The following is a 115,343-nucleotide window of genomic DNA, read 5'->3' as shown; positions in this document are numbered from 1 at the left end:
TCTTGAATCCAAAAGTCGGCATAAGTGACATAGCGGTCGAAAATGTTTTGTCCATATTCTGAGTAAGACTCTAGGTAGGCGGTTTGTATTTCTTTACCGATAAATTCCACATATTTAGGGACTAAATAGCCTTTGAGAAACTCTAAATATTTGTCTGCTATTTCTTGTGGGAATTGCTCACGCTCGACTTGTTTTTCAATGACATAGAAAAGGTGAACAGGGTTGGCTGCAACCTCACTTTGATCAAAGTTGAAGACGCGAGATAGGATCTTAAACGCGAAACGAGTTGAAAGCCCTGACATACCTTCATCTACGCCAGCATAATCTCGATATTCTTGATAGCTTTTGGCTTTAGGATCAGTATCTTTTAATGTTTCTCCATCATAAACGCGCATTTTTGAATATAGTGATGAATTTTCTGACTCTTTTAAGCGCGATAGAATCGTGAACTGAGCGAGTAACTCTAATGTGTTTGGTGAGCAAGGCGCTTTATTTAATTCACTATGAGTAAGTAGTTTTTGGTAAATCTTGATTTCTTCAGATGACCGTAAACAGTAAGGCACTTTAACAATATAAACCCGATCTAAAAAAGCCTCGTTGTTTTTATTATTACGGAATGTTTGCCACTCTGATTCATTCGAGTGCGCTAAGATCATGCCATCAAACGGTAAGGCGGAAAGCCCTTCAGTACCGTTATAGTTACCTTCTTGAGTGGCGGTCAGTAGTGGGTGTAATACCTTAATCGGCGCTTTAAACATTTCAACAAATTCCATAACTCCTTGGTTTGCTTTACACAAGGCGCCGGAATAACTGTAGGCATCGGGATCATCTTGTGAGAAGTGCTCAAGTTGGCGAATGTCGACTTTACCTACTAATGATGAAATATCTTGGTTGTTTTCATCTCCTGGTTCTGTTTTGGCAATGGCTATTTGGTTAATAATAGAAGGGCGAACTTTAACAACTTTGAATTTGGTTATATCACCACCAAAGTCATGTAAACGCTTTGCGGCCCAAGGGGACATGATGGAATGTAAATAGCGTTTCTCAATCCCATAATCACTTTTTAATACTTCACCATCTTCTTCAACATCGAATAAACAGAAAGGATGATCATTAACGGGGCTACGAACGCCATCAGCCGTTAGTACATAGATCGGAACTAGTTGCATCAGACTTTTTAGTTTTTCAGCTAATGAAGATTTACCACCACCAACGGGACCAAGTAAATACAGTATTTGTTTGCGTTCTTCTAAGCCTTGCGCTGCATGTTTTAAGTAGGATACGATTTGTTCAATCGCTTCTTCCATTCCATAAAAATGTTCAAAGGTTTTATATCGCGCAATGACTCGATTTGAGAAAATACGGCTGAGTCTTGGTTCTTTAGCGGTATCGATGATTTCAGGTTGACCAATCGCAAGTAATAGCCGTTCAGCCGCATTCGCATAAGCACTTTTATCTTGCTGACATAGTGCTAAGAAGTCTTGTAAAGACATTTCCTCGTCTTTGGCTGCTTCGTAGCGTGATTGGTAATGATCAAAAATACTCATAGTGAATCCCCCTTGAATATAACCCGATCTGACCTGATTGCTTTATCTCTTCAGGTATGCCGACTGAAATTTCAATTCATCCCTATAAATAAGCCTAGACTCGTTTTTGCATTCTGCTTAATTATTATGATCTTATTTCTTTCTTATTTACTAATCATTACAGATTTGTAGTTATAGATTGGCGGTTGAAAAGCGGGTCGGGTAAACGGGAAATAAAAAATGGCCTGTTAGTGGATAACAGGCCATGTATGATTTTAGTGAACCTATGCTATGCCTAGATGGTTAGCATAAGAGTTAAGCTATCGCTTAGGCATTAAAACTTATTATGCACTAAAAATTTGGGTAAGCTCTGTCGCTGATAAGTGGTATTGACGAGGACAGTTATGCCATGTGATCAGCATACGTTTATATTTTTCAAGCATTGGCATTTGGGCATTGAAGTAATGGTCTGCTTTAGAAAATTGAGGATATAAACCTTCTGAATCGACGAGGAAGCGAACGTAATTAACTGCTTGATGTTCAGTTGCAATATCAAAGCCTAAAAACTGTAAGCGGCGTTGATCAACATGAGATTTTTCTGCATCGGTAAGCATGTTATTGGATTCTTGCAATGCGTGGTACATCTCCATGATGTCGATAATTACACGGCATTCGTTTTCTTCTATACGACCGTAATGCTTGATCTGTTCACGCATTTGAAGCTCATAACCACGCTCAACAATCGTTTGTAGGCGTTTATATTTTAGGGCGTTCTCTGGTTCTAATTTTTCCATAATACTATATTGATTCGAAAGAATTAGACGCTGTGCATTTGTCATTTCCATTGAGGACCTCGATATAAATTAAAAATTCTTTTATACAGAATACCGGTATGGCGGAATACCGATTTCAGCGATGATCTATGACGTATAATTAGTAAGAAACGTTATCGTTATATTTGCTTAGAATCGCGACAACATTATCCATCATCTCTTTTGATGGAGGATTAACGCCTTCAAGTGGATAATCAAAACCTAACGCTTCCCATTTATGAGCGCCAAGTTTGTGATAGGGAAGCAGTTCCACTTTTTCAATATTGTCCATGTCTTTGATGAATTCACCGAGCATTTCAGCCGATTCAGAATCATCGGTATAGCCGGGAACAATCACGTAACGCAGCCATGTTTTTTGACCAATTTTATGTAAGTAGTTAGCAAAATCTAATGTTCGGTGGTTGGAAACGCCTACCAGATTTTTATGCACCTCATCTTTCATTTGCTTAATATCGAGCATAACGAGATCCGATACGGCTAAGACTTCATCGATGACATCAGTATGTTTACGAATATAACCATTGGTATCAAGGCAAGTGTGAATACCTTCAGCATGAGCGGCTCGGAAGAGGTCTCGGACAAATTCAGGTTGTAGCATTGCCTCGCCACCAGAACAGGTAATACCACCGCCAGAGGCGTTCATGAAATGACGATAAGATTTCGCTTCGGTGATGATTTCTTCTACGGTTACTTCTTTGCCACCATGCGTATCCCATGTGTCTCTATTATGGCAATACATACAACGCATTAAGCAGCCTTGAGTAAAGACAATGAAGCGGATCCCTGGGCCATCGACGGTACCACAAGATTCATAAGAGTGAATTCGACCAGTTGCTGACATTGGATTAATCCTTTGTAATTTTATGTGTTTATTTTATTACAAATGTTAGTTCTAAAACAGAGGGCGCGGGAGGATAAAAGGAGTTTCTTTGATCTAAAAGGCTATTTATTTGGGGTGAATGAATACAGTTAAGAGGGCTGAAATATTAGGATGTAAAAGAGATAAAATTACCCTACTCAGAAGAGCAGGGCTTTATTATTTTATCAATACTTCGTCTCTATTTTTAGACTATAGAGATTCTGTGAAAGTACGTGCGATAACGTCTTGTTGTTGCTCTGTTGTTAGAGAGTTGAATCGTACAGCGTATCCAGAAACACGGATAGTTAGCTGAGGATATTTCTCTGGGTGCTTAACGGCGTCTTGTAGTGTTTCACGGTTAAGAACGTTTACGTTAAGGTGTTGACCACCTTCAACAGAGGCTTCATGGTGGAAGTAACCATCCATTAGACCAGCAAGGTTCGCTTTCTTCGCTTCGTCAGTTTTACCTAGTGCGTTAGGGACGATAGAGAAGGTGTAAGAAATACCATCTTGTGCATCAGCAAACGGCAGTTTTGCAACTGAAGTAAGAGAAGCTACAGCACCTTTCTCATCGCGACCGTGCATCGGGTTAGCACCTGGAGCGAATGGAGTACCAGCGCGACGACCATCTGGTGTGTTCCCAGTTTTCTTACCGTATACCACGTTAGATGTGATAGTTAGGATAGATTGCGTTGGGATTGCATCGCGGTATGTTTTAAGTTTACGGATTTTGCCCATAAATACAGATACAAGTTCACAAGCAATGTCATCTACGCGTGAGTCGTTGTTACCAAATTTAGGGTAGTCGCCTTCGATTTCGAAATCTAGCGCTAGGCCATTTTCGTCACGAATTGGTTTAACTTTTGCGTATTTGATTGCCGATAGTGAGTCAGCTGCAACTGAAAGACCAGCAATACCACAAGCCATTGTACGACGAACATCACGGTCATGAAGTGCCATTAGAGACGCTTCGTAGCTGTATTTGTCGTGCATGTAGTGAATTGAGTTTAGCGCAGTCACATATTGTGTTGCTAACCAATCCATGAAGTGGTCCATCTTGCCCCAAAGCTCATCGTAATCAAGAATCTCAGAAGTGATCTTGTCCATTTTAGGACCCACTTGAATTTTAAGTTTCTCATCTACACCACCGTTGATAGTGTAAAGCATGGTTTTCGCAAGGTTTGCACGAGCACCGAAGAATTGCATTTGTTTACCAACAATCATTGGTGATACACAACAAGCGATTGCATAATCATCAGATGCTAGGTCAGGGCGCATTAGGTCATCATTTTCATACTGGATAGAAGAAGTATCTATTGATACTTTTGCACAGAAGTGCTTAAAGCCAGTAGGAAGTTGCTCAGACCAAAGAACCGTAATGTTTGGCTCTGGGCTTGGACCCATTGTGTATAGGCTATTTAGGAAACGGAAGTTACTACGAGTCACTAATGTACGACCGTCAAGACCCATACCACCCATTGATTCTGTCGCCCAGATTGGGTCACCAGAGAACAATTCATCGTATTCAGGTGTACGTAAGAAACGAACCATACGTAGTTTCATAACGAAGTGGTCAATCATTTCTTGCGCTTGTGCTTCAGTAATTTTACCTGCCGCAATATCACGTTCGATAAAGATATCGAGGAATGTAGAAGTACGACCAAGAGACATTGCCGCGCCATTTTGAGATTTAACCGCCGCTAAGTAGCCGAAGTAAGTCCACTGAATCGCTTCTTGAGCAGTTTGTGCAGGCTCAGAGATATCACAACCGTATGTAGCTGCCATTTCTTTAATTTGGCCTAGTGCACGATGTTGCTCTGCAATCTCTTCACGAAGTTGCATCGTCGCCGTTAGATCTTCGCCTTTTTCAAAACGCTCTTGTAGAGATGTAAATTGAGCGAATTTATCTTTCATTAGCATGTCGATACCGTAAAGCGCGATACGGCGGTAATCACCAATGATACGACCACGGCCGTAAGCATCAGGAAGGCCAGTTAATACGCCAGATTTACGACATTTCATGATATCTGGGGTGTAGATATCAAAAACACCTTGGTTGTGTGTCTTACGGTACTCAGAATAAATTTTAGAGATTTGAGGGTCTAAAGTACGACCGTATGCTTTACAAGAACCTTCAACCATACGCACACCACCATTTGGAATGATGGCGCGTTTTAGTGGTGCTTCTGTTTGAAGACCAACGATAGTCTCAAGGCTTTTGTTAATGTATCCAGCATCATGCGAAGTGATAGTAGAAATAACAGAGGTATCAAAATCAAGAGGAGCAAGAGTCTTGTTCTCGATTTTAATGCCTTCCATTACTTGAGCCCAAAGCGCGTCAGTGGCTTCAGTACCCTCAGAAACTAGGAAAGATTCATCACCTTCATAAGGTGTATAGTTCTTTTGAATGAAATCACGAACGTTTACTTCATTTTGCCAATCACCTTGTGCAAAACCTTCCCAAGCTTTAGCAAATTGCTCTGCCATGACATACCTACCTTTTTAGTAGAAAAAATACGTACTGTAATAGGACACTAAAATAAAGTGAGTCTATCGCCTTTAGGCACCAGTACACTCTGATTAATAATAATACGAATAGATTGAGTTGAGCTTCTATTCGTATTGTTACTATTACGTGAACATCCTTGCTCAAAGAACGAGAAACATGTGGTAATTTAGTTATAACTCCACTTTAAAAATCAAAAATAACATACGGTTAGCTAGAGTATGTAGCCTTGCGAATATAACATGGCTAGATAGTATTTAACGTTTAACTACAATCCAAATAAGCGTAGCGGTTATTGTTTGAATCGTAAACCAGTCCACAGGGATCTATAAGTGAAATACAACTCTCAGTAATAGATAACGTATTTTTTTCGTTTAACTATTTTAGATAAAATTACCAATAATGAGGTATGTCAGTGTTGATCTGGATCACTTTTTTCTAAAAAATCCCATTAATAATAAAATATTTTTGTAAAAGTTATAGGTTTTTTTGATGCGGAGGGAGAGTGGTAACCCGAGGGGATTGTTCTACTCCGTGAAGAGCAGAACAATATAAAGTGACCGATTATTCTTTGTCAGTTTGTTCAGATAGAGATTGCTTGATACTAGCTTTACTAGATCTCACCATGTGAACATGTAAATCACGTTGTGGGAATGGAATGATGATACCTTCTTTATCAAAGCGTATTTTCACCGCGCGTGTCACTTCGCGTTTTACATCAATTAAGTCATCGGTTTTCACCCAAGGCCGAACCACAAAATTAACAGCGTGATCACTTAATGAATCGACTTGGATAATTGGTTCTGGTGTTTTCAATACACGTTCGTCAGCATCTAGTATTTCTTTAAATATAGCTTCTGCTTGTGGAATAGAGTCGCCATGACCAATGCCAAACACCATATCGACTCGGCGTACTTTCTCAAATGTCCGATTAATAATGACATCGCCCCATATTTTTGAATTAGGAATAAGTAGGACTTCATTATCGAAGGTTCGAATGGTCGTGTTCACTAAGCTTACTTTACTGACTTTTCCTTCTACACCAGCGGCGCTAACCCAATCTCCAACATCAAATGGTCGGTAAATGAGGACCATGATCCCAGATGCAAAATTAGATAGTGTATCTTGTAGGGCAAAACCAATGATGATACCGGCCACACCAAAGCCTGCCAATATTGGCGTTAAATCTAACCCAACTTGCGCCAAAGCGATTAAAAAGGCGATGGAATAAATTAACTTGGCGGTTATTGACACTAAAAATTGTTGTATCAAATAGCTGAGTTTTAAATGGGTTGTTTTAACCATGCTGCTCACCAATCGGTTTGTACCTTTAGCGAGGATATGAGCAATAGCTAAAATCAAAATGAACATGAAAATATTGAATAAAAGGTTTGGACTATTAATAACAAGCCACTTGCTTACCTTTGTACAGATGGTGGATAGAGTCGAGGTGACCATGCCCCAGCTGAGGAAATCATGGGTAATTGCGCCTGTGGCGGTAAACAGCTGCTGTTTAAAGTCAACGGTATTGAGGCCAAGTGGTTCGGCAATCTCAATGTAGCTATCAAGCATCTTGCTATAAGTATCAATATTACGTTGGAGATAATTCAGTTCTAGATCAAATTGACCTTTTTGATCGGCCGGGACTTTATCCAGTTGTTTATTTAAGGCTAATTGACGGTTTAATGAGTAATGCAGCGAGGCAGATGTGAACTTAGCTACATTATTGACTTGGTGGCGAAATAACGACATCACCAACGTATTATCTTCGCCCAGCTTACCTAGCCATAAGTAGTTTTGATATTGAAAACCATGCACTTTTGCAAGCGCTTGGCGGTGTTCATTTAATGGTATTTGCAGTAATAATCGATCTTCTTTACTCGCGTCATGGACACCTTTTTGTAAGTTGATGATCGTGCGGTCTAAATACGCTAAATACTTACTGTCATAGTTTATCTGCTTATGCATTTGTTCAATTAAAAACGGGACATTGCGATCTTTTTTGTCCATCGCATCCGATAGGCTACTGCGTAACTTGTTATAGTTCTCGAAGAGTTCTAGTTGAAGTATAGAGAGTTGTTCGCCACTGGCATTTTTTGCTTGTTTGGCTAATTCCTCTATATTTTTATTCTGCTCAATGATTTTTTGTTGATAGCTAGGCGCATTGACGACAGGATCAGCCCAAGAGAACGTACTCAAGCAAGATAAAAAAGTTAAGAGGATAATGGAGAAATAGCGCATAGGTTGTAAAAGCCAATCAATAAAGAACAATAGTCGCTATTATTGCTAAGTTTATAAGAAACGCAACCAAGAGGCGGTGAGTTTACAGTTAAAAGAACCAAGCAATTAATTGAATGGAGTCGGTGTGATGAAATAAAACGCCATTCGTTATTTTCTTGTTACGACCTTGTCATGAAGTATGAGTTTGTGTTATTGAGTACTCTAACAATTGATTAACGTATGATAGTAATCAAAATATTTAACACTAAAAGACCAATTAAGCTGACGTGCAGCCCGAATTATATTCCGATTTTGGTTTCTCAGCTAAACTGCATATATACTAACAGTCTTATCCCATTGACGGATGGTGGGGAAAATACAAGGAGTTGTAGCGGATGACAGTTGTACCCGCGTTGGATATAAAAAATCTTCATAAAACCTTTGGTCAAAATGAAGTACTCAAAGGAATATCTTTATCTGCCAATCAAGGTGATGTCATTTCTATTATTGGCTCTTCCGGTTCAGGTAAGAGTACATTTCTGCGTTGCATTAATTTGCTTGAAACACCGACTTCTGGCGAGGTTTGGGTAAAGGGCGAATTAATTAAAATGAAAACAAACCGACAAGGTGAATCTTTACCTGTTGATGAAAAACAAGTTCAACGTATTCGTTCTCGCCTTGCAATGGTGTTTCAAGGTTTCAATTTGTGGTCACATTTAACCGTTCTTGAAAATGTCATTGAAGCCCCTATTCATGTATTAGGTATTCCAAAAGCAGAAGCAATTGAACATGCAGAGCTACTTTTAAAGAAAGTCGGCCTGTATGACCGTAAAAATTATTATCCAGGTCATTTGTCTGGAGGGCAGCAACAACGTGCGGCGATTGCTCGTGCTTTGGCAGTTGATCCCGAAGTGATGTTATTTGATGAACCAACCTCTGCTTTGGATCCTGAGCTCGTAGGCGAAGTGCTAGGTGTAATGCGTGATTTGGCCGAAGAAGGTCGAACTATGCTGGTGGTTACGCATGAAATGGCATTTGCACGAGATGTATCAAGTCATGTTATGTTTCTTCATCAAGGGATTGTGGAAGAAGAAGGGCATCCTGAACAATTATTTAACCACCCTGAATCAGATCGCTTTAAGCAATTTATATCATCGGTTTATTGATGACATTGCCTTAATTATTTTTAAGGTGATCAATAATTCAACGTGATGCTTATATTTCTAAATTATTTTGAGTGTATAGCGTTACGTTAAATAACAGGTCGAAGACCTAACAACAATATAATAAAAATACATGATGTGCTCAAATATGAAGAGCATAAGTAATAATCACAGGAGTATGGATATGAAAAAGTGGTTTTTAGTCGCAGCCATAGCAGCAACTGCTGTATCAGGACTTGCACAAGCCAAGGATTGGAAATCAGTGCGTTTTGCGACAGAGGGAGCTTATCCTCCGTTTAATTACACAAATTCTGATGGCACATTAGGCGGTTTTGATGTCGATTTAGCTAATGCTATTTGTAAAGAAATGCAGGCGAAATGTCAGGTTGTCCCGCAAGATTGGGATGGCATCATTCCTGCTTTATTAGCTCGTAAATATGATGCGATTATTGCAGGTATGTCGATAACAGAAGAGCGCAAAAAGAAAGTCGCGTTTACTCATAAATATGCATTAATACCAAATAAGTTTATTGCTAAAAAAGGTGCTGATATTAAATTCACCAAAGAAGGCTTAAAAGGTGTGAAAATTGGTGTCCAGCGTTCAACTACTCATGACCAATATATTGAAGACAACTATAAAGACATTGTTGATGTAGTTCGTTACGGTACTTTTGATGAAGCCTATCTGGATCTTGAAAGTGGACGAATCGATGCCGTATTTGGTGATGCTTCTGCACTTCAAAGTGGTATGTTAGATAAAGTTGAAGGTTATGAGTTTACTGGTCCATCTTTGACTGATGAAAAATGGTTTGGTGATGGTTTTGGTATAGCGGTTCGTAAACAAGATCAAGATCTTGCTGACCAAATTGATAAAGCTATTGATGCATTACGTGCAAAAGGCGTTTATCAACAAATCGCGGCTAAATATTTTAGCTACGACGTTTACGGTAAATAATAGACGTTCTTTCATTTAAAAGCCGCAATACCTAACCTTCAAAGGGTATTGCGGCTTTTCAGAAATTAGATACTTATGATATTCGATTTTTTACAAGGCTATGAAGATACAATTTTAAAGGGAGCACTGGTAACGATTGAAGTTGCAGTGTTGTCTTTATTGGTTGCTGTGGTATTAGGCATGTTGGGTGCGCTCGCAAAATTATCGCCTTATCGTTGTGCGAGAATGGTCGCGACCGCCTATACAACCATCATCAGAGGGATCCCAGATCTTGTGTTGATGATGTTGATTTTCTTTGGAGGCCAGATCCTGCTTAACAATTCGTTGTATGCATTAAATGAGCACATTAATTCTTGGATGACGAGTTATAACCCCGCTCATGAATGGACGGGATATTTACCTGATTATATCGATGTTAGTCCTTTTGCTGCGGGTATATTAACGATTGGGTTTATTTTTGGTGCTTATATGGCTGAAACATTTCGTGGTGCCATCATGGCGGTCGATAAAGGTGAACTGGAAGCAGCAAAAGCATACGGCATGAATGGCAGCTTAGCATTTAGACGTATTTTATTACCGCAAATGGTTCGTCATGCTATTCCAGGTTTTGGCAATAACTGGTTAGTACTACTGAAAACGACGGCTCTCGTCTCAATTATTGGTTTAGAAGATATGGTCCGAGTTGGGGCGTTAGCCGCGGGTTCGACCAAAATGCCGTTTACTTTTTATATGACAGTGGCGGTTATTTTCTTATTTTTTACCAGCATTTCAATTGCGCTACTTAGGCTCTTGGAACGCAAATATACGTTACATACGAGGTAGGCATGGATTTTTCAGTTATTGTTGATAGCTTGCCTTTATATGTTGGTGGCTTGTGGACTACATTTTGGTTAGTAGGTTTATCGTTAATTATTGGTTTATGCCTTGCCATTCCTGCCGCGCTTGCAAGAACCAGCTCTAATGCCTTTATTAATTTTCCAGTGTGGTGTTACAGCTATTTTTTCCGTGGAACTCCTCTTTTAGTGCAGTTATACCTTATTTACTATGGTATGAATCAATTTATGCATGTTAAGGATACGCTTTGGGAACACGCTTGGTTTTGCGCCTTAGTGGCATTTGTGCTTAATACTGGAGCTTATACGGCGGAGATCGTTGCTGGTGCTATCCGTGGATTAGATAAAGGCGAGATTGAAGCGGCGAAAGCGTATGGAATGTCCAATATTAAAATGTATCGCCGTATTATTTTACCGAGTGCATTGAGAAGGGCTCTTCCTGCTTATAGTAACGAAGTGATTTTTATGCTGCATGGCTCTGCGATTGCAGGGATCGTGACAATCATGGATATCACGGGTGTGGCTCGCTTAGTGAATTCAAGAACCTATGCCCCGTTTGAAGCTTTTTTTACGGCAGGGATCTTCTATATGATTTTAAGTATGTCGATTATTTATCTATTCAAATTGACAGAAAAAAGATTACTAGCTTACACCAGACCATTGAGTTGAAATCTTTTTTTGAACATAAAAACGCCGGCTTAAATGTTGTATTTAGCCGGCGTTTTTTTAGGTATTTATCTTCGGCTTATTTAAACTCAGACCAAATTGGTGCGTGATCGGATGGTTTTTCAATGCCGCGCAACTCATAGTCAATGCCCGCATCAATACATTTTGCGGCAAGACTTGGCGTGGCTAAAATTACATCAATGCGTAGACCTCGATTATCATCAAAACCACGTGAACGATAGTCAAACCATGAGAATTGGTCATCAACTTGTGGATGAAGGTTGCGGAAGGTATCTTCAAATCCCCAGTCTAACAGCGTTTTCAGCCATTCTCTTTCTTCAGGCTGGAATGAGCATTTTCCCGTTTTTAGCCAGCGTTTTGCGTTAGGTTCACCAATGCCAATATCTAAATCAATTGGGCTAATGTTGATGTCGCCCATCACGATCACTTGTTCATCATTGGTGTGAGTAATATTTAGATGGGTCATTAAATCTTTATAAAACTGACGTTTATAAGGATATTTAACCTCATGATGAATACTATCACCTTGAGGAAAGTAGCCATTCATAACAGTGGTTTTTTGTCCTGACTCATCTTCTAATGTCACCATGATCATGCGGCGTTGATGCTCATCTGTATCAGTTGCAAACCCACGTTGTACAGAAATAGGTTTTTGCTTACATAACATAGCCACGCCGTAATGTGCTTTTTGGCCATGGAAATAAACGTGATAACCCATTGCTTCAACGGCTTCTAAAGGGAAGGCTTCATCATGCACTTTGATTTCTTGCAGGCCAATCACGTCTGGTTGATGCTTATCAATAATAGCTTGTAATTGGTGAAGGCGGGCACGCAGGCCATTTATATTAAATGAGATTGCTTTCATTGGGATTCTACTTTCCTTTTAAAGTTTGGAACATCTTAAAGCTAAGAGGGGAAAAGTAAAAGTGGGCAAACCGATATTGTCCGGTTTGCCCACTTAATTGAATGGTTAATCAGCAGAAATTGGCTTATTCAGTAAACCAATAACCAAGATTAAGTAACTTGACCAGTAGTTGTATTGCTTCTGGAAAAGAGGTGATCTGATTAAGAATATCTGCGTTTATTTCGTCTTGTTCTGTTAAACAAGGAACAAAACTGAGCAAGCTTTCATCTAAAGTGAATACCTCACCATTGATAAATAGAGTCAGTGGTAGGTTTTCATGATAAAGCACTCGTAGACCTTGAACTTTAAATAAGCTATCACCTGATTCAATGTGGAGCATTAAATCATCCGCCGTCCAGTATTCTTCTGGTTGAAGCATATTTAATTGATGGCGAGATTGGCTTAGCATACAACCTAAAAAGGACTCTAATAACTCCGGTTGCTGCGTTGCTTTTTGTAGCATGTCTACCATGATTGCAGCATCTTTCGTTTGGATCATACCGTGGCGTTCTTGTGCTTTTTGATCGGGATTATGTAAATGTGTATCACCAATATCACAGGCTAAAACGTAATCAGCGAAGTTGCTGAGTAGTTCTTGTTCCTTTGGTGAGCGATAACCGACCGAGTAGCTCATTGAGGCTTCTAAAGCATATCCATCATGGGGAAAGCCCGGTGGAATATATAAGACATCACCGGGTTCCAGCACATCATCAATAATGGCATCAAAAGAATCTATCTGGCGCAGCGCTGAATTACGACAAACCTCTTCATATTGACCTTCATCTTTTGCACCTACACGCCAATGACGCTTACCTAAACCTTGGCAGATAAAGACATCGTATTGATCGATATGAGGACCAACGCCGCCATTGGGCATAGCAAAGCTCACCATTAAATCATCAAATAACCAGCCGGGCATGGTTTTGAAAGGGGCAAGCATATCATTTACTTGTGGATGCCAATGGTTTGCTGCTTGTACTATCAAGGACCAATTACTTTCGCCCAGTTCAGCAAATTTATCTTCAGAAAATGGGCCATGTTCCGCTTGCCAATCATTATTTAAATTAGAGATAAAGCGTGAGTCAATTTCTTCTTCCATTGTAAGACCGGCTAATTCATCTGGGCTGATTGGGTCAACAAACCCTTCTTCTTGAGTGTTAAAGAAGAGAGCTCCTTTAATGATAGTCGGTTTTTTCTGCCAATATTCAGCTAGAAATTCAGAGAAAGAAAATGATAATTGATACATGATTAGCCTTAGAAGGAGCAAACAGGGGCGCGATTGTATCAGAAAAATAATAAAAAAGGAGGGTGCTTATGGATAGCCGAGGTGAACAATAAAAAGCAAAAAGGGCTAGCCGAAGCTAACCCTTGAGGCGTCATCCTGAATCATGATGAAGGAGTATCGTTCAGGATCTCCTAAAGCTATCGACTTCACAGCTTAACGTAGGAGATTCCAAACAGTTCGTTCCTCACTTTTGGAATGACGAATGTTATTTGTTCGAGTAACGAATTTCGTCTATTTCAACAAATCCGTCAATTTAACCGCATCACCAATGTAGTTAGCAGGTGTCATCTGTTTAAGACGCTCTTTTTCATCTGCTGGGATTTCTAGTCCATCAATAAATACACGCATGCCTTCGCCATCAACACGTTTACCGCGAGTCAGTTCTTTTAACTTCTCGTAAGGTTTTTCAATGCCGTAACGACGCATAACGGTTTGTACTGGTTCTGCTAATACTTCCCAGTTTTTGTCTAACTCAGCTTCAAGTGCTGCGCGGTTGACTTCGAGTTTGCTAATGCCACGCATAACAGAAGAATAAGCGATTAATGCATAGCCACAACCGACACCTAAGTTACGAAGAACTGTTGAGTCAGTAAGGTCGCGCTGCCAGCGAGAAATCGGCAGTTTTTGTGCTAAATGACCAAAGATAGCATTGGCTAAACCAAGATTACCTTCTGAATTTTCAAAGTCGATTGGGTTCACTTTATGTGGCATGGTTGAAGAACCAATTTCACCGGCAATCGTTCTTTGTTTAAAGTGACCCAATGCAATGTAGCCCCAAATATCACGATCAAAATCGATTAAGATGGTATTAAAGCGTGCAATGGCATCAAACAACTCAGCAATATAATCATGCGGTTCGATTTGAGTCGTGTACGGGTTCCAGTCAACACCGAGAGATTTAGTAATAAACTCTTCGCTAAATGCATGCCAATCGAGTTCAGGATAAGCTGAGATGTGAGCATTGTAGTTACCAACCGCGCCATTGATTTTGGCTAGGATTTCAACATTAGCGATTTGCTTGAATTGACGTTCCATGCGGTATGCCACGTTCGCCATTTCTTTACCCATAGTAGAAGGTGAAGCAGGCTGACCGTGTGTACGAGACAATAAAGGAATATCACGATATTCGATTGCAAGGCCTTTTATCGCATCAATGATGGTACGAATTTGTGGCAAAATCACTTCATCACGTGCTTCTTTTAGCATTAAAGCGTGTGAAGTGTTATTGATATCTTCAGAAGTACAGGCGAAGTGAATGAATTCACTCACTGCGTGTAATTCTGGCATTGCTTCAACTTTTTCTTTCAGGAAATATTCAACCGCTTTGACATCGTGGTTGGTTGTCGATTCAATGGTTTTGATACGGTTAGCATCTTCTTCAGAGAAAGTGGCCGCTAAGTTATCAAGAAATTGAGTTGCTTCAGTACTAAAAGCAGGGACTTCTGAAATTTCAGTGGTCGCTGCAAGCTTCTGTAACCAACGGATTTCAACAATAGTACGATACTTAAGTAAACCGTACTCACTGAAGATTTCGCGTAACGCAATCGTTTTACTTCCGTAACGGCCGTCTACCGGTGAAACAGCAGTCAATGCTGACAGTTCCATGTGGATCTCCTGAATTAAATTGAGTGTGTTTGAATGTGAAATAAATGAGGTATTTTTATCATCATATTTTGTCTAAGCATCTAAGCTCTTGCTAATAAAATTTTAGCTTGCTCGACCATTTTCTTTCGACCTAACAATAAATGACGACGTTTACCGCCAACCTGACGCCATAACACGGCGCAGCGCATGCCAGCTAATAAAAGGGCTCGAACTTTATGTTGATTGGTGGTTTGTTGTAATATGGCTGGCGTTCCTGCTATTTGAATTCTAGGTCCAACAGGGCTGATGACATCTAAATAGACACTTGCAAGATTGCTGATCATTTGATGATCGAATAAATCATAATGTTCAGTTTGACGAGAAACCGTTTCTAAACGATCGCCAAGTTGTGCCATAGCATCCGAGCGGGCATTCAGTTTACGTTCAAGCGACATTATACTGATAATGTAACGGGTCGCTTCTGTACCACTTGGGCTATTATCGATACCTTTAATTAAAGTCTCTAATCCAAGTTTTAAATTGGACTCCTCGCCGAACACATCTAAAGTGCTGCTTGGATTCATATTGATAATCGTTTTTAGAGTGGCTTCAAATGCGTCGTTATCACAATGTCCGTTTTTAGCTACCTGTTGAACAAGCGCAACGGCTTGGCAGATCCCAGCGAAAGCGATGGTACGGTCATAAAGGGTTTGAGCCACGGTTGATCTCCAAAACGATAAATAACAAATTAAATGTGATGATATAAATAGGGCCTCCATAATGGAAGCCCAATAAATGACTTAAATTCGAGCCTCGATGATACCACCACCAAGGCACACTTCGCCAGAGTAGAACACAGCCGATTGACCGGGTGTTACGGCAACTTGTGGTTCATCAAAGATGACACGGATATTGGTGTCATTAATAGGTTCAATAGTACAAGCAATATCTTGCTGGCGATAACGCGTTTTTACTGTGCAACGTAATGGATCAGTGATTACTTTACGATCGACCCAATCTAGTTGAGAGGCAAGTAACCCGGTTGATTTTAATAATGGATGCTCGCCACCTTGAACTGCAATTAATACATTACGTTGCAAATCTTTTTCAGCAACATACCAAGGATCTTCGTTACCACCGCCGCCTTTTTGACCGCCAATGTGTAAGCCTTTACGTTGGCCAAGCGTGTGATACATCAAACCTTGATGCTCACCAATAACTAAACCTTCTGGCGTTTCAATTTTACCCGGTTGGGCTGGTAAGTAACGGGATAAGAATTCAGTGAATTTACGCTCGCCAATAAAACAAATACCTGTGGAATCTTTTTTCTTGGCCGTGATCAGGTCTTGTTCTTCAGCAATGCGGCGTACTTCTGGTTTCTCTAGCTCACCAACAGGAAACAAACTGCGTGCAACTTGTTCATGGCTGAGTGTATATAAGAAATAACTTTGATCTTTATTACTATCTATACCGCGTAGCATTTTAGGCTTGATACCTGCCGCTTGTTCTTCTGCAGTTGGAAAAGTGCGACGAACGTAATGACCCATAGCAATAAAGTCAGCTTCAAGGACTTCATCAGCAAACTCTAAGAAGGCTTTAAATTTGATTTCTTTATTGCACAGAATGTCTGGGTTTGGGGTGCGTCCAGCTTTATATTCGGCTAAGAAGTATTCGAACACGTTGTCCCAATATTCAGCAGCGAAATTAATGGTATGCAAATGGATACCGAGTTTGTCACACACAGCCTGTGCATCGGCAAGATCTTCTGCTGCAGTACAATATTCTTCGTTATCATCTTCTTCCCAGTTTTTCATGAAAAGGCCTTCAACTTGGTAGCCTTGCTGCTGAAGAAGATAAGCTGAAACGGAGGAATCTACACCGCCGGACATTCCGACAATGACTTTCTTTTGGCTGTTATCTGACATCTATGAATACCACTTAATTTAACTGGGCGAGATTCTAGCAGAAACTCATCTGTGGTTACACCTTTCTTGCTAGTGATAAAACGTGATATTTACCAGGCTGTAAATCGCCTAAATCCCATTCCCCAATCGAACACCGAATCAGTCTAAGTGTCGGAAAACCTATGTTGGCCGTCATGCGGCGAACTTGACGGTTTCTTCCTTCGATAATCGTAATACAGAGCCACGTTGTTGGAATAGCGGCGCGAAAACGAACGGGTGGGTTTCTTTCTTCAATATCTGGTTTTGATATTAATTCAACTTTGGCAGGTAAGGTCATTCCATCTTTGAGTTCAACGCCTTGACGAAGTTTATCTAGATCTAATTCACTTGGTACACCTTCAACTTGCACCCAATAGGTCTTAGGGGATTTAGATTGTGGTTGCGTGATCTTGGCTTGTAATACGCCATCATTGGTCAGCACCATTAAACCTTCACTATCGCGATCTAATCTACCAGCAGCGTAAACTTCCTTTATATCAATAAAATCAGCTAATGTTTTACGTCCGTTACCATCCGTAAATTGGCTTAGTGTGTCATACGGTTTGTTAAATAACAGCACAATGCGTTCTGATTTTGAGATTTTTTTTGGTTTTATTTCTTGATGTTTGTAGCTTAGATTTTTATTTATAGAACCCTTTTTAAACTTAGATTGTGTTTTAAACGAACTTGAGGTTTTTGATTTGTTTGATGTTCGAGAAAGGGCTGTCATGTTAAGTACCTTGCAAAAATGTAAACAAACTGGGTGAGTAAGTTTTAAAAATCTCAGATTTGATCTAGTATGGAGCGCACTGAAAATGAAGATTGTACAGATAATAGATGCAGAAACGAATTTTGTTTAATTTAATATGTTCTATTATCGGTAAAAACCGGGGGGAGGGGTAAACCCATCTCTTCTACAGTCACGCAGCCAACTCCCAACATTTCGGCTGTTCGAACTCTATAGGGAAATTCAATGTCTACAACTAATACTAATCAAAAGCAGCCTACTATTATTTATACCATTACGGATGAAGCCCCAGCTTTGGCGACACATTCATTATTGCCAATTATCCGAGCTTTTACTGCTTCTTCAAATATCGCTATTGATACCCGCGACATTTCATTAGCTGGTCGAATCATCGCAAATTTTCCTGAATATTTAACTGAAGAACAACGTATTGGTGATGCACTAACTGAGTTAGGCGAATTAGCTAATACACCAGAAGCTAATATTATTAAATTGCCAAATATTTCAGCTTCTATTCCGCAATTGCGTGCAGCAATTAAAGAGTTACAAGCGAAAGGTTATGCGCTTCCAAATTATCCTGATGAACCAAAAACAGATGAAGAACGTTTAATTCAAGACACTTATGGAAAGATTAAAGGCAGCGCAGTAAATCCAGTATTGCGTGAAGGTAACTCTGATCGTCGAGCGCCACTTTCTGTTAAAAATTACGCTAAGAAAAACCCACATTCTATGGGGGGTTGGGATAAAAACTCAACTTCTCATGTAGCAAGTATGGGAAACAATGATTTTTATGGTAGCGAAAAATCAACCACAATTGTTGGAGCAACTTCTGTACGTATTGAACATGTGGATGCAGCAGGAAGTATTGAAGTACTGAAATCTGAATTTGCTTTAAAAGATAAAGAAATTATTGATGCTGCTGTGTTAAATAAATCAGCGCTGGTTGAGTTTTTTGAGAAAGAAATTACGGCTGCAAAAGAGCAGGGAATTTTGCTTTCATTGCATCTAAAAGCCACCATGATGAAAGTATCGGATCCTGTTATTTTTGGCCATGCTGTAAAGGTATATTATAAAGATGTTTTTGCTAAATACGGCAGCTTGTTTGAAGAGTTAGGCGTTGATGTAAATAATGGTCTTGGTGATGTTTATAGCAAAATAGAATCATTGCCAGCGGACCAAAAACAAGAAATTGAGCAAGCGATTCAAGCGGTGTATGCAACTCGCCCAGCGTTAGCGATGGTTGATTCAGACCGCGGTATCACGAACCTGCATGTTCCAAGTGATGTGATTGTAGATGCATCAATGCCAGCAATGCTTCGTTCATCTGGTAAAATGTGGAACAACGATGGCCAATTGCAAGACACTAAAGCGATGATCCCAGACCGTTCATATGCAGGTGTTTATCAATCCGTTATTGATTTCTGTAAGTTACATGGCGCATTTGATCCAACGACAATGGGAAGTGTACCCAACGTTGGTTTAATGGCTCAAAAAGCAGAAGAGTACGGTTCACATGATAAAACGTTCGTGGCGAAAAAAGCCGGTGTTGTTCGTGTTATTGATGCAAACAATAAAGTCTTACTTGAGCAAGATGTTCAAGAAGGTGATATTTTCCGTATGTGCCAAGTTAAAGATGCTCCAATTTTAGATTGGGTAAAACTTGCTGTAACACGTGCTAAAGCAACTGGCGTTCCTGCGGTGTTCTGGCTAGATGAAAACCGTGCGCATGATGCAGAACTTATCAAAAAAGTGAATGCCTATTTACCAACATTTGATATCAATGGTCTTGAGATTAAGATCCTTGATCCAGTAGCCGCGACTAATTACTCACTTGAGAGAATTAAAGAAGGGTTAGATACCATATCGGTTACTGGTAACGTATTGCGTGATTACTTAACCGATTTATTCCCAATTCTGGAACTTGGTACATCAGCGAAAATGCTATCAATTGTACCGCTTATGAATGGTGGTGGCTTATTTGAAACAGGTGCTGGTGGTTCTGCGCCTAAACACGTTCAACAAGTTGAAAAAGAGAACCACCTACGCTGGGATTCATTAGGTGAATTTTTAGCTTTAGCAGCGTCTTTAGAGCATTTAAGTACGGTAACGGGTAACACTAAAGCAAAAGTTTTAGCTGATGCTCTGGATAAAGCAACGGGACAGTTCCTTGATGAGAACAAATCACCTTCACGTAAAGTCGGTGAGCTTGATAACCGTGGTAGTCACTTTTACCTAGCGTCTTTCTGGGCGAAAGCATTATCTGAACAATCAGTAGATGCTGAATTAGCAAAAGAGTTCTCTTCGATTGCAGCTGAGCTTGCACAAAAAGAATCGACTATTGTTGCTGAATTGAACGGTGCTCAAGGGGCTCCTGGTGATTTGGGTGGCTATTATTTTGTTGATGATGCGAAAGTATCTGGACTGATGAGAGCAAGTGAAACCTTAAATAGCATTATTGATAATATTTAATAGAATCAACTAATATTGATCAAATATACAAGCGGCTTATAATGAGCCGCTTTTTTTATGATTTTAAATATGTTACTAAGTGTTATCTGTTCACGTCTTTATCAATTGATTTATTATGTCTCAACCTTTGTATCTAGATTTTGACTCTCCTATCTATATTAATCATATTCAAAATACAGCGTGCTATACCTCTATTTTAGTTGCTGAGTTGGCGAAAAGCGTTCCGTCTATTACTGACGAATTTCAGCAGGCCGTCATACTTGGTGCGAAGTGGCATGATATAGGTAAGAAATTTATTCCTAAATCGATATTGTCTAGTCCTAATAAATTGAATAGGCATCAATTTCTTCTGATGAAAAAACATCCGGAGCTTGGATTGACTTATTTCAATCAGGTACCGCATGAATGCGACGATAAAACTGCCGAGATAGTTCGCGATATTATTTTATACCATCATGAAAAATATGATGGTAGCGGTTATCCTTTAGGATTATCAGAGAATGATATTCCTCTCGCTGCTAGAATTGTCACTATTGCCGATGTGTTTGAAGCATTGACAACGAGTAATAGAACTTACAGAGAGGCTAATAGCTTTGATAACGTAAAGCAGCATATTATTGATGAGCGAGGTAAGTCGTTTGATCCTACGATTGTTGATGCCTTTTTAAACTCGGCAGCACAATGGCAACAACAATTGAAAGACTTTAGTTAAATAATAAAAAAGCGACTCAAATGTCGCTCTTAATGGTGATCAATCTTGTATAGGATGTTTAAAAGTTATTTACTTTGATCATCGACAGGCATAACTAAGCTTGCATGAGAGCCTTTAGGTCCTTTTTCAACTTCGTAGGATACTTGTTGTCCTGCTTTTAATGTACGGTATCCATCCATCTTAATTGTTGAATAGTGGGCAAAGATATCCCTTCTTCGCCTTCCGGGCAGATAAATCCAAATCCCTTGGCATTGTTAAACCATTTAACTGTTCCTGTAGCCATGCTGTACGTCCCTCATGCTTGTTACGATGACAACGGTTAATTTTTTAACCCCTCAGAACACAATTTAGCCAATCACAAGCAACAGTCAATAGTTTTGAGTGATAATTGCCCTGACAATAACAAAATACGAGATATATATTTAACTTTTCATTAACTATTGAGCTTGTGGTTATAATCAAAACGTATAGATAGAATGAATGCTTAGGTGTTTTTTTGAGCGAAATGACAGCAATGTTTTGTGAATAGCAATCTTTTATTTGCAGGGATACAATTGGTGCATTAGTCTCTAAATTAGAAGACGATTTGATTAGCTTATGATGAAACCATTATGGGTAAGATGTCGAAGTGGTAAATAAAGTAGAATTTTATAATGAGTAATAAATATCAATGGTCTTCACCAGATTTTGACCTTCTGGAAATTGAAAAAACGAAGGTAAAACCACCGGCGATGTATCACGTAATTCTGAATAACGATGATTATACTCCGATGGATTTTGTGATTGAAATTTTGAATCGATTTTTCTCCATGGATTTGGAGAGTGCGACACAAGTGATGTTGAAAGTACATTTTGATGGTAAGGCAATTTGTGGCACTTTTACTGCTGAGGTTGCAGAAACAAAAGTTATGCAAGTTTCTATGCATGCTAGACAAAATGAACATCCTTTGTTGTGTACTATGGAACAGGTGTAAACAACCTGGCTAAGACTTGACTTGATAGATCCTATATAGAGTCTAAATAAAGTAAGTTGTTCTTTGGGGAGGTAGCTATGCTAAATAAAGAATTAGAAACAAGCTTGAACACTGCATTTGTAAGAGCAAGACAAAAGCGCCATGAGTTTATGACGGTGGAACATCTTCTACTGGCTTTACTCGATAACCCATCAGCCAATGAAGCTTTATCTGCATGCCAAGCCGATATTGAAATATTACGCCAAGAACTTGATGTTTTTATCGATCAAACTACACCTTTAATTATTGAAGCTGATGAAGAGCGTGAAACTCAGCCAACACTCAGTTTTCAACGCGTGTTGCAACGAGCCGTTTTCCATGTTCAATCATCTGGTCGTAGTGAAGTGGCAGGAGCCAATGTCCTAGTTGCTATTTTTAGTGAACAAGAATCGCATGCGGCTTATTTACTGAAAAAAAATGATATTAGTCGCTTAGATATTGTTAATTTTATTTCTCACGGAATAAGAAAAGTTGATGATGATGTGAGTTCAAATTCGAGCGGTGCTTTTAATGAAGAGCAAGCACCAGAGAGCAATTCGGATGAACGCCTTGATAATTTTGCAACTAACTTAAATGAAATTGCGAAAAAAGGTCAAATAGATCCTCTTATTGGCCGTGATTCAGAACTTGAAAGAACAATTCAAGTTTTGTGTCGTCGTCGCAAAAATAATCCATTGCTTGTTGGTGAGGCTGGAGTCGGTAAAACGGCAATTGCTGAAGGGCTAGCTTGGCGGATAGTTGAAGGCCAAGTGCCTGACATTATTAAAGACAGCGTTATTTATTCATTAGATATAGGCTCATTACTTGCTGGCACGAAATATCGTGGTGATTTTGAAAAGCGGTTTAAGACCATTTTAAAGCAGCTGGAAAAAGAAAAAGATACCATTTTATTTATTGATGAAATTCATACCATTATAGGGGCTGGTGCCGCATCTGGTGGGCAGGTTGATGCTGCTAACCTAATTAAACCATTATTGAGTAATGGTAAATTACGTTGTATCGGCTCAACTACATACCAAGAGTTTAATTCGATTTTTGAAAAAGAAAGGGCGCTTGCTCGTCGCTTCCAAAAGATCGATATATTGGAGCCTTCAATTGACGATACGACTAAAATTCTTATTGGTCTAAAGTCTAAATATGAAGAGCACCATGAAGTTCGTTTTACGAATAAAGCTTTGCGTGCAGCAGTTGAGCTTTCGGCTAAATATATAAATGAGCGTCATTTACCAGATAAAGCTATCGATGTGATGGATGAAGCAGGGGCTCGCTGTCGTTTAGCTCCTGCCAATAAGCGTAAAAAAACAGTGAACGTTGCAGATATTGAATCCATTGTTGCCAAAATGGCTCGGATACCGGAAAAGTCAGTATCTTCTTCAGATAAAGAAGTGCTATCAAAACTTGACCAACGGTTGAAAATGCTAGTGTTCGGACAAGATCCGGCTATTGATGTTCTATGTGAAGCGATCAAACTTACTCGAGCAGGGTTAGGGCATGAGCATAAGCCTGTCGGTTCATTCTTATTTGCAGGCCCTACAGGGGTGGGTAAAACGGAAGTAACAGTGCAGTTGTCTAAATTGATGGGTGTAGAGCTGTTACGTTTTGATATGTCTGAGTATGGTGAGCGTCATTCAGTTAGCCGTTTAATTGGTGCTCCTCCTGGTTATGTTGGTTATGATCAAGGTGGCTTATTAACGGATGCGGTGATTAAACACCCTCATTCAGTTGTATTACTTGATGAGATAGAAAAAGCTCATGGTGATATTTTCAATCTATTATTGCAGGTAATGGATAATGGTACTCTGACAGACAATAATGGCCGTAAAGCCGATTTCCGTAATGTTATATTAGTGATGACAACTAATGCTGGGGTGAAGGAAACAGAGCGTCAATCAATCGGTTTGATTCAACAAGATAATAGCCATGATGCGATGTCTGAGATTAAGAAAATATTTACGCCTGAATTTAGAAACCGCCTAGATAATATTATTTGGTTCAACAGTTTGAGCGAAGATATGATTCATCAAGTGGTGGATAAGTTTATTGTTGAACTACAGGCACAATTGGATGTGCGTGGTGTTTCAATGGAGGTGTCTGAAGCGGCTCGCCATTGGTTAGCTCATTTGGGGTACGATAAGAATATGGGTGCGCGCCCAATGGGACGTGTTATTCAAGATAAACTTAAAAAGCCACTTGCCAATGAGTTACTATTTGGTTCATTAGTTGATGGCGGAACAGTCAAAATTGGCTTGAAAGCGGGTGAGCTTGAGTTTATCTATTCAAATCAAGAAGAAGCTGTACACGGATAGTCAAGTTGGTCGTTATATTACGCGTAGCTTGAATTAAGGTTCAAGTTACGTTAAAAATCTGAGTATAGAAAATAGATATAAAAAACCGAAGCATATAGCTTCGGTTTTTTTATTAATTCAATCTGGTAACACATTAAGCTATCAAATTGTCATTGTAATAATGATTAACGAGCACGGAAGACGATACGACCTTTAGAGAGATCATAAGGCGTCATCTCTACAGTCACTTTGTCACCCGTAAGAATACGAATATAGTTTTTACGCATTTTACCCGAAATATGAGCCGTTACTACATGGCCATTTTCTAATTCAACACGGAACATGGTGTTTGGTAATGTATCAAGGACAGTGCCTTGCAGTTCAATTACGTCTTCTTTTGCCATTTAATCCTCTTACCGAAACTTGGCTTATTTTTAACTGCGAGAAATGCAGTTTAAATAGGGGGAATTACACTCAAGCACATTCAAAATAGAGCCTGAGATCAAAGTTGTTGCGTATTCTACCCTTGCCAACGTTGATTTACTAGCTTTTGATGGTGGTGAAAACGAACTTTGTAATTCATCGCTGGGCAATCATCTACTTGATAGCCTAAATAGAGCCATTGCTTTTGTTGTTTTTTACATTGTTCTATTTGCAATAAAATACATAGTGTCCCTAGCGATAGCGGGTGATCGGGCTGGAAAAATGTATAAAAGGCACTAAGACTATCTGAAAGAGTATCAGTTATTGCTACGGCAATTAATTTATCTTCCTGATAGACATGTAGAAATTGTATATCCATCCAGCTAGCGCGGGCGAACTGGTCAAAGGTATCTTTATTAGCAGGAAACATGCTGCCAGTACTATGTCGTTGATTAATATATTGCTCGTATAAATTAAACCAAAGTGGATCTAATTCAGTTTGAAAAGACCAACGTAATCCTGTTGATTTGTTCATGAGACGTTTTTGGCTTTTCGATAAACGAATGTCATTTACGGTGAGTCGTATTGACTGGCAAGCATTACATTCATCACAATGGGGTTTGTAAATCATATTCCCACTACGGCGAAATCCATTGGATAGAAACATCTCATAATGTTCAGGTGTGTGACAATCCTCATCCAGTACTACAGCAATTCGTTCTTGTTGGTCGGGTAAATAACTGCATGCATGGTTTTCTGTTAAGCCAATTCTGATTTTAGTGGTTGTCATAATGGTAGATAGCTTATTTATTTAAAGTGATAGTACACGGAGCAAATGCACCGCTTTTTATTGATTTAAACTTTAAGTGATCTAGCTGCTTAATGAATAAATTACGAGGGACAATTTTCACACCTAAGCTTAATAAATGTTCGTTTTCAAGTTGACAGTCAATAAGCTCTCCTTTTATAGAGTGAAAATATTCACATAAGTGCCAGAAGGCAATTTTAGATGCGTTCGATTCTAAAGAGAACATTGACTCCCCACAAAAAACACGGCCAATAGTTAATCCATATAAACCACCTACCAATTCAGAATCACGCCATACCTCGATAGAGTGGCAGTGTCCTAAGTCAGCTAAATTTTTATAAGCTTGTTTCATCTCTGATGTGATCCATGTTTCATCGGAAGAGCGAGTAGATGAGCATAATTCAATGATTTCTTTAGTGACGCTATTTAATGTCACTTTATAACCTGATTTTTTAAAGAATTTTTTTAAACTTTTAGATGGAGTAAATTCAGATGGTTTTAGTATTGCTCGGTGTGAAGGGCTCCACCATAAAATAGGATCCTCTTGAGAGAACCAAGGAAATATACCATGTTGATAAGCATTTAAGATCCGTTCTGGCGATAAGTCACCACCAAAGGCGAGTAATCCATCAGGATCATTTAAAGCTGTATCAACCGCTGGAAATGGGGTGATTGAACTTTCAATGTAAGGTAAATGGATGGTCATATTGTAAACTTTGGCTGGGGCATAAGTTGAAGATATTACAGCTATTAACATGAGAAAAATACACTTATACCGACAGGCTCTAGCCTTGAATGAATTTTTTAGTTAATCTGCCATTAATTTTGTATTTGTAAGGACGTTGTTACGCATGGAAACACTAACACTAAAGCCGATTAATAAAATATCAGGGGAAGTTAATTTACCCGGTTCAAAAAGCGTTTCAAATCGCGCTTTATTACTAGCGGCGCTTTCAAATGGTAAAACGCGCCTTACTAATTTACTCGACAGTGATGATATTCGCCATATGTTGAATGCTTTGTCATTGCTAGGTGTTCAGTATGAATTGTCTAAAAATAATACCGTCTGTGATATAGAAGGCTTAGGTGGTGCATTTATTTCCACAGAGCCACTCGAATTATTTTTAGGTAATGCTGGTACCGCAATGCGCCCATTGGCTGCAGCTTTATGTTTAGGTCAAGGTGAGTTTATTTTAACGGGCGAACCAAGAATGAAAGAACGCCCGATTGGTCACTTAGTCGATGCACTGAGAACCGCAGGCGCTGATATTCAATACCTCGAAGATGAAAATTATCCACCGTTAAAAATTACCGCAACAGGTTTAAAAGCAGGAACTGTTCGTATTGATGGTTCCATTTCAAGTCAATTCTTGACAGCATTTTTAATGTCAGCGCCACTTGCTGATGGTGAGATCCAAATTGAAATTGAAGGTGAGTTGGTTTCTAAACCTTATATCGATATTACGTTGGATATTATGGCGAAATTTGGTGTTCATGTTGAAAATAACAATTATCAAACGTTTGTGATCCCTGCAAATCAAGCTTACCAATCCCCGGGTGAATTCTTAGTGGAAGGTGATGCATCATCAGCATCGTATTTCCTTGCAGCAGCGGCGATTAAAGGCGGAGAAATTAAAGTTACCGGTATTGGCAAAAATAGTATTCAAGGTGATATCCAATTTGCTAACGCGCTTGAGCAGATGGGCGCAGAGGTAGAATGGGGCGACGATTATGTTTTATGCCGCCGTAAAGAGCTTAATGCTATTGATATGGACTTTAATCATATCCCAGACGCGGCTATGACCATTGCAACAACCGCATTATTTGCAAAAGGTACGACGGCTATTCGTAACGTTTATAATTGGCGAGTAAAAGAAACTGACCGATTGGCTGCGATGGCGACAGAATTACGTAAAGTAGGGGCTGAAGTTGAAGAAGGGCATGATTATATTATTATCACTCCACCTCAGGAACTTATCCATGCTTCAATTGATACTTATGATGACCATCGTATGGCAATGTGCTTTTCGTTAATTGCGTTGAGTGATACAGCAGTGACGATCAATGACCCTAAATGTACATCGAAAACATTTCCGACTTATTTTCAAAAATTTAACGAATTAAGCCTGCGTTAATGAAGGATTGCTGAACTTAGAGAGTCGTTAAATGTGAAGAGCTTTTTAGCAGAGGCTCTTTACTTTAGTTACAGTCTAATTAAATATGAAGTCTGTCTGATTTTTCGTTATAATTTGCATCTTATTAAGTTCATATATTTTTATTTTCCTATTACCCCGGAGATTTTTATGTTGTCTCAACATCCGGTTATTACTGTTGATGGTCCTAGCGGTGCAGGTAAAGGCACACTGTGCATGTTGCTTGCGAATAAACTCAATTTTCATCTTTTAGATTCAGGTGCTCTTTATCGAGTGCTGGCCCTCGCAGCCATCCACCATGGTGTTGATACGGAATCAGAAGATGCGCTAGTCCCTATAGCAACACACCTTGACGTACAATTTATTGCTGAAGGTGACTTAGTGAGAGTTGTTTTGGAAGGGGAGGATGTTTCAAAAGAGCTTCGTAAAGAAGAAACTGGAAATGCCGCATCCAAAATTGCACCTTTACCTCGAGTGAGAGAAGCACTATTACGTCGCCAGCGTTCTTTTAATGTAAAACCTGGCTTAGTTGCTGATGGTCGCGATATGGGAACCGTTGTTTTTCCTCAAGCAGAAGCTAAAATTTTCCTTGATGCGAGTGCTGAAGAAAGGGCCCAGAGACGCCTTAACCAGTTGCAACTTAAAGGGTTAAGTGGTAACTTTGACCAACTTTTGTGCGACATTCAAGAGCGTGATGACCGAGACCGCAATCGAGTGGTAGCGCCTTTACGTCCTGCGGATGACGCATTAGTGATTGATTCTACCTCACTTTCTATTGAACAAGTGGTAGAACAAGCGCTAAAATTTATAGAATCTAAACTCATTAAGTAGCTTTTAGCATAGAGTGGTTTTTATTTGAGTATTATCTCAATAGATACTGCTTTTAGTTAAATACTTGATGACAAGGACTGTCGGTCGCAAGGATGATGACTGGCTAATTTATCAACCCCATGCGGTAGGATACCCATGGACGTTTAATTAAATGAAGATCATATTATAATGACTGAATCTTTTGCTCAACTCTTTGAAGAGTCGCTAAACGAACTAGAATTCCGCCCAGGTACTATTGTAAAAGGTACTGTTGTTGCTATCGAGAACGGTTTTGTTCTTGTTGACGCAGGCCTTAAATCTGAATCTGCTATTCCAGCTGAACAATTCAAGAGCGCTACTGGCGAACTTGAAGTAGTAGTTGGTGATGAAGTAGATGTAGCACTTGATGCGGTTGAAGATGGCTTCGGTGAAACTCAACTTTCTCGTGAGAAAGCTAAGCGTCACGAAGCGTGGATCGTTCTTGAGAAAGCTTGTGAAGATGCTGAAACTGTTGTTGGTATCATCAATGGTAAAGTTAAAGGCGGTTTCACTGTTGAATTAAACGGTATCCGTGCTTTCCTTCCTGGTTCTCTAGTAGATGTTCGCCCAATTCGCGATACAACTCACTTAGAAAACAAAGAGCTAGAGTTCAAAGTAATCAAGCTTGATCAGAAACGTAACAACGTTGTTGTTTCTCGTCGTGCTGTTATCGAATCTGAAAACAGTGTTGAGCGTGACGAACTTCTTGAAACTCTACAAGAAGGTACTGAAGTTAAAGGTATCGTTAAGAACCTTACTGACTACGGTGCATTCGTTGATCTTGGCGGTGTAGACGGTCTACTTCACATCACAGATATGGCTTGGAAGCGTGTTAAGCACCCATCTGAAATCGTAAATGTAGGTGATGAGATCCTAGTTAAAGTTCTTAAGTTTGACCGTGAGCGCACTCGTGTTTCTCTAGGTCTTAAGCAACTTGGCGAAGATCCATGGGTAGCAATTTCTAAGCGTTACCCAGAAGGTCACAAACTGACTGGCCGTATCACTAACCTAACTGATTACGGTTGCTTCGTAGAAATCGAAGAAGGCGTTGAAGGTCTAGTACACGTTTCAGAAATGGATTGGACTAACAAAAACATTCACCCATCTAAAGTGGTTAATGTTGGCGACGAAGTTGAAGTTATGGTTCTTGAGATTGACGAAGAACGTCGTCGTATCTCTCTAGGCTTGAAACAATGTAAAGCTAACCCTTGGCAGACTTTTGCTGAAGCGCAAGCTAAAGGCGACAAAGTAACTGGTAAGATTAAGTCTATCACTGACTTTGGTATCTTCATCGGTCTTGACGGTGGTATCGATGGTCTAGTTCACCTATCTGACATTTCTTGGAATGCTCAAGGTGAAGAAGCTGTTCGTGACTACAAAAAAGGTGATGAAATTTCTGCAGTAGTTCTAGCAGTAGATGCTGATCGTGAGCGTATTTCTCTTGGCGTTAAGCAAATGGAAAACGACCCGTTCAATGCATATGTTGCAGATACTAAGAAAGGTACTCTTGTAAACGGTACTGTGACTGCAGTTGACGCAAAAGGTGCTACAATTGAACTAATTGAAGGTGTTGAAGGTTACATTCGTGCTTCTGAAGCAGCACGTGATCGTATCGAAGATGCATCTCTAGTGTTCAGTGTTGGTGATAGTGTTGAAGCGAAATTTACTGGTGTAGACCGTAAAAACCGCGTAATCAACCTATCTATCAAAGCGAAAGATGAAGCTGAAGAGCAAGAAGCAATGGCGACTGTAAACAAGGTTGATGAATCTTCGTTTGGTAACGCTATGGCTGACGCATTCAAGGCTGCTAAAGGCGAGTAATACTGCCTATAGAAGGGAGCCATTACGGCTCCCTTTTTTTGATAAAGTTAGAGTAGAATGAGGGAATCACCTATGACTAAGTCTGAATTAATTGAAAGGCTCTGTGCCGAGCAGACACACCTATCATCTAAAGAAATTGAAGATGCTGTAAAGGATATCCTTGAGCAGATGGCTAATAAATTAGAAGATGGTGATCGTATTGAAATCCGTGGTTTCGGAAGTTTTTCTCTACATTATCGAGAACCACGCGTAGGACGTAATCCTAAATCGGGCGAAAAAGTTGAACTAGAAGGCAAATGCGTTCCTCACTTTAAGCCTGGTAAAGAATTACGCGAGCGTGTAAACAGCAGTATTTAAGATTTTGAATAAGATTATTAAAGCGGCATACCAGTTTGGTTGCCGCTTTTTTGTTATTATTTACTCAACTTAAAACGAATAACATGACCAAAGTTAACCTTTCCAATAATATTTACGTGTTTCAAACGATTGGGAATGGAGTGTGGTTCCAATTTGCTGCATAATTACACCTATTGTCTGGATTTCTATGGGTTATGATTATGAAAGTGATAAAAATAATAATAGTGATTGCCTTGTTTCTCATTGCCCTAGCTCTAGGAGCTCAAAATCAAGAAATGGTAACATTTAACTATTTAATTGCTCAAAATCAATTACATCTATCGACATTACTTGGTGGCGTTTTTATTATTGCTTTTGGTCTTTCATGGTTAATTTTTGGTAGTTTGTATTTAAAGTCAAAGCTAACAATAGCTCGCTTAAGAAAACAATTAGCGAAAAGCCAAAAAACAATCACCACGTCCTCATCTATACCCGATATTAAAGGTTAGGTTTATTCGTTAATGCTAGAGCTACTTTTTCTATTATTACCCATTGCAGCTGCTTATGGCTGGTATATGGGGAATCGTAGTGCTCGACATGATAAGCAAGAACACTCTCATCAGATCTCTCGACAATACGTCAAAGGTCTTAACTTGCTGTTGTCTGAGCAATCAGATAAAGCGGTCGATCAGTTTATTGAATTACTTCAAATTGATGATGAAACAATTGATACCCATCTAGCGTTAGGGAATCTTTTTCGTCGTCGCGGAGAGGTTGATCGTGCTATTCGTATCCATGAGAACTTGATTTCTCGTGAAGGGCTGACTGTTGATCAAAAAAATCTTGCTCTACAACAATTAGCCAAAGATTATATGGTTTCAGGTTTTTTTGATCGAGCTGAAAAAATCTTCGAACAATTGGTCGAAGAGCCAGAGCACAAAGAACAAGCCTTACAACAACTTGTCACAATTTATCAACAAACTCGCGAATGGAATAAAGCCATTAAATATGGTGATGCATTAGTCGCGATGGGCAAGAAAAGAGTTCGCCAAGATTTAGCACATTTTTGGTGTGAGCTGGCGATGCATGAAATCAGTTTAACCAATACCTCAAAAGCCATTCTATATTTTAAACGAGCGTTGACAGAAGATCCCAAGTGCGTACGAGCAAATATTGCGTTAGGTAATCTTTACCTTGAAGTCGAAAATTATAATCAAACGATAAAATGTTTAGAGAAAGTTCTCGAACAAGATATCGATTTTACATCTGAAGTCTTGCCGACATTGTCGGATTGCTATTATCAACTTGATAATGAAGCCGGTATGTTGGAATTTCTTCGTAAATCGATAGAGAAAAAAGCAGGAGTATCTTCTGAGTTAATGCTTGCTCAAATGGTAGCAAAGCATGATGGAATAGGATCAGCACAGACTTTACTCACTAAACAATTAATCAAAAACCCAACCATGAAAGGCTTTTACCGCTTGATTGATTATCATATTGCGGAAGCCGAAGAAGGGCGAGCAAAAGATAGCTTAACCACGTTACAAGAAATGGTTGGGGTGCAAATGAAAGCAAAACCTCATTATCAATGTCGAAAATGTGGTTTTGCAACCCATGCTTTATATTGGCAGTGTCCTTCCTGTAAAGGCTGGGGCCTAATCAAACCAATTAGAGGTTTAGATGGTGAATAAGCTGAGCCTAGTTAGCTTTGTAAATGAAGATTAAACAGTGAAATAGTTGGCTGTTAATGGATTGATTTTCTTTTAGCGGCCAATTCTTTATCTATTATATGACGAGTAATGTAGGAGTTAAAATGTTAGACCCTAAAGTAATTGTAGCCCTAGACTATGAGAACCAAGTTGATGCCTTGGGCTTTGTCGATAATATTGATCCTGCGAGTTGTCGCTTGAAAGTAGGCAAAGAAATGTTCACTTTATTTGGCCCAGATTTTGTGCGTGCTTTGCATCAACGTGGCTTCTCTGTTTTTCTTGATTTAAAATTTCATGACATTCCTAATACTTGTTCAAAGGCTGTTAGAGCAGCAGCAGAATTAGGGGTATGGATGACAAACGTGCATGCTAGCGGTGGTGAACGTATGATGGCTGCTTCTCGTGAGATTTTAGAACCTTACGGCAAAGACCGCCCATTACTAATTGCAGTGACTGTACTGACAAGTATGGAACAAAACGATCTTGCTGGTATTGGATTGGATGTTAATCCTCAAAATCAAGTAAAGCGCTTAGCAAGATTAACTCAAAATAGTGGTTTAGATGGTGTTGTCTGTTCAGCTCAAGAATCGCAGGTATTGAAACAAGATTTAGGTAAGGAGTTTAAGCTTATCACTCCTGGCATTCGCCCAGCAGGAAGTGAAGCAGGGGATCAACGCCGGATTATGACACCTTATGATGCATTGCAAGCTGGTTCAGATTACTTGGTTATTGGTCGCCCAATTACACAATCGTTGAATCCAAATCAAGTGCTGATTGATATTAACGCCACGCTCAATTAATTCTATTATCTTCCTTTTTTATTTCTCGGTGGTAGGCATTATGGCTTCACACCGAGATTAATTGTACTCATTATTACAAGTCGTTATTCCTTTCAACCGGAATGTCACTCAGATATTCAACAAATTCGACCTCAAACCCTGCAGGATCGATGAAGTATACATTGCGACGAAATGGATTTTCAGCTCCTGGTTTTGCAATCATGTAACCTGCACTTTCTAAACGTTGTATTGTGGCCGTAAGATCAGTCATTACATATGCAAAATGCGCTAAACCTGTTTGATGACCACTTAAATCTCGATTTTCCCCCACACCATTATCACTGAGCGCGATATAATAATAGTCGTCACCAAAATGAAGCCAATGCCTTGGTTTTCCATTCCATTCGGCATCACCTTCACTACGGATCTTCCAATGTGGGAAGGCTGCTTGATAAAAATCCAGCATTGCGGGGACGTTGTTTACAACTAAATTGATATGCTCTAAATACATGATTTGTTCTTCCGTGTTAGTAAATATTGGGGCAAGCATAAATCCTCAAGTTAGCTTGAGGTAAAGGAATTATTTGCAAACATTTTGACGAAGTCGAATTGAGTTTAGGTGTGGTATACTTTGGGTTCAAATTTAAGAGGAAAACCATGAGCCAGAACGTTCTTTTTCACAAAGCTTATTCACATCCAACCAGTATAGAATGGGTGGTATTTGTGCATGGGGCGGGTGGGAGTTCATCAATATGGTTTAAACAACTTAAAGCTTATCGTGAGCATTTTAATGTTCTTTTAATTGATTTACGTGGTCATGGCCGCTCCAATAAATTGATTAAAGATATTATTTCTAAAAACTATTCTTTTAAAGATGTGACCTTGGATGTAATCCAAGTTCTAGATCATATGCAGATTAAATCTGCACATTTTGTCGCAATGTCTTTGGGAACTATTATTGTTCGTAATTTGGCGGAATTAGAGCCAGAGCGAGTTAACAGTATGGTTCTTGGAGGAGCAATAACCCGTCTTGATACCCGCTCTCAAGTGTTAGTCAAGCTTGGTGATGCTTGTAAACATTTTTTGCCCTACATGTGGTTATATCGTTTATTCGCTTATATTGTGATGCCCCAATCGAATCAAAAAGAATCTCGCCACTTATTTATTAATGAAGCTAAAAAATTGTGCCAAAAAGAGTTCAAACGTTGGTTTAAACTTTCTGCAGATGTAAATCCCATGATGCGTTACTTTCGAGAACGCGAACTGTCGATACCAACATTATATTTAATGGGGGAGATGGACTACATGTTTATCCACCCGGTTAAAGATATGGTAAATAAGCATAAATTAAGTTGGCTACATGAAATTCCAAATTGTGGTCATGTATGCAATATAGAAAAACCGCAAGAGTTCAATTTACATTCTATTGCTTTCATTAAAAAATATAGCCACCTTAACGTTTAATTATGGCTTTTCAATGTGTTAAATCCTGACCAAATCCGATTCGCTGTAGTGATAAAGCATAAAGTCGCAAATATCAGAGCATAAATGACAAAATGCTGTGGCCATAGACAGCAGATGATAAATAGAGCGATAGTTTCGGTGCCTTCCGTTATTCCTGCAATGTAATACAGCGATTTATTTTGATACGTCGGGTTTTCTATTCCTAATTTTGCCGCGACAGAAGCAAAAGCCAAAAAACTACTCCCGGTCCCTACAAACGACACAATAAGTAATGCACCTGCAATCGCATTTTGATCTGGGTTTGCAAGGATGAAGCCAAAAGGGACTAAAGCGTAAAAAAGGAAATCGAAGCTTATATCTAAAAAGCCACCAGCCTCAGTGATCTTGCTTTGTCTTGCAATCGCACCATCAAGACCATCACATATGCGATTGATAATAATAAAAACAAGCGAAAGAGTGTAATGTTCAAACCATAATGCTGGCACAGCTAATAGACCAATCATAAAGCCTATAATTGTTATTTGGTTAGCCGTAATTTTACATTGAATAAGCAGGTTAGCAGCTATCTCTAAAGGCTTTTTAATGTATGGAGTGATATGTTTATCAAGCATGATCAGGATCCTTTGAAAGCTGCGTCCAATCAATAATTGAGTTAGATGATGGTGCATCTGAAGGATCGTGAGTCACCATAAGGGTTGGGATTTGGGATTTTGTCAGCTGCTCAAATACCCAGTGGCGAAAGCTGGCACGCGATTGTGCATCTAACTGATTAAAAGGTTCATCTAGTAAGGCTGCTTTGGGTCTGGCTTGTAGCATACGCAGTAAACTGACCCGAGCTCGTTGACCACCTGATATTTGTTGGGGCATTGAATTGGCAAGTTGATCCAATTTAACTTCTTTCAAGCAAGATAAGGCCGTTTGTTTGCGATGTGCTTTTTTGACCGAATCTGGAAGCGCAATGGCAATGTTTTCCCAGATATTGAGATGAGGGAAAAGCATATCATTTTGAAATAATAACCCAACTTGCCTTTGGTGTGCGGGCAGTGAGGATATGTTTTTTCCGTCAAGAATGAATTGCCCTTGGCAGTTAAAATCAGATGTTAAGTGTCCCGCAATGGCATTTAGTAGTGTCGATTTCCCACAGCCACTTGGCCCCATAATGCTGATTATTTCTCCGGCTGGAATAGTTAAATTTAAATTTTGGCATAAGTCCATGCCGTCTTTACTTTGGATTGATATCCTATCTAACAATAAACTCATTTCGAACACCCTTTGGCTAAACGTTCTTGTGATTTTAATAAACCGGAAGAAGATACGGTGAAATTTCGATAGTAGCTACGCCATTTATTAGCCGAAAATGCTAAAGCAAAAAACAAGAATGGTAATATGGCCTGCCATAAAGCGTATAGCGCCATGATCCGACGATCATGTCCACTCGATAGGGTGACGGCTTCTGTCGTGAGTGTCGAAATACGCCCAGCTCCTAGCATTTGGGTTGGTAAATATTGAGCCAAGCTAACGCTAATCCCCACCGCCCACGCAAAAATAATGGCATTAAATAAAATGGGCATTTTCACTTTAAACCAAGTTTTTATAGGTGACAGACCTAAACTGTACGCGGTTTGTGTGAGTTTCGTTGAGAAGCTTTTCCAAGGCCCATCTAATGTCATATAAATATATGGAAAGGCAAAGAAGCAATGTGCCCAGAGAACCCAAAAATAATAAGGTGAATGATCAAGCCACAATGTCACTATTTGTATCCCAAAAAGTAAAGACAGTTGTGGGACTAACATTGGTAAGGCAATAATATACATGGGTAGAGAAAAACGATATTTGTGACGATATTCATGAGCAATAATGGCTAAGACCAATGCACAGAAGCTACTGATTAACGCAATATAAATACTGCTTAGTAAGGTTTGCTGTATATAAGGCCATTCACTGACCCAAAAGCGTAAACTCCAGCTTGAAGGCCAGAAATCAGGAAACGACCAACGTTGAGCAAAAGTCCAAATAAGCAATACTGGAATCGTGGTGAGACTTATAATTCCAATAATAGGAAATAATAGTTTAGCTAAAGGTGGGTGAGGCATTTTAGACAAATATGAGGATGTAGTTGAGGCTTTATTATTGCGACCTTTAATAAGCCAATTTCGTTGGTAACTTAAAAAATACCTTTCTAGTATCCATAATAATGCAATTAGCAGGCTGCATAGGATAAAGAGCACAAATGCACCAGCTGCTGCTCGAGGGAGTAAATTGAGATCGGGTTGATTAAACCATTGCCAAACCAATACTGCAAAAGTCGGTGGGTTGGTCGGGCCTATAATCCAACTAACATCGACGACAGATGCAGAGTAGGCTACCACGGCAAATAATGGAAAGCGTATATGTTTCCACCATTGAGGAAAAATAAAACGCCGCCATGCTTGAGCTGTTGAGTACTGCAAGCTATGTGCAATATGCAATGTTTGCTGGATATTAAGATTATTGAGAATTGGAATACTCATCAGTAATAGAAATGGCGTTTCTTTAATTGCAAGTGCAAGGGATAAACCAAGTGCATATTGATCGGGTACTGCGATCCAATAAAGATGGTATTGCTCAGGAATAATGGTACCAATGAGTCTTGCTAGCCAGCCTGTATTCGAAAATAAAAATAAAAAACCGATGGCAAAGGCGACATGAGGTAAAGCTAATAATGGTGCGAGTAATTTTTCTATCCGCTTCCAAGTTTTTGTTGCCCAATAAGTTTGCAATATACTAAAGCAAATTATTAAAGCCAGTAAGGTACTCAATAGGGCGCTAAATAATGACAAAGTTAATGATTGCCATACTCCTGGCCAGTTAAAAACCTGAAGAAAAGCATTGTTATTAAAACTATGGAGGTTTAATACTGGAATGTAGTTGAAAGCAGGCAACAGCATACCAAGTATGCCTGGTAATAGTGGGAATATGGCAATGAGTAAAACCAATAAATAACCAATTCTCAGCATGTTGTACTTACGCCTAAATTTTTCAGGGTAGCCAATCTAACTATTGACCATATCGATCTAACCAAGCCTTCTCTAGGGCGCTTTGCCAGCTAGGGTGAGGCTCATCGACTGATGGATATAATTGAGTTTTAGCTGCATTCCCTATAAGTTTTTGCGGTAAGAGTATAGATGGGTCTCCCCATGTATTGGGATTACCTTTATGAGATTGAGCCTCAGGACTGAGTAAAAAATTAATGACGACTAAAGCACCTTCTTTGTGGGAGGCATTCCAAGGTATTGCTAAGAAATGAATATTAGATAAAGCACCGGATTTCCATGCGTAGCTAGTGGTTGTTTTAGCTAATTTCCCTGATGCTTGAGCTGAGAAGACTTCATTTGGATTAAAAGTTATAGCGATATCGATTTGTCTATCATCTAGCATTTGAATAAGCTCGGGCTGGCTAAGAGGGAATTGTTTTCCTTGTTTCCACGCAACTTTGTGGAGTTGATCTAAATAGGCCCAAAGTGGTGCGGTTACAGCATCAAAATCAGCGTCATTAACGGGTTTGGTTAAGGCTTCTTTATCCTCTGTTAGTTCTAGAAGTATAGCTTTTAAAAAACTCGTACCATGAAATTGAGGGGGCTTGGGATACGTAATCTTACCTGGATGAGCTTGAGCATAAGCTAATAAAGCTTTCGCAGAGGTCGGTGGATTAGCGAGTGTTTTCTTGTCATAAATGAAGACTAATTGGCCGATCCCCCATGGTGCTTCTAAGCCAATAGTTGGCTCTGAAAAATCATTTTCGACGGGTAGATTTTTGTTTACAAACTTCCAGCTAGGTAAATCATGAACAAAGGGGCCAAATAGCAATTGGTTTTGCTTCATTGATTTGAAGTTTTCTCCATTTATCCAAACCATATCAACACTGCCAGATTGATTTTTATCAGCCGATTTTTCAGCAATTAATCGCGCAGTGGTTTCAGCAATATCGGTGACTTTTACATGATGAAGGTTTACGTTGTATTTTTGTTTTACTTGGTCACTTACCCAGCGCAAATAGTCATTAATTTCTTGACTGCCGCCCCAAGCATTAAAGTAAACATCTTGCCCTTTGGCTTTTTGCGTTATCGTTTTCCAATTTGATACATCGCTAGAGTGTGCCATTAACGATAATGCTGAGGAGAAAGCCAATAAGCATCCAAGTAAGAAGTGTTTCATAATCATCCTTGTATAATTTGAGGGGTATATGCAAGAGACCTTTAAAGAGTAGAAAAACATTCAACGTTTGTTATAAAGATTTAGATCTATATAGATAAAAAACCAGCGCATGCGCTGGTTAAAAAAGAATAGACTCTTAGTTGAGTTTTTTCACTGTTGATCGTTCTACTAACTCTGGAAACATTTCAAAAACTTGCTTGGCATGTTCTTTATCTTTGATGCGCTCAAGTAATATTTCTACTGCAGTTTTACCTACACGACGCTTAGGTTGGTGAATGGTTGTCAGTGGTGGAGAGAAGTAGGCAGATAAATCAATATTGTCGTAACCAATAATTGAAATGTCTTCAGGTATTTTAATCCCCTTTTCTTGTAAACGACTCATTAGACCTAGTGCCATAATGTCATTGAAACAAAAAACAGCGCTGGGTTTTTTTTCCATTGCTAAAATTTTATCTGCTGCGATCACAGCAGTATCACACTCAAAGTTTCCTTCAAGTAACCAATCCTCAGGCAGTGTCAAACCGGCTTCTGCTAGTGCACGTTTGCAACCAGCAATACGCTCTTTACAAGCCATTTTTTCAAAGTGTCCACTAAGGCAGGCAATATCGGTATGACCATTATTAATTAAATAGCGAGTGGCTAGGTAACCGCCTTCTTCTGAATTATCGATAATTTTATCAGCTTTTGATGTTTCAGGGCCCCAGTCCATAACCACTTTCGGAATGTCGGGGTGTCCATCTAGCATGATACGAAGTTCGTCATCTAAATCCGAACACATGACCAGTAACCCATCGACGCGCTTACCTGCGAGCATGCGAATATAATCACGTTGCTTTTCAACTAAACCGCCAGTGTTACATAAAATTAGAGTGTAGCCTTGGCGATAACAATAGCTTTCCACACCCTCAACAACTTCGGCAAAAAATGGATTGGTGGATTGAGTCACAAGCATACCGATGGTATTTGTCGTATTACATTTTAAACTACGAGCAACTGCACTTGGGGCATAATTTAGCTCAGTTACCGCCGCCATTACACGCTCTTGAGTGGCTTCTGCAACAAAGCGCGTTTTATTGATGACGTGTGAAACCGTCGTTGTGGACACTCCTGCGATACGTGCAACATCTTTAATGGTAGCCATAATGTTTTCCTTAGTGCCGACAGAAGTGGGCGAATCGATATTGAATTTGATAGGTGCCGATATATATTTTTGTAATATTTGGATTACAGGGATAGATGAATATAGATTCGGCCTAATAAGAAAAATTTAATTTCTTTAATAATCAATTGATTAATAAATTGATTTTATTTTTTGAAGCAGGGATTTTAGTCTTAATTTTTACCGCTGACAATCATCAATGTTCTTTTTCTTGTGATAAAGACACCAAAGAAAAATAAGAGTTTTGATAAGCACGGTATCGTTTGCGTTAATAAGAATAAGTGCAACTGAAATAATTATCATCAAGTTAAGGTTTTTATTATTTTAACTTGATGATAATTAACAATATGGTAAATGATTTTATAAGCTTGTTGGTTCTGATGGCGTGGGTTTATCGGTTAAACTATTACGGATTAATTGCCACCACAGGCCGAGTTGTTCATGCCAATAACGTTCGCTTTGCTCTAAGTATTTTGATTGTGGAGTGAAACGTTCCCATGCTTGATTGATATTATCTACAGCTAAATAATTAGTTGGTGCAGGGATAGGATCTAAATTAGCACTATGGAAGTCATTTAACGCACGTTGCATATGGCTGGCTGATGTTACTAGTACTAAACGCTTTGCTCCGACAAAACCCGCGGCTTGATGGGCTTCTTCCCATGTATCTTTAGCACTTTCTAATAAAATGATGTCAGGTTTAGCTATTCCTAAAGAAACTGCAATGTTAGCCATTAATCTCGCATTACTGATAGAAGAACCTGCAGAATAGCCGGATAAAATTAACTTAGCTCCAGGGTACATCCTTAAAATACGGATACCTTCTACAAGACGCATTAAGCCGTTGCGTGACAACTCTGAAGTGGGTGGGATTTGGTCATCCACCGTATGCCCACTGCCTAATACCATTACATAATCAATAGAACCTTCAACGGCTAGAAATGCCGTATATTGACGTTCAGTAGGTTTCAATAGGCTGGTAGAAATAGGTTGAAATGATAAAAGGAAAATGCCTAATAAAGAGATAAATGTAAAAATGCAGCCAGTACCACGCTTAGCGGTAAACATGATCAAAAATAGACCCAAAAACCCAATAATCAACAACGCAGGCAGCGGCATCATGAACGATGACACAATTTTTTTTAACTCAAACATGATGGATAGTCCGAAAAATAATCATTTAGTAAATAAAAGTCAGTAATTCCTTTATTCCTGTATCTGCTATGACAGAATACACGCAAAGTTCCGTTATCTTAAATTAAAAACAATGATAAAAGACCGAAATTTCGATGATATTGCGCATAAATTCGCCAAAAACATATATGGTTCAGAGAAAGGTGAAATTCGGCAGACCATTATTTGGCAAGATATGGAACAAATTTTAAGTAAATTAGATGCATCCTCAAAAAAACTAACTATTTTAGATGCTGGTGGCGGGCTAGCTCAAATATCACAAAGAGTCGCCCAGCGTGGTCATCAAGTTGTCTTATGCGATATTTCCAGCGAAATGCTAGAACTGGCAAAAGAAGACATCACAGCAAATAAAATCGCTCAACAATTTACCTTTATTCATTCGCCATTACAAAATTTAACTGCCCACTATGATCATCCCGTTGATTTAGTTTTATTCCATGCAGTGATGGAATGGCTAGAAAACCCGCAAGATGTTTTAAAAGTGGTTCTTGATAAAGTAAAGCCTGGTGGAATGGCCTCGGTGATGTTTTATAATCACCATGGACTAGTTTTGAAAAATGTAACTTGTGGTAATATCCCCCACATTTTACAAGGTATGCCACATCGTAAGCGATTTAAATTACAGCCGCCAAAAGGGCTTTATCCGCATGATGTATACCAGTGGATAGAAAGTGCAGGCTTTAAAATTGAAGGAAAATCAGGTATTCGCTGCTTTTCTGATTACATTGGTGGTCAGCAATATATGGGTGATTATCAATTTGAAGATATCGTGGCATTAGAACAACAATTATGTCGAACAGAACCTTATCTTTCATTAGGGCGTTATATTCATGTATGGGCACAAAAACCCTTAGCATGACTATCTGTTAGTTTGAGTACCCGTTAGTTGGAGTACCAAGGTGGAGTGAAATTTACCCTCTAATGATTATTAAGAAATTGTATAAACAGGAACAAGAATGAGTGAAATAACTCAAGATGTTGTCGGATTAAATGTTAACCAACAACCATTAGATGAATTAGTTGGTTGGGTGAAGCAGCATGATTTTTCTTTGGATCTCACGACAGAACGATTGGCATTTTTAATTTCGATTGCCGTGCTGAGCCATGAAAAATTAGATGAAGAACTTGGTGAAGGTGAATTACACGATTCATTTAAAATTGTCACTCGTTTGTTTGAAGAGACTGGCGAAGCGTCTGCTTTCCGTGCCAATAACGCGATTAATGAGTTAGTTTCTCAACGACTGATCAGCCGCTTTGTCAGTGAAATGACCGATGGCGCCAGTATTTATCGTTTATCGCCACTTGGTATGGCAATTACCGATTATTATATTCGCCACCGTGAATTTTCAAAACTCAAACTGTCGATCCAGTTATCAATGGTGTCGGGTGAAATGTCTAAGGCGGTAAAATCCGCACAAGAAGCAACCACGATTGCGCAATGGCAAAAGAATGTATACGGCGTACTGAAATACTCAGTCAGCGAGATTTTTGATCGCATCGATTTAAATCAGCGTGCGATGGACGATCAACAGATCGAAATCAAACAACAAATTGCAGAGTTATTAAATCAAGATTGGCGTGAAGCGATCAGCAGTTGTGAAAGTTTGTTATCTGAGACTTCAAACACGTTAAATGAATTGCAAGATACGTTGCAAGCAGCCGGTGATGAGCTTCAAACCCAACTACTCGATATTCAACAATTGATTTATGGGCAAGAAGGTTTGGATCTTATTGATGCCATCTTATTTTCGCTACAAACGAAGCTCGATCGCATTATTAGTTGGGGTCAACAAGCAATTGATTTATGGATTGGTTACGACCGCCATGTGCATAAATTTATTCGAACTGCAATTGATATGGACCAGAACCGTGCCTTTAGTCAGCGGTTGCGTCAGTCAGTTACTGATTATTTTGATGCGCCTTGGTACATGGTGTACTCCGATGCAGAACGTCTGCGTGATATGCGTGATGAAGCGATGCTATTGCGTGATGATGAAGTGACTGGCTTTGTTCCCGATGAAGTCGAATATGAAGAATTAAGCGTGGTTGATGATGAACTTAGCCTGCGCGTAGAAGCGATGTTAAAAGCCCACCAAGAAACAGGGCAAGTCATCGATCTCGGTTTGGTATTGCGTGATTATTTATCTCAGCATCCTACCACTCAACATTTTGATCTAGCCAGAATGGTGGTCGATCAAGCGGTAAGAATGGGGTATTCCGAATCGGATTACCAAGCGATTCAACCGGATTGGCAAGCAATTAATAATTTTGGTGCAAAGGTACAAGCAAATGTCATCGATAAATACTGATTATATGGCGCCAGAAAGCGCAGACTCCTCTTTTCTTAAAGGGCATGAGAAAGATGTTTATATGCCTGAACAATTAATAAAAGCACTCTCAAATCCATTATTCCCAGCACTCGATAGCATGTTGCGTGCGGGTCGTCATATCTCAAGCGATGATATGGATAATCATGCATTCTTGATGGATTTTGATATTGAGCTATCGGCATTTTATCAACGCTATAATGCTGAACTTGTACGCGCTCCAGAAGGCTTCTTTTATTTACGTCCACGTTCTACTTCATTAATTGGGCGTAGCGTATTATCTGAACTTGATATGCTGGTAGGTAAAATTTTATGTTTCTTATACTTAAGCCCAGAGCGTTTGGCACATGAAGGTATTTTTACTAACCAAGAATTGTATGAAGAATTAATTAGCTTGGCGGATGAGAAAAAACTGATGCGTTTAGTGACAAATCGCGCCGCTGGCTCTGATCTGGACAAAGAAAAGTTATTCGAAAAAGTTCGCACTTCTCTACGTCGTTTACGTCGTATTGGTATGGTATTGCCTGTCGGTGATGATAATAAATTTCGTATTAGTGAAGCCGTATTTCGTTTCGGCGCTGATGTGCGTATTGGCGATGATGCTCGTGATGCACAGCTTCGCTTGATCCGTGATGGTGAAGCGGTGACAGATTTAAGCAAGGTGAACTCTGAGCAAGATAGACAAGATACTGAATCAGAAGAAACGTCAGCTTTAGCGTTAGAGACAGATGAGCAACAACAAGTAGGTGACTTATGATCGCACGAGGTAAATATCAATCACTCACGATGATCAACTGGAACGGTTTTTTTGCCCGTACTTTTGATATTGATGGTCTAGTGACGACACTTTCTGGCGGTAACGGTGCAGGTAAATCGACCACTATGGCGGCCTTTATTACCACACTTATTCCTGATCAAAGCCTTCTGCATTTTAGAAACACGACAGAAGCCGGAAGCTCGCAAGCATCTCGCGATAAAGGGTTATTTGGTAAGTTGCAACCCGGCAGCTGCTACGCCGCTTTAGATGTGGTGAACTCTCGTAATCAACGGTTATTATTTGCAGTCCGCTTACAACAAGTAGCAGGACGAGATAAGAAAGTCGATATCAAACCTTTCTTGATTCAAGGCCTGCCGAGCAACGTTAAACCGACCGATGTATTGATTGAAAATTTAGCCAATGGTCAAGCTCGCGTGCGTGGGTTCAATGAATTGAAAGATGTGGTGGCAAAATATGAAGGCGTGATCCTAAAAGCCTTCACATCGGTGTCAGATTATCACAGCCTCATGTTTGAAATGGGCGTATTGCCGAAGAAACTACGTAATACCGGCGATCGTTCTAAATTCTATCGTTTGATTGAAGCGTCGCTTTACGGCGGTATTTCCAGTGCCATTACTCGTTCATTACGAGACTATTTATTACCGCAAAATGGTGGCGTGAAAAAAGCATTCCAAGATATGGAATCGGCGCTGCGTGAAAACCGTATGACGTTAGAAGCGATTAAAACCACGCAAGCGGATCGTGATCTATTCAAACACTTGATCACTGAATCAACCAACTATGTTGCGGCTGATTATATGCGTCATACCAATGATCGTCGATCTAAACTTGATCAAGCGTTGGCACTACGTGGTGAATTAAATCAATCGAGCACAACACTACGTTCTCAAGTTCATTTATTAACACAGGTTCAATTTGAGCTGGAACAATTGGTGGATCAAGAATCTGGTCTTGAGCAAGATCATCAGGCTGCCTCTGATCATTTGCAATTGGTACAAACTGCGCTACGTCAGCAAGAAAAAATAGAACGTTATCAAGAAGATTTAGAAGAGTTAAATGAACGTTTAGAAGAACAGATGATGGTGGTGGAAGAAGCTGCTGAACAAGTCGCTATCGCAGAGGAACAAGCTGAGGTTTCAGAGCAAGAAGTTGATAGCTTAAAATCGCAACTGGCTGATTATCAGCAAGCGTTGGATGTGCAACAAACGCGTGCGTTGCAATACCAACAAGCGATACTAGCACTAGAAAAAGCTCAGAAATTGACTGATAACACACAGTTAAGCGCAGATATCGCTCAAGCTGAGTTATCCAGTTTAAAGCAACAAGAGAGTGAACAAACTTCAACCTTGCTTTCACTTAAGCATAAATTGGATATGTCATCCGCCGCCACCGAGCAATTTGAGCAAGCATTAGCGCTAGTGGAAAGTGTGGTTGGAAATGTGGCACGTACTGAAGCGCTATCTCAAGCTAAACAAGCGATCCAAAAAGCGCAGCAAGCTGAGCAATTGTTGCAAAATGAATCTCAATGGCGCGCGCAACATCGCGATCTTGAACGCAGCTTGAACGAACAATCACAAGCTGCCAATTTGGTAGAGGTTTACCAGAAGCAACATCAAGTTCGTCTTGATGATGAAATGGTATTAGAGCAAGAGCGTGAACGTCACTTGGATGTGATTGAAAGCGTAGAAATGGCGCAAGAAGAGTTACGTGATGTACGGGGTGATTGTCGTCGTAAGCAACAAGATGCCGAACATGATATTCAAACCTTACAAAAACAAGCCCCGGCTTGGATTGCGGCCAGTGAAGCATTAGAAAAAATTCAGCAGCAAACAGAGGCATCATTAACCGATAGTCATGCGGTGATGACGCAAATGCAACAAGTGCTTGAGCAAGAAAAGCAACAATCATTAGCGAAAGAACGTTTAGCGGTTCGTCGTGATGATCTTGAGACGAATATTGAGCATTTGTCGTCGCCATCTGGTTCGAACGATCCTCGCTTGAAAGGTCTGGCGGATACGTTAGGTGGCGTTTTATTATCTGAAATTTATGATGATATTGCGATTGAAGATGCGCCTTATTTCAGTGCGATGTACGGTCCATCTCGTCATGCGATAGTGGTTTCTCATTTAGATGGTATTAAAGATAAACTGCTTGAACTTGATGATTGTCCAGATGATTTATACATTATCGAAGGTGATGTTGATGCGTTTGATGACGGTGACTTTAACGCCGATGAACTTGATGGCGCGGTGTGCGTTCAGTTAAATGATCGTCAGCTACGTTATTCTCGTCTGCCTGAAACGCCATTGTTTGGTCGAGCGGCTCGTGAACAACGTCTAGAGCTTCTACGCGCAGAGCGTGATGAAGTAGCAGAAGAATATGCAAAGGCTGCCTTTGACTCACAAAAGCTACAACGTTTATACAGCAGTTATAACGAATTTGTGTCCAAGCATATTCATGTCGCTTTTAATGCCGATCCTGAACAACAACTGACGGATGTTCGTGATGGATTGAATCAAGTCCTTCGTCAATTGACTGATTTGGAAAATAAAGATCAACAACAGCGTAGCCAACTGCAAACCAGTAAACAAGCAGTCACTAGCCTGAATAAATTAGCGAGTGTGATGCATGTTATTGCCGATGATACTTTAAATGATCGCTTTGATGAGTTAAAAGAAAAGCTTGAAAATTTAAGTGAATATAAGCGTTTCATACAGCAACACGGCAAATCGGTTGAGCAACTGGCTCAGATTGTCTCGGCATTAGAAATAGATCCTGAACAATTTGATGCACTTAAAGCGAACTACGAGCAAGCAGATGAGCAATTACAGACGCTAAAAACTCAGATATTTGCCGTGGCGGATTTACATGAACGTCGTCATTATTTTGCTTATTCTGATTCGGTTAACTTGCTTGATCAAAGCAGTGAGTTAAGTGAACAGCTAAAAATAAAATTGACGCAAGCGGAGCAAAATAAACTTCGTGGTCGTGAATCTTTCAAACAAGCTCAAGCCCAGCTTAATCAATATAATCAATTGCTCGCTTCGCTTAAATCCTCACATCAAGCGAAATTAGAAACGGTACAAGAGTTCAAACAAGAGCTACAAGATTATGGTGTCACACCTGACTTTGGTGCGCTGGAGCGAGCAGAAGAACGCAAAACAGCCTTGTATGAACGTGTGCAAATTTCACGCCAGCGTAAGAGTGAATTTGAACGCACACTCACGGCAACTGAGCTCGAAATGAAAGCGCTTACCAAACGCGTGAAAAAAATTGAAAAAGATTATCAAGACCTACGTAAATTTGTCGTTAATGCTAAAGCCGGCTGGTGTAGCGTTATGCGAATTGCACGTTTAAATGATGTTGAACGCCGTTTGCACCGTCGTGAACTGGCTTATTTATCCGATAACGAGCTACGTTCTATGTCAGATAAATCATTAGGTGCATTGCGTTTAGCGGTTTCAAATAATGAGACGTTACGTGATGCATTGCGCCTGTCGGAAGATAATGCTCGCCCTGAAGGTAAAGTATTATTTTACGTGGCGGTATATCAGCATCTGCGTGAACGTATTCGTCAAGATATCATTCGCACGAACGATCCAGTCGAAGCGATTGAAGAAATGGAAGTGGAGCTAGCACGTTTAACCGAAGAGTTGACCTTGCGTGAAAATCGTTTGGCGATAAGTTCGGGCTCTGTTGCTAGTATTATCAAGAAAACCATTCAGCGTGAGCAAAACCGTATTCGCATGCTTAACCAAGGTCTATCTAACATTGCCTTTGGTCAAGTGCGTGGAGTACGTTTGAATGTCGGTATTCGTGAAAGTCACGAAACGTTATTGCTGGGCTTGGCTGAGCAGCAAGATCAACATCAAGATTTATTTGATAATCCACGTTTAACCTTCTCTGAGGCGATGGCGAAATTGTTCCAACGCGTCAATCCGCACATCGATATGGGTCAACGATCACCGCAAATTTTAGGTGAAGAATTACTCGATTATCGTAATTACCTAGAATTAAGTATCGAGGTTAATCGTGGCTCAGAAGGGTGGTTACAAGCAGAATCTGGCGCGTTATCAACGGGTGAGGCAATTGGTACTGGCCAATCTATTCTGTTGATGGTTATTCAAAGTTGGGAAGAAGAATCTCGACGCTTACGCAGTAAAGATATTGTGCCGTGTCGTTTGCTCTTCTTGGATGAAGCGGCCCGTTTGGATACCAAATCCATCAATACCTTGTTTGAGTTGTGCGATCGTTTGGATATGCAATTACTTATTGCTGCGCCAGAGAACATCAGCCCAGAGAAAGGGACGACTTATAAACTGGTACGTAAAGTGTTCAAAGATCACGAACATGTACACGTTGTCGGTCTTCGTGGTTTTGGTAATGCGCCCAAGGCACAAACGGATGAAAGTGAAGTACTGGAAACCGTTGAATAAGATTTGGTATAACATCGGAATAAGCGCTTCAGTATTTACTGAGGCGTTGATGTTAATCCATTCAATTCAGACTCATACTTTTATAAGGTTGATATAAAAAAATGCCGCTGCACTTTGCAATAAAAACGTCGCAATAAGAACGTTCCAATAAGAAAGTGAAACGGCAGTTTTCTATTAATGAGTAGAATTAAGCGGACAAAACATGCAGTAATTTTAATGCATGCTCAGAGGCCTCAATACCTTCATCCGTTAAGTAACCACCATCAGGCAGTGTGCATAAATTTTTCTCAAATAAGTTTTTTACTGCGGCTTGTAATTCAGGCTCTGCATCACCACGAACTTTGATTCCCGTTTGCAGGCTTTTTGGGTCAAATTGTAGTAATAAGTTTAACTCAGCAACATTCTCAATTTTAAATTTCATAGTGTTTCCTTAGCTTTAATCATGCTTATACAATAGGTTGCAACCCTACAATTTAGCAAGCAGTAAAGAGTGCTTTTGATGGTTTGTTCACTCTAAATTGTGTTGAGTGTTGATTATTACAGCAAAAGTAGTTTGAGCTGTTTTTGTGAGTGCCAATTTGTCATAAATTACAGGGCTTATTTACCCACAAGCGATGACAAACTTTGAAATTCAGGTAAAGTGTCACCCCAAATTATCTTTGATAGCTTGAGTCGCGTTTTCAATATCGCGCACTGAGGCTGCCTTATCAACGTTGTTATAGGAACTTCCATGATCCAAGTAGTCGGCCATAAAAATCCAGATAGTGACAGCATTTGTAGCGCATTAGTCGCAACTGAACTTTTAAAAGCTCGTGGCTTAGAAGCTAAAGCTGTGCGTCAAGGTGAACTGAACCGTGAAACTCAATATATTCTTGAGCAAGCAGGTGTAGAGCAACCTGAAATGTGCATGGGTGTGGCAGGGCAGAAAATTTGGTTGGTAGACTATACCGATCTCGCACAAGCACCGGATGATATTGCAGAAGCCGAAGTGGTGGGTATTGTTGACCATCACCGTTTAGGCGATGTAATGACGGTTAACCCATTAGAAGCCTGGATTTGGCCAGTAGGGTGTACTTGTACGATTCTTTTTAATCTATTTAAAATGGAAGAAACCGAAATTACAAAACCGCTAGCGGTACTTATGATGTCGGCTATTCTTTCAGATACAGTTGGCTTTGCTTCTCCAACTTGCACTCCAAAAGATGAAGTTGCAGTAAAAGCATTGGCTGAAATTGCAGAGATTGAGAACTTAAACGAATTTATTAAAAACTTACTTATTGCTAAAACCGATATCGAAGGTTTGACGGCAGCGCAGTTAGTTGAGAAAGATTTAAAAGCGTACCCATTCAATGGGCGTGATGTTGTAGTTGGCCAAGTTGAGCTAGCGACAATGGAACAAGTTGACGGCATGCTGGATGACTTAAATGCGGATCTTGAGCGCCGTTGTCAAGAAGATGGTTTAGCATTTGCAGCGCTTATGTTGACGGATATTACCACCAGCACCACTGAGCTTTTGTTCAAAGGGGAGTGGTCAACTAAACTTGAGAAGCATGTGAAGAATGGTTCTTTAATGATGGAAAATACATTAAGCCGTAAAAAACAAGGTTGGCCTTGGCTACAAGGTGAGCTAGTTTAATATACTCTTCATACTTGAATATAATAATGAATGAACAAAAAGGTGAGGAATACTCGCCTTTTTTATTGTCTTTTAGTTCCAATAAATGAGGTGACTTATGTCTCAAGCATTAGATGCAGCAACAATCGAGTCGATCAATAATTACGATAGTGAAAAGCGTTTTCAATATTGTATTAAAGAAGTGGTAGAGAATCGTCAAATTTGGATCTTGGTCGATGAAGATGGTTGTGTGATGCTCAATACCGAAGATGAAGATTGTGTGCCTGTCTGGCCAAATCAAGAATTTGCACAAGCTTGGGCGACAGGTGATTGGGAAGAATGCCAGCCTGAAGCGATCTCATTAAATAAGTGGCATAGTCGTTGGAGTCATGGATTGGCTGATGATGATTTATCGGTCGTTGTCTTTCCTAATTCGGATCAGGAAGGTGTGATTGTTTTTCCCGACGAATTTGATTTTGAATTGAAAAAACAAGCTCAAAAGCGTTAAGCATAATTGATATACTTCATTGATATGAGAGCTGGTTTGATTGCTTTGTAAGCTATTGTTATTGATGTACAACTCGACAGGGAAAGTTCAATACTTTCCTTGTCGTAGTTCCGTTATCTAATATGATTTGGCGCACTATGGAAGTGGTTGTCAATTAATCTCTGGCTAATTGGGTGCTGAGGATTATCAATGATCTTTAATGTATCACCCGATTCGACCACTTCACCTTCATGCATCACGATTAATTTATCCGTAATGTGTTTAATCACACCAATGTGCTGAGACACGTACACAAACGATAATCCCATCTCTTCTTGTAGTTCTAGAAATAGATTGATGATCTGCGAGCGCATTGCCATGTCTAGTCCATTTAATGCTTCATCTGCAATAATTACGGAAGGTTGAAGTACGATGGCTCGTGCAAGGCAAACTCTCTGCTTTTGCCCTGTGGCGAGCATTTGAGGGTAAAAATAAGCATGCTCTGGCAATAATCCTACTTTAAGTAGCGTTTCTTTTACCCGCAAGATCCTAGCTTCCGGTGACATTTGAGTATTTCGTTTGAGTGGCTCTTCTAAGATTCGACCAATTTGAATTCGAGGATTTAGTGAAGTATTCGGATCTTGAAAAATCATTCGTATCAGTTTACAGCGGGTCGAATAGTCTTTATTAAATAAACGCTCACCATTAACAAATATCTTTCCATGGCTTGGTTCAACCACACCCGCTAGCATCTTGGCTAAAGTCGATTTACCTGAACCATTTTGGCCGATAATACCTAAAGTTTGTCCGGCTTCTAATGTAAAGGAAATAGGTTTAACTGCTTGTTGTTTTTGGCGGCGGAAAAGGCCTGAACGAGTGACGAAATTTTTTGATAAATCGATCACTTCTAGTAGAGCACTCATTGTGGTTTATCCATATTTAATGGGAAGTGACAGCTGAACTTATGCGACTTTATTTTCACTCTCTGAGGTACATTTACACATTCGGTTTGTGCATAAGGACAACGAGGACCTAGGCGGCAACCGATTGGTAGGTGTTGTAATGGAGGAATGGAACCGGGTAATGAAGGCAAACGGCTTTTATGCGGGATCCATTGGTTAAAATCTGGCATAGCATGCAAAAGTGCCACGGTATAAGGATGTTTGGGTGCATTGAGGATATCTTGAGTTTTGGCGGACTCAACTGATTGGCCACAATACATGACGGTGATTTGAGTTGCCCATTGGGTAATGGTCGTTAAGTCATGTCCAATCAGCATAATAGTGAGATTGTTCACTTGATTCATTCGGCTGAGTAAACGCAAGATCTGTGATTGTGTAATAGGATCTAAATCATTAGTAGGTTCATCGGCAATAAGCAATTTAGGTTTAGAGGCAATAGCCATCGCAATCATAATCTTCTGGCATTGCCCATCGGTAAGCTCATAAGGATAAGATCCCATGACTTGACGATGATCTTTTATGCCCACTTTATGTAATAGTGCTTTTGCTAATTTATGACGCCAATGCCAACGTTGCCACCATTTACCTTCAAAAGATGAAGAGGGAATGGATTCACGTAGTTGATGACCGACTTCTTCTGAGGGGTCTAAGCAACTGCTGGCTTCTTGATAAATAACAGAAATATCACGAGCAATCACTCGACGACGCTCTTTTGCGTTGAGCTGTAAAAGGTCTATTTTTCCAAGTCTCATTCTATCCGCTGAAATGATCCAGTTATCTTTGGTTAGCCCAACAATAGCTTTCGCCACCAGACTTTTACCTGAGCCTGATTCACCAACCAAGCCACGAATTTCACCTTCGTTTAAAGTTAAGCTCATTCTATCCACGGCTTTAACTGTACCGTGTGGCGTTTCTATTTCAATGGTGAGATTTCGAATATCTAATAATGGCATTATTCTGTCCCCGCACTTAGAGCATTACGGATACCTTCGCCCATTAAGTTGACGACAATGACAGCAAACATAATAAATAATCCGGGTAAGGTCACGGTCCAAGGGGCTATATAAATCAGATCAACGGCATTACCTAGCATTGCTCCCCATTCAGGTGTTGGATCTTGAGCGCCTAAACCTAAGAATCCAAGGGCACTAATGTCGAGAATTGCCATGGATATTGCCATTGTTACTTCGGCTGCAATGACGGTAGATAAGTTAGGTAAAATTGAACTCCACAAAAGATGAAAAGCATTAGCACCATCTAAGCGAGCAGCAATGTTGTAATCTTTGGCAATTTCAGCATTCACTGCTAAATAGATCGAGCGAATAAATCTAGGGATCAAAGCCAAACATATGGCTAATAAAATATTGAACTCACCGGCACCGAGAAAAGCGACAAAAATGATGGCTAATAGAAGTGTTGGAATCGACATAACGGTATCAAGCAAGTGGTTTAATGTGCTCGAAAGCAAGCCTTTGGTCATACCTGCAAAAATACCGATGGCGCAACCAATAACCGTTGCGATGAAAGTAATGAGAAGACCATAACCAAAAGTGAGTTGTGTTCCAACTAATAAGCGCGACAAAATATCACGACCAAAATTATCGGTGCCAAGAAAATATTCAACACTGCCGTTATGGCTCCAAGACAGTGGTTGAAGAATGTGACGCGTTTGGTCAAATGGACCATGCGGTGCAATCCAACCAGCAGATAGAATAATGATCACTAAAGCTACAAAGCACCAAAGGGCGAACATAGCCAAGCTATTACTGCGGTAATTGCGCCAAAAACGTTCAAATTGACTTGGGATATGTTCTTCTTGATAGATGTTATTTGACAACATGCCATTGTTTCCTTATCAGTGGATTAACAAGAGCACCCAATAAATCAGATAATATATTGGCCATCAGTACAAAAGCAGCCACTGTAATAACACCTGCTTGAATGGAAACGTAATCTTTATTATCTAACGCTTCAAGTAACCAACTGCCAATGCCAGGCCAATGGAAAATAGACTCAGTAATAATGGCATAAGTCAGCATACTCGCTAGCTGAACACCAACTTTAGGGATGATGGGTGGAATGGCGTTGCGTAAAACATGCTGAAAAATGATTTCAAAAGTAGATAAACCACGCGTTCTAGCGGCTCGAATGTAGTTTTGCTTGCGGATGTCTGCAACCGAAGCTCTCATAAGGCGGATAACTTCAGTGGTGGGTGGCAGTGCTAATACTAAACATGGTAGAAGTAAATGGAGTGCGATACTACGCAAGGCTTCCATTCTCATAGGGCCATCACTTAAAAGAGTGTCGAGAACAGCAAAGCCAGTTATATATTCAACGTGATAAGCCAAATCGTATCGGCCAGAGACAGGTGTTATTCCCATGTTTAATGAGAAGACCATTATCATCATAAGTGCAAGCCAAAATATCGGCACCGAGTAACCGACCATTGAACTAAAAGAAATGATTATATCGGTTGGCTTTCCTTGACGCATACCAGCAAGCGTACCAATTGGAATGCCAATCGCCAAAGCAAGAACCATTGCAAAAATACAGAGTTCTAAAGTCGCAGGGAAAACGACTTTTATCTCTTCAATAACAGGAACTCCGATGCCATTAGTGCCAAAATCTAGTTGTAATAGCTGCTGTAAATACTCTAACCAGCCTTGAAAAAAAGGCTGCATAGCCGCGGGTGATGCGGAGTCAAGTCGCAATATACTAAAGCCAACTAAGGTGATAATAAGTAGCGTAATGATAAATAAGTTAATTCGTCGTAACGTATAAACGAACATTTATAGGTTCCTTACTACGAGCCTTATAAACTTCAATAAGCTTAGGGCTGATGAGCGTAGTTTATGGTGAATTTTTGCGTATCAGAGATCATAACGAATTTCGCCTTGATTGTCTCGAATTGTAATCGCCTATATTACGTCTCTCATCAAGTATGCAATCTCTAAACATTCGAGTAATTATAAGGTTTTAGGTGAGATATTGTGCTTTTTCAACATGCCTCTTAATTGATGATAACTTACTCCGAGCAATTGCGCGGCATTACGCTGGTTAAACTTAGCGTGTTCTAAGGCCAAGTGGAGTAGTTGAATGTCTTGGTTGGCTTGCCACTGTTTATAGTCGATAGGAAAACGTATATCTTTAACTTGTTGACTTATATTAATATTATCTGAGTTTTCTGTGGGTGAAAACGAAGGGAGAGCAACATCTTTATCTATCCTCGAAATAGTTGAGTTTTCCAATGAACTTAAAGTGACGGCGTCACTAGTTTGGTGTGGTGTAATAAAAGGATTGAATATGATGTCATTGATGGGGCCTTCTGCATTGCCGTGTTGATAGACAGCGCGTTCAATTACATTTTTGAGTTCACGAATATTCCCCGGCCATGAATAGGAAATTAATGTTTGTTGAGCTTTTTGACTTAAACCGGAGAACATCTCAAAGCTGAGTTCTTGACACATTTGAATCGCAAAATGTTCCGCTAGTAATAAAATATCATCAACACGTTCACGTAAAGGTGGAAGATGTATTACATCAAAAGCTAGCCTATCTAATAAATCGGCGCGAAATTTACCTTGTTGTGCGAGTTCAGGAAGGTTGGCATTGGTTGCACAAACTACACGAACATCTGCCATCAAGGTTTTGCTGCCTCCAACGCGTTCATATTCACCATATTCAATCACTCGTAATAGTTTTTCTTGCACACTCATTGGAGCTGTTGCTAGCTCATCTAAAAATAATGTGCCTTGCTCGGCGCGCTCAAATCGACCTTTATGTTGATTTTTAGCACCTGTAAAAGATCCTGACTCATGACCAAATAATTCAGAATCAATCAGACCTTCGCTAAAAGTTGAGCAATTTAAGTTGATTAAAGGTTGTCTCCAACGTTTTGAAAGGTAGTGCAAACGTTGAGCTATGAGTTCTTTTCCTGTTCCTCGCTCACCGATAATAAGAATGGGACGTTCTATTGCCGCTAATTGAGAGGTTTTATCTAAAGCCGCGAGAAAGTGGGCAGATTGTCCGATTAAATTCTGTGGTTTCATCTATATCACCTGCGATTATTGTCAATAAATAAGTATTTAGACCAATAGTTAGTGATATTAATCATATCAGCTATTTGGGAAAGAATATAACATCAGTTATCATATTGATTTATATGTAAAACATTGTTGGCACGAATTATGTATTACTCCAAGTATCACAAGTACTAATTTATAGAGAGGAACATAATCATGGGTATTTTTTCACGTTTTGCGGACATCGTTAATTCCAATATCAGCGCTTTATTAGATAAAGCTGAAGATCCAGAAAAAATGATCAGGCTAATTATTCAAGAAATGGAAGACACACTTGTTGAAGTTCGTACTCATTCAGCCAAATCACTTGCTGATGATAAAGAGCTTTCGAGACGTATTTTATTCTTACAAGAACAAGTGAAAAACTGGCAGGCTAAAGCTACGCTGGCATTGACTAAGCAGAGAGACGATTTGGCTCGTGCGGCTTTGATTGAAAAGCAAAAATTGGATGATATTCTAAAAGACTTAGCCAACGAGAAAACATTATTGTCGGAATCGATAGAGAAATTAAGTTCAGAAATTAACAAGCTAGAAAGTAAAATTACGGAAACCCGCGCACGTCAGCAATCAATTATAACCCGTAAACAAACGGCCACTCATCGTCGTGATATAAAAAAACAGCTGAACACCGGAAAAACGGAAGAGGCGATGTCTAAATTTGCTCAATATGAGCGTAAAATTGATGAATTAGAAGCCGAAGCCGACAGCTATGATTTAGGTGCAAAAGGGAAAAGTCTTGATCAAGAATTTGCAGAGCTACAAGCGGATGATGAGATTGAAAAAGAGTTAGAAAAGCTCAAGCAAAGTATGCAAGCTAAATCCAATGTACAAGATAGTCAGTAGTGCTATGGTTCTTATTGAAGGTTTCAGAATAGAAGAGAGTAGGAGCTATATATGATGACATTTCTTGCCACGCCATTAGTGGTATTTATGATTTTCGTCGCCCCTTTATGGCTAATCTTGCATTATCGCAGTAAGCGCAAAGTGTCGACTGGATTATCTGGTGAAGAACTTGAGAAGCTGAAGCAGTTAGCTGAAAAAGCCGAAACGATGCAAGCACGAGTTAAAACGTTAGAAAAAATATTGGATGCTGAAGCGCCAAATTGGAGGTAGTGAATGTCTAAAAAGTCATTTTATAGAGAACCGACAACGGGAAAAATTGCGGGTATTTGCGCGGGAATTGGCCGTTATTTTGGTGTTGAAGTGTGGTGGATCCGGATTCTGGCGGTCTCTGTTTTTTTATTGGGTGGCTATTTGTTAGTGGTTTTTGCTTATATCGGTGTTTGGTTAATGGTTGATAAGCGTCCCGTTTCTTTATATGAAGAAAGTCATGCAGAAGATCATACTTTAAAAAGCAAACCGTGGCAGGCAGGAAAAGTACCTTCTGAATTGTTGGTGGATCTGGACACTGAATATCAACAAATTGAAGTTAAACTTCGTAAGATGGAAGCTTATGTCACTTCAGATGCTTACAAAGTGAATAAAGAATTTAACCAGATGTAGTCACTGATTTCACTCGTCATATTACAGTAATAAAAAATCTCTGAAATGAGCTAATCTGTCAGAGATTTTTTGGTTTTTAATCCTTTTAGTTTCTTACCATCTTTTTACGTTTAATTTATAGGAATATTTCATGGCAGAGCAACAAGACACAACATGCGGTTGGGCAATGAAGCACGATAATGAGCGTGAATATCATGATCAAGAGTGGGGAGTACCTGTTTATGATGACTCTAAATTGTTTGAATTTATTTGTTTGGAAGGAGCACAAGCAGGGTTAAGTTGGCGGACAATTTTGAATAAAAGAGCCGGGTATATTGCCGCCTTTGAATGTTTTGATATCGAAAAACTCGCACAATACGATGAACAACGAGTGCCTTTTATTATTGAAAATTATGATGTGGTAAAACATAAAGGAAAAATTGCCTCTGTGTTTTCCAATGCACGAGCCGCAATTGAATTACAAAAAGAGTACGGTTCATTATCTGCGGCATTATGGCAATTTGTTGATGGAAAACCGCTTCAACCTCAACGCCAAAGTATGGATCAAATCCCTGCGATAAGTGATGAATCTAAAGCATTAAGTAAATTTTTAAAAAAGCGAGGCTTTAAATTTATGGGGGAAACCATTTGCTATGCTTTCATGCAAGCCGTTGGAATGGTTAATGACCATGTGGTTTCCTGTCCTTGTTACCCGAATCTTCATTCTGTAAAAAACTAAATAGTCCTGAAAAATATAAATATTAATAGCCGATTTTAATGTTGCATTAGTGTTGATTATCATTAGCTCTGCCGACGCCTGCTATGTAAACATTTATCCTGTCTATTTATAATCAATATTTTAGGCGTAATAAATAATCACTTAATTTTAATGTGGTTATATTTTTTCCTTTGGGGTAGAAATTCACAACCGCTCTTTGTATGCTAGCTTCATGCTGCAATTTTTCACTCATTATTATTAAACGTAATTGGATGTTGAGTGGAGATTGCATTTTTTGTTATTAGGAGAACAACATGGACGTGAAAGCAGAAAAAAGGTCCTCGACGGTATTAGTTCCCGTCTTTATACCCGCAGTTATTGTAATCGCATTAATTGTGATTGGAACCATAAGTAATCCAGCACGAGCAGGTGTTTTTTTCTCAGATATCTTATCGGCCGTTACAACTAATTTTGGCTGGTTTTATATGTTGTCTGTGGCGATCTTTTTGGTCTTCATTATTTGTGTCGCAGTCAGTAAATGGGGAGAAATTAAATTAGGCCCAGATCATTCGGAACCTGAGTATAGCTTTCCTGAGTGGTTCGCGATGCTGTTTTCTGCGGGTTATGGTGTAGCACTGCTCTTTTTTGGCGTAGCAGAACCAGTTCTTCATTATGCATCACCACCAACCGGGCCTGCGTTAACAGTTGATGCTGCGCGCCAAGCCATGCAAATCGCATTTTTCCACTGGGGTTTTCATATCTGGGCTATTTATGGCTTAGTGGGTTTAGCATTGGCATACTTTGCATTCCGTCATGGGTTACCGTTATCAATGCGCTCAACCTTATATCCAATAATTGGTGATAAAATTCACGGTCCGATGGGGCATGCGGTTGATGTATTTGCCATTCTCGGTACGTTATTTGGTATTGCGACTACGCTTGGTTTATCAGTTACGCAAATTAATACCGGTTTGAATTATCTGTGGCCTGAAATTCCCATTAATAGCACGGTTCAGATCATTGCGATTACGGTGATAACCTTGTGTGCTATGGCCTCTGTGGTTGCAGGTATGGATAAAGGTGTTAAAAATTTATCAATACTTAACATGGTGCTTGCGATTGCTTTAATGGTGTTTGTTTTTGCTGTCGGTCCGACAATTTTCATCTTGAATACTTTCATGCAAAACACAGGAAATTATTTGAGCAATATTGTTGAACGTACCTTTAACCTTCAAGCTTATACATCAAGCGATTGGATTGGTAACTGGACCTTGTTTATCTTCGGTTGGACAATTGCGTGGTCACCATTTGTGGGGCTATTTATTGCGAAAATAAGCCGTGGACGTACTATTCGCCAATTTGTTGTTGGTGTAATGGTCGTTCCTACCATCTTCACGTTCCTATGGTTTTCTGTTTTTGGTGACACTGCGTTGCATATGATCATGGTGGATGGTTACACGCACATCATCAGTGAAGTGCAAAATAACAATGCGATTGCGCTGTTTAAATTATTTGAACGTTTACCTATGACGTCTATCATTTCATTCTTGACCGTGATCCTAATTGTGACTTTCTTTGTGACATCATCAGATTCCGGTTCATTAGTGATTGACTCACTAGCTTCGGGCGGGGTTCAGGAAACTCCAATCTGGCAACGTGTTTTTTGGGTCTCAACGGAAGGTGTCGTCGCGGCTGTTTTATTGCTTGCCGGTGGTTTAGGCGCTTTACAAACCGCGACTATTGTTAGTGCATTACCCTTTGCTATTATTATGCTGATCGCCATGTTTGGCATGATTAGAGCTTTACGCATAGAAGGGCACCACGAAGACAGTCAGCAACAGTATATGCAAATGCAGCAATCGAATACGCCGTCAGGGAAAGGATTGTGGAAGAAGCGTTTGGCAAATTTAGTTGATTTTCCATCTCGAGATTCTGTTGAAAAGTTCATTAGCGTAACGGCTTTAAACAGTATGAAGCGTGTAGAGCAAGAGCTAGAAGAACAAGAGTGGGAAGCGGAAGTTACCTTTGATGAAGAACTATGCCGCGCGCACTTTGAAGTGTTCAAAGAAGGTCAGGTTGAGTTTATTTATGAGATCCGTTTACGTGGTTATGAAATGCCAGAGTTTGTGAGTTCGGAAGCTAATGAACCATTAGATGAGTATTATTACCGCGCGGAAGTGTTCTTGCGTCGTGGTGGTCAAGCTTATGATGTGTATAACTATGAGTCACAAGATATTATCAATGACATTTTGAATCAGTTTGAGCGTTATCTGCATTTCATTCATATCTCTCCAGGTATTCTACCGTGGAATATGGAAGAACATGATGATGATATTCCACCTGAGCAACCAGATGTAGAGCCAGAAAAGGCTTAATTTACATGGTGTAAAACCAATATAATGAGTTAAGGCCCTATTTTTATAATAGGGCCTTTTTTGTTTATTTTTAATGATTAGCTCATTTGGTGTTGACCTTTTACTTATGAGCTATTATGCTTATTTTAAATTGAGCCACAACACTTATTGAGCTATCTCGATGGTAAAAGTCAAAAGAAAGTGTTCGCTCATCTTGTACTCCAACTGAAGGAATTAAAATGAACAACAATACTTATGGCTACATTCGAATCTCACCAAAAATGAAAGATGTTGATTCAAGAATTGAACAAATGCAGCAATATCAATCAGATTTAACCTTATTCAAAGAAACGGGTGTGAGAGGAAATGTTGTTTTACTTGAGCGACCTCAATATCAATTATTAGCTGAAAAGATGATAGCTGGTGATACGTTAGTGGTGTGGTGGTTGACGGAATTTAGTCGTCAATTTGATGATTGCTATAAAGCAATAGAAGGCTTACTCGATAAAGGCATTCAGATTAAGACCATCAATCAGCAGCTTTCTTTAACTCCAAATAGTGATAGTACACAAGCAGTATTACAAGTTTTGAAAGGATACGCAGATGCTGAAACACAACATCGTTTAATCGCGGCGGAATTTGGGCGCAGAGGGTTACGAATCGATAAAGCATTGTGGAAAGAAAAATTTCGAGGTCGTCGAGCGGATAAAGATCAGCATCAAAAAATTGTAACGTTATTATTAGAAGGAAAAACACTGCAAGCGGTCGCTGATGAAACAGGATCCAGTATTTCGACAGTGAAACGCGTGAAAGCAAAATATCGTGATGGTGATGAGCTTGGGCAAATGCGCGGTAAGGAATGCTCACATAAAGATCATCATGGTCGTAGACATCATCGCCAACATGAGGGGGATAATCGAGAACTAAAAGGTGGAAAACATCGTGTTAGATCTCAGGGAAATAAAAATTCACCAGCCAATCAGCAAGATAAGGAGTCAGAATGAAACCGAATCATAAGCCTAAAACAACGACAGTCATTGATACTTTTGCCTTAACACCGAATATGCAACGTATTGCGTTGCAAAGCGAAGAATTAAAGCAATTACAAGAGTCTGATTTGGGTGGTTACATCAAGTTGATTTTTCATCCTGAAGGCCATACCGATGTGAGTAATTTAGCCGATGGGGAACGTCCGATTATGCGGACTTATACCATCAGTGAGCTGGATGTTGAGCAAGGTAAGATCAGTGTCGATTTTGTTAAACATGAAGCTGAATACGCCGGCAATAATAGAAACCTGACAGTTCAAGATAAAGGCGGTTATGCCATCAATTGGGCGATGAAAGCTAAAGTTGGAGATCGTATTTCCATTGGTGGACCAGGAAATAGCCAAGATATTGAACTCAATGCGAAGCAGTTATTTTTAGTGGCGGATATGACTGCTATTCCTGCTTTAAGTGCAAAAATTAAAGCATTAAAATCGGATGTGGTTGGTGATGTTATTGTACAAATCACCTCGGAACAAGATATGCCAAATTGGACTTTGCCTCAGGGTATGGCATTACATAAAGTTATTGGACATGAGCCTAGTCAGTTGTCTGACTGCGTTATCAATATTGTATCTACAAATTCAGATATTGCTATTTGGTGTGCTTGTGAATTTACCGCAATGAAAACGATTCGAAGCCACTTTAATGATCATAATCTGATTCAGCGTCATAAAAGCTATTTCAGTAGTTATTGGAAGCAAGGTGTTACCGAAGATGGACATAAAGTGATTAAGCGAGAAGATGCTAAAGGTTTAACTACCTTGCTATAACTATTCGTTATGTGGCAGGTAAATAAAGTCATTTTGTTTATTCATACATTCAAGTATTATCTTTATTAGAAGTCTATACGGCTATTTTAGTGAGATTCTTAATTTAAAGGAATAAGATGATGTTGAAGAATAAAATGACACGATTACTTTGTGTTCTGCCGCTAGTTTTGGCTTTATCGGCTTGTGGTCAAAAAGAAGAAAGCCATATTATTAAAGTTGGCGCAACGGTTGGACCACATGCACAAGTGGTTGAAGCGGTTGCAGAAGAGGCGGCGAAACAAGGCTTAAAAGTCGAAGTTGTGACTTTTTCAGATTACATTACTCCTAATGCAGCCCTAGCAGATGGAAGCATTGATATTAATAGCTACCAACATCAACCGTTCTTAGATAACTACAATAACAATAATAAAGCGCAGCTTGTTTCGATTGGGCATTCTATTTTAATGCGTATGGGTATTTATTCGAAAAAATACCACTCTCTTGCTGAGTTGCCTGACAATGCAGAAATTACCATTCCAAATGATCCGACTAATAGTGGGCGTGGACTTTTACTACTGGCAGATGCAAAGTTAATCACTTTAAAACCAAATGTAGATGATAAAGCAACGGTGTACGATATTATCGATAACCCTAAACATCTTAAATTTATTGAAATGGATGCCGCTCAATTACCACGTACGCTAGATGATGTGGCAGCTTCTGCAATCACCATGAATTATGTAATGTCATCGGGCCTTGATCCTAAGAAAGAGGGAATTTATCTTGAACCTAAAGATACGAAACTTGCCGTAATGGTTATTGCCACCCGTGCCGCTGATAAAGACAAAGAATCGTATAAAAAGTTTGTTGAGATTTATCACTCACAGCCTATCCGTGACTTTATACAAAAAACGTTTAAAGGCACGATTGAACCTGCATTCTAGAATATTTTTAAATTTTAATATTGGGTATAAAGAAAAACGGTCAGCTATAATAGCTGGCCGTTTTTTTCATGATTAATGCGTGGTAATGAAGACGTTGTTATTGGTCTTAGTTATTCAATACAGCATTATAAGCGGTAAACCCACGCTCTAAATCTTCAATTAGGTCTTCTACATTTTCTAAGCCAATATGCACTCGAAAGAGAGTCCCTGTAAAATGAGGGTTTGCGACGGTGCGCATGTTATCAAAGCTGCTTGGTTCATTGGCTAGGATTAGACTTTCATAGCCACCCCATGAATAACCCATGCTGAAATGTTCAACCGTATCTAAGAAAGCCGTGGTAGCTTCTTTATTGCTGCTTGTTAATACGAATGAAAATAGACCATTACCACCTGTGAAATCTCGCTTATAAAACTCATGGCCAGGGCAAGATTCAAAAGCGGGGTGGCGAATATGGTCGACTTCAGAGCGAGCTTCAAGCCATTTTGCAATCGCTAGGCTGCTTTGTTCGTGTTGCTTTAATCGGACACTTAACGTACGTAATCCACGTAATCCAGTATAAGCATCATCAGGCGAAACACACTGTCCGAGCAAATAGCTTTGTTCGCGTAATTGTGGCCAATGTTTTTCGTTCGCTACTGCAGTGCCGAGCATGACATCAGAATGGCCAACAATGTATTTAGTCGCGGCTTGAATGGAGACATCAACACCATGTTTAAATGGTGAGAAGTTCACACCTGCCGCCCAGGTATTATCTAGCATGACGATGATATTTTGCTCATGGGCAATACGAGAAAGGGTTGGAATATCTTGAATCTCCATGGTGTAAGAACCAGGAGACTCAGTAAATAAAATTTTGGTATTTGGACGAATTAACTCACGGATATCTTCACCAATTGTTGGCTCATAATAAGTGGTTTCAATGCCCATTTTCTTGAGAATAATATTACAAAAATCGCGAGTTGGTTCATAACAGGTATCGACCATTAGAATATGGTCGCCATGTTCAACGAAAGATAAAATAGAATTTGTGATTGCCGCTGCGCCACAAGGATAAAGGGCACAACCAGCGCCACCTTCAATTTCGACCATCGCTTCTTGAAATGCAAAGTGGGTTTCCGTACCACGACGGCCATAAAATAAGGTATGACCTTGTCGTTTCATTGTGGCTGCATTTTTTTCCGCAACAGTATTAAAAACAACCGTTGATGCACGTTGAATTGGTGGGTTAACCACACCATGAGTCCATTTTTTATTGCGTCCTGCGGTGACTAGTTTAGTTTCATACTTCTTGGTCATCTTACTTCCTTTTAATTCTGTTGTTTGAGTCTGGTGATGATTTAATTAAAGCAATGGATTAAAGAGATAAAACAACCTTTCTAGCATTCGATGGAAAAGGCTACGGTTTTGCCATTCTATTGGATCAATGCTGTTTGATTGTTCTATATAGGTTTCTTGAACCCAATACAATTCTTTCGTGAACTCATTGTCATCAATCACAAGTGTTAATTCAAAATTCAGCCATAAGCTTCTCATATCAAGATTTACACTACCAATTAAGCAGTTTTGTTGATCGATGACAACTGATTTAGTATGCAATAAACCGCCATTAAATTGATAAATTTTCACACCTGCATCAAGTAACTCGCTGAAAAAAGATTTAGATGCCCAGTTGACCAAAATCGAGTCATTTTTCTTCGGCAAGATTAATTCGACGGTGACTCCTCGATAAGCGGTCGTTTTGATTACTTGGAGAAGATTATCACTCGGTACAAAATAGGGGGTCGTGATCCTCACGGATTCTTTCGCTTGGCTAATAGCAATGGTTAACACTTGCTGAATCAGATTCTCTGGCATGCCAGGGCCTGAAGGGACGACTTGAATAGGGTGTAATGCTCCATTAGTTTCAATGCTGCATACTGGAATACTTGGTAAATGACGCTCTCCTGTTTCAACTTCCCAATCCCAAGCATGTATCGCAGCAAGGACATTAACCGTTGGGCCAGTCACTCTTACCATCACATCAATCCATTGGCCAAAACCAGCATCTTGTTTGAAATATAAAGGATCAACCATGTTCATCGAACCGGTGTAGGCAATTTCATCGTCAATTGTGATGATTTTTCGGTGTAAGCGTAAATCAAGGCGACGAAAGAACATCCTGAAAGCATTTACTTCTAATGCTTGAAGGATATGGATACCAGATTCTTTCATTAAACGGTGCCAGTGGCTGCGAAAGAATTTAGGGCTTCCAGCTGAGTCGATTAAGATCTGGATCTGGACACCGCGTTTTGCCGCTTGAATTAATGCAGTATTCACTAAGTCGATCAGCCCACCATTTTCCCAAATATAAAATTCAATCCGAATATTTTCTTGAGCGCTTTCGATGTCATTAATAATGGAATATAAAATTTTCTCTGGTGTATCTTGCAGCGAAAGTGTATTGCCACATAGCGCAGGGATAGCCGTACGGTGAGTGCATAAATCGTGGATTTGAGATAATTGTAGGTTAAGCAAGTTAGGTTGATGCGCTTGGCATTCATGGAGCTGGGTAAACCATTCACCGTAAGGTTCAAACATTTTTTGTGAACGTTCAGCTCTTTTACGGCCAAGATTTAGCTCACCAAAAAGGAAATAGCAAATCACGCCAACAAAAGGAATGATGTAGATGATCATCAGCCACGCTAAAGAGACGCTAACGGCTCTACGTTTCACAACGACGCGTATTGTCACACCTGCGACAAGTAACCAATAGCCAATGACACCCGCTAAGGCAATAATTTGATAAAGTTTTTCCATGAACTCGCATCGTAAATAGAATAGAAACAATCGTCGATACTAGCATTAATTAGTACTGGATTTGAAAGCTTTCTGCTGTTGTTGAGAATAAATTATTATTATGTCTGCTGGGATCAAATTTGGCACCTAAACACCTTTTATTATCAAGATGTTTTTTTAAGCGAGGATAATAAACGATTATCTTATTCGCCCCTTGAATGTTGATGGTGTTTTACTCTAATTGTATCTATACGTTTATATCGATATAGCTGCATTTTTAAAAGAAAATAATAAATTATGCTGCTTTGACTTTAAATTTATCGCCTAACCTGCTTTACTGACGCTCTTTTTTTCGTTTTCATGGCCATTTTACTTAGAATTATTGTAAAACCATGTCTGTGATGACGGTAACCTTTTGATATTAAAGTATGAATAGAGCCTCTGAGCTTTTATTGTGCTTTTTAGATAATGATGTAAAGGATCAATCTTGTGAATATGAAGTTATTCGGTAGCTCTTTAATTCTAGCGGGTACCGCATTAGGAGCCGGAATGTTAGCCATTCCTATGGTATTGGCGCAATTTGGTTTCTTATGGAGCTTAGCGTTGATGGTTTTCATCTTTTTGGGAACCACTTATGCTTCTTTATTGCTAGCGGAAGTATGCACTAAAACCGAAGATAATGGTGGTCTTAGCACCGTTGCTTTTGCCACGCTTGGGACGAAAGGCAAATATGCAATGAATCTCTTTTTCTATTTGCTATTACTTTGCATTATTGTTGCGTATATTTTGGGGTTAGGCGACTTATTCCATAAGCTGCTACTCGCGGTGGGCTTTGATGCTCCCCAACCTGTTTGTTATTCCGTATTCAGTTTATTGATGGGTGTGATTGTTGTATTAGGTAAAAGCTACATCGATAAATTAAATCGAGTTCTGTTTATTTTAATGATTGTGATGCTATGTGTGGTAATTATCAGCTTGTTTTCTGATCTACACTTTGACTATTTATTACAATCGGCTGATGTTTCAATGCGTGATGTGGTTAAATACAGTACGGTTATATTTACCAGCTTTGCTTCTATGGTCGTGATTCCATCGTTGGTTTCATATAATCATGAAGCTTCAGCTAAACAAATTCGCAATATGATTTTATTAGGTTCGGTGATCCCACTAATTTGCTACTTGACCTGGTTGGTTGCGATTATTGGTAATTTAGGTACAGATCAAATTAGCCAATTTAATAATATCTCTGAGTTAATTACAGCATTTAGTGGGCATTCAAGCATACTGAAAACAGTCATTTCTGTATTTTCTGCACTAGCCTTGATAACCTCATTTTTAGGTGTGTCGATGGCGCTGTTTGATCAAAATAAAGATGCAATTTTAAATAATAATGCATTGAGCTTTGGTTTGACGTTTGTTTTGCCATTATTTTTTGCCGCATTATTTTCTGACCAATTTATTAGTATGCTTGATTACGCCGGAATGGTATTGGTCTTCTTGGCTATTTGGGGCCCATTAGCGATGGTGATAAGTGCACGTAGATCAACCTTCCAACTGGTAAAAGGTGTCGATTCATACACAGCAGAAGGTGGTATATTAATGTTGGCTGTGACTTTCTTATTTGGTGCATTTATTTTTGTTTCTTGGTTTACCCAATAAGCATATACCCAAAGAAACTGAAGTTTCAGTAAGGCAGCAAGCCAACGAAGCAAACGAACTGCAGCTTGAAGTAAGACAGGTATAAATAGATTCGAATATGATATTGATTAAGCAGTGCTGAATTATTTTGGTACTGCTTTTTTATTGATTATCGATAGATGAAGATAAGTTATACTTCAGCCAGAATGAAAATAGATACATTTGGAATAATATGTTTGATGTTGTAATGGAAAAACCGGACTTTTTGGTGATTAACAAACACCCTAATGTGAGTGTGCACAAAGATGATGGCGATACATCGCTACTTATCGAAGTTTCAAAAAAAACAGGACATGATGATCTGTTTTTAGTCCATCGATTAGATAAAATGACGTCTGGCTTATTATTACTTGCTAAAAATAAGTCGGCTGCGAGTGAGTTATCCCAGAAGTTTGCTCATCGTGAAGTGACGAAGTTTTATCTCGCTATTGGGGTTAAAAAGCCGAAGAAGAAGCAAGGATTAGTGTCTGGTGATATGGAGCGTTCACGACGTTCTAGTTGGAAATTGACGCTAGGACAAACGAACCCTGCACAAACACAGTTTTTATCTGTTGCTGGTGAGCAAGGTGAGCGTATTTTTATGTGTAAACCTAGAACAGGCAAAACTCATCAAATTCGAGTAGCGTTGAACTCTATTGGTTCTTCTATTGTAGGCGATCCTATATATACGCCCTCAAGTATTGCTGATAGGGGGTATTTGCATGCTTATGTTTTACAGTTTCAGTATCACGATGAAACGGTTAGTGTTCGTTGTGATCCTTCCGATTTTCGATGGAATCAACAGGGAAATATGGGCGAAAAATGGCAAAGTGATGCGGTAAAGCAGGCGTTGTTAAGTTGGCAAAAACCTTGTGAGTTAAATTGGCCAATTATAAAAAACCAGTCATTAAACGAATGAACAGTAATCAAGAAAAAGTGAACTTAACTATGCAAGCCACAGCGTTACCTAAATTTTTTTTCGAACTCGACAAAACTCTTTCTGACTGCAAAATGGAAGTGCGCCGTTTATTTCATGGTCGTGGTCAGTGTTGGGCAGGATTGGAACAGCTAACGGCCGATTGGCTTGGACAGCAATTAATTATCAGCTTATTTAAGCCGGTAGATGATGAGTTTCTAAAAGAACTGAAACAAGGGTTGTTAGATTTTACTCAGTCAACTATTTGGCAGCAGTCGGAAGGAAAAGCTATTGGGTTGCAGCACCGATATGAACATGGAGCACCGTTCGAGCTTCTATTTGGTGAAATCGACACGCATCCGATTGGCATCGAAAATGGTTTGAAATACCAACTTGATGTCGGTAAAAATCAAAATTCTGGCCTTTTTTTAGATATGCGTTTAGGTCGTGAGTGGGTGCGAAACGAATCTCAAGGGAAGTCAGTCTTAAATTTGTTTTCGTATACGTGTGCTTTTTCTGTTGTTGCCATTGAAGGTGGTGCAACGAGTGTGGTAAATGTCGATATGGCAAAAGGGGCGTTAAGTCGAGGTCGGGATAATCATCGATTGAACGGACATGATCTATCAAAAATTAGTTTTCTAGGGCATGATATTTTGCGATCATTTGGCAAAATCACAAAATATGGGCCTTATGATTTGATTGTGATTGATCCACCGAGTTTTCAAAAAGGCAGTTTCGCTTTAACTAAAGATTATAAAAAAGTCCTACGTCGTTTACCTAGCTTGTTGAAGGAGAAAGGGACTGTGCTAGCTTGTGTTAATTCGCCTGCGGTCACACAAGATTTTTTAATTGATTCGATGGCTGAAGAGGCACCAGATCTTAATTATCAACAACGTTTGGATAATCCAGTTGAGTTTGCTGATATCGATGAACAAGCAAGTTTGAAGGCGTTGGTCTTCACACGATAACCACTTTAGCTAGCCAATATATAACAACTCAAATTAAACGCTAGATATCAAAACGGCCAGTTTAACCTATGTGAACTAGAGGTTAAATTGGCCGTTTTTGCGATTATTGTTCTTTAGATATTTCTATTCTTCTTTTTCTAGCGCTTCACAAGCTTCTTTGGAGGCGACTTCTTCGCTAATCAATTTACCGCGCTCACTGCGTAGTATTAATTTATAAATGACCCCTTGGTCTAATACGGCACGCACTTCTTTATCACTACAATAATAACGAATACTGGCATCAATCAAGGCACTTGGCGCGATTTTACCGGTATCGTTGTAGATCATCAACAACTCAACGGTGTGATCTTTTGCTTGGGCGCTCATGATGTGTAATGGGCCGGATTCATAGGGAAGACTGGATTCTAAAACGGCTGCTCGGTGGTCAGCCATAATGGAAACCTGATCGGTTGAGCTACAACCAAATAAAGTTGATGTAGTGAGTATGGTCAATAATACGGCTTTAATTTTCATAAAAACTCTTTATGGAAGGACTTTTTTAAATGGCTTGACGGTGACATGAGCATAAACACCTGCCGCAACGTAAGGATCATTATCTGCCCACGTTTGTGCTTCTTCTAAAGAATTGAAATCAGCAATAACAGTTGAACCGGTAAAGCCTGCATCGCCCGGGTTTTCTGAGTCTATAGCGGGCATAGGTCCGGCAACGAGTAGGCGGCCTTCATCTTTTAATGTATTTAATCGCTCTAAGTGTTTATCTCTAACACTCATGCGTTTTTCGAGAGAATTTTCAACGTCTTGAGAAAAAATAACATACCACATTGATAATAGTCCTTTATTGTATTGAAACTAACAGTAGTTTTTAGATTATTGTTGTACTGAATGAATAGCTTAATATACGCTGCTAAAAAAAATAAGGCTACCATTTGACCGTAAAAGCCATATTGGTAGCCTATTTTATGCGCTTGGAAACACACTTAGTATTGGTTACTTTGCTTCAGCCTGAGGGCGTACTGCACAAGGACGACCGTTGGCATCAATAGCAACATAATTAAAAGTGGCTTCACAGACTTTATTCTTCGCGCCGACACCTTCAATGCTCACCGATTTTACCCAAACCTCTAAAGCAATCGACATTGATGTATTACCAACCTTAATACAATCGCCATAACAGCAGACGACATCTCCAACTGCAACGGGTTGTTTGAAGGTAATACTAGAAACCGAAACTGTTACCACGCGGCTGTTGGCTATTTCTTTAGCCAAAATCGCTCCAGCTAGATCGAGTTGGGACATGATCCAGCCACCAAAAATATCACCATTAGCATTGGTGTCTGCTGGCATGGCTAAAGTACGAAGGATCATTGAGCCTTTTGGTGTGTCTAATTCAGTGTTCATTGCTTCTTCCTAAACATTGCTTCTTCCTAAAGATTATCTAGGAAGAAAATTAAATCGCCACAGTTAAGTGGCGATTCAGTATGGAGTAGAGATCTAATTATAGATACAGGGGGTTATTTTTCTTTAGTTTCTTTTGGCATGTATTTATAGATATAAACACCGGTTAATAACGTATAGGCAAAAGTGGCGATTAATAAACCAAAGACTTTAAAGTTAACCCAGACATCCAACGGTAATTTATAAGCAACATAAATATTGATAACCGCGCATAGTGCAAAAAATATCACCCATGCAATATTGACACGTTTCCAAATGGTGTCGGGTAAAGTAATTTCTTTACCAAGCATGCCTTTAATAACTGGTTTACCAATATAATCTGAGACTAATAAACCAATAGAGAATAATGCATAGATAATGGTCACTTTCCATTTAATGAAGTTATCATCGTGGAAAAATAGTGTCATACCACCAAAAATGGCCACCATTAAAAAAGTAATAATTTGCATTTTTTCTACTTTCTTATAAAGGAAGTAGGTCACAGTCACTTGTACGGCGGTAGCCGCAATTAATGCACCCGTGGCGACATAAATGTCATAACTTTTGTAGAGAAAGAAAAAAATAACCAGTGGAATAAAATCAATAAATTGCTTCATGCTGTCTTTTATCTGTTATCAATGATGGGGCTCAGTCTAACCAATTTCATTTAAATGAAAACCGTTTAGAGATACTTTGCTACAAAAAAGGAGCAAAGATGCTCCTTTTGTCTGTCTAGTAGGCAGTATTTCCTCTTATTGGCATTACTTTTGTGTCGCAGCTTTCATTCCGGAAACAAAGATGGCAAGTTTTTTCAGCATGGTTTCTGGATCTTCTTTATTGGCTTCGATGATTTTTACTACCGCTGAACCAGAAATTGCACCCGCAGCACCTGCGATAATAGCCTCATGGACTTGTGATGGCTCTGAAATACCAAATCCAAGTAATGCAGGAGGTGCGTTAAATTGGCTTAATCTATCGAGCAAGGCATGAACCGGCATCTTAGCTTTGGTTTCTGCGCCAGTGACACCTGAACGAGAAAGCAAATAAGTATAGCCACCACCTAAACTTGATACTTGTTCTAAGGTTTTATCGTCGGCTGTAGGTGGAGCGATAAAAATAGGATGAATGCCATGAGCTTTGGCTGCTTGATTAAACGGCGCACTTTCACCGGTTGGTACATCCGCGATTAAGACTGAGTCAACTCCAGCTTGCTGGCAACGAGAATAAAAATCATCAATACCACGAGCAAAGACTAAGTTTGCATAAACGAGTAAACCAATTGGCATATCTGGGTATTCACGGCGGATTTGAGTAATAATATCAAAGCAGGTGTCAGGTGTTGTTCCTGAATCTAATGCGCGAATATTTGCCCCTTGAATTGTTGGTCCATCAGCAAGTGGATCGGAGAATGGGAAACCAAGCTCTAATGCATCTGCACCGGATTTAATTAAGGTATGAATAATCTCTAATGATAGCTCTGGGTTTGGATCGCCAATCGTAACAAAGGGAACAAATGCACCTTGTTTTTTCTCTTCGAGTGAACTGAATAGTGATTTATAGCGTTGTGTTAATATTGTCATTATAAAGCTCCTCCTTTTTCTTCTAATAACCGATCTTCCAATAACTTGTGCACAGTAAAAATATCTTTATCACCACGCCCAGAAAGGTTTACGACTAGGAGTTGTTCTTTTTTCGGATCTTCGTAAGCCATCTTTAAAGCATAAGCAAGAGCATGAGAAGACTCAAGTGCTGGAATAATGCCTTCGTGTAGCGCAAGATTTTGGAATGCATCTAGTGCTTCATCATCGGTGATCGAAACATATTGTGCACGACCAGTGGCATTTAGATGTGCGTGTTGTGGGCCAACCGATGGGAAGTCTAACCCTGCGGAAACAGAGTAAGATTCTTCAATTTGACCAAAGCTATCTTGCATTAACGGCGATTTCATACCAAAGAAAATCCCAGTTTTACCATGTTTAAGTGGTGCGCCATGTTGGTCAGTATCGATACCTAAACCCGCGGGCTCAACACCGATTAAACCAACTTCTGTATCCGGAATAAAATCAGCAAACATACCGATGGCATTAGAACCGCCACCAACACAAGCAATGACAGCATCTGGCAGACGGCCTTCACGCGCAAGAATTTGGTTTTTGGTTTCTTCACCAATCATGCGTTGGAATTCACGCACTATGGTAGGAAATGGATGAGGACCAGCTGCTGTCCCTAAAAGATAATGGGCATCTTCATAAGTGGCGGACCAGTCACGTAACGCTTCATTGCATGCATCTTTTAGTGTGGCTGAACCTGAATGGACTGGAATAACTTCTGCGCCCATTAATTTCATGCGAAATACGTTAGGGCTTTGGCGTTCAACATCTTTTGCTCCCATGTAGACGCGACATTTTAAATCGAGTAATGCACAAGCTAATGCAGTTGCAACGCCATGCTGCCCAGCGCCAGTTTCCGCTATAATTTCTTTTTTACCCATACGTTTAGCGAGAAGGGCTTGACCTAATACTTGGTTGGTTTTGTGTGCACCGCCATGAAGTAAATCTTCACGTTTTAAGTACAATTTCGTTTTTGTACCTTTTGTCATATTACGGCACAAAGTCAATGCAGTCGGGCGACCTGCATATTCTTGTAATAACCCCATGAACTCGGCTTGGAATTCATCATCTTCTTGTGCGTCAATAAACGCTTGCTCAAGTTGATCAAGTGCAGGCACTAAAATTTGTGGTACATATTGACCACCAAACTCACCAAAATACGGGTCTAACTTAGGCATACAATAATCCTTTCTGTTGGCGATTAACGATGATATCAATCGCTAAATAATCTAATAATTTCTTAATGCTTTAAACGCAGCGTCTAATTTGGCTGGATCTTTCTTACCCGGTTCGAATTCGACTCCTGAGTTTAAATCCAATCCAATGCAACCGAGCTGTCCGGCTTCTACAATATTATCTGGAGAAAGGCCGCCAGCGAGCATAATACGGGCTCGGTGGCTGGTGGATGTTTCACCTGTACCTGTCTGTGAATATTCTTCTAGTAGATCCCAATCAAAACTCATTCCTGTTCCTCCGGATTGATTCCCTACTTGAGTATCGAGTAAATGTTTATCGACATGCTTTTCAAGTAGGGTGGGTAGCGTATTACTCACGCCATAAGCTTTCCAGATTTTGATGCTTTTTGGCAATAAAGAACGCAATTTAGTTATGTCGGCTTGTGTTTCATTACCGTGTAATTGCACCGCGGCCAAACCTAACTGATTCGCTATTTGAGCAATTTCATCGAGAGTATGACTTTGCAATGATTTATTTTTAACTAGTTGATTTTTCAACGAGCCAAGATTTTGAAATACACCTACATAATGAAGAGGAGCACCGCTCATGATTAAACGTGCAGTTTCAATATCGACGCAACGTTTAGAGTTTTTAACAAAAATAAGTCCGCCATAAACACTACCAGCTTGATAAGCGCGGTTAGCATCATCAGGATGAGTTAGACCACAAACTTTATTTTCACCCAACAACACACGGCGTACAGCCAGTTCTAAATTGTCTTCTGACATTAACGAACTACCAATTAAAAATCCATTGGCATAGTGCGATAATTCTTTCACTTGTTGGTGGTTATGAATACCCGATTCTGAAATGACAATGGTGCCTTTAGGTAAGCGAGGAGCTAATTCTTTGGTTCGTTCAAGTGTGATGGATAAATCACGCAAGTTACGATTATTAATTCCAACGACTGGCGCTTTTAATTCAATAGCTCGTTCTAGCTCTTCTTCATTACTGATTTCGGTCAGATAACCAAGGTTTAAGCTAGCGGCTACGTTGGCAAGGTGTCGATATTCATCATCATTGAGCACTGAAAGCATCAGTAAAATTGCATCAGCTTGATAATGACGAGCTAAATAAACTTGGTATTCGTCAATCATGAAATCTTTGCAGATCACAGGCTGTGTCACTTGATTACGTACTTGAGGGATAAACTCAAAATCCCCTTGGAAATATTTACTATCTGTAAGAACTGAAATTGCGCTGGCATGATTTGCATATACTGAGGCAATGTAATCAAGGTCAAAATCATCACGGATCAAACCTTTAGACGGTGAGGCTTTCTTACACTCTAAAATAAACTCAGTTTTACCTGTGTTTAAGGCATCGAAAAAACTACGATCACTGGGTATTAATTGTTGTTTAAAACTTTCAAGAGGCTGTTGTATTTTACGTTCTTCGACCCAAAGTCGTTTGTCGGCCACTATTTGTGCTAATACGGTTTCCATTATCAATCCTTTTAAATCTGCTAACCGCGAGAGGCAAGTTGGGTCACAAGTTGATACGCTTTACCTGAACTCATTGCCTCAATCGCTTGTTGAGTATTGGCTTTTAAATCTTCTTGACCAAATAAACGTAATAATAAGGCTACGTTAACTGCGACGGCAGAAACTTGTGCTTCAGTGCCTTTTCCATTCAATATTTTGGTGATGATGTCGCGATTTTCAGCTGGTTCTCCACCTTTAATTGCCTCTAGTGGGTACGCTTGTACTCCAAAATCTTCAGGCGTTAAAGTGTATTCAATAATTTCACCGTTGATGATTTCATTGACTAAGGTTGAGCCATGAATCGCCACTTCATCTAAACCGCTGCCGTGAACGACGGCCGCGCGCTTTAATCCCATTTGTGCCAAGGTCTTGGCAATAGGGCGAACCAATGACTCATCATAAACACCCATTAATTGTATATTAGGGCGAGCTGGATTAATTAAAGGGCCAAGTAGATTAAATATGGTGCGAGTTTTCATTGCTTGACGAACCGGCATTGCGTGGCGAACACCGCCGTGATACTGGGGTGCGAATAAGAATGCGACGCCAATTTCATCGATTGCCGTTTTGGTGTCTTCTGGGCTCATCGCGAGATTGATGCCAAATGAATCAAGAAGATCGGACGAACCAGATTTGCTGGATACACCGCGGTTGCCATGTTTTGCTATTCTTACGCCACAAGCAGCAGCAACAAATGCTGCAGTGGTCGAAATATTTATGGTATTCGAGCCATCGCCGCCGGTACCGACGATATCGGCAAAGTCACCTTCAATGGTTGGGAAGAAAGATGCATTCGCTAATAGCGCATTGGCAGCTCCTGTGATTTCTTCCGAGGTTTCACCTTTAATTTTCAATGCCGTTAATACCGAGCCGAGTAAAATCGGATCCATTTCACCTTTAATGATGCTATCGAATAATTGATGGCTTTCGTTTTCAGTTAAATTAGTTTGCGCGTATAACTTATTGATAATGTCTTGCATAACGTTGTCCTTGAATTTTTTATTTAGCGCTCATCGATTATTATTTTTATTTTTCGAGCGCCCAGTTGATGGTGTTCTCTAGCAAGGTGGCTCCATACGTTGTCATTATGGATTCTGGATGAAATTGAAAACCACACACTTTATGGTTTTCTTCGACCACGGACATGACCAAGCCATTTACTGCTGATGTTACCGTCAATTGTTCACTGACATGTGTTGCAACCAATGAATGGTAACGTGCGATAGCAAAAGGAGATGGCAAGCCTTGGTACGTTGGATGATTGTCATGCACCATCATTGACACTTTCCCATGAATGATTTCACCCGCGCCAGCAACCGTACCGCCATAAGCTTCAACAATAGCTTGATGCCCTAAGCAAATACCAATCATTGGTACTTTACCTTTTAAAAGCTGGATAAGATCTGGCATACAACCAGCTTTACTTGGTTCACCAGGGCCAGGGGATAGCACCACAATAGGGTTATCAAGTTCGTTTATTGCTATTTCAATAGTTTTAGCTGCGATGTTGTTTCTATAAATAGTGACACTGTGACCTAAGCTGCGGAATTGATCCACAAGGTTATAGGTGAATGAGTCAAAATTATCGACAAATATGATATTAGCCATTCTAGTCACCTTACCCTTGATTGGTTTTATTAATAGGAGATTGATGTGCAGCTTGAATAGCACTAATACAGGCTTGCGCTTTACCGCGAGTTTCATCTGCTTCTGATTGTGGTTCAGAATCAAAGACAACACCTGCGCCTGCTTGAACGGTAGCAATACCATTTTCGACATAGGCCGAACGGATCACGATACAAGTATCTAAGTCGCCTTCGCCCGTTAAGTAACCGACAGCACCGCCATAAGTACCACGTCGCTGTTTCTCAACATCTCTAATCAATTGCATTGCACGAATCTTAGGAGCGCCAGTTAATGTGCCCATATTCATTGTGGCCTGGTAAGCGTGTAGGGCATCTAAATCATGGCGCAGTTCACCCACAACTCGTGAAACTAAATGCATAACGTGGCTGTAGCGGTCAACTTTCAGTAAATCTGCGACATGGCGAGATCCTGCTGTGGAAATTCTCGCCACATCATTACGAGCTAAATCGACTAGCATCATATGTTCAGCATTTTCTTTTGTGTCGCTGCGAAGCTCTAATTCAATGCGGCTGTCTAAATCAAAGTTGATACTGCCATCGGTATTTTTTCCTCGGCGGCGCGTTCCGGCAATCGGGTAAATCTCGACTTGCTCGGTTTGAGCATCATATTTAAGTGCGCTTTCCGGTGATGCGCCAAATAATGTAAACAATTCATCTTTCATGTAAAACATGTATGGGCTTGGATTACTGTATTTGAGTGCTTTATATGCGGCTAAAGGTGATGGACACGGAAGCGTAAAGCGTCGAGAGGGAACAACTTGGAAAACATCGCCTTTAATGACATTTTGTTTCAAAGTTTGGACAATTTGGCAAAAATCTGCGTCGCTGATGTTTGTGTTAACGGACATATCTTCAACAACCGTAGCGGCTGGCAGTGGTGCCACATCAGTACAATGCTCACTGATGTCGTGTAATCGTTGTTGCAATTGTTCTTTCGTCGCTTGGTTTGCATTAAAAGCACTGGCCTGCACATGACATTGTTTTGTTTGATGATCAAATACCATCAGTGTTTCTGCGACATAAAATACATAATCTGGACAATTATCAATGCTTTTCACATCACCTAATGATTCAAAGTTTGCGACTAAATCGTAGGCAAATAATCCACCGATAAAAATAGCATGCTTATCTTTACCTTCTATATCAAAACTGTGCTGGATAAGACGAAGAGCATCAAAGCTAGACGCTTCACGTAAACGGCTATCTTCATCTAATAATTCATTGGGTGCTAAGAATGTCAGCTCAATTTGGTTATCACTTATTTGCGTTAATATTTGTGAGTTAATATTACTTTTGATTGCCTGAAGAAGTTGTTGACCATTATTAGTTTTGGCTGTCAGAGTAACTTGGTGTCCCCGACATTCAATACGAACGGCGGCATCAACTAATAATAAACTTTTTAAATTTTCTTTTGAGCTGATCTCTGCACTTTCAAGTAATAGGCTGTTTTGAGTATCTTGTTCTTGATGTGCATTGACACACAACGCATTGAAAACTTGAGTAGGATCGTCAAGATAAGGGGTTTCTAGTTGAAACACATCAATTGCGTGTTTTTTTTCTATCATTGAATTATGGATTTGCGCAGCCTTATTCATAAGACGTCCTTTAAACTTAAATTATCATTCCGTTTGTTTTCATTCTGTTATAAAACGATTTGTATAAAAATGAAAACGTTTAATTGGGGTTTCTTATATGAAGATATTAAAAAAACCGCATTAAGAGCGGGCTTTACATCCTAATGATGAAAATCACACACCCGCTATGATGAGATCAAGTGCCAAGCAAGCCAACGAGTGAGTAAAGTCGATAAGGAAACCACATAAAGCGGTTCTTTATGGTAACGATGAATGTTAGAATCTTGTGATGATGGAAACATAAACCAAACCTCCGAAATTGATCTTGAAAACTTATGTACTAGTAAACTAGTTTATTGTTTTTAGGTCAAGCCTTTTTTCGATTAAATTGAGTACCTTTGATGCGAATAGATTTGCATAGCCATACAACTTGTTCTGATGGGCGTTTTTCTACTGTGCAATTACTGGATCGCGCTGTCGAGTTCAATATTGATGTGTTGGCGATCACCGACCATGACAGTGTGGATGCTATTAGTGAAGCTAAACAATATATTAAATCGCAATCATTACCGGTGCATCTGATCAATGGGATTGAGTTTTCGACGGTTTGGCAAAATAAAGATATCCACATTGTTGGACTCAATATTGATATTGATAATGCAGAGTTACAACAATTAATTAAAGAACAAAAACAGCGTCGAATTACACGTTCAGAGTTGATAGCCGAACGTTTGGCGAAGCATACGCGTGAAGGTGTTTTAGACGAAGTAAAAGCGATTGCCGGTGATGCCTCTATTACGCGAGCCCATTTTGCTAAATGGTTAGTGGATAATGGCTATGCCAAAACGATGCAGATGGTTTTTAAAAAATATCTTACCCGCAATAACCCTGGTTATGTACCGCCTTCATGGTGCTCAATGAGTGATGCTGTCAATGCTATTCATGCTGCAGGTGGTGAAGCGGTTTTGGCTCATCCAGCGCGGTATCAATTGACAGCAAAATGGTTAAAGCGTTTACTTGCTGCATTCGTAGAAGCCGGTGGCGATGCAATGGAAGTTGCTCAACCGCAGCAAGCACCGCAAGAACGCCGTACTTTGGCAGATTATGCAATAGAATATAATCTATTAGCCTCACAAGGTTCGGATTTTCACTATCCTTCTCCGTGGATGGAGCTAGGCCGAAATTTATGGTTACCTGCAGGTGTTGAGCCTGTTTGGAAGGATTGGCAATCAATCGCACATATACCAATTTCTGGCGGTTATTCGACAGAAGAAGCCTCTCTTTAGCGTGAAGGTTAATTCGATTAAAGCCCAATTAATTTACAGTTATAGCTAGGCGATAAACATTATAAACAACGCTATAATTCAATTAAATAGGGTAGGTCAATCATAGACTCAGTTAGGAGTAGTAATGAGCCAATTTTTTTATTTACACCCAGAAAACCCTCAAGCCCGCTTAATCAATCAAGCTGTCGCCATTATTCGTAATGGTGGCGTTATCGTTTATCCAACCGATTCAGGTTATGCGTTAGGTTGTCAGCTTGAAAACAAAAATGCTTTAGAGCGTATTTGTCATATTCGTAAGCTGGATGATAAGCACAACTTCACTTTGCTGTGCCGCGATTTGTCGGAGCTTTCTTTGTATGCCCGAATTGATAATACAGCATTTCGTTTATTGAAAAACAATACGCCAGGGGCCTATACCTTTATATTTAAAGGGACTAAGGAAGTGCCACGTCGTTTGATGAATGCAAAGCGAAAAACCATTGGTATTCGTGTTCCGGATAATAAAATTGCATTGGATTTACTTGAAGCGCTAGGCGAACCTTTAATGTCAACGACCTTGATATTACCGGGTAATGATTACGCAGAATCCGACCCAGAAGATATTCGCGATAAATTAGAACATTCCGTTGATTTGATCATGAATGGCGGCTTTTTAGGTGAACAACCAACGACAGTTATCGATTTTAGCGATGATGAGATGGTGGTGGTTCGCCGAGGTGCTGGTGATCCAACTCCGTTTGAATAATAAACACTAGATCTTGTATTGAAAGTCATAAACAAACCCCACTATAAATTACTTGGTATAAGCAATTTATAGTGGGGTTTTTATATTGTTCATTGGTAGACGGTGTTAAAGCACCTGATTATCACCACAACTAAAAGCAATTATTTGGCTTATTTCCGATTGGCTGCGTCCAGATTGTTGTTGCCAGTAATTGAACGTTTTTTGCGCGGCTTGCATAGCTCGTTTTGTTCCACGACCGCTATCTATTACACCTATATTTCGTAAATGAGATTCGACATCAGACGATAAAATAAAGGTATCAACACCCATTTGACGTAAGGTATAAGGCCCAGTATTGCCGCCTAACCGACTGCCGTTTTTCTTCAGATACTCCCACAAGCCGATTATATTATCGGTCGGCCAATTCGCTACCATGTGTGAGAAAGACGGGTAATCATATTGAGCTGAGTGGATCATTTGAGCATTGGTTGGAATCGACTTCACTTTGGTCAAATGTCTGATAATGCTTGGATCTTGTGCTTTTTGCTCCCAGATTTCTTCCGGTAACATCATTAGTGGTTCAAGCTTGAAATTGAAAAATAGCTGTTCGAAATTAGGCCATTTATTTCTCACTACCTGCCAAGAAATTCCACACTGAAACACTTTCATGGTAAATGCGGCTAACCAACGATCGTCAGTAATTCGTTGTAATTCTGATGAGGGAAGAGGTTTACTGAGGAGTAATTCTAAATCTTGCTTTCCGCCTTTACGTTCAGCGGCTCGTTGATAAATAGCATCAAAATGTTCAATGGTCATAAATAGCATGTGGTTAGGAGTTGAACCGTGAGAATAACAAAATAAAGTAAGTAAAGGTAATGTGGTCTGATTTTATGTCGTAAAATTAATGTCAGTATGGATCAAGTTTTTCAACTATATTGAATTATCAGACTAGCGAGTATTTGGTGGAAAATCATTCTTTCTATGAGAGGTTTGATGTATACTCTGCTGCCTTTTCTTCAAGCTCAAGTATTATATTTTTGTGCTTAGGTAATAAAGAAGAGCAAAAATATTTTTAATTTATTGTTTTTATAAGACTAGTGTCTTTTATTAAACAATAAAGACGGCTGTGAAGTCGACAAACAAAAGGTCAATCAATGAACGAAAAGTTACAGAAGATTTTAGCCCGTGCAGGGCATGGCTCTCGTCGTGAACTAGAAACGATGATCCAAGCGGGTCGAGTGAGCTTAAATGGTCAAGTTGCAAAACTGGGTGATCGCCTAGAAGATGATAATGCACTTGTTCGCATTGATGGTCATAAGGTTTCAATAAAAGACTCTGAAGACGTTATTTGCCGCGTATTAGCTTACAACAAACCTGAAGGTGAGCTGTGTACACGTCACGATCCTGAAGGTCGCCGTACGGTATTTGACCGCCTACCAAAAATTAAAGATTCTCGTTGGGTATCTGTTGGTCGTTTGGATGCAAATACTGGCGGTTTATTACTATTTACGACAGATGGTGAGTTAGCCAACCGTTTGATGCACCCAAGCCGTGAAGTTGAACGTGAATATCTCGTTCGTGTTTTTGGTGAAGTAAACGAAGAAATGATCCGCAATGTAACTAGCGGCGTAGAGCTTGAAGACGGCATGGCACGTTTTGAAGATGTTGTTTACGCTGGTGGTGAAGGAATGAACCACACCTTTTACGTTATGATCACAGAAGGTCGTAACCGTGAAGTTCGTCGTTTATGGGAATCACAAGGTGTTACCGTTAGCCGACTAAAACGTGTTCGTTATGGTGATATCTTCTTAGAAAAAGCATTACCTCGTGGCGGTTGGGTGGAGCTTGAACTGAAAGAAGTTAACTATTTGCGTGAAATGGTTGAATTAAAACCTGAACGCGAAACGTTGATAGATCCAGATCTTCATTCTCGTAAACGCGATCGCTCTCGTGGACAGAAAATTCGTCGTGCCGTTAAACGTCATGAAGAAAGAGTATCTACACCAAAAGGCCGTACTCGTTCAGCGACTCGTGGTAATGTTGCGACTAAAGGCACCACGACCAATAAAGTCAACAATGGTGAAGCTGTTGGTGGTCGCGATGGTAAGCAAAAACAACGTCGCGTTAATACTGGCTTGCCTAAGCCGAAATCAAGAACAAGAATCTAGACGACTAGGTTAAGCTTCTAAAGCTAATAAAAATGCCGAATTCAGTGAATGAATTCGGCATTTTTCGTTTGAGCCTGGTTTAAAAAACCATCCGTTTATTTATATGAAGACGATTAATCACGTTTCCATAAAATATGGCAGAATTTATTATCTTCATCTCGGCTAATTAACATACGAGCAAATACATCATCGAGTGCATCATCTGCTTCATTAACTAAGCCAATTTTGACTTCAGCATAAGCCTCTTTATCAACATCAAAGCCAACATGTTGTGACCAATCATCACCAGTTTCTACTGCTTCTGCGGCACCGCGGTCTTCAAACTGAGCTGTGAATAAAATTACATCTACGGCTTCTAGGTTATCTGGTGCCATTTCAAGAAAAATGTCATACGCGACATCGATAGCATCATCGAGAGAGATTAAATTGGTCATAATGTCCTAATGTTTTTTAAAAATGAAGGGTTAGTCTGCACGGCTCATAAACTTGCGTTCAACTGTGTTAACTTTAACTTTATCACCATTGGCAATATATTCAGGCACTTGTACAACTAGACCTGTTGTTAATGTTGCTGGCTTAGTACGTGCACTGGCTGAAGCGCCTTTGATAGAAGGTGAGGTTTCAACAATCACAAGATCTACGCTGGTTGGTAATTCAATGGCGATTGGCTTGTCATTTACAATTAAAACGCTAAGACCTTGTGTATCTTCGTTAAAAAATAACGTTTCGTCTTCAATGGTTTCTTTATTGAAGTGGTATGGCGTGTAGTCTTCATTGTCCATGAAAATGTACTCGTTACCATCAACGTAAGAGAACATAACACTGCGGCGACTGAAGTCGGCTAATGTTAGGATTTCATCGGCTTTAAAACTTTCATCGGCTTTAGCGCCTGTGGCGACATTGTACATGCGCATACGGTACAAGCTTGCACCAGCACGACCACTTGGTGTTAACTTGCTTACTTCACGAACGGAATACACTTGACCATTCATTTCAACAACAGCATTTTTCTTAATTTCACTAGCTTTAGGCATGATTGCTTCCTAATTAATTTTTAATCACAGCGGTTTTTTATAATGAAAGCGCAATGATGTGTTAAATAACGAGCAGAAAATATCACGATCTGAACAGAACGACAAAGAAAAGTAATGGCTAGAATCGAAGTGTTTATCCGTTTGCTCAAAATAATCCAATTTGTGGGGCTATGATCGATTCAAAGTCTAGTCCAATGAAGGGTAAAATAGCGTCAGCAATGGGCTTTAACTGCTTATCGATATAGTGTTGATAATCAATAGGACTGGATAGATAATCTTTTGGTTCCGGACCATTTACGGTAAATAAATATTGAATACGGCCTTTGTTTTGATACTGCAAGGGTCTTCCTTTGCGAGCGTTGTGCTCATCGGCGAGTCTAGCGGCTCTAACTTGTGGTGGAATATTCTTTTGGTATTCATTTAACTTGCGCCGTAAACGTTTTTGATACACAAGATCTTCGTCAAAATTTCCCTCCCAAGTATCTTCAACATATTGACGAATATAGGCTCGAGGATCTTGGTCATGAAAAACCATGTGGTACAATTTTTGCTGAAAATGATGGGAGAGCGGAGTCCAGTCGGTGCGGGCACTTTCTAGACCTTTAAATATCATTCTTTCTACGCCGTCTTTATTAATTAAGCCGCAATAACGTTTTTTAGACCCCGTTTCAGAGCCGCGAATTGTTGGCATTAAAAAACGTTGATAATGGGTTTCATATTCAAGTTCTAATGCAGATATTAAATTGAATTCTTTTTGAATATGCTGCTGCCACCAAATATTTATTTTTCTGATCAAATCTTGACCAATGCTGTCGGCTTGCATTTGGTTATGCGGCTCAATTAAAGAAACAAATAAGGAATCAGTATCCCCATAGATAACTTGATAACCTTGTTCCTCAATTAATATGCGGGTTTGTTTCATGATTTCATGCCCGCGCATTGTAATGGATGAAGCAAGACGAGTATCAAAAAAACGGCAACCAGAAGATCCCAGAACGCCATAAAATGAATTCATGATGATTTTTATCGCTTGAGAAAAAGCAGCTTCATTATTTTTTTTTGCAATATCCCTTGCTTGCCATAATTGTTCTATCATTTTAGGCAGAAAGTGTTTCTCACGATGAAATTGCCCACCGCGGAATCCGGCAACGGCTTCATTGTCATTTTTTCCTATGGATTGCTGTAAACCTTCAACTAACCCTAGTGGATCAATGAGAAATGTCCGAATAATAGCGGGGTATAGAGATTTAAAATCAAGAACTAAAACTGAATGGTACAAGCCGGGATCGGAATCCATTACATATCCACCAGGGCTTGCTAACCAGTTCTCTGATTGTAAATTAGGTGCGATATAACCAGCACGATGTAGTTGTGGTAAATATAGATTGGTAAATGCGGCGACAGAACCGCCAATACGGTCAAGTTCAACACCAGTGAGTTGGGTTCTCTCAATTGAAAATTGTAATAAATGTGTTTTTTCAAAGATGCGAGTGACTAGCTTACAATCTTGCAAGTTATATCGAGCTAGAGATATTTTATCTTCACGAAACTGACGATTAATTTCATCCATTCGATTAAATGGGTCATGAATGATTTTACCTTCACCGAGTAACTCTTGAGCCACTGATTCTAATGCCCAGGAGTTAAAATGATAAGTCGCCGTTTTTAACGTATCAATACCATCTAAGACCACTCGGCCAGGAATGGAGACAAAACCTTGTTGGGTATTAGTTGATTGGCGAAAATACAGATTTTGTCCACCACGAGCGATTGATAGTGGAATTTTATGCCATTGAGAGCGCTTATCGAGCAGACGAAAATCAAAATCAATAACATTCCAACCGATAATAATGTCAGGGTCAAAAGTGTTAAACCAGTTAATTAAAGCCTTTAGTAAACCTAGTTCATCATCTACCCATTCAATATAAAGTGATTTTTCAATCTCAGATGTTAAGGCTTGGGGATTGCCAATCATGATCACGCGGCTGTCGAGGATTGAATCTAACCCTACGGAATAAAGAATACCTTTTTCTGAACATTCAATATCTAACGACACGATACTCAAATTTGGTTTGTAATCGCTCGGTTTGCATTTTGCTTGAGCTATACTTTGATAATGTGGTTTTTGTGTTACTTGACCAATAAACTGCACGCCACCACGAATAAAACGCTCCATTAAATAGCGATCGGTAAGCCGAATGTCATCTTCAAGAGTCACAATGTCATGTTGATTTAAGCACTGTTTTGCTTGGAAAGAAGAGTGGCTATTTTCGCTATAACAAGCCAAAACTTGGCATTGTTCAAATGTTTTCAAATTCACTGACTTTATTTGTAGTGCTAATCGGTGAGCATGATTGAGCTGAGAGACTTTCTCTTTGTCTTGTTCGGAAATAAAAAAAACGGGTTGTTCACCATTAATCAATAGCTGTACGGGGCCTGAGTCTGTAGATACCCATAGTTCGATAAGAGATTGTCCCGATTTCATATGAGAAAATTGTGACTGTGCATGACTAGATCTTGATGGCACATAATTAGATCTCGAATGCCTATCTCTAGTTTGTCTGGTTAAAATAAAACCATGTTGTATAGGTGAATGCACAAAATGTTCCGAAACGATGAAGTTGGCGATAGGATATCAAATTAAAACGTTGATGAGTAAATATGAGTCATATCATAATTAATATGGATGATAGACACTCAAACTTGACGTATTATCAAAATTATTAACAATACAAAGGAATAGAGTTTTATCATTAATAACCATTTGAATTTTAAATGTATTAGTGTGGATGATGCTGTTTTTGGTCATGAGTTAAACTTTGAGGTTAAATAGAAAAGAACGGAGTTCAAATTTTTCCTTTAATCTCGAGATTAATAGTCATTTTTTAATGCTGAGTAGGATAGAATGATTTTGTGCTCAGTGAAGAGCTCGACTCAGCAGCATAGAAATTTAACAACGATGCTTAATAAACCGATGTTTAATCAATGATGATGGTTAGTAAAGCATGATGGCGATAATCCAAGCGTGGAGATACAAGAGTGATAAATGTTTTCCTTGTAGATGATCACGAACTGGTTCGCACAGGGATTCGACGTATTATTGAAGACGTCCGTGGAATGAAAGTAGTAGGGGAAGCTGACAGTGGTGAAGATTCTGTAAAATGGTGCCGTGCTAATCACGCGGATGTTATTTTAATGGATATGAATATGCCGGGCATTGGTGGCTTGGAAGCAACCAAAAAAATATTAAGATTTAATCCGGATATTAAAATTATTGTGTTGACGATTCATACTGAAAATCCTTTTCCAACCAAAGTTATGCAAGCGGGGGCTTCTGGTTATCTAACCAAAGGGGCTGCGCCAGATGAAATGGTTAATGCAATTCGTATGGTGCACAGCGGACAGCGCTATATTTCACCTGAGATCGCGCAACAGATGGCACTGAGCCAATTTTCCGCATCATCAGATAACCCTTTTAAAGAGCTGTCTGAGCGTGAATTACAAATCATGCTGATGATCACGAAAGGGCAAAAAGTCACGGATATTTCTGAGCAACTAAACTTAAGCCCAAAAACGGTGAACAGTTATCGTTATCGCTTATTTAGTAAGTTAGATATTGGTGGTGATGTTGAATTAACACATCTTGCGATCCGTTACGGAATGATCACTACCGAGACTCTATAGTGTCGGAGGGTTTTGATTCAGCAGCTTTTTTATCGACTGTTTCCGATCAGCCTGGTGTTTATCGCATGTATAACGCCATGGATGATGTTATCTATGTTGGTAAAGCTAAAAATTTAAATAAGCGCCTTTCAAGTTATTTTCGTAGAAATGTTGATAACGAAAAAACGAAGGCGCTTGTTAGTCATATCCAAAAAATTGATGTTACGGTTACTCATACTGAAACGGAAGCATTGATCCTCGAACACAATTATATCAAGCAATATTTACCTAAATATAATGTCTTGTTGAGAGATGATAAATCTTATCCCTATGTTCTAATTTCAAAACATAAGCACCCAAGACTTGCTTATCATCGTGGTGTAAAACGGCGAAAAGGTGAATATTTTGGCCCTTATCCTGATGCGGGGGCGGTACGGGAAACTTTGCACTTATTGCAAAAAATCATTCCGGTACGTCAATGTGAAGACAGCGTTTATGCAAATAGAACAAGGCCTTGTTTGATGTATCAAATTGATCGTTGTTCGGGGCCTTGTGTTGAAGGCTTAGTAAGCGATGAAGAATATGCCGAAAGTGTCAATTATGTTCGTCTTTTCTTACAGGGCAAAGATGACCAAGTACTTAATGCCTTGATCGCTAAAATGGAACAAGCAAGCCAAGCTTTACAATTTGAACAAGCCGCAAAATACCGAGATCAAATTCAAGCGATTCGCCGTGTACAAGAGCAACAATTCGTTTCAGACGACTCACTTGAAGATATGGATGTGATTGGATTTGCTAAAGAAAATGGTCTTGCCTGTGTTCACTTATTAATGATAAGGCAAGGGAAAGTGCTTGGCAGTCGCAGCCACTTCCCTAAAATTCCGGCTAATACTGATGATAAAGAAGTGTTTTCGAGTTTTTTAAGTCAATATTATTTAAGTCATAATGAAGCATCTACCATCCCAAATCGTATTACGATGAGTGGTGAATTGTTTGATAACACCTTGTTTGATGAGGCTTCTAGCTTACAAGAGGCCCTTGTCCAATTGTCGGGTCACAAGGTTCAGTTTCATACCAATCCTCGTGGAATACGTGAACGCTATCTTAAACTTTCCAATACTAATGCCTTAAGTGCTTTAACGGCGAAAATTAGTCATAAGATGACGGTTAACCAACGAGTAAAGGCATTAGAGAAAGAGTTTAAGTTACAACGTATTGAGCGTATGGAATGTTTTGATATTAGTCATACAATGGGAGAAAGCACGATTGCATCTTGTGTCGTGTTCAACCGAGAAGGGCCTGTTAAGCAAGATTATCGCCGTTATAATATTGAAGGTATTACAGGTGGTGATGATTATGCGGCTATGGCTCAGGTACTTGATAGACGTTATTCGAAACAGCAATATACCGATGTACACCAAATAGAAAAAATTCCTGATATTATTTTTATTGATGGTGGTAAAGGACAGCTAAATCGAGCTCATGATATTCTTCAACAATATTGGTCAGATTGGCCTAAAAGGCCCGAGTTGATTGGTATTGCAAAAGGTGTGACTCGAAAACCAGGTTTAGAAACATTAATAAAAGTGAATGGTGAAGAGTTTAATTTACCAAGTGACGCGCCTGCGCTGCATTTGATTCAACACATTCGAGATGAAAGTCATAATCATGCCATTAGTGGTCATCGAGCCAAACGAGGTAAAACCCGTAGAACGAGTAGTTTAGAAGGTATTGAAGGCGTTGGACCTAAACGCAGGCAAGCTTTGTTAAAATACATGGGTGGCATACAGGAATTAAAACGTGCAACTGTAGAAGAAATAAGCAAAGTCCCTGGGATCAGTAAATCTTTAGCAGAAATCATACATCAGGCATTGAAACCATAATGCTTTTAAAGCAACATTAACTTGTCCCCACCAAGAGTCCGTAATTATGCGATTTACGATACCTAATATTTTAACGTTACTTCGACTGGCCTTGATTCCAGTGTTCGTGGTTATTTTTTACCTTCCGTTTACTTGGGCGCCTTTTGCCGCCGCCATGGTTTTTTGGGTCGCAGGTTTTACTGATTGGTTAGATGGCGTATTAGCTCGTAAACTGGGTCAAACTTCTCGTTTTGGTGCTTTTCTTGATCCGGTAGCGGATAAAGTTATGGTAGCGGTAGCGCTTCTTCTCATTGCTGAGCACTACCACACTATTTGGATCACAATTCCCGCCGCGACTATGATTGCACGAGAAATTATCATTTCAGCATTACGAGAGTGGATGGCCGAAATAGGTAAACGTGCGAGTGTTGCTGTGTCTTGGATTGGCAAATGGAAAACGTTGAGCCAAATGTTTGCTCTGTGGGTATTGATATGGCGCTATGATGATTGGATGGTTTGGGTTGGTTATGCTGCGCTTTATATTGCAACAGCCTTAACATATTGGTCTATGATCCAATATCTTAAAGCAGCAAAGGGCGATCTACTCGCTGGTGAGCAAGACGAGAAAAAATAAGTCATTTATAAATACATTTTCAAATAAACGAGCCTTACCATTGTGTAAGGCTTTTTTATTTAAGGTTTTTTAATCTATAACATCACGTTTTTGCTAGAAATTTGACCAAATCAACGGTTTTTGATTATAAAGCATCCAAACGATTTAAAAATTTAAAAATAGTGTTGACGTGGTTGTCGGAATCCGTAAAATGCCACCCCGTACCCAAGAGGAACTCAACGCAAGTTTATATGGCAGTGTTGATGTTTTTTCTACAAGGTAAGGCGCCTTGGCAGAGTGGCTATGCAGCGGATTGCAAATCCGTGTACCTCGGTTCGACTCCGGGAGGCGCCTCCAATTATCTTATGATTACATTGCGACACTAGCTCAGCTGGTAGAGCGCGACCTTGCCAAGGTCGAGGTCACGAGTTCGAGCCTCGTGTGTCGCTCCAAAATTTGCGATATTAAGTTTATTTTTAGAAATGATTTGGTATCAGATGGTGTTCTAACTTTTCGGTTAGGTGCATCGCAATAAAGAATTGCGTGCCCTGGTGGTGGAATTGGTAGACACAAGGGATTTAAAATCCCTCGGCGTTCGCGCTGTGCCGGTTCAAGTCCGGCCCGGGGCACCATCTATTAAAGCCTGTAGTAATACAGCATCGCGACACTAGCTCAGCTGGTAGAGCGCAACCTTGCCAAGGTTGAGGTCACGAGTTCGAGCCTCGTGTGTCGCTCCAAATTAAAAAACCCTAACAGTAATGTTAGGGTTTTTTAATTTATAATATATAAGCAGCAGTACAGTATTTTTCAATTGAATGGCGCCTTGGCAGAGTGGCTATGCAGCGGATTGCAAATCCGTGTACCTCGGTTCGACTCCGGGAGGCGCCTCCAAATCCATAAAAAAAGACGTCTTGGGGCGTCTTTTTTTATGTCTAAAAGCCAGTGTTCATAAGGTGTTAGCATCGATCAATGGCTAAAAAAAGTATTCATTCATTAGAGCATCTCAACAGTATACAAGGCTCACTTCAATTGCATGTTCTCCTTTAACCAGCCAAACCTTAACTATTTTAGACGAAATGAATGCCATTAATGGACATGGGTCATGATTTCGAGTCTACTGCGATTATCAAAATGAAAGTGAAGTGGCAGCCTTAATTTATTGGCTCAGCAGTAGCTAGCTTTAATTGATTTTCCTCTCTCCATTGGGTTGGGTTTTTGTCATACCAACTTTTAAAGTTTCGACTAAATACTGCTAATTCAGAATAACCTAACTTAAGAGCAATCATCGTTAGGGATAAGTCTGGTTTTGCGAGTAACAAAAGTGCTTCTTTTTGGCGAACGTCTAATAACACTTGCCGAAAGCTAGTGCGATGTTCAGTAAGTAAGCGTTGCAGTTTTTTAGGATGGATATTCATACATAGTGCAATGTTACTTTTATTACAATCGCCTGTAGCAAGTAAGCTTTTAATTGTCTGCCGAATGAATTGACGCTGATTTAAACTATCCTTCGGTGTTAATACTAGGGACTGAGATAAAGGTTGCGGATAACTCCTTACAAAATTGGACGGTTTTTTCATCAATAGTTTTCGTGCAATAAAAATAGCATCTTCTTTGGCGTTAAAGGCAATCGTACAACCAATATGCTGCTCTATAGGTTTAACACTACACTTAGGAGAGTTTTGTTTGAGCTCCGCATGGTGCAACGTGGTTTTTTGCCCCAGTAATTCACTGAAAATGTTGAAATAAGCCGATAAGGAAAATTGGGCCTTTTGTGCAGTGAAGTAATCATGATTAAGATGATTAAATTGAATTCGACAAAATTCACCTTCGTTAGTAATGGCAAGCGTAAAGCCTTCTGCATACAAATGAATATATTTATTTAATACAAAAAGGGCGTCCAAAATAGTTTGTTGTTGGCAAATGTAGTTTTTTATTAAACTCATTTTATGGATGCTTTGATGTAACCCAAGCTCAAAGCAAACCGTATCGTTATTTGTCGTTCTTTGAGCCAGTTCTAAGGCTGTGATGAAATATTCATAATAAATAAAGCTGTCAGGGTCGTGTAATTGAGCGGGGGAAATTTGAGCGCTTCTAAGGAGCTCATCTGAATTATAGCCGTATTTTTCTACAACCACCTCATAACCTTCTAAGCAACTCGCACGAATAAAACAGCTCATATCGATGATTCTCTATAAATGTTGTGAACAAAAGGTAATAAATTATGTACGAGTGTCTCAAATAATCAAGTGAGTGTCTCCAAAAATCAAATATACTTGCGCAAAATCAACGAAAGTTCATTTTGTGCATATTTAAAAACATTAATTTGTAACGGATTGTTGGTTGCTTACAACGAGCAAGAGAAAAATAAACTTAACATTCATCCATGTTGAGTGACATATCATTATTGAGGTAGCAGCGATGAGCCAAACAGTAAATAACATCACGACAGATTCAGAATCAGTTCGCGAGATGTTACAGCAAGCTTTAGCAACACAAAGAAAAGCCTTTATTCAACATGGGCAAGAAACCTATGAAGAACGCAAAGTCCATTTAAAAAATCTTAAGCGTCTTTTAATGGAAAACCGTGATGCTATTTCTGATGCGATTAGCAGAGATTACGGTAACCGTTCTCATCACGAGACTATGTTTGCTGAAATCATTACCGTTGCCGATGATATATCTTCAACTATCAAGCATTTGAAAAAATGGATGAAGGTTCAAAAACGCTCAGTCGACCATACTATGTACTTTGGTGCTAAGAACCGTGTTATCCCTCAAGCATTAGGTGTGATTGGTTTTCTTGTTCCTTGGAACTTTCCTATTAACTTAAGTTTTGCAGGCTTATCTGGTGCTTTTGCTGCCGGTAACCGTGCAATGGTAAAAATGTCTGAAAACTCTGTTCAGCTAACTAAGTTATTGCAAGAGTTGACACCAAAATATTTTACAGAGGATAAGTTACAGTTCTTTGTAGAAACAGGAACGGTAGGGATTGAATTTTCAAAGCTTCCTTTTGACCACTTGTCCTTCACAGGTTCTGGTGCGACTGGCCGTAAAGTAATGGCTGCATGTGCTGAAAACTTGACTCCGGTAACATTAGAGTTAGGTGGTAAATCGCCAGCAATTATTGATCCTAATTATTCAATGAAAAAGGCAATAGAACGTATTTTGTTTGTGAAGCGTTTTAATGCCGGTCAGATTTGTGTCAATGTTGATTATGTATTTGTACATGAAGATCAAAAAGAAGAGTTTATTGAAAAATCAAAAGCTTGGATTTCTGCTCATTGTCCTGATATTCATCACATTGATTATACCTCGATCATTAGTGATGATGCATTTGTGCGCTTATCGGAAACTCTGGTTGATGCGGAAGAGCGCGGTGCGACAGTTATGAATATGTGTGATCAGGAAGCGAACGCGAGCACTCGTAAGCTCCCATTGACTTATATTTTTGATGCGCCGGATGATTCTATCATCGCCCTACGTGAAACTTTTGGTCCAATCTTGATGGTGAAAACCTATAAGACTCCAGATGAAGTAATTGACTATATTGTTGCTCGTGATCGACCACTTGCTTTTTATCCATTTAGTAATAACAAAGCGCTTGTAAATCGATATATCGGTTCGGTTATGTCTGGTGGTGTATGTGTGAATGATGCCATGTTCCACGTAGGTCAGCATGATCTACCATTCGGTGGTGTTGGTGGCAGTGGTATGGGTCATTACCATGGTTATGAAGGTTTCACGACGTTCTCTAAACTGCGTCCAGTATTCTATCAAGCAAGCTTTTCGTTTATGAAATTTTTAGCGCCACCTTACGGTGACTTTGCAACAAAGGTATTGAATCTTTTAGCGAAGATTAAATAACAAATAAAATAATAATTAAACGCTATGGAATTTAAGTGAGGCAATGTTATGGGCGATAAAACATTCGATTTTGATCAAGTAATCATCGGTTCTGGTTTTGGTGGTTCGGTGAGTGCATTACGTTTGAGTGAAAAAGGTCACCGTGTATTGGTTTTAGAAAAAGGTAAACGTCGTCGTGATGATGAGTTTGCTAAAACTAGTATGGACCGTAAAAACTACATCTGGATGCCATCGTTAGGTTGGAAAGGGGTTACCCAATTCACTATGACACCAAAAGTGACTATCATCCATGGCGCTGGTGTAGGTGGTGGTTCACAAGTGTATGCAAATGTGCACATGATCCCTGATGATGAAGTTTTTAATTCGCCATCTTGGACGAAAACTCGTTCTGATTGGAAAGATGTTTTAGCCCCATATTATTCATTAGCACAGCGTATGTTGGGCACAACTCATAATGAATATACTAATGCTGCGGATGATGCGCTGCGTGAAATTGCAGAGGAATGTGGTTACGGTGATACATTCAAAACAGTAAACACTGGCGTATTTTTTCCTCAAGGTGAAGAAAAAGAGCAAGGCAAGACTTTCTCAGACCCATATTTCAATGGTGACGGTCCTGAGCGTGGCACTTGTAAATTATGTGCAAACTGTTCAGTTGGTTGTCGTGAAAACGCAAAAAATACTTTAATGAAGAACTACTTGTTCTTTGCTGAACGTAATGGCGTTGAAATTCGTGCGGAATCTCAAGTTACGAAAATTGAGACGATTGGCAAAGAAGATGGCAGCGAAGGTTACCTCATTACAGTTAAAGATACCGGAGTAAAAGGCTCTCGTACTTATACTATACGCACTCGCGGTGTTGTCGTTTCTGCTGGTGTAATGGGTACTATTCCTTTATTACTTCGTATGCGTGATGGTGAAAAAACGTTGCCAAATATCTCGCAAATTCTAGGTAAGAAAGTTCGTACTAACTCTGAAACTTTGATCACAGCAAACAACATGAATGTGGATATCTGTGACGGTGTATGTATTAGTTCATTTGCTTCAATTGATGAAAGTACGAACTTAGAAGTCACTCGTTTTGGCGAAGGTTCTGATGGTACTTGGTGGTATCTACCCTATGTTCCACTTGTGAGTGGCGAAGGTTGGACTCGTATTGGTAAGATGTTGAAAAACACTATTTTACACCCAATTAAAACGTTTAGAGTATGGAAGCCAATTGGTAAAGCTAAAAATTCACTCGTCATGCTAGTGATGCAAAAATCAGAAGCTTTCTTGCATTTTGAATGGAATCGTAGTTGGTATAACGGTTTTAGAAAAGGTGTGACTTATGTTCAGAAGCCAGGTGATACTCCATTAACGGTTTCTTTTCCATCAGCAGAAAAAGCAACAGATACTTATGCGAAAAAGCTTGGTGGTGAAGCGGGATCTTCATTGTCTGAAATTATTACTGGTGCACCCATGACAGCACACATCATGAGTGGTGTTCCAATTGGTTCTAGTACTGAAAATGGTGTTGTGGATCAAACCGGTGAAGTGTTTGGTTATCAAAACCTACGTGTACTGGATGCATCTGTGATCCCTGGTAACTTAGGGGTAAACCCATCATTAACTATCACTGCATTATCTGAACATGCGATGAGTCAGCTACCTGTGTTTGATGAAGAACGAGCTGCGAAAATTAAGCCTATTCTTTTCTCAGCACCGCTTGCAGGTCAAGTTTCAAAATTAGATGGTACAGGCGATTTACTGAATGAAATCAAAGTGAAAATGGTTAGCTAGTCTAGCCATTGATACATGATTTAAAAAGCCATGGGCAGAAATAACGACCCCCAATAGTTGGACAACCAACATTGGGGGTTATTTGGTCAGCGCCCGATACAAAAGAGTATTTCTAGTCGTTGACTTTGGCTACACTGCTTGCCAATCGAGAGCCCAAGCAAGACAACGTATTCAAGGTGCCCGGTTCGACTCCGCGACGCTCTTCAATTTAGTTTAATTCTTCATGTTTTCATTTCTCAAAGTGTATTGCGATTCTATTAGAATAAATATTTAAACCAGTTGTGAAGTAAATTGATCCGTTATCATCAATAATAAGATTCGTTGATTCGGATTTTCTATTATTCACATTTCTTTGATTGGCTTTAGCCTTCTATCAAGTTTTATTATATTAATGGTTAATGTGATTTGCTGTTAGTGTACTAAAAAAGAGTATAAATCGAACTTAAATAGGGTAAGAGAATAACAGTTGAAGAAATAAAACGCGATTTACGGTGATTTCAATTTGGCTTTAGGTGTGTGTTTCATTACTATATAACGCTATTTTTATAAGTATTTTATTATGTTGATTGATTATTGCATTTTGCACAGCTTCTTAATCTGAGATGTTGAGCAAAATGGCTGCTTATCAGTTATCAATTTACATTTATGGATATCCAAAAGGACTACCCAACGGTAGGTGAGGAAACGATGCAATTAGAACAAATTATTGCCAATGCAACGGCAGCGATAAATAACGCTGATTCTGTTGTCGCGCTTGAAGATGTGCGAGTACAGGTATTAGGTAAAAAGGGCGATTTAACCCTACAACTTCAAAGCTTAGGTAAGTTGCCACCAGAAGAGCGCCGAACAGCTGGTCAAGAGATCAATAAAGCAAAAGGTGTTGTTCAGCAAGCCATAGCTGCACGCAAAGATGCATTACAACGTGCAGAGCTTGAAGCAAAATTAGCTGCTGAGACTATAGATATTTCGCTTCCTGGCCGTCGTATTGAAAATGGTGGTTTACACCCGGTCACTCGCACTATCGAGCGTATTGAGCAATTTTTTGGCGAACTTGGTTTCAATGTACAAGCTGGTCCAGAAATTGAAGATGCATTCCATAACTTTGATGCCTTGAATATTGCACAAGATCACCCCGCGAGAACGGATCACGATACTTTCTTCTTTAATCCAGATCTTATGCTGCGTACTCATACATCTGGTGTTCAGATCCGTACTATGGAAAACGGCAAACCACCGTTTCGTTTTATTGCGCCGGGTCGTGTATATCGTAATGATTATGACCAAACACACACACCAATGTTCCACCAGGTGGAAGGAATGTTAGTGGATGAAAACGTCAACTTTGCTCAGCTAAAAGGCATCTTGAACGATTTCTTATGCAATTTCTTTGAAGAAGAAGTGGAAGTGCGTTTCCGTCCTTCTTATTTCCCATTCACAGAACCTTCTGCGGAAGTGGATGTAATGGGAAAAAATGGCAAATGGCTAGAAGTATTAGGTTGTGGCATGGTTCACCCGAATGTACTTCGCAGTGTTGGCATTGATCCAGAAAAATACTCGGGCTTTGCATTTGGTATGGGCGTAGAACGCTTAACTATGCTTCGTTATGGCGTAAACGATTTACGTGCGTTCTTCGAAAACGATCTTCGTTTCCTAAAACAATTTAAGTAACCGAGAAGGATTAATCACAATGAAATTTAGCGAATCATGGCTTCGTGAGTGGGTTAACCCATCGGTAACGACAGATGAATTAACACACCAAATTACAATGGCTGGCTTAGAGGTTGACGATGTTCTTCCTGTTGCTGGCCGCTTCACTGGCGTAAAAGTTGGTCAAGTTGTGGAGTGTGGGCAACACCCTGATGCCGATAAACTGCGCGTGACCAAAGTGGATGTTGGCACTGAGGAATTATTAGATATCGTTTGTGGCGCATCAAACTGCCGCTTAGGAATCAAGGTTGCAGTTGCAACTGTTGGTGCGGTATTACCTGGCGATTTTAAAATTAAAAAAGCCAAACTACGCGGTCAGCCTTCACACGGTATGCTGTGTTCATTTAGCGAACTAGGTATTGATATCGAATCTGACGGTATTATGGAATTAGCTGACAGTGCGGTTCTAGGTGCTGATTTCCGCGAGTTTCTTGGTTTAGATGATGTGACTATCGACGTTGACTTAACGGCTAACCGCGCGGATTGTTTCAGTATTCGTGGTATGGCACGTGAAGTGGGTGTTTTAAACCGCGCAGACATTACTGAACCAAATTCAGAAAAAGCAGCAACAAGTATTAATGATGTGGTTTCAATTGAAGTTAAAGCGCCAGTGGCATGTCCTCGTTACCTTGGGCGTGTGATTAAGAACGTTAACGTTAACGCGGAAACTCCACTTTGGATGCAAGAAAAATTGCGTCGTTGTGGTATTCGTTCTATCGATCCAGTGGTCGATATCACTAACTTTGTATTACTTGAGCAAGGGCAGCCAATGCATGCGTTTGATCTGTCTAAGATCGACGGCGGCATTGTTGTGCGTATGGCAGAGCAAGATGAGAAACTAATTCTGCTTGATGGCACAGAAGCTAAATTGAATTCTGATACGCTTGTGGTTGCCGATCATTCTAAAGCGCTGGCTATCGCGGGGATTTTTGGCGGTCAAGGTTCTGGAGTGAGCACAGAATCAGGAAGTGAAACAAAAGATGTATTGTTTGAGTGCGCATTCTTTGCTCCTGATCATATTCGTGGTCGCGCGCGTAGCTACGGTTTACATACTGATTCTTCTATGCGTTTTGAACGTGGGGTGGACTACGCACTGCAAGCGAGCGCAATGGAACGTGCAACAACCTTATTAGTCGAAATTTGTGGTGGTGAAGTCGCACCAGTGGTTGCAGTTGAATCTGATTTAGATTTACCAACGCCAAATAAAGTGGCATTACGCCGTACTAAACTCGACAGCCTTTTAGGTCACCATATCGAAGATACAGATGTTGCTGAAATCTTAGAGCGTCTTGGTATGAGTGTAAAAACGACCGTTGATGGTTGGGTTGCTATTGCGCCAACGTGGCGTTTTGATATTGCTATTGAGCAAGATTTAGTTGAAGAAGTTGGCCGTATTTACGGTTACAACAATATTCCAAATCAAGCGCCAGTGGCTGCATTGAATATGAACGACCATAAAGAAGCAGTTCTGCCACTTAAACGTGTTCGCAACTTGTTGGTTGACCGTGGTTTTCATGAAGCGATCACTTATAGCTTTGTTGAACCTGAGCAACAAAAGCTGATTGTTCCTGATGTTGAGGCACTTATTCTGCCATTTCCGATTTCAGTTGAAATGTCGGCAATGCGCCTAGGCTTAATTCAAGGTTTGCTTAACACCGTTGTTCACAACCAAAAACGCCAGCAACCACGTGTTCGTTTATTTGAATACGGTTTGCGTTTTATTCCATGTGAATCGGCTGAAAATGGCATGCTTCAAGAACCAATGTTAGCTGGTGTTATTTCAGGTGCTCGTGGTGAAGAGCATTGGGATATGGAAACCAACACGGTTGATTTCTTTGATCTTAAAGGCGACTTAGAAGCAGTTTTAGAATTATCAGCTAATGATAATGCTTACAGCTTTGTCGCGCTTCAGCACCCAGCCCTGCATCCTGGTCAATCAGCCGCAATCATTGTTGATGCTGGTCTTGAAACTGAAAAAGTTGTAGGCGTGATTGGTACTGTTCATCCTGAACTTGAGCGTAAGTTTGGTCTGAATGGTCGTACGGTTGTCTTTGAGATCGAATGGTCTGCAATTGATACTCGCGTGATCCCAGAAGCAGTTGGTTTATCAAAATTCCCTGCAAATCGTCGTGATATTGCTGTAGTTGTAGATGACTCTGTAGCAAGTGGCGATGTAGTTAATGCTTGTCTTACTCATGGTGGTGAGCTATTAACTGGCGCAAAACTATTTGATGTTTACCAAGGTAAAGGCGTTGAAGAAGGCAAGAAGAGTCTTGCTATCGCATTAAGTTTACAATCGGTTGAACGTACACTAGAAGATGCTGATATTGCTACGTCTGTTGATGCAATTGTATCTGCTTTAAGTGAGCAATTTGGTGCTTCATTACGAGATTAATTAACTCGTACAGAAACTATTTCTGACAATATAAAATCCGCTTTTGTATATTCAAAAGCGGATTTTTTTGTTTAAAAATAACGCTATTGCTGACAATTAGTCTAAGTAATTGAAAGTCAATGCTAAAACTTTATATTCTATCCGTGTTTTTGTAATTTAGCTCCCAACCTTAAATTTAAAAATACGATATAAAAAGATCACAGAATTCATTAGGACGTTGAATCTCTGCCGATATTATTCACCACCAAACGAAGAGTTGGGGAAGTGATATCACTAGTTTTCTTGTCAGCCATAACGCTAAAGTTCGGTTATGACAGGGATAGAAATCATAAGGAAATCAGATGCAAAATATGACAAAAACATTATTATCAACCGCTGTTGCTTTATGTGTTTCAGCACCGACTTTCGCAGCGCATGTCCCAGATGGTGTGAAATTAGCGGCTAAGCAAGAAATTGTCCGTGGCAATGGTGATGAAGTACCAACCCTTGATCCATCTATGTCTTCAGATACTTCAAGTTCACGAGTTATCGCAGATCTTTTTGATGGTTTAGTTACTGAAGATTTAGATGGGAAAATCATTCCTGCCATCGCGAAAAAGTGGGATATTTCAGATGATGGAAAAATTTATACTTTCCATTTACGGGATGCTAATTGGTCTAATGGTGACCCGATCACCGCGAATGATTTTGTTTATAGCTTTAAACGTATTGTTGATCCAAAAACAGGCGCTCCTTATTCTTGGTACTTGAACATGGCTTCTATCGTGAATGCCAATGAAATAACTAAAGGAGATAAACCTGTTGATTCATTAGGAGTAAAAGCATTAGACGACAAAACATTTCAAGTTACGTTAAGTAAGCCCGTTCCTTATTTTATTAAAATGTTATCACATGAAAGCACCTTTGCCGTGCCTGAAAAAGTGATTGAAAAGTATAAAGAAGAATGGACTCGCCCAGAGAATATTGTCGTGAGTGGGGCATATAAACTGTCTAATTGGGTTATCAATGAAAAACTAGTGTTAGATCGTAATAAAGCCTATTGGAACAATAAAGAAACCGTTATTAATAAAGTGACATATTTACCGATTCAAGATGGTACGACTGAATACAATCGTTTTCGAACGGGTGAAATCGACATTACAAACTCATTTCCATTAGAGCAATATCAAGCGATTAAAAAAGAACGTCCGAATGAATTGTTGACCATGCCTTCTTTGGGAACGTATTACTACTTATTTAATGTTCATAAAAAGCCGTTTGATGATGCGCGAGTTCGTAAAGCTTTGGCTTATTCCATTGATAGAGACGTGATAACACAACGGATTCTTGGTCAAGGACAAATCCCTGCCTTTAGCAATACTCCACCAGCGGTTGCCAATTTTGATCTTCCTAAATTGGAATGGGCTGAAATGTCACAAAAAGGTCGTATAGAGAAAGCGAAAGAACTATTAGCAGAGGCCGGCTACAACAAAGATAATCCACTGTCGTTTACGCTGAGTTACAACACCAATGACTCAAATAAAAAATTGGCGATTGTTGTTGCATCTATGTGGAAGAAAAATTTAGGTATCGATGTCACGATTGAAAATGAAGAATGGAAGACATTCCTACAAACCTTATCAGGGAAAAATTATTCAGTGGCAAGGTATTCATGGATTGGTGATTATAATGAGGCATCGACATTCCTATCGTATTTTGCTTCGACAGGGCTTAATTACGGTGGTTGGAAAAATGCAGACTATGATAAAGACCTAGATAAAGCGATGCTGGCTAAATCGGAAAAGGAACGTTTGAATTATTATCAAGATGCAGAGCAAGTCTTTGCTAATAATATGCCAGCTATCCCAGTATATTTCTATACAACATCAGTATTGAAACAACAACGCATCGGCGGTTATAGCACAACTAATGCCTCACACAATCGATATACTCGTGATCTATATGTAATGAAAAAATAACATAATTTTCTAACTGTAATGAGTAAAAACCAAACCAGTTCAATCTTAAATATTGAGCTGGTTTTTCTTTGCTTATTGTTTTGATGGTATATCGCTAAAGTTGCCCATTCTACACTTAAGCTTGAGGTGTCGTGCCCATTTATATATTTTGGTTAACGTCGGTAGTGTTGTTAATACTGATTGTTTGGGTGATAAGGAATCATCAGAGTAAAAAACTCATAGAAGAAACCATGATCAATATCTTGTTTTAACATTATGTAATCACAGTGATTATTCTATAAATCATCCTTAATATAGATATTTTTATTAGGATATCTTTTAATTAAAAAAACGGAATATAATAATGAATATTGTTATATTTTAGAGCTATATAGCTATTTTTTATTTTAATTGGATTAAATCTCTAATTATTGGTGTGGTGACTACCTGTATTAGACGTCAAATCACTTCTGTTACCTTATATTAAATTAAAAAAATTTGGCGAAAATCATAAGCTTGGCATACACTTTCGAAGTTACAGTTAGCTTTTTTGCTTGTTGAAATGTAAATGCAATATTAAGCCACAAATATGTGGTGACACATGAGGGATAGTTTTATGGCGCTCACTAAGGCCGATTTGGCTGAAAACCTGTTTGAAAAACTTGGCTACAGTAAGCGTGATGCCAAGGATACAGTGGAATTGTTTTTCGAAGAGATTCGTAAAGCACTAGAAAATGGCGAACAAGTTAAATTGTCTGGTTTTGGTAACTTCGATCTACGTGATAAAAGTGAGAGACCAGGACGCAACCCTAAAACTGGTGAAGACATTCCAATTTCTGCACGTCGAGTCGTAACATTCCGACCTGGCCAGAAACTTAAAGCCCGTGTTGAAAATATTAAGATAGAAAAATAACATTGGTTATAAGTGAAGAAAGGTCACCTTAGGTGGCCTTTTTGCTATTTGGTAAATCAAGAATACATAAGGTTAAATATGCAAGATCAAGAGTTTTGGCACAGCAAGTGGGCAGAAAATAAAATTGGTTTTCACCTTGTCGATGTCAATCCATTATTACCTCAGTTTTGGCCTCAAGTTAAACCAACTCAAGCTCAAAGTGTACTAGTTCCATTATGTGGTAAAAGTGAAGATTTAGTATGGCTTGCGACTAAGCATCAGTCAGTTACTGGTGTTGAGCTAAGTAATATTGCGGTGCGATCATTTTTTTCAGAGCATTTATACACACCGATGGTGACTTCCTTAAGTAGTCAACATGAACTATATCAATTTGATGAACTATCGATTTATGCTGGTGATTTTTTTACGGCACCGCTTGAAAGTTATGATCTTATCTATGATCGCGCAGCTATGATTGCTTTACCTCCCGCCTTACGTGTTCAATATGTTGAACGGCTTCAATCGTTAATAAAGCCTAAAGGGAAAATATTGCTGATCGGTTTAGATTATGATCAAAGTGAGATGCAAGGCCCACCGTTCAGTGTGTCAGAATCTGAAATCTGCCAATTGTATTCCGATATGAGAGTAACGCGTTTATATCGCGATGAAGCGGATGACAAGCACCCTAAAATTCAAAATGGTTTGTCACGTTTTGCAGAAGAAGTGTGGCTGATAGAGAAATAAATTGCGTTGATGTAATTGGGATCTTGTGGCTCGAAAAGATGATTAAACGATCGCTTGATCCACAACTTTATGAGTCAATGATACTAATATGTTATTTTAATTTTAATTGCAACTTCAAAGACTTGCTTAACATTATCTCGGCGGCTTAATGCTACGCAATATGACGACGGCTATTGATATTATGCGTGTGAAAAACAGCCTATTTGACGATTTATTTATTCATAAGGCGTTAAATAGGCTATGTAATGAAAAAGCAGTTAATAATAAAAAAACGTTATAAAGAGACGTAACCTAATGTGATATCAGGATTGATGGCTTCTAATGTAGATTGAGTTTCGGCTAAATGGCTAATTACTCCCGTTGATAACTCGGTTAAACATGCTGATGTAATTGTATCAAGCGAATGTCCTGCCAATAATAATAAATTAAGCGCAACTTGAAGCGGAGGCAGGCTTGGATTAAATGCAACATTTTCAGCATAACTACCACTAAAAATACTACCGTCTTGAACTTGAAGAGATACGCCACTGTAATTCTTACTATAAGGCGCATGGCTCATGTTTAAGGCTGATACTGCCGCTAACATTAAAGGAGTCTCTTCTGGGCTTGTGAGAGCTTGTTGGCTCTGATCCATTAAACGGCTTGATTCATTGAGATCCGCGGGGCCAAAAGATTCTGGTAATAAGTCATTTAGTAACATCGGAGCTCTTTGCGGCAATTGAATGCTTAATTCATCGGCAGTGGTGAGTTCATTCATAAATTGACGGCAGTGACCACAGGGTGTGTGATTGATGGTTATATTTTTTATCCCAGCTTCGCCTTTCATCCATGCATGACTAATCGCTGATTGTTCAGCATGGACAGTCTGCCCCAGTTGAGTGCCTGAAAACTCTAAATTAGCACCCAAATAAATAGCACCAGACAGACCTTCTGCAATAGCGCCAACGTGAAAATTAGAAATTGAGCAGTAAGAGAGTGAAGCGGCAAGTGGTAATAAAGCCAGTTTTAACTCGGTATCAGACAAACCTGAGTCATTTAAGAGATCTTGGTATTGTTCACAAGTAAAGTGACCTGTGAAGTTCGAATGGTTCAAGTATTCAATCACTTTGATTTGAGTGTTATGAGGCAGTAACTCAAGGTGTGCTGCGTCGTGTTGAATTGTCATCCTATATTCCTTTCAATTCTTAATTATTGATCACACTTTATTGAATTATATACATCATGATTTCATTTAATCGTTACATCGATCAAATTTTAACGGCAGGTTAGCTATTTTTAATTTTGATAAGTGATAAAGATCGCATTTTGGTAGAGACAAAACAGGAAGCATGAGTCGCTTCCTGTGTGTCTGTTCATATTATTTATAGTGCAGTGTTATTTGTAATGTTTTAGCCGATGAAGTCACCAACCCATAAACAAAAAGTAAAAAAGAGTGGTGCAAGGATTGATGTGATAATGCCACAGCTGACTAAGGCTAAAGAACTAAAGGCTGCATCTTCTGAGTTTTTACCTGCGCAAGTCGCCGTGCCTAAAGCATGAGATACCGTTCCCATTGTTAATCCACGAGCTATAGGATGTGTTACGCCTAAAAATGTATAAATTGGATAAGCAAATACAGATCCAAATACACCAACAATTAAAACTAAAATAGCCGCAATTGCTGGTTCTCCTCCCAGACTTTGTCCTATTTCCATTGCAATAGGTGTGGTTACGGATTTTCCCATTAAGCTTGCTATTAATGTAGGGTCGGTATGTAGAGCGACCGCTATTAATCCTGCAGAAAGCATCGACATACAACTTCCGACTCCGCAAGCTAGAAAAATAATCTTCCAGTTTTGCTTTATTTGTGGAAGTTGTTCATAAAGTGGATAGGTGAGAGCAACAACCGCGGGTTGCAATAAGTAAGTCATCCAATCATTTTGGGCATAATAAACTTCATATGGAACATCTAATACTATTAAAATCGGGATGATAATAATGATGCTCAATAGCAAAGGATTGGCAAGGGGGCTCTTAACCTTACGTGTAAACCAACGGACGGCAAAGAAAACCACAAAAGTAAGCAATAACCACATGGCTATGATTCCTTTTTCTTTTTAGAAATATTGGATTTAGGAGATAGGATTTTTTGTAATCCTAAAGCTAATAAGACTAAAACTAAGGTTGTCGCACCAACGCTGCTAGCGAAAATCGAAAGGGCATTGTCGATAAGTAAAGGGAAGTGCTCCATTAAGCCAACGCTAATTGGTACAAATAAAATAATCATATAGCGGATGAACGCATGAGAACTTGGTTTTATCCAATCTACTTTTATTAGCCCAGACACCAAAAGCAAAAATAGAATTAGCATACCGAAAATACTTCCGGGAATGGAAAGGGACAATAGTCTTTGAATGCCATTTCCGAGCCATAAGCAAACCATAATGATGGTAAAAGAAATGATATATCCCATGATGTTCTTAAACACTTATAATTCCTATAAAATTAATAGTAAGTCATTAGATGATTTTATAAATAACTGACTAAGACGCGATTGATTCTACATATTGGTAAACCGCTTTTAATACATCCATCTTAGCGTTATCGCTTTCATGTTCATGAGCAAGGTTTTCAAGGTTCAATATATAGTCTTCAATGTTGGACTCAAAATATTCACGACAATGTGCACGCCATTTTTCTTGTTCTTGTTCTGTCAGTGTCCAAGGGAAGTTCCGAGCACGGTAGCGAAATAGCAGTGGTGCGATGCGAGGATCTTTTACTGACAATTCTAAACCGGCTAATTTTTCTGGTTCGGTTTCACGGATAATATCCATGGTCGATTTATCAGCAGGTGAAAAAAATCCAGAATAAAGTTGGGTATCGACATTGTCATCTTGAGGATAATCTCGTTCAATACTATATAAACCGATTAATTTTTCTCGAATCTCAGGGTTGGCTTTCAATGTAGCTAAATTAGTTAGGCACTGAGTACGGTCGATACCGATGGTTGTAGCATTTTCAGCGGTTAAAGTTTTGGCTGGTGCTAGAATTGGACACTTATTGAGGTGAACTAGTTTTATTGGAACAGGCAGTTCATCAGGCGCTAAATCATCGCGTTTGGTATATAAACGTTTTTGCAGTTGCTCAACGTCCAATTCTAATAAAGGTGTAGGGTCTTTTGCTAAATCTACCACAATAACGGCATTGGCATTACTAGGGTGCCAAGCCACTGGAACGACCCAACTGGTATTGGATCGTTGAACACCAAACATGCCGGAAACATGCATTAATGGCGTCATGTTTACAATATCAATCAGTTCTTTGAGTTTGTTTTTGTGGCGCATATTTAGTAAGTAATTAAATAATTTAGGCTGCGCCGTTTTGAGTTTTTTTGCCAGCTCAATAGTGGCAATGACATCGGCCATAGCATCGTGGGCGTTGCTGTGTTCTATTCCGTTGGCTATGGATAAACGGTCGAGTTTGAAACTCGGCAGGCCATCTTCATTTTCAGGCCAATTGATACCATCAGGGCGCAAAGCATAACAAGTTCGCATCACATCCAATAAATCCCATCGTGAATTACCATTTTGCCATGACCAAGCATATGGATCATAAAAATTACGATATAGGGTGTAGCGGGTGACTTCATCATCAAAACGCACATTATTATAACCTAAAGATGTGGTATTAGGCTTGGCAAATTCTTGATGGATTTGTCGAATGAACTCGGGTTCTGGTAGACCTTTTTGTACGGTTAATTGAGGCTTAATGCCAGTAATTAAAGCCGCTTCGGGAGAAGGTAGATAATCTGCTGGTGGTTGGCAGTAAATAACTAACGGTTCACCAATGATATTGAAATCGGCATCTGTGCGCACCCCAGCAAACTGACTTGGTCGGTCTTTAGCTGGACTCACGCCCCATGTTTCATAATCAAAAAAGAAAAAGGTTGGCTGTTCATTGTTTTGCATGGATGTCACCAGTTGTGCATTGAATTGTTTCTAAAGCCTTGTGTGGCATGGTATATTCAGCCTTATTATTCTTTTCTTGTTTATAGGGAAATATTCTTGTTTGATGTTTCACATTCGTACTTGTGTCTATACGTGTGTCTAAAAAACAAAAGTATTGCGTCTAAAAATATAAGGACATCAATGTGGCTATTACTGATCGACAGTTGAGCGCTATTGCGAAGCAGAACCAATATGAAGGCTCGCCTGAACTTAATGATGGCGAAGGCTTAATTGCGAAAATTTCACCTAAAGCGAAGATATCGTTTCAGTATCGATGTCGGTTTAATGGAAAAAATAGACGTATCAGAATTGGTAAGTATCCAACAATCACCCTAAAGGACGCAAGACGAATTCATAAATTAATGATTGAGCTTCGAGATCAAGGTAAAAACCCAGAAATAGCTATCACGGGCGATACAGACTTTGTTACCGTCGACCAGTGTACTAATTTATGGTTAGAGCATCAATTAAAGTACAGAAAAGTAGGAACATATGATCTCTATCTATCTGTTGCTAAAAACTATTTCTATGGTTCTTTTCCTGATAGAAATGTAGAAACTATTTCCGCAAGGGAGTGGATGCTTTGGTTAGATACCATTGCAGAAAAGAACCCTAAAACTGCAAACTCAGTGTATGTAAAAATGCGTGCTTGCTTAAACTTCTGCAAGAGTAAATTTTTAGTTGATCAAACTAACTTCGAAAAGCTAAGACAAAAAGATGTTGGTCAGTTAAGCGAACCTGGTACTAGGGTTTTAAGTTTTAATGAATTGGCAAAAATTTGGATCGCCATCGAGCGAAGCCAAGGCAGTACATCGAATAAGTTATTACATCAACTAACAATGCTGTGGGGAAATCGTATTTCAGAATTACGTTTAGCAAGAAAGGCCCATTTTGACTTACAGGCCAAAATCTGGACAGTTCCATCTAGCATTAGTAAAACAAAGAAAATTATCCGCAGACCGATACCCGACAAAGTATTACCAATGTTAGAACGATTATTTAATACTTATGATGATGTATTGTTTCCTGGATGGGATTTAGATGAACCAATCACAATCTCTGCAGCCAATCGTTTTGTGCGCAGAATAAGAAACTCCATTAAATTAGAGCACTGGCGAGCACATGATTTTAGACGCTCAATTTCTACAGGAGCAAGTGAGTTAGGCACAATGCCACATGTTGTTGAAAAAATGCTAGGCCATGATTTAGGTGGGGTGCTTGCGATATACAATAAACATGATTGGATAGATGATCAGGAAGTAGCGTACAACTTATATATAAATAAAGTGTTTGAAGCGATTGATATGCAGATTAATACCAATCGCTAATAGTTATGTTTATGAGTTTTTACTTGCGGATGATTGCCATTTTGTTACATCGTCACGTAACCAACGGGCGGGGCATAAAGTAATTGGGTTTGGAAATCCTCGTTTTTTGCGCCACATATAAATAGTGTTGCGAGAGACGAGGCCAAAATAATCTAATACCTCTTCTTGGCTCATTAGAGAATTTGAAGATTTAGGATATTTATTTAAGTCTACTTTGGATTTTTTAGGCTGAACCTTTTCCAAAAAATCGGGTGCTACATAGTTAAAGCTTGTTACAGCCATTTGAGGTTCATAGCTCATTGCACTCATATTGTTTCTCCTTGCAAAACCGCACTGGTCAGGTGCGGTATTCATTCATTAAGCAGCAACCTGCTCGGCTACTATGTTCACATTCATGTTTGCTTCGACTAAGGCTTTAGCTACAAGCGGCGGTACTGCATTGCCACATCGAGCAACTTGTTTAGTTTTTGAAAGCTTCTTACCTGAGCTGTCGTGTGCGATCACATAATCATCAGGGAAACTTTGTGCGGCAAATAGTTCGTGAGGCTCAAGCATACGCATGCCGATATCGACAATTTGATATTGTTCGCCTTTGATGGTGACTAATCCAAAGCGGTCTTTAGTGGTTACGGTACCAAGAGGGCGATCTAGTTCGTGGCCTGTGCTCGTTCCGTAATATTGAATTAAGAACGCTCGAACCTCACCAATATGCAAGCCGCCGGCTGAAATGGTGTGAACTGGCTCATCAGTTGCATGACCAATATTGTCACCTCGCAGTTTTACCATGTGGCTAGTAACTAAGGCGTTGTGATCCACTTGCGTTACGGTAGCAAGTGGGGCGTTCATACTTGAACCATTTGCACCTGTAAAATGTTTAGCAATGAATGCGGTTACAACGGCAAAATTTAGGCCTTGGGTTGCCGATGTTAGTGTTCGTAATGGTTCATTTCCCGCAAAAACTCTTTGATTCGATGAATTGGCGTATTCGGTAATAAACGGTAGGGCATGTTTTTCAGGTACGATAAACGGATTGTCATTATTGAATATAAATTTATCTAAGCCTTTAACAATGCGTTTGATAGTTGCTTCCACTAGTGGTTTTTTACGCCCAAAAATAGACTTAACCGGAATACTCCAATCGATGATGTCTGCAGCCGTTCTATAAGGAAGTAACCCTGAACCTTTTACACCGTGCGTTGGTAGGGGCCATTGAATATCCTCACCATCGTTACGAGCGACTAGAAAGAAGCGCTTACGAATAGTCGGAGCACCATAATCGCAAGCACGAAGCACGTTCCATTCAATGTTGTAGCCTAAGCCGCGTTCAAGCTGCTCATACGGGAATTCGTCACCAATAGCCGTTTTGATTTCATCCCATGCCGGGTGATGGATATCTAAACCCGTTGATAAAGCTTTAATGAATGCCTCAAAGGTTTCGCCTTTACGATCAGGGCACGGCTTAAACTTACCAGGTGATACTTCAACAACTGGCCCCCATGTCAAAAACTCTTCAACATTCTCAAGCATCAACATTCGCGGTTTAACTAATGCAGCCCAACGAACGGCTACCCAAGCAAGGCCACGAATACTTTTATCTACTGGTCGATTGCCTTTCGCTTTTGAAAAGTGCTTACAGTCTGGCGAGAACCAAGCCAAACCGACAGGGCGACCATCGCATGCTTCAATCGGGTCAACATCCCATACAGATTCGCAATAGTGTTTTGTGTCTGGATGGTTTAGCCGGTGCATGTCAATAGCGTCAGGATCGTGATTGATAGCAATATCGACTGATCGGCCTAAAGCCATTTCAATACCAGTGGAAGCACCGCCACCTCCGGCAAAATTGTCCACGATAATTTCATTTTTATTAATCATTTTTATCTCATTGCACGTAATTAAAAAGGTTTAAGTAACCCGCCAGTGGTCAGCTGGCAGGCGTAATAATTAAGCTCGGGTGATTTGGTCTTTTAGGTTTGGTGGTGTGCCTTTGATTGTTAGCGTGTCGGTTTCTGCATCGTAGAACACACGTTCGCCAAGCAATAAGCGGTCGAATGAAATGTTTAAGCCACCGCCTGCACCTTTGAACTTCACTAACTTCTCGATCATTGTTTTATCGACAGGGATGGAATCTGCTAACTCGTAGCCGTTGTCCATGATGTAGTCTTTTAAATTTGATTCACTAGTACCATCAAGCTCAACAGAAAGTTCTTCTAATGTGATTTCATCGCCTCTCTTGTCTGCATTGAAACAACAATCTTTCGCGACTTTTAGCGCATAGGGATGATCTTCTTTATTCCATCCTGAGTTAACGAAATCCTCAACCGCTTGCATTAACACTTGGTTTTGGTGTTTCTTGTCGAGGGTAATTTCTAACCCAAGAAAATCGATGAAGAAATCACTCACGCCACGGCCAGCACGACCTTTTAAAAATTGAACATAACGGCCAGTTTCAGAATTGATTTGATATTCTGTTAAGTTAATTCGAGCCGCTAAAGTGATGCCTTGAATATCTAGGTAGCTAATAGGGTTGATAGATGGTTTGTTGCTAAGGTCGATCGCTTGAGTCTTAGGTATTAATGTAATCATCATGTATTCAGTGGCTAATGATTGATAGCGAGCGAACATCAATACACCTGTATCAGCAAATGGATATTTAGTTAACTCATCACGTAATCGAACAGATGAAATCTCGGCTTGTTCATCAAACTTAGGCTTATGTCTTAGTGCCCATTGAACAGTTGATTCCGGCTTAAACACACCATAACCACGGGTAGGTTTACTGATAAAGGTGTTATGAACCGAATGCACAATATGCTCGGTACCTGCATTAATTGGTGCCTCTGTTTGGTAGTTTTCAATGATCAGTTCGTCTTGGTCATTTTTGACTAACTGACAGAAAAAGATGTTTTTTAAAGTAATACTCATTGCACGTTTCCTTATTTTCTAGGGTTAACCACTATGGTCAGTAGCGGGTTATTGTTTTTCAGGCATTATTAATAGCGACAATCTTGAAAACTCTTGCTTAGCCGCCACCATCTGCATTGCATCACGCCAACAATCACAAAGGCTGTTATGGGCGACAAAACCTTCTGGTTCATCGTTTTCTATATAGCCCTTTGTTCCATCCGTTAATGCATCAATGTAGGTGCGAACATCGCGAAAAGCGTTGTATTTGATTGGCATTTTTACGCCAAAGTCTTTGCATAGACTCGCTAGCTTTGGTGGATCGAAGTCAGTACCACGGCAATAAACTTGAGTACCTTCTACAAATTCAAAGAATTCTTCTAACGATTCTTTTACGGATTCTTGTTCGTCATAAAATGCAGCATTTTTAGCTTCGTCACTTTGCTTTTGCCACCAAGCAATCGTGCCTTTTTCGATAGTGCGGCCTTTTAATATTTGCTCTGAAATACTCAAGTTAACGTGAAACTCGCATTCAGTGTTGAGTTCTAATTTGTTTACATGACGGTCAAACTTTACCGCTGAAAGAGTCAGAATGATTGAGCCGTTATCAATGCCACAGGTTTCCGTATCGAATACGGTTGTGTTGTAGTTAGTCATTTTTCACCTTTAAATTAGTTGGGATTGCAAACACCGCTACTGGGCCATCTTCGGTATCATGGATAGAAAATAGAAACGCATCTTTATGTTTGGCTTTCGGTTGCCATTCTGCACATGCGCCACCATCTTCCTCTTCAAAATATCGTTCGTATAATTCTTCTGAGGCATCAGATTCAAACCAAACTGTTTCGAACGTGACACAATTATCTCTACACCATTTATCGATTTGCTCTTTAGTCGGATACTCGCAACCATCAAACTCTGGAAAGTTTCGGTGTGTCCAAAACCCATTTTCATCACGATTTATTATTTCTTCCTTTATAGCCATAAATCACCTCATATCCCCAATTGGATTACTGTGTAGCTTGCGGTTAAAAAAGCGGCGTAGGGTGTAGCTACGCACGATAGAAATTAAGGTAAACCACAAACCAATTAATACGTTGTCGCTCAGTGACACATCGATGCCGAAGAACGGGAAGATGAGCAGCTGGCTGAATAGGGCTACGAGATAGCCGATCAGCACATTGCTTACGCTCTCAATCAAGCTGTGTTTTTTACTTTGCATCGTCTTTGTTCCCCCTTAAAACCATGAAATAAATAACTGCGCAGGCGATGGTGTAACTAATTATGCTCATTGGTCGCCTCCAAACTTAGGTTGGTGATCGTTAAGCGGTTGGTGGTGTGAAAGCAATTTGAATCGCCTTTGAATAAACCACCTTGTTTTAACTTGGCGCATCCTGCGGGTAAATCTTCTCCGCAATGCTTACAGGTTCCGAGTTCCTTGCGCTTGGTTTCCACTTCACGGTGAAAGCGAAGAATCATAAGTTGAACGGTTTGGCTGTTATCAAGGCTTTGATTTGGCCAGCCGTAAAACTCGGTGATTTCGTTTAGCTTTTCGAGTTCTTGTGAAGACACACCAATGCGTAATATGGAGTTATTTTCTCGATAACGTTTTTGACGTTCAGCTTGAGTTAATGGCCGCTTGCCCATTGCACATGTCCTTAAAATTGAATGTTTTGGTTGAACATTCACACTCAGGGTAACGTATTGCACGGTGGTCAGCCGTGGGGTACACTGAAAGCGAGATGTAAAAGTCTCATTGCACATAGTTAGCCCCTGTCGGTTTGGTCACTGGCGGGGGCTTTCTTGTTAATCTTCTATGTAATTAAATTCCTTATCCATTCCCCAATCAGTTGGATTGCCATCTGGATGCTTGATTTTGAATGCAAATTCAGCCCAATATTTTTTTTCTGATTCATTTTGTTCTGAATAATTAGGCGCAATATTTTGTGTAGTGATATTGCCATTTTGAATGGTGTAAAAACCGCAATTTGAACCTAAATCTTCATCGGCGTAATTAACCTTGATTACTGAGTTCGGAAATTTTTTTGATATAAACAGGATTACTGGAGCAGGGTGAGACCAAGCAGTATCGAATGTAACCTTACAATCTGTATTTATTTCAGCACTTTGATCATAAGCATTCCACTTTGTACCCCAAGCATTTCGTGCAAAATCCATAACATGGTAAAACCCATGACTTCGCTTGTTACGCATCATTTGGACAAATTGTTCAAAGCACTCATCTGTCATTTCAATTGCATTGGTTTTCAGTCGATTAATTAACTCCAATTTTGCAATAAGCTCATTATTAGAGGTCGGTTCCATACACATTAAATTCGCTGCGCTTTCTGCCGCCAAATTAATACCTAAAGAACTACCTAGCTCTAAATCTTGGTGTTTGGGAATTATTAAATTGAAATCGACTAATCTATCTCCGTTAAGCATTGATTCTATTACGGCAGAGTCGGATTGAACGATTGTGGTTACATGGTTTGGCATAATTTGTCCTTATTAAGAGAAAAGTCTCATTGCACATAGTTCTTGCTTGGGTTTAACGCTTGGCTTAGTGGTCAGTTAAGCGGTTGTCGATCTGTTGCCAGGTGGTATTGGCTTCTTGTACCAATTCCAATAACTCGGGTTGAATTTGTACTTCCAAGTTATCGTCTAGCTTTTGCATCAAAGCGTTGAAATGAGAAAACTTAGCGTGAATTGGATCAGAAGCCGGGATGTGGCTCATTGACGCTTGCAGCTCGTCTTGGTTGTTGCGGAACATAGCAAGGCTAGTGGTGACGCCTGTTAGTTCATTTAGAGTGAGTGTGTTCATTGATCTTCCTTATTAACTGTAACTATTGGTTATAGTATTGGTTTCTGTTTTATTTTGTCAATAACTATTGGTTACTTATTTTGTATTTTTTTAAATTGGTCTAAAAAACAATTAACATGATGAGTTATAAGGGATTAGTAATTCATTGATCTAAATAGGAATTTAAATGAATGTTGAAGCAGCGATAATTGGTGCGATAGAAAACAAAGAAAAGATTGTGATTGCATATCATGGAGGAAGGCAACCTGGAGCTGTTAGAGAAATAGGTCCGATTAGTTATGATGATATGACGGGCAAGGTTAGGGCTCGTTGTTATAGTACCAATGTAGTGAAAAGCTTCTTAATTGAGAAAATTCAAATAGATAATTTGGATTTTCATCAGCCTAGAACAAGAGAGGTACCTATTCAAAGTATGGATTTTTCCTCTTTAAGTGAAATGTATGAACATACAAAAGATACTCTTGAAGGCTTAGGTTGGTCGGTTATTTTCAATGCAGAGGATCTTACATTGGAGTTATTTGAACGATTTAAAAATGGGAATCTGAAAAAGACATCAACGATAAGTCTTGCTTATGAAGAATGGATTATTGAATCCGCGTATAATGTGCAACTTGGGGAATTTGTTGAATCTAAGAGAGAAAAACAAAAACCATGGACTGTCAGAGCTAAAAAGAAAACAACTACAAATTTTTTGATTTTAGGTAAAGCAGCAAATAAATTTCTAGTACATGCGGAAAGTTTAGCTCCACTAAAATAGGTAAATAAGTTAATGAAAAAACGAATGTATGCTTTAGGTGCTTTGTTGTTAATCGTTCTTACAGGCTGCAACAGCCAACCCAAAGCGGTAGATCAAGCAAAAGATAAATTGTGGTGGGAATTTCAAGACAACATAGCTAAGGCAACATGTAAAAC

General features: G+C 39.6%; 106 protein-coding genes, 5 tRNA genes and 1 pseudogene (2 of these 112 cut by a window edge). 54 read left to right on the top strand and 58 right to left on the bottom strand.

The window, feature by feature from the left end; all coding sequences use genetic code 11:
- The 5 genes from HC725_RS06955 to HC725_RS06935 form a co-directional block, all read right to left on the bottom strand.
- Positions 1-1,547, bottom strand: partial view of a PrkA family serine protein kinase gene (locus tag HC725_RS06955; protein WP_190331095.1) — the 5' portion only. 388 nt of this gene lie to the left of the window's left edge; 1,547 of the gene's 1,935 nt are visible here — the first part of the coding sequence; it begins with the start codon at positions 1,545-1,547; its stop codon lies beyond the left edge, outside the window.
- Between the two features lie 323 nt (positions 1,548-1,870).
- The gene (locus tag HC725_RS06950) at positions 1,871-2,371 is read right to left on the bottom strand and encodes a YfbU family protein (protein ID WP_190331094.1); all 501 of its coding nucleotides are present in this window, start codon (positions 2,369-2,371) and stop codon (positions 1,871-1,873) included.
- A gap of 88 nt (positions 2,372-2,459) precedes the next feature.
- Entirely contained in the window at positions 2,460-3,200 is a 741-nt protein-coding gene (gene pflA / locus HC725_RS06945) for a pyruvate formate lyase 1-activating protein (protein ID WP_190331093.1), read from the bottom strand.
- 228 nt (positions 3,201-3,428) lie between these two features.
- Entirely contained in the window at positions 3,429-5,705 is a 2,277-nt protein-coding gene (gene pflB / locus HC725_RS06940; RefSeq protein WP_190331092.1) for a formate C-acetyltransferase, read from the bottom strand.
- 583 nt (positions 5,706-6,288) lie between these two features.
- Positions 6,289-7,965, bottom strand: coding sequence for a mechanosensitive ion channel family protein (locus HC725_RS06935; RefSeq protein ID WP_190331091.1), 1,677 nt, complete (start codon positions 7,963-7,965; stop codon positions 6,289-6,291).
- Positions 7,966-8,339: 374 nt separating this feature from the next.
- On the opposite strand from HC725_RS06935, the gene HC725_RS06930 reads away from it, so the two are divergent.
- The 4 genes from HC725_RS06930 (at position 8,340) to HC725_RS06915 (ending at position 11,564) form a co-directional block, all read left to right on the top strand.
- Entirely contained in the window at positions 8,340-9,110 is a 771-nt protein-coding gene (locus tag HC725_RS06930; RefSeq protein ID WP_190331090.1) for an ABC transporter ATP-binding protein, read from the top strand.
- Positions 9,111-9,291: 181 nt separating this feature from the next.
- The gene (locus HC725_RS06925) at positions 9,292-10,062 is read left to right on the top strand and encodes an ABC transporter substrate-binding protein (protein WP_190331089.1); all 771 of its coding nucleotides are present in this window, start codon (positions 9,292-9,294) and stop codon (positions 10,060-10,062) included.
- Between the two features lie 75 nt (positions 10,063-10,137).
- Entirely contained in the window at positions 10,138-10,884 is a 747-nt protein-coding gene (locus HC725_RS06920; protein ID WP_194687885.1) for an ABC transporter permease, read from the top strand.
- Positions 10,885-10,886: 2 nt separating this feature from the next.
- Positions 10,887-11,564, top strand: a complete 678-nt coding sequence (locus tag HC725_RS06915) for an ABC transporter permease (RefSeq protein WP_190331088.1) — start codon at positions 10,887-10,889, stop codon at positions 11,562-11,564.
- A 76-nt stretch (positions 11,565-11,640) separates the two neighbouring features.
- On the opposite strand, the gene xthA is transcribed toward HC725_RS06915, so the two are convergent.
- From xthA to HC725_RS06885, 6 genes are all read right to left on the bottom strand, one after another.
- The gene (xthA, locus tag HC725_RS06910; protein WP_190331087.1) at positions 11,641-12,447 is read right to left on the bottom strand and encodes an exodeoxyribonuclease III; all 807 of its coding nucleotides are present in this window, start codon (positions 12,445-12,447) and stop codon (positions 11,641-11,643) included.
- A 124-nt stretch (positions 12,448-12,571) separates the two neighbouring features.
- Entirely contained in the window at positions 12,572-13,732 is a 1,161-nt protein-coding gene (locus HC725_RS06905) for a ribosomal protein uL16 3-hydroxylase (RefSeq protein ID WP_190331086.1), read from the bottom strand.
- A gap of 270 nt (positions 13,733-14,002) precedes the next feature.
- Positions 14,003-15,376, bottom strand: a complete 1,374-nt coding sequence (gene purB, locus HC725_RS06900) for an adenylosuccinate lyase (protein ID WP_190331085.1) — start codon at positions 15,374-15,376, stop codon at positions 14,003-14,005.
- Between the two features lie 80 nt (positions 15,377-15,456).
- The gene (gene hflD, locus HC725_RS06895; protein WP_190331084.1) at positions 15,457-16,074 is read right to left on the bottom strand and encodes a high frequency lysogenization protein HflD; all 618 of its coding nucleotides are present in this window, start codon (positions 16,072-16,074) and stop codon (positions 15,457-15,459) included.
- Positions 16,075-16,155: 81 nt separating this feature from the next.
- Positions 16,156-17,280, bottom strand: coding sequence for a tRNA 2-thiouridine(34) synthase MnmA (gene mnmA, locus HC725_RS06890; protein WP_190331083.1), 1,125 nt, complete (start codon positions 17,278-17,280; stop codon positions 16,156-16,158).
- Between the two features lie 55 nt (positions 17,281-17,335).
- Positions 17,336-18,028 carry a pseudouridine synthase gene (locus HC725_RS06885; protein WP_190331082.1) on the bottom strand — a complete coding sequence of 231 codons (693 nt, stop codon included), beginning with the start codon at positions 18,026-18,028 and terminating at the stop codon, positions 17,336-17,338.
- A 243-nt stretch (positions 18,029-18,271) separates the two neighbouring features.
- Between HC725_RS06885 and HC725_RS06880 the strand changes: the two genes are divergently transcribed.
- Both HC725_RS06880 and HC725_RS06875 read left to right on the top strand, forming a co-directional pair.
- Positions 18,272-20,515, top strand: a complete 2,244-nt coding sequence (locus HC725_RS06880) for an NADP-dependent isocitrate dehydrogenase (protein ID WP_190331081.1) — start codon at positions 18,272-18,274, stop codon at positions 20,513-20,515.
- A gap of 115 nt (positions 20,516-20,630) precedes the next feature.
- Positions 20,631-21,227, top strand: coding sequence for an HD-GYP domain-containing protein (locus tag HC725_RS06875; RefSeq protein WP_190331080.1), 597 nt, complete (start codon positions 20,631-20,633; stop codon positions 21,225-21,227).
- Positions 21,228-21,292: 65 nt separating this feature from the next.
- Here HC725_RS06875 and cspD read toward each other — a convergent pair.
- Positions 21,293-21,510: pseudogene (gene cspD / locus HC725_RS06870) on the bottom strand (cold shock domain-containing protein CspD).
- 370 nt (positions 21,511-21,880) lie between these two features.
- Here cspD and clpS point away from each other — a divergent pair.
- Both clpS and clpA read left to right on the top strand, forming a co-directional pair.
- On the top strand, positions 21,881-22,201 hold the full coding sequence (gene clpS / locus HC725_RS06865) for an ATP-dependent Clp protease adapter ClpS (RefSeq protein WP_190331079.1): 321 nt from the start codon (positions 21,881-21,883) through the stop codon (positions 22,199-22,201).
- Positions 22,202-22,278: 77 nt separating this feature from the next.
- Positions 22,279-24,546 carry an ATP-dependent Clp protease ATP-binding subunit ClpA gene (gene clpA, locus HC725_RS06860; protein WP_190331078.1) on the top strand — a complete coding sequence of 756 codons (2,268 nt, stop codon included), beginning with the start codon at positions 22,279-22,281 and terminating at the stop codon, positions 24,544-24,546.
- A gap of 164 nt (positions 24,547-24,710) precedes the next feature.
- Here the strand turns inward: clpA and infA are convergent, their stop codons facing one another.
- The 3 genes from infA to aat all read right to left on the bottom strand — a co-directional run bounded on the left by infA (position 24,711) and on the right by aat (position 26,462).
- Complete coding sequence (infA, locus tag HC725_RS06855; protein WP_005600159.1) at positions 24,711-24,929, bottom strand: translation initiation factor IF-1; 219 nt, start codon at positions 24,927-24,929, stop codon at positions 24,711-24,713.
- A 116-nt stretch (positions 24,930-25,045) separates the two neighbouring features.
- Positions 25,046-25,738, bottom strand: a complete 693-nt coding sequence (locus HC725_RS06850) for an arginyltransferase (protein ID WP_190331077.1) — start codon at positions 25,736-25,738, stop codon at positions 25,046-25,048.
- Between the two features lie 13 nt (positions 25,739-25,751).
- Positions 25,752-26,462 carry a leucyl/phenylalanyl-tRNA--protein transferase gene (gene aat / locus HC725_RS06845; RefSeq protein ID WP_190331076.1) on the bottom strand — a complete coding sequence of 237 codons (711 nt, stop codon included), beginning with the start codon at positions 26,460-26,462 and terminating at the stop codon, positions 25,752-25,754.
- A 145-nt stretch (positions 26,463-26,607) separates the two neighbouring features.
- Here aat and aroA point away from each other — a divergent pair, with 145 nt between their 5' ends.
- The 7 genes from aroA (at position 26,608) to pyrF (ending at position 33,424) form a co-directional block, all read left to right on the top strand.
- Entirely contained in the window at positions 26,608-27,891 is a 1,284-nt protein-coding gene (gene aroA / locus HC725_RS06840; protein WP_190331075.1) for a 3-phosphoshikimate 1-carboxyvinyltransferase, read from the top strand.
- Positions 27,892-28,059: 168 nt separating this feature from the next.
- Positions 28,060-28,740 (top strand): (d)CMP kinase, encoded by a 681-nt coding sequence (gene cmk, locus HC725_RS06835; RefSeq protein WP_190331074.1) that lies wholly within the window; start codon positions 28,060-28,062, stop codon positions 28,738-28,740.
- 168 nt (positions 28,741-28,908) lie between these two features.
- Positions 28,909-30,579: a 30S ribosomal protein S1 gene (rpsA, locus tag HC725_RS06830; protein ID WP_190331073.1), complete on the top strand. Its 1,671-nt coding sequence runs from the start codon at positions 28,909-28,911 to the stop codon at positions 30,577-30,579.
- A 72-nt stretch (positions 30,580-30,651) separates the two neighbouring features.
- Positions 30,652-30,936 carry an integration host factor subunit beta gene (locus HC725_RS06825; protein WP_190331072.1) on the top strand — a complete coding sequence of 95 codons (285 nt, stop codon included), beginning with the start codon at positions 30,652-30,654 and terminating at the stop codon, positions 30,934-30,936.
- Between the two features lie 200 nt (positions 30,937-31,136).
- Positions 31,137-31,424: a LapA family protein gene (locus HC725_RS06820; RefSeq protein WP_190331071.1), complete on the top strand. Its 288-nt coding sequence runs from the start codon at positions 31,137-31,139 to the stop codon at positions 31,422-31,424.
- A 12-nt stretch (positions 31,425-31,436) separates the two neighbouring features.
- Positions 31,437-32,606 carry a lipopolysaccharide assembly protein LapB gene (lapB, locus tag HC725_RS06815; RefSeq protein WP_190331070.1) on the top strand — a complete coding sequence of 390 codons (1,170 nt, stop codon included), beginning with the start codon at positions 31,437-31,439 and terminating at the stop codon, positions 32,604-32,606.
- Positions 32,607-32,728: 122 nt separating this feature from the next.
- On the top strand, positions 32,729-33,424 hold the full coding sequence (gene pyrF, locus HC725_RS06810; protein ID WP_190331069.1) for an orotidine-5'-phosphate decarboxylase: 696 nt from the start codon (positions 32,729-32,731) through the stop codon (positions 33,422-33,424).
- Between the two features lie 73 nt (positions 33,425-33,497).
- On the opposite strand, the gene HC725_RS06805 is transcribed toward pyrF, so the two are convergent.
- Entirely contained in the window at positions 33,498-33,917 is a 420-nt protein-coding gene (locus HC725_RS06805) for a VOC family protein (RefSeq protein WP_342365931.1), read from the bottom strand.
- Between the two features lie 143 nt (positions 33,918-34,060).
- On the opposite strand from HC725_RS06805, the gene HC725_RS06800 reads away from it, so the two are divergent.
- The gene (locus HC725_RS06800; RefSeq protein WP_190331068.1) at positions 34,061-34,867 is read left to right on the top strand and encodes an alpha/beta fold hydrolase; all 807 of its coding nucleotides are present in this window, start codon (positions 34,061-34,063) and stop codon (positions 34,865-34,867) included.
- Here the strand turns inward: HC725_RS06800 and HC725_RS06795 are convergent.
- From HC725_RS06795 to elyC, 6 genes are all read right to left on the bottom strand, one after another.
- Positions 34,864-35,478 (bottom strand): CDP-alcohol phosphatidyltransferase family protein, encoded by a 615-nt coding sequence (locus HC725_RS06795; protein ID WP_190331067.1) that lies wholly within the window; start codon positions 35,476-35,478, stop codon positions 34,864-34,866. The genes HC725_RS06800 and HC725_RS06795 overlap by 4 nt on opposite strands.
- Complete coding sequence (locus HC725_RS06790; protein WP_190331066.1) at positions 35,471-36,127, bottom strand: ATP-binding cassette domain-containing protein; 657 nt, start codon at positions 36,125-36,127, stop codon at positions 35,471-35,473. The genes HC725_RS06795 and HC725_RS06790 overlap by 8 nt, the downstream gene beginning before the upstream one ends.
- Complete coding sequence (locus HC725_RS06785) at positions 36,124-37,863, bottom strand: ABC transporter permease (protein ID WP_190331065.1); 1,740 nt, start codon at positions 37,861-37,863, stop codon at positions 36,124-36,126. Before HC725_RS06785 ends, HC725_RS06790 begins: the two co-directional genes overlap by 4 nt.
- 40 nt (positions 37,864-37,903) lie before the next feature.
- Complete coding sequence (locus HC725_RS06780) at positions 37,904-39,061, bottom strand: ABC transporter substrate-binding protein (RefSeq protein ID WP_190331064.1); 1,158 nt, start codon at positions 39,059-39,061, stop codon at positions 37,904-37,906.
- Between the two features lie 136 nt (positions 39,062-39,197).
- Complete coding sequence (gene purR / locus HC725_RS06775) at positions 39,198-40,202, bottom strand: HTH-type transcriptional repressor PurR (RefSeq protein ID WP_190331063.1); 1,005 nt, start codon at positions 40,200-40,202, stop codon at positions 39,198-39,200.
- 378 nt (positions 40,203-40,580) lie between these two features.
- Positions 40,581-41,375, bottom strand: coding sequence for an envelope biogenesis factor ElyC (gene elyC / locus HC725_RS06770; RefSeq protein ID WP_190331062.1), 795 nt, complete (start codon positions 41,373-41,375; stop codon positions 40,581-40,583).
- Between the two features lie 112 nt (positions 41,376-41,487).
- Here elyC and cmoM point away from each other — a divergent pair, with 112 nt between their 5' ends.
- The 4 genes from cmoM (at position 41,488) to mukB (ending at position 48,955) form a co-directional block, all read left to right on the top strand.
- Positions 41,488-42,273 carry a tRNA uridine 5-oxyacetic acid(34) methyltransferase CmoM gene (cmoM, locus tag HC725_RS06765; protein WP_190331061.1) on the top strand — a complete coding sequence of 262 codons (786 nt, stop codon included), beginning with the start codon at positions 41,488-41,490 and terminating at the stop codon, positions 42,271-42,273.
- A 97-nt stretch (positions 42,274-42,370) separates the two neighbouring features.
- Entirely contained in the window at positions 42,371-43,723 is a 1,353-nt protein-coding gene (mukF, locus tag HC725_RS06760; RefSeq protein WP_190331060.1) for a chromosome partition protein MukF, read from the top strand.
- A gap of 4 nt (positions 43,724-43,727) precedes the next feature.
- Complete coding sequence (gene mukE / locus HC725_RS06755; protein ID WP_203219070.1) at positions 43,728-44,498, top strand: chromosome partition protein MukE; 771 nt, start codon at positions 43,728-43,730, stop codon at positions 44,496-44,498.
- Positions 44,495-48,955, top strand: coding sequence for a chromosome partition protein MukB (mukB, locus tag HC725_RS06750; protein ID WP_190331058.1), 4,461 nt, complete (start codon positions 44,495-44,497; stop codon positions 48,953-48,955). Before mukE ends, mukB begins: the two co-directional genes overlap by 4 nt.
- 187 nt (positions 48,956-49,142) lie before the next feature.
- Here mukB and HC725_RS06745 read toward each other — a convergent pair whose 3' ends face one another.
- Entirely contained in the window at positions 49,143-49,376 is a 234-nt protein-coding gene (locus HC725_RS06745; protein ID WP_190331057.1) for a TIGR02647 family protein, read from the bottom strand.
- A 309-nt stretch (positions 49,377-49,685) separates the two neighbouring features.
- On the opposite strand from HC725_RS06745, the gene HC725_RS06740 reads away from it, so the two are divergent.
- The gene (locus HC725_RS06740) at positions 49,686-50,591 is read left to right on the top strand and encodes a manganese-dependent inorganic pyrophosphatase (RefSeq protein WP_190331056.1); all 906 of its coding nucleotides are present in this window, start codon (positions 49,686-49,688) and stop codon (positions 50,589-50,591) included.
- A gap of 97 nt (positions 50,592-50,688) precedes the next feature.
- The gene (locus HC725_RS06735) at positions 50,689-51,078 is read left to right on the top strand and encodes a DUF2750 domain-containing protein (RefSeq protein WP_190331055.1); all 390 of its coding nucleotides are present in this window, start codon (positions 50,689-50,691) and stop codon (positions 51,076-51,078) included.
- A gap of 113 nt (positions 51,079-51,191) precedes the next feature.
- On the opposite strand, the gene HC725_RS06730 is transcribed toward HC725_RS06735, so the two are convergent.
- The 5 genes from HC725_RS06730 to pspF all read right to left on the bottom strand — a co-directional run bounded on the left by HC725_RS06730 (position 51,192) and on the right by pspF (position 56,068).
- On the bottom strand, positions 51,192-51,980 hold the full coding sequence (locus tag HC725_RS06730) for a peptide ABC transporter ATP-binding protein (RefSeq protein WP_190331054.1): 789 nt from the start codon (positions 51,978-51,980) through the stop codon (positions 51,192-51,194).
- Positions 51,977-52,972 carry a peptide ABC transporter ATP-binding protein gene (locus tag HC725_RS06725; protein WP_190331053.1) on the bottom strand — a complete coding sequence of 332 codons (996 nt, stop codon included), beginning with the start codon at positions 52,970-52,972 and terminating at the stop codon, positions 51,977-51,979. The genes HC725_RS06730 and HC725_RS06725 overlap by 4 nt, the downstream gene beginning before the upstream one ends.
- Entirely contained in the window at positions 52,972-53,859 is an 888-nt protein-coding gene (locus tag HC725_RS06720; RefSeq protein ID WP_190331052.1) for an ABC transporter permease subunit, read from the bottom strand. The genes HC725_RS06725 and HC725_RS06720 overlap by 1 nt, the downstream gene beginning before the upstream one ends.
- Positions 53,846-54,808 (bottom strand): ABC transporter permease, encoded by a 963-nt coding sequence (locus HC725_RS06715; protein WP_190331051.1) that lies wholly within the window; start codon positions 54,806-54,808, stop codon positions 53,846-53,848. Before HC725_RS06715 ends, HC725_RS06720 begins: the two co-directional genes overlap by 14 nt.
- 177 nt (positions 54,809-54,985) lie before the next feature.
- Positions 54,986-56,068, bottom strand: a complete 1,083-nt coding sequence (gene pspF, locus HC725_RS06710) for a phage shock protein operon transcriptional activator (protein WP_190331050.1) — start codon at positions 56,066-56,068, stop codon at positions 54,986-54,988.
- Between the two features lie 189 nt (positions 56,069-56,257).
- On the opposite strand from pspF, the gene pspA reads away from it, so the two are divergent.
- From pspA to HC725_RS06670, 8 genes are all read left to right on the top strand, one after another.
- Positions 56,258-56,944, top strand: a complete 687-nt coding sequence (gene pspA / locus HC725_RS06705; protein ID WP_190331049.1) for a phage shock protein PspA — start codon at positions 56,258-56,260, stop codon at positions 56,942-56,944.
- A gap of 51 nt (positions 56,945-56,995) precedes the next feature.
- Positions 56,996-57,214: an envelope stress response membrane protein PspB gene (pspB, locus tag HC725_RS06700; RefSeq protein ID WP_190331048.1), complete on the top strand. Its 219-nt coding sequence runs from the start codon at positions 56,996-56,998 to the stop codon at positions 57,212-57,214.
- Positions 57,215-57,217: 3 nt separating this feature from the next.
- On the top strand, positions 57,218-57,604 hold the full coding sequence (pspC, locus tag HC725_RS06695) for an envelope stress response membrane protein PspC (RefSeq protein ID WP_190331047.1): 387 nt from the start codon (positions 57,218-57,220) through the stop codon (positions 57,602-57,604).
- A gap of 130 nt (positions 57,605-57,734) precedes the next feature.
- On the top strand, positions 57,735-58,322 hold the full coding sequence (locus tag HC725_RS06690; RefSeq protein ID WP_190331046.1) for a DNA-3-methyladenine glycosylase I: 588 nt from the start codon (positions 57,735-57,737) through the stop codon (positions 58,320-58,322).
- A 293-nt stretch (positions 58,323-58,615) separates the two neighbouring features.
- Entirely contained in the window at positions 58,616-60,676 is a 2,061-nt protein-coding gene (locus tag HC725_RS06685) for a BCCT family transporter (protein WP_190331045.1), read from the top strand.
- Between the two features lie 218 nt (positions 60,677-60,894).
- Positions 60,895-61,659 (top strand): recombinase family protein, encoded by a 765-nt coding sequence (locus tag HC725_RS06680; RefSeq protein WP_190331044.1) that lies wholly within the window; start codon positions 60,895-60,897, stop codon positions 61,657-61,659.
- The gene (locus HC725_RS06675; protein WP_190331043.1) at positions 61,656-62,474 is read left to right on the top strand and encodes a siderophore-interacting protein; all 819 of its coding nucleotides are present in this window, start codon (positions 61,656-61,658) and stop codon (positions 62,472-62,474) included. Before HC725_RS06680 ends, HC725_RS06675 begins: the two co-directional genes overlap by 4 nt.
- Before the next feature lie 116 nt (positions 62,475-62,590).
- A complete protein-coding gene (locus HC725_RS06670; RefSeq protein ID WP_190331042.1) occupies positions 62,591-63,397 on the top strand; it encodes a MetQ/NlpA family ABC transporter substrate-binding protein in 807 nt (268 codons plus the stop codon).
- A gap of 106 nt (positions 63,398-63,503) precedes the next feature.
- On the opposite strand, the gene HC725_RS06665 is transcribed toward HC725_RS06670, so the two are convergent.
- A complete protein-coding gene (locus HC725_RS06665) occupies positions 63,504-64,694 on the bottom strand; it encodes a cystathionine beta-lyase (RefSeq protein ID WP_190331041.1) in 1,191 nt (396 codons plus the stop codon).
- Positions 64,695-64,739: 45 nt separating this feature from the next.
- Positions 64,740-66,194 carry a cardiolipin synthase gene (cls, locus tag HC725_RS06660; RefSeq protein WP_190331040.1) on the bottom strand — a complete coding sequence of 485 codons (1,455 nt, stop codon included), beginning with the start codon at positions 66,192-66,194 and terminating at the stop codon, positions 64,740-64,742.
- A 474-nt stretch (positions 66,195-66,668) separates the two neighbouring features.
- On the opposite strand from cls, the gene HC725_RS06655 reads away from it, so the two are divergent.
- From HC725_RS06655 to HC725_RS06645, 3 genes are all read left to right on the top strand, one after another.
- A complete protein-coding gene (locus HC725_RS06655; protein WP_190331105.1) occupies positions 66,669-67,832 on the top strand; it encodes an amino acid permease in 1,164 nt (387 codons plus the stop codon).
- A gap of 211 nt (positions 67,833-68,043) precedes the next feature.
- A complete protein-coding gene (locus tag HC725_RS06650; RefSeq protein ID WP_190331039.1) occupies positions 68,044-68,769 on the top strand; it encodes a TIGR01621 family pseudouridine synthase in 726 nt (241 codons plus the stop codon).
- 29 nt (positions 68,770-68,798) lie between these two features.
- Positions 68,799-69,734 carry a class I SAM-dependent methyltransferase gene (locus HC725_RS06645; RefSeq protein WP_190331104.1) on the top strand — a complete coding sequence of 312 codons (936 nt, stop codon included), beginning with the start codon at positions 68,799-68,801 and terminating at the stop codon, positions 69,732-69,734.
- 123 nt (positions 69,735-69,857) lie between these two features.
- On the opposite strand, the gene gspS2 is transcribed toward HC725_RS06645, so the two are convergent.
- The 10 genes from gspS2 to HC725_RS06595 form a co-directional block, all read right to left on the bottom strand.
- Positions 69,858-70,247: a type II secretion system pilot lipoprotein GspS-beta gene (gene gspS2 / locus HC725_RS06640; RefSeq protein WP_190331038.1), complete on the bottom strand. Its 390-nt coding sequence runs from the start codon at positions 70,245-70,247 to the stop codon at positions 69,858-69,860.
- A gap of 9 nt (positions 70,248-70,256) precedes the next feature.
- Positions 70,257-70,556, bottom strand: a complete 300-nt coding sequence (locus tag HC725_RS06635) for a YciI family protein (RefSeq protein ID WP_190331037.1) — start codon at positions 70,554-70,556, stop codon at positions 70,257-70,259.
- Positions 70,557-70,721: 165 nt separating this feature from the next.
- Positions 70,722-71,132 (bottom strand): acyl-CoA thioester hydrolase YciA, encoded by a 411-nt coding sequence (gene yciA, locus HC725_RS06630; protein ID WP_190331036.1) that lies wholly within the window; start codon positions 71,130-71,132, stop codon positions 70,722-70,724.
- A 113-nt stretch (positions 71,133-71,245) separates the two neighbouring features.
- A complete protein-coding gene (locus HC725_RS06625; protein WP_190331035.1) occupies positions 71,246-71,785 on the bottom strand; it encodes a septation protein A in 540 nt (179 codons plus the stop codon).
- A 144-nt stretch (positions 71,786-71,929) separates the two neighbouring features.
- Complete coding sequence (trpA, locus tag HC725_RS06620; protein ID WP_190331034.1) at positions 71,930-72,748, bottom strand: tryptophan synthase subunit alpha; 819 nt, start codon at positions 72,746-72,748, stop codon at positions 71,930-71,932.
- Entirely contained in the window at positions 72,748-73,956 is a 1,209-nt protein-coding gene (gene trpB / locus HC725_RS06615) for a tryptophan synthase subunit beta (protein WP_190331033.1), read from the bottom strand. The genes trpA and trpB overlap by 1 nt, the downstream gene beginning before the upstream one ends.
- 51 nt (positions 73,957-74,007) lie before the next feature.
- Positions 74,008-75,459, bottom strand: a complete 1,452-nt coding sequence (gene trpCF, locus HC725_RS06610; RefSeq protein WP_190331032.1) for a bifunctional indole-3-glycerol-phosphate synthase TrpC/phosphoribosylanthranilate isomerase TrpF — start codon at positions 75,457-75,459, stop codon at positions 74,008-74,010.
- A gap of 20 nt (positions 75,460-75,479) precedes the next feature.
- Positions 75,480-76,478 (bottom strand): anthranilate phosphoribosyltransferase, encoded by a 999-nt coding sequence (trpD, locus tag HC725_RS06605; RefSeq protein WP_190331031.1) that lies wholly within the window; start codon positions 76,476-76,478, stop codon positions 75,480-75,482.
- Between the two features lie 46 nt (positions 76,479-76,524).
- The gene (locus HC725_RS06600; protein ID WP_190331030.1) at positions 76,525-77,106 is read right to left on the bottom strand and encodes an aminodeoxychorismate/anthranilate synthase component II; all 582 of its coding nucleotides are present in this window, start codon (positions 77,104-77,106) and stop codon (positions 76,525-76,527) included.
- 10 nt (positions 77,107-77,116) lie between these two features.
- Positions 77,117-78,739: an anthranilate synthase component 1 gene (locus HC725_RS06595; RefSeq protein ID WP_190331029.1), complete on the bottom strand. Its 1,623-nt coding sequence runs from the start codon at positions 78,737-78,739 to the stop codon at positions 77,117-77,119.
- A 380-nt stretch (positions 78,740-79,119) separates the two neighbouring features.
- Between HC725_RS06595 and rnm the strand changes: the two genes are divergently transcribed.
- Both rnm and HC725_RS06585 read left to right on the top strand, forming a co-directional pair.
- The gene (gene rnm, locus HC725_RS06590; RefSeq protein ID WP_190331028.1) at positions 79,120-80,004 is read left to right on the top strand and encodes an RNase RNM; all 885 of its coding nucleotides are present in this window, start codon (positions 79,120-79,122) and stop codon (positions 80,002-80,004) included.
- 124 nt (positions 80,005-80,128) lie between these two features.
- Positions 80,129-80,749 (top strand): L-threonylcarbamoyladenylate synthase, encoded by a 621-nt coding sequence (locus HC725_RS06585; protein ID WP_190331027.1) that lies wholly within the window; start codon positions 80,129-80,131, stop codon positions 80,747-80,749.
- A gap of 105 nt (positions 80,750-80,854) precedes the next feature.
- Here the strand turns inward: HC725_RS06585 and HC725_RS06580 are convergent, their stop codons facing one another.
- Positions 80,855-81,544 (bottom strand): DNA-3-methyladenine glycosylase I, encoded by a 690-nt coding sequence (locus HC725_RS06580; protein WP_190331026.1) that lies wholly within the window; start codon positions 81,542-81,544, stop codon positions 80,855-80,857.
- 338 nt (positions 81,545-81,882) lie between these two features.
- Here HC725_RS06580 and rluB point away from each other — a divergent pair, with 338 nt between their 5' ends.
- Positions 81,883-82,896, top strand: coding sequence for a 23S rRNA pseudouridine(2605) synthase RluB (gene rluB, locus HC725_RS06575; protein ID WP_190331025.1), 1,014 nt, complete (start codon positions 81,883-81,885; stop codon positions 82,894-82,896).
- A 113-nt stretch (positions 82,897-83,009) separates the two neighbouring features.
- Here rluB and HC725_RS06570 read toward each other — a convergent pair whose 3' ends face one another.
- The 3 genes from HC725_RS06570 to HC725_RS06560 all read right to left on the bottom strand — a co-directional run bounded on the left by HC725_RS06570 (position 83,010) and on the right by HC725_RS06560 (position 86,517).
- Positions 83,010-83,330 carry an HI1450 family dsDNA-mimic protein gene (locus tag HC725_RS06570; protein WP_190331024.1) on the bottom strand — a complete coding sequence of 107 codons (321 nt, stop codon included), beginning with the start codon at positions 83,328-83,330 and terminating at the stop codon, positions 83,010-83,012.
- A gap of 30 nt (positions 83,331-83,360) precedes the next feature.
- Positions 83,361-83,930 (bottom strand): elongation factor P-like protein EfpL, encoded by a 570-nt coding sequence (gene efpL / locus HC725_RS06565; protein ID WP_190331023.1) that lies wholly within the window; start codon positions 83,928-83,930, stop codon positions 83,361-83,363.
- Between the two features lie 145 nt (positions 83,931-84,075).
- On the bottom strand, positions 84,076-86,517 hold the full coding sequence (locus HC725_RS06560; RefSeq protein ID WP_446751355.1) for a DNA polymerase II: 2,442 nt from the start codon (positions 86,515-86,517) through the stop codon (positions 84,076-84,078).
- 452 nt (positions 86,518-86,969) lie between these two features.
- On the opposite strand from HC725_RS06560, the gene uvrY reads away from it, so the two are divergent.
- From uvrY to HC725_RS06520, 8 genes are all read left to right on the top strand, one after another.
- A complete protein-coding gene (gene uvrY, locus HC725_RS06555; RefSeq protein WP_190331022.1) occupies positions 86,970-87,614 on the top strand; it encodes a UvrY/SirA/GacA family response regulator transcription factor in 645 nt (214 codons plus the stop codon).
- Entirely contained in the window at positions 87,614-89,476 is a 1,863-nt protein-coding gene (gene uvrC, locus HC725_RS06550) for an excinuclease ABC subunit UvrC (protein WP_190331021.1), read from the top strand. The genes uvrY and uvrC overlap by 1 nt, the downstream gene beginning before the upstream one ends.
- 46 nt (positions 89,477-89,522) lie before the next feature.
- Positions 89,523-90,089, top strand: coding sequence for a CDP-diacylglycerol--glycerol-3-phosphate 3-phosphatidyltransferase (gene pgsA, locus HC725_RS06545; protein ID WP_190331020.1), 567 nt, complete (start codon positions 89,523-89,525; stop codon positions 90,087-90,089).
- Positions 90,090-90,351: 262 nt separating this feature from the next.
- A tRNA-Cys gene (locus tag HC725_RS06540) sits at positions 90,352-90,425 on the top strand.
- 19 nt (positions 90,426-90,444) lie between these two features.
- A tRNA-Gly gene (locus tag HC725_RS06535) sits at positions 90,445-90,520 on the top strand.
- Positions 90,521-90,613: 93 nt separating this feature from the next.
- Positions 90,614-90,700, top strand: a tRNA-Leu gene (locus tag HC725_RS06530).
- Positions 90,701-90,729: 29 nt separating this feature from the next.
- Positions 90,730-90,805 (top strand) — tRNA-Gly (locus HC725_RS06525).
- 80 nt (positions 90,806-90,885) lie between these two features.
- Positions 90,886-90,959: transfer RNA gene (locus HC725_RS06520), tRNA-Cys, on the top strand.
- 260 nt (positions 90,960-91,219) lie between these two features.
- Here the strand turns inward: HC725_RS06520 and HC725_RS06515 are convergent.
- Positions 91,220-92,203, bottom strand: coding sequence for an AraC family transcriptional regulator ligand-binding domain-containing protein (locus tag HC725_RS06515; protein WP_190331019.1), 984 nt, complete (start codon positions 92,201-92,203; stop codon positions 91,220-91,222).
- A gap of 283 nt (positions 92,204-92,486) precedes the next feature.
- Here HC725_RS06515 and HC725_RS06510 point away from each other — a divergent pair, with 283 nt between their 5' ends.
- From HC725_RS06510 to HC725_RS06480, 7 genes are all read left to right on the top strand, one after another.
- Complete coding sequence (locus tag HC725_RS06510; RefSeq protein ID WP_190331018.1) at positions 92,487-93,932, top strand: coniferyl aldehyde dehydrogenase; 1,446 nt, start codon at positions 92,487-92,489, stop codon at positions 93,930-93,932.
- Positions 93,933-93,980: 48 nt separating this feature from the next.
- Entirely contained in the window at positions 93,981-95,714 is a 1,734-nt protein-coding gene (locus HC725_RS06505) for a GMC oxidoreductase (protein ID WP_190331017.1), read from the top strand.
- A gap of 687 nt (positions 95,715-96,401) precedes the next feature.
- The gene (gene pheS, locus HC725_RS06500) at positions 96,402-97,382 is read left to right on the top strand and encodes a phenylalanine--tRNA ligase subunit alpha (protein WP_190331016.1); all 981 of its coding nucleotides are present in this window, start codon (positions 96,402-96,404) and stop codon (positions 97,380-97,382) included.
- Positions 97,383-97,401: 19 nt separating this feature from the next.
- Positions 97,402-99,816 (top strand): phenylalanine--tRNA ligase subunit beta, encoded by a 2,415-nt coding sequence (pheT, locus tag HC725_RS06495; RefSeq protein WP_190331015.1) that lies wholly within the window; start codon positions 97,402-97,404, stop codon positions 99,814-99,816.
- Positions 99,817-100,157: 341 nt separating this feature from the next.
- Positions 100,158-101,774, top strand: a complete 1,617-nt coding sequence (locus HC725_RS06490; RefSeq protein WP_190331014.1) for a peptide ABC transporter substrate-binding protein — start codon at positions 100,158-100,160, stop codon at positions 101,772-101,774.
- A 595-nt stretch (positions 101,775-102,369) separates the two neighbouring features.
- The gene (gene ihfA, locus HC725_RS06485) at positions 102,370-102,666 is read left to right on the top strand and encodes an integration host factor subunit alpha (protein ID WP_190331013.1); all 297 of its coding nucleotides are present in this window, start codon (positions 102,370-102,372) and stop codon (positions 102,664-102,666) included.
- Positions 102,667-102,744: 78 nt separating this feature from the next.
- Complete coding sequence (locus HC725_RS06480) at positions 102,745-103,389, top strand: thiopurine S-methyltransferase (protein ID WP_190331012.1); 645 nt, start codon at positions 102,745-102,747, stop codon at positions 103,387-103,389.
- A gap of 274 nt (positions 103,390-103,663) precedes the next feature.
- Here HC725_RS06480 and cdd read toward each other — a convergent pair whose 3' ends face one another.
- The 4 genes from cdd to sbcB form a co-directional block, all read right to left on the bottom strand.
- Positions 103,664-104,554, bottom strand: coding sequence for a cytidine deaminase (cdd, locus tag HC725_RS06475; protein WP_190331011.1), 891 nt, complete (start codon positions 104,552-104,554; stop codon positions 103,664-103,666).
- A gap of 223 nt (positions 104,555-104,777) precedes the next feature.
- A complete protein-coding gene (locus HC725_RS06470; protein ID WP_190331010.1) occupies positions 104,778-105,464 on the bottom strand; it encodes a CidB/LrgB family autolysis modulator in 687 nt (228 codons plus the stop codon).
- Positions 105,465-105,466: 2 nt separating this feature from the next.
- Positions 105,467-105,841 (bottom strand): CidA/LrgA family protein, encoded by a 375-nt coding sequence (locus HC725_RS06465; RefSeq protein ID WP_194687889.1) that lies wholly within the window; start codon positions 105,839-105,841, stop codon positions 105,467-105,469.
- A gap of 70 nt (positions 105,842-105,911) precedes the next feature.
- Positions 105,912-107,336 carry an exodeoxyribonuclease I gene (sbcB, locus tag HC725_RS06460; protein ID WP_190331008.1) on the bottom strand — a complete coding sequence of 475 codons (1,425 nt, stop codon included), beginning with the start codon at positions 107,334-107,336 and terminating at the stop codon, positions 105,912-105,914.
- 182 nt (positions 107,337-107,518) lie between these two features.
- On the opposite strand from sbcB, the gene HC725_RS16850 reads away from it, so the two are divergent.
- On the top strand, positions 107,519-108,703 hold the full coding sequence (locus HC725_RS16850; protein WP_190331007.1) for a tyrosine-type recombinase/integrase: 1,185 nt from the start codon (positions 107,519-107,521) through the stop codon (positions 108,701-108,703).
- 9 nt (positions 108,704-108,712) lie between these two features.
- On the opposite strand, the gene HC725_RS06450 is transcribed toward HC725_RS16850, so the two are convergent.
- The 9 genes from HC725_RS06450 to HC725_RS06410 all read right to left on the bottom strand — a co-directional run bounded on the left by HC725_RS06450 (position 108,713) and on the right by HC725_RS06410 (position 114,431).
- Positions 108,713-109,057 carry a helix-turn-helix transcriptional regulator gene (locus HC725_RS06450; protein ID WP_190331006.1) on the bottom strand — a complete coding sequence of 115 codons (345 nt, stop codon included), beginning with the start codon at positions 109,055-109,057 and terminating at the stop codon, positions 108,713-108,715.
- A gap of 3 nt (positions 109,058-109,060) precedes the next feature.
- Positions 109,061-110,578 carry a DNA cytosine methyltransferase gene (locus HC725_RS06445; protein ID WP_190331005.1) on the bottom strand — a complete coding sequence of 506 codons (1,518 nt, stop codon included), beginning with the start codon at positions 110,576-110,578 and terminating at the stop codon, positions 109,061-109,063.
- A 69-nt stretch (positions 110,579-110,647) separates the two neighbouring features.
- On the bottom strand, positions 110,648-111,628 hold the full coding sequence (locus tag HC725_RS06440) for a nucleoid-associated protein (protein WP_190331004.1): 981 nt from the start codon (positions 111,626-111,628) through the stop codon (positions 110,648-110,650).
- Between the two features lie 48 nt (positions 111,629-111,676).
- Complete coding sequence (locus HC725_RS06435) at positions 111,677-112,264, bottom strand: 3'-5' exoribonuclease domain-containing protein (protein WP_190331003.1); 588 nt, start codon at positions 112,262-112,264, stop codon at positions 111,677-111,679.
- Positions 112,257-112,592: a hypothetical protein gene (locus tag HC725_RS06430; RefSeq protein WP_190331002.1), complete on the bottom strand. Its 336-nt coding sequence runs from the start codon at positions 112,590-112,592 to the stop codon at positions 112,257-112,259. The genes HC725_RS06435 and HC725_RS06430 overlap by 8 nt, the downstream gene beginning before the upstream one ends.
- A 3-nt stretch (positions 112,593-112,595) precedes the next feature.
- A complete protein-coding gene (locus tag HC725_RS06425) occupies positions 112,596-112,829 on the bottom strand; it encodes a DUF7220 family protein (protein WP_190331001.1) in 234 nt (77 codons plus the stop codon).
- Between the two features lie 56 nt (positions 112,830-112,885).
- Positions 112,886-113,254 carry a hypothetical protein gene (locus HC725_RS06420; protein WP_190331000.1) on the bottom strand — a complete coding sequence of 123 codons (369 nt, stop codon included), beginning with the start codon at positions 113,252-113,254 and terminating at the stop codon, positions 112,886-112,888.
- Between the two features lie 159 nt (positions 113,255-113,413).
- Positions 113,414-114,106 (bottom strand): DUF1281 family ferredoxin-like fold protein, encoded by a 693-nt coding sequence (locus HC725_RS06415; protein ID WP_190330999.1) that lies wholly within the window; start codon positions 114,104-114,106, stop codon positions 113,414-113,416.
- A gap of 64 nt (positions 114,107-114,170) precedes the next feature.
- A complete protein-coding gene (locus HC725_RS06410; protein WP_190330998.1) occupies positions 114,171-114,431 on the bottom strand; it encodes a hypothetical protein in 261 nt (86 codons plus the stop codon).
- Between the two features lie 166 nt (positions 114,432-114,597).
- On the opposite strand from HC725_RS06410, the gene HC725_RS06405 reads away from it, so the two are divergent.
- Together HC725_RS06405 and HC725_RS06400 are read left to right on the top strand one after the other, a co-directional pair.
- Positions 114,598-115,188 (top strand): hypothetical protein, encoded by a 591-nt coding sequence (locus tag HC725_RS06405; RefSeq protein ID WP_190330997.1) that lies wholly within the window; start codon positions 114,598-114,600, stop codon positions 115,186-115,188.
- Between the two features lie 12 nt (positions 115,189-115,200).
- Positions 115,201-115,343: the 5' portion of a hypothetical protein gene (locus HC725_RS06400; RefSeq protein ID WP_190330996.1), read on the top strand. It continues 226 nt past the right edge of the window; 143 of the gene's 369 nt are visible here — the first part of the coding sequence; it begins with the start codon at positions 115,201-115,203; its stop codon lies beyond the right edge, outside the window.

The sequence above is a fragment of the Vibrio sp. S17_S38 genome (genome assembly GCF_014694375.1).
In the GTDB taxonomy this organism is placed as follows: domain Bacteria; phylum Pseudomonadota; class Gammaproteobacteria; order Enterobacterales; family Vibrionaceae; genus Vibrio.
Note: the sequence above shows the minus strand (reverse complement) of the source record. Positions and strands in the feature narration are given on the sequence as shown.

Bases quoted from the DNA above. Each gene is read 5' to 3' on its own strand.
- HC725_RS06490 (WP_190331014.1), top strand. From the start codon at position 100,158: ATGCAAAATATGACAAAAACATTATTATCAACCGCTGTTGCTTTATGT.
- trpA (WP_190331034.1), bottom strand. From the start codon at position 72,748: ATGACAATATTAACACAACGCTATAAATCACTATTCAGTTCACTCGAA.
- HC725_RS06935 (WP_190331091.1), bottom strand. From the start codon at position 7,965: ATGCGCTATTTCTCCATTATCCTCTTAACTTTTTTATCTTGCTTGAGT.
- HC725_RS06480 (WP_190331012.1), top strand. From the start codon at position 102,745: ATGCAAGATCAAGAGTTTTGGCACAGCAAGTGGGCAGAAAATAAAATT.
- HC725_RS06585 (WP_190331027.1), top strand. From the start codon at position 80,129: ATGAGCCAATTTTTTTATTTACACCCAGAAAACCCTCAAGCCCGCTTA.
- HC725_RS06470 (WP_190331010.1), bottom strand. From the start codon at position 105,464: ATGTGGTTATTGCTTACTTTTGTGGTTTTCTTTGCCGTCCGTTGGTTT.
- HC725_RS06735 (WP_190331055.1), top strand. From the start codon at position 50,689: ATGTCTCAAGCATTAGATGCAGCAACAATCGAGTCGATCAATAATTAC.
- pheS (WP_190331016.1), top strand. From the start codon at position 96,402: ATGCAATTAGAACAAATTATTGCCAATGCAACGGCAGCGATAAATAAC.
- lapB (WP_190331070.1), top strand. From the start codon at position 31,437: ATGCTAGAGCTACTTTTTCTATTATTACCCATTGCAGCTGCTTATGGC.
- mnmA (WP_190331083.1), bottom strand. From the start codon at position 17,280: ATGTCAGATAACAGCCAAAAGAAAGTCATTGTCGGAATGTCCGGCGGT.
- HC725_RS06785 (WP_190331065.1), bottom strand. From the start codon at position 37,863: ATGCTGAGAATTGGTTATTTATTGGTTTTACTCATTGCCATATTCCCA.
- HC725_RS06425 (WP_190331001.1), bottom strand. From the start codon at position 112,829: ATGCAAAGTAAAAAACACAGCTTGATTGAGAGCGTAAGCAATGTGCTG.
- HC725_RS06920 (WP_194687885.1), top strand. From the start codon at position 10,138: ATGATATTCGATTTTTTACAAGGCTATGAAGATACAATTTTAAAGGGA.
- HC725_RS06595 (WP_190331029.1), bottom strand. From the start codon at position 78,739: ATGAATAAGGCTGCGCAAATCCATAATTCAATGATAGAAAAAAAACAC.
- HC725_RS06875 (WP_190331080.1), top strand. From the start codon at position 20,631: ATGTCTCAACCTTTGTATCTAGATTTTGACTCTCCTATCTATATTAAT.
- HC725_RS06665 (WP_190331041.1), bottom strand. From the start codon at position 64,694: ATGACCAAGAAGTATGAAACTAAACTAGTCACCGCAGGACGCAATAAA.
- HC725_RS06925 (WP_190331089.1), top strand. From the start codon at position 9,292: ATGAAAAAGTGGTTTTTAGTCGCAGCCATAGCAGCAACTGCTGTATCA.
- HC725_RS06745 (WP_190331057.1), bottom strand. From the start codon at position 49,376: ATGAAATTTAAAATTGAGAATGTTGCTGAGTTAAACTTATTACTACAA.
- HC725_RS06730 (WP_190331054.1), bottom strand. From the start codon at position 51,980: ATGAGTGCTCTACTAGAAGTGATCGATTTATCAAAAAATTTCGTCACT.
- HC725_RS06915 (WP_190331088.1), top strand. From the start codon at position 10,887: ATGGATTTTTCAGTTATTGTTGATAGCTTGCCTTTATATGTTGGTGGC.
- HC725_RS06850 (WP_190331077.1), bottom strand. From the start codon at position 25,738: ATGACAACCACTAAAATCAGAATTGGCTTAACAGAAAACCATGCATGC.
- HC725_RS06440 (WP_190331004.1), bottom strand. From the start codon at position 111,628: ATGAGTATTACTTTAAAAAACATCTTTTTCTGTCAGTTAGTCAAAAAT.
- HC725_RS06655 (WP_190331105.1), top strand. From the start codon at position 66,669: ATGAAGTTATTCGGTAGCTCTTTAATTCTAGCGGGTACCGCATTAGGA.
- HC725_RS06740 (WP_190331056.1), top strand. From the start codon at position 49,686: ATGATCCAAGTAGTCGGCCATAAAAATCCAGATAGTGACAGCATTTGT.
- HC725_RS06505 (WP_190331017.1), top strand. From the start codon at position 93,981: ATGGGCGATAAAACATTCGATTTTGATCAAGTAATCATCGGTTCTGGT.
- pflB (WP_190331092.1), bottom strand. From the start codon at position 5,705: ATGGCAGAGCAATTTGCTAAAGCTTGGGAAGGTTTTGCACAAGGTGAT.
- HC725_RS06780 (WP_190331064.1), bottom strand. From the start codon at position 39,061: ATGAAACACTTCTTACTTGGATGCTTATTGGCTTTCTCCTCAGCATTA.
- aroA (WP_190331075.1), top strand. From the start codon at position 26,608: ATGGAAACACTAACACTAAAGCCGATTAATAAAATATCAGGGGAAGTT.
- HC725_RS06430 (WP_190331002.1), bottom strand. From the start codon at position 112,592: ATGGCTATAAAGGAAGAAATAATAAATCGTGATGAAAATGGGTTTTGG.
- HC725_RS06435 (WP_190331003.1), bottom strand. From the start codon at position 112,264: ATGACTAACTACAACACAACCGTATTCGATACGGAAACCTGTGGCATT.
- gspS2 (WP_190331038.1), bottom strand. From the start codon at position 70,247: ATGAAAATTAAAGCCGTATTATTGACCATACTCACTACATCAACTTTA.
- HC725_RS06405 (WP_190330997.1), top strand. From the start codon at position 114,598: ATGAATGTTGAAGCAGCGATAATTGGTGCGATAGAAAACAAAGAAAAG.
- HC725_RS06510 (WP_190331018.1), top strand. From the start codon at position 92,487: ATGAGCCAAACAGTAAATAACATCACGACAGATTCAGAATCAGTTCGC.
- HC725_RS06570 (WP_190331024.1), bottom strand. From the start codon at position 83,330: ATGACCAATTTAATCTCTCTCGATGATGCTATCGATGTCGCGTATGAC.
- HC725_RS06675 (WP_190331043.1), top strand. From the start codon at position 61,656: ATGAAACCGAATCATAAGCCTAAAACAACGACAGTCATTGATACTTTT.
- pheT (WP_190331015.1), top strand. From the start codon at position 97,402: ATGAAATTTAGCGAATCATGGCTTCGTGAGTGGGTTAACCCATCGGTA.
- HC725_RS06825 (WP_190331072.1), top strand. From the start codon at position 30,652: ATGACTAAGTCTGAATTAATTGAAAGGCTCTGTGCCGAGCAGACACAC.
- cmk (WP_190331074.1), top strand. From the start codon at position 28,060: ATGTTGTCTCAACATCCGGTTATTACTGTTGATGGTCCTAGCGGTGCA.
- HC725_RS06450 (WP_190331006.1), bottom strand. From the start codon at position 109,057: ATGAATACCGCACCTGACCAGTGCGGTTTTGCAAGGAGAAACAATATG.
- HC725_RS06465 (WP_194687889.1), bottom strand. From the start codon at position 105,841: ATGGGATATATCATTTCTTTTACCATCATTATGGTTTGCTTATGGCTC.
- HC725_RS06690 (WP_190331046.1), top strand. From the start codon at position 57,735: ATGGCAGAGCAACAAGACACAACATGCGGTTGGGCAATGAAGCACGAT.
- HC725_RS06685 (WP_190331045.1), top strand. From the start codon at position 58,616: ATGGACGTGAAAGCAGAAAAAAGGTCCTCGACGGTATTAGTTCCCGTC.
- sbcB (WP_190331008.1), bottom strand. From the start codon at position 107,336: ATGCAAAACAATGAACAGCCAACCTTTTTCTTTTTTGATTATGAAACA.
- clpA (WP_190331078.1), top strand. From the start codon at position 22,279: ATGCTAAATAAAGAATTAGAAACAAGCTTGAACACTGCATTTGTAAGA.
- ihfA (WP_190331013.1), top strand. From the start codon at position 102,370: ATGGCGCTCACTAAGGCCGATTTGGCTGAAAACCTGTTTGAAAAACTT.
- HC725_RS06635 (WP_190331037.1), bottom strand. From the start codon at position 70,556: ATGTGGTATGTTATTTTTTCTCAAGACGTTGAAAATTCTCTCGAAAAA.
- trpD (WP_190331031.1), bottom strand. From the start codon at position 76,478: ATGCAAGACATTATCAATAAGTTATACGCGCAAACTAATTTAACTGAA.
- HC725_RS06410 (WP_190330998.1), bottom strand. From the start codon at position 114,431: ATGAACACACTCACTCTAAATGAACTAACAGGCGTCACCACTAGCCTT.
- HC725_RS06820 (WP_190331071.1), top strand. From the start codon at position 31,137: ATGAAAGTGATAAAAATAATAATAGTGATTGCCTTGTTTCTCATTGCC.
- HC725_RS06725 (WP_190331053.1), bottom strand. From the start codon at position 52,972: ATGCCATTATTAGATATTCGAAATCTCACCATTGAAATAGAAACGCCA.
- HC725_RS06885 (WP_190331082.1), bottom strand. From the start codon at position 18,028: ATGACAGCCCTTTCTCGAACATCAAACAAATCAAAAACCTCAAGTTCG.
- HC725_RS06670 (WP_190331042.1), top strand. From the start codon at position 62,591: ATGATGTTGAAGAATAAAATGACACGATTACTTTGTGTTCTGCCGCTA.
- pspC (WP_190331047.1), top strand. From the start codon at position 57,218: ATGTCTAAAAAGTCATTTTATAGAGAACCGACAACGGGAAAAATTGCG.
- HC725_RS06950 (WP_190331094.1), bottom strand. From the start codon at position 2,371: ATGGAAATGACAAATGCACAGCGTCTAATTCTTTCGAATCAATATAGT.
- HC725_RS06625 (WP_190331035.1), bottom strand. From the start codon at position 71,785: ATGAAGCAATTTATTGATTTTATTCCACTGGTTATTTTTTTCTTTCTC.
- HC725_RS06580 (WP_190331026.1), bottom strand. From the start codon at position 81,544: ATGACCATTGAACATTTTGATGCTATTTATCAACGAGCCGCTGAACGT.
- pspF (WP_190331050.1), bottom strand. From the start codon at position 56,068: ATGAAACCACAGAATTTAATCGGACAATCTGCCCACTTTCTCGCGGCT.
- rnm (WP_190331028.1), top strand. From the start codon at position 79,120: ATGCGAATAGATTTGCATAGCCATACAACTTGTTCTGATGGGCGTTTT.
- HC725_RS06790 (WP_190331066.1), bottom strand. From the start codon at position 36,127: ATGAGTTTATTGTTAGATAGGATATCAATCCAAAGTAAAGACGGCATG.
- rluB (WP_190331025.1), top strand. From the start codon at position 81,883: ATGAACGAAAAGTTACAGAAGATTTTAGCCCGTGCAGGGCATGGCTCT.
- pyrF (WP_190331069.1), top strand. From the start codon at position 32,729: ATGTTAGACCCTAAAGTAATTGTAGCCCTAGACTATGAGAACCAAGTT.
- HC725_RS06650 (WP_190331039.1), top strand. From the start codon at position 68,044: ATGTTTGATGTTGTAATGGAAAAACCGGACTTTTTGGTGATTAACAAA.
- trpCF (WP_190331032.1), bottom strand. From the start codon at position 75,459: ATGGAAACCGTATTAGCACAAATAGTGGCCGACAAACGACTTTGGGTC.
- cdd (WP_190331011.1), bottom strand. From the start codon at position 104,554: ATGACAATTCAACACGACGCAGCACACCTTGAGTTACTGCCTCATAAC.
- mukF (WP_190331060.1), top strand. From the start codon at position 42,371: ATGAGTGAAATAACTCAAGATGTTGTCGGATTAAATGTTAACCAACAA.
- HC725_RS06645 (WP_190331104.1), top strand. From the start codon at position 68,799: ATGCAAGCCACAGCGTTACCTAAATTTTTTTTCGAACTCGACAAAACT.
- HC725_RS06930 (WP_190331090.1), top strand. From the start codon at position 8,340: ATGACAGTTGTACCCGCGTTGGATATAAAAAATCTTCATAAAACCTTT.
- aat (WP_190331076.1), bottom strand. From the start codon at position 26,462: ATGACCATCCATTTACCTTACATTGAAAGTTCAATCACCCCATTTCCA.
- pgsA (WP_190331020.1), top strand. From the start codon at position 89,523: ATGCGATTTACGATACCTAATATTTTAACGTTACTTCGACTGGCCTTG.
- mukE (WP_203219070.1), top strand. From the start codon at position 43,728: ATGGCGCCAGAAAGCGCAGACTCCTCTTTTCTTAAAGGGCATGAGAAA.
- yciA (WP_190331036.1), bottom strand. From the start codon at position 71,132: ATGAACACTGAATTAGACACACCAAAAGGCTCAATGATCCTTCGTACT.
- purR (WP_190331063.1), bottom strand. From the start codon at position 40,202: ATGGCTACCATTAAAGATGTTGCACGTATCGCAGGAGTGTCCACAACG.
- pflA (WP_190331093.1), bottom strand. From the start codon at position 3,200: ATGTCAGCAACTGGTCGAATTCACTCTTATGAATCTTGTGGTACCGTC.
- HC725_RS06905 (WP_190331086.1), bottom strand. From the start codon at position 13,732: ATGTATCAATTATCATTTTCTTTCTCTGAATTTCTAGCTGAATATTGG.
- HC725_RS06420 (WP_190331000.1), bottom strand. From the start codon at position 113,254: ATGGGCAAGCGGCCATTAACTCAAGCTGAACGTCAAAAACGTTATCGA.
- infA (WP_005600159.1), bottom strand. From the start codon at position 24,929: ATGGCAAAAGAAGACGTAATTGAACTGCAAGGCACTGTCCTTGATACA.
- rpsA (WP_190331073.1), top strand. From the start codon at position 28,909: ATGACTGAATCTTTTGCTCAACTCTTTGAAGAGTCGCTAAACGAACTA.
- HC725_RS06415 (WP_190330999.1), bottom strand. From the start codon at position 114,106: ATGCCAAACCATGTAACCACAATCGTTCAATCCGACTCTGCCGTAATA.
- purB (WP_190331085.1), bottom strand. From the start codon at position 15,376: ATGGAACTGTCAGCATTGACTGCTGTTTCACCGGTAGACGGCCGTTAC.
- pspB (WP_190331048.1), top strand. From the start codon at position 56,996: ATGATGACATTTCTTGCCACGCCATTAGTGGTATTTATGATTTTCGTC.
- HC725_RS06600 (WP_190331030.1), bottom strand. From the start codon at position 77,106: ATGGCTAATATCATATTTGTCGATAATTTTGACTCATTCACCTATAAC.
- HC725_RS06720 (WP_190331052.1), bottom strand. From the start codon at position 53,859: ATGTTGTCAAATAACATCTATCAAGAAGAACATATCCCAAGTCAATTT.
- HC725_RS06680 (WP_190331044.1), top strand. From the start codon at position 60,895: ATGAACAACAATACTTATGGCTACATTCGAATCTCACCAAAAATGAAA.
- elyC (WP_190331062.1), bottom strand. From the start codon at position 41,375: ATGTTTGAGTTAAAAAAAATTGTGTCATCGTTCATGATGCCGCTGCCT.
- HC725_RS06795 (WP_190331067.1), bottom strand. From the start codon at position 35,478: ATGCTTGATAAACATATCACTCCATACATTAAAAAGCCTTTAGAGATA.
- efpL (WP_190331023.1), bottom strand. From the start codon at position 83,930: ATGCCTAAAGCTAGTGAAATTAAGAAAAATGCTGTTGTTGAAATGAAT.
- cmoM (WP_190331061.1), top strand. From the start codon at position 41,488: ATGATAAAAGACCGAAATTTCGATGATATTGCGCATAAATTCGCCAAA.
- pspA (WP_190331049.1), top strand. From the start codon at position 56,258: ATGGGTATTTTTTCACGTTTTGCGGACATCGTTAATTCCAATATCAGC.
- cls (WP_190331040.1), bottom strand. From the start codon at position 66,194: ATGGAAAAACTTTATCAAATTATTGCCTTAGCGGGTGTCATTGGCTAT.
- HC725_RS06800 (WP_190331068.1), top strand. From the start codon at position 34,061: ATGAGCCAGAACGTTCTTTTTCACAAAGCTTATTCACATCCAACCAGT.
- HC725_RS06880 (WP_190331081.1), top strand. From the start codon at position 18,272: ATGTCTACAACTAATACTAATCAAAAGCAGCCTACTATTATTTATACC.
- trpB (WP_190331033.1), bottom strand. From the start codon at position 73,956: ATGCCTAAGTTAGACCCGTATTTTGGTGAGTTTGGTGGTCAATATGTA.
- HC725_RS06445 (WP_190331005.1), bottom strand. From the start codon at position 110,578: ATGATTAATAAAAATGAAATTATCGTGGACAATTTTGCCGGAGGTGGC.
- HC725_RS06715 (WP_190331051.1), bottom strand. From the start codon at position 54,808: ATGTTCGTTTATACGTTACGACGAATTAACTTATTTATCATTACGCTA.
- xthA (WP_190331087.1), bottom strand. From the start codon at position 12,447: ATGAAAGCAATCTCATTTAATATAAATGGCCTGCGTGCCCGCCTTCAC.
- clpS (WP_190331079.1), top strand. From the start codon at position 21,881: ATGAGTAATAAATATCAATGGTCTTCACCAGATTTTGACCTTCTGGAA.
- mukB (WP_190331058.1), top strand. From the start codon at position 44,495: ATGATCGCACGAGGTAAATATCAATCACTCACGATGATCAACTGGAAC.